Origin of the sequence: Agrobacterium sp. S7/73 (assembly GCF_019355535.1) — a bacterium.
Classification (GTDB): Bacteria; Pseudomonadota; Alphaproteobacteria; order Rhizobiales; family Rhizobiaceae; genus Agrobacterium; species Agrobacterium tumefaciens.
Window position 1 is genome coordinate 859976 of record NZ_CP072137.1, and the last position, 114698, is coordinate 974673.

A 114698-nucleotide genomic window follows, 5' to 3' on the forward strand; every position below is an offset into this window, starting at 1 on the left:
TTGATGTCGCATTGAACGGCATTGCCAGGGCATGGCAGGGCATGAAGGAATTCGGCTCCGGATTTGCACCGTGGCTTGAGCCGATCGGCAAGGCGGCAGGCGGCGCGGTCAGATCGATCGGCGGCATCGCGACCGGCTTCATCCGGCTCGGAGCTGCTATCCGCGAACTTGTCGGGCTGGGCGAAGGCGGCAAAATGTCCGGCATGTTTACCGGCGTCATGAAATTCCTAGGAGACCTCGGCGGCCAGACGGTTCTAGCGGCATTCAAAATCCTTGAAGACGTAGCGGGGGCGATCGAGTGGGTGGTGAAAGGACTTGCGTCCCTGGTCGAAGCCGTCAACCGCGGGATCAATTGGAGCGCACTCATGCCGGACGGCATCGCCGAGGCGTGGAACAGTGTTGCCACGGCACTGGAGCGCGTGAAGGCCGCCCTCAGCATCGAAAGTGTTTCGAACGCACTAGGCGTTTCCGGCAAGCGCAATTTAACGGAGTTCGGTCCTGGCAGTCGCCAGCCCGCTAACCAGAACGGCGTCCTGCCGGCACAGGCATCGCCGACCGCGCCCGCCGCGCCGCAGCAGCTCAACGTCAAAACCGAGGCGAAGGTTGTTGTCGAAGGCCCCGGCAAGGTTGTCGGCCAAACTACCACGGTCACGTCGCCGTCGCCGAACGTCAATACCGGCCGCGCCGTCGGGAGGGACTGATGCTGCTCGACAGTCTCGATTCTGCTGAAGGGCTGCTGCCGGGTGTCTATCGCGGCATCCCGATTTCCATCGTCGATGTGTCGAGCGACCATGGACGGCGGGTTCTCGAATATCTGTTCCCCGGCGTCGATCCCGCCGCCTATGACGATTTCGGCGTGGGGCCCTCCGGCATCAGTATCGAAGCGCTTTATGTCGGAGACGATTATCGCGCACGGGCAAAGCTGCTCTCCAAGGCCTTTGAGACACCAGGGCCGGCGCTTCTCATTCATCCATGGCTTGGCCCGATGCAGGTCATCATGGAAGAGCCGGCGCAAATCCGCTTTTCCGAAAGGGAACTCCGGGTCTTCCGGATTTCAGCGCGGTTCAAGCGCGCGCCGGCGTCATCGGTGTCAGGTTTCTCTGGCGGACTTTTGCCCTCGGCCCTGTCCAACTTCACCAGCGCAGTAACCTCGCTTGCCACCTCGATCGCGCTGACCGTCATTTCCAGCGCCCGCACCGCTGCGACCATTCGCAGCCGGCGCATCACGTCTTCCGTGACCAATTCCATCGTGGCGCGTCCGGATGCCCGTTCGGCCGTCAGTGAGATACGTTCCGCGCTGGCCGCCGCTTCTCCTGTCTCGCCCTCCGCTTTCGACGCCTGGGCCAGCTCGGCCGCCTCGGTCATCGCGCAGACGATCGACGTTCCGGCCGTCGCCCCTGCGACGACGATCGCGACCACGACGCCCAGCGCCCAGGCACTGATGAGCGCTGGCCTTTCCATCGCAACAGGATTACTGGCGGAAGCGGGTAAGGCACCGTCTGCGATCGACGCACTTTTGCTGGTCGGCGCTGCCGGCCAATTCGTAGCCGCGTCGGCCGAGCAGTCTTCTTATGCGGATTTTGTATCTCGGCAGGAGGCCCTTCGGTATCGCGCCGCCATGACCTCGGCTCTCGGCTCGTTCATTGACCAGGTCGAACAACAAGCACCGGCCACCATGCAGGCCGCCAGTTCAGCCGCCTCATCATCCGCACGATCGTTGATTGCTGCCATCGTCTCCGATCTCAATGAGGTCATCGGCCGCCTGCCATCCGTGCGCCGCCTCTCCGTCAGCCGCGATACCGACGCCTGGCTAATCGCGCAGCACCTGTCGGGCGACACGCCAGCGCAGCTGGAAGCGGTCTATGCCGACCTCGTCGCTCGCAATGATCCGTCACACCCTGCGCAACTGCCTGCCGGCGATGTCGAGTTTCTGGAGCGCAGCTAATGGCCAAAAGCATCAAGCTCTTCCTCGACGGCGTGGCCTATGACCAATGGACATCAGGCGAAGTCACCCGCGACCTGAAGGATTTTTCCGGTGCCTTCAGCTTTACCTTTCGCGATGGCGAGGCTTCAAAACAGACTTTCGTCTTCGCTTCTATGCCGATCCTACCGCGCCTGCGCTCCCAGATGCAGGCTAAAATCATGATCGGTAAACGCACAGTCCTTTTGGGGCATGTCGAAGATGTGGCCTATGATGTTAGCGACGGTAATGCATCGGTGACGATCTCCGGCCGCGACAAGACCGGCGATCTGATCGACTGCTCGGCACTGGCGGAAGGTCCGGCCGAGCTGAAGGGCGTCAAGCTGGAAGACGCCGCCGCCAAGATCGCCGAACCGTTTGGCCTGAAGGTCCGCACGGAAGTGGACACCGGCGAGACCTTCGATCGCTATTCGATCGACCTTGGCGAGACCGCCTTTTCCGCCATCGAGAAAGGATCGCGGCAACGCAGTGTCCTCATTCTTTCCGATGGCGTCGGCAACATCGTCATCACCCGAACGGGCAAGACACGCGCACCCGATGGGATTAGCCTGCCAGGTAACGTCATGGCCGTCAGCGCATCCTTCAGTACCGCAAACCGCTTCAGCAAGACTGTAGTGCGGGGTCAATCGGAACGGTCTGGCAAAGCCCGCAGCGCTGCCGCGCTCGATGCTACAGCCGAGCCGATCGGCGCGGACGGTCGCAATGACGGTGACGGCTCGGCCCGTGAGCGAGAGCGCAAGGGAACCGTCGCGACTGGCCGGGCCGAAGATGATGAAATCAAGCGATATCGCCCGAAAGTCCATCTTGCCCGAAGCAAGGCTGGTGCAGACAGCGCCCAGGACGAAGCCGACTGGCGCAATCGAACGTCTCGTGCTGAAGGCGACGAACAGACCTACACCGTCAAGGGCCACGAGGCGAATGGTGCGCTTTGGACAGTCAACCAGGTCGTACCCGTATCGGATGCCTTCCTTGGCATTGAGCGCGATCTGCTAATCTCGGCTGTCCGTTATGCCGAGGCCGACCAGATCACCACGGATATCTCCGTTTGCTCGGCCGAGGCTTTCGATAAGGAGCCGGTCGGCAAGCGACGAACAAACAAATCCGGAAAGGGCAAGGCCAACAAAAGCACCGGGCCGCTCGATGGGAAGGCCGAGGCGTTATGAGCGAGATCGTCAACAAGCTGCGCGGTCTTGTCCGTCGCGTCACCGTCAAAGACATCAAGGATGACGGCCAGATGCAAACCGCCTCGGCGGAGGTGGCCGAGGGTGTCTGGCGTGACGATCTCGAAATCATGCAGCCCTATGGGTTCCACTCGGTTCCTGATGATGACGGCGCTGTCGGCGTGGCGCTGGCGATCGGCGGCGACGAAGGCGACATGGTGATCCTGCCGCTCGCCAATCCCTCCCAGCGCATGGGCGGCTTGAGCAAGGGCGACGTCGGTCTTTCTAATAAGTTCGGCGATCGCATTATCATCCGGGCAGGCGGCGGCATCGAGGTTCAGGCGGCCGCGTCCATCACGCAGAAGGTGGGCGGCGTGACCATGACACAAAGCGCAGATGGCGTTGCCATAGTTGGTGGCAGGCTGACGCACAACGGCATCAACATCGGCAGTGACCATGGGCGCGTTACTGCTCCGCCCGGTCCTCCTGGTCCGCCAGTTAGCGACTAACCGCCCGCCACGGCGGGCCTGATCAGCCTTGCGCGCGCGCGATAGTTTCGCGCCATGACCGGATTTTTCGACCTTGCCCTGACCTATGACGCCACGCGGCGCTGCTGCGATCTGGTGCTCGATGACGATTTCAACCTGGTCGTGGACGAAACCCCTATCACCCCGATCCTGCTTTCTCTTGGCATCGATCGCCGCGCCTCTCCGGATGATGAGCTGCCGGAAGGCCGATCGCAGTTTCTTGCGCCTGTTTCCTTTTCCGAGCGTCGTGGCGCGCTGCTTGATGGCCTGAATGCTGCCGGTGACATGTCCGGCTGCAAGCTCTGGCTTCTAGAGCGCGCGAAGGAAACCGAGATTACGCGCCAGCTCGCCGAGTATTATATTGCCGAGGGCCTTGCCTGGGCGGAAAGCGAAACAGGCACGCCAGCCGAAATCGAAGTCTGGTGGCTGCGCGACGGCGTGCTGGCCTATCGTGTCCTGGTCGAGGATGCCACCCTCGAATTGACGCGAAAGGTGGCGTGATGGTCTGGCCCGTTCCTGCCGCTAAAACGATCTTCTCACGCCTCGCAGCCGCCTCCGAAGTGCTGCTGCTGAGCATCTATCCGCAGGCGGATGTGAAAAAGATTTCCCGCGCCGTGCGCTCGGCAAACGGAATGTTCGCGGTGATCTGGAGTGCCGTCGCTCCTGAGGTCCGCGAAACCCACGACCATGTTGCATGGTGGGCGCGGCAATGGATGCCGGACAGTGCCGATGACGAAGCGATGATCATGCGGCACGCTTCCATCTGGGGCATCGATCCTCGTGATGCCAAAAAAGCCATCGGTTCGGTCACGATCGAGGGAGCGGCCGGAACGGTTCTTGCTTCGGGCATCGCGATGGCATCTACGGCTTCCACCACGTATGTCACGACAGCAGGCGGGACAATCGCGGCAGGCGGCACCGTCACCGTCACCGCCCAAGCCGTCGCGCCCGGAAGCTCTGGCAACCTCGAAAGCGGCGTGCAGCTCTCGACCGTTGTTGCCTTTCCTCAGATATCGAAAATCACGGTTGCCACCCCATTTGCCGGCGGCACCGATGATGAGGAACCGGAGAGCATTCAGGAGCGATACCTTCAGCGCATCCGTGAGCCGCCGATGGGCGGTTCTGCCTCGGATTACCGTGCTTGGGTTAGCAATGTCGCCAGCGTGTACGCCGTGAAGGTCGTGGAAGACTGGATTGGTCGCGGCTCCGTGGGTCTCGTCATCGCCCTGAAAAACGATGACGGCACGCCGCGCATCCCGACCGCGCTGGAGCTGACGGCGATCGGCAACTATCTCGGTGCACAGGGCAGTCAAACTGGCGCTCGTCCCGTCACTGCAAGGGTCATCCCGCTGGCGGCCGAGCTGGTCAGTATTCCCGTCAGCGTGCGCCTTCGCCCTGATGGCGCGTTGACGAGGGCGGCGGTTCAGGCGGCATTCAATCGCTTCATCGCCACCATCGGTGACGAGGACGATCCGCAGAACGAAAGCCCGATTGGCGCGACCATTGAGCCGTCGCGGATATCAGAAGCCATTTCCGCCGCAGATGGAGAATATTCCCATGACCTGACCATCCCGGCCGCAAGATACACGCTCGGCGTCAAAGCCTGTCCCGTCGCCACCGCCATCACCTGGCTGAATTAAGGAGGTCTTGAGACATGTCCAGGACCTCTTCAACCATCCTTCAAAGCCTCTTTTCGAAACTGCCGATCGGATGGGCGCTGCGTTATCGCGGTGGCGTCATGCGCGTGATCCTCGGCGCGGTCGCCGAGACCATCGCAGACGCCGAGGCGGCCGCCGAAGCGATGATGAATGAAACGGACCCGCGCCTGGCGGATAAGCTGCTTGCCGATTTTGAGCGATGCCTAGGCCCTGATCCATGCGGCCGCGACCAAGACGGTCTGTCCGTCCAGCAGCGCCGACAACTCGCTTTCCAGCGCTGGACTGCCCGAGGCGGACAATCGATCCCCTACTTTATCTCGGTCGCTGCCGCGCTTGGCGTCACCATTACGATAGAGGAATTCTGGCCCTCCCGCGCGGGCGTGCTTCGCGCTGGTCAGCGGCTGCGCCCCGAAGGGTCTCAATTCGTCTGGCGTGTCAATATTCCCGGCCTCGTCACACTCACTGACTTTCGGGCAGGTGCCAGCCGTGCCGGTCACAGGCTTGGATCATTCCAGGTCTCGGCCATCGAGTGCGTTCTGCGCCGCTACAAGCCCGCCCATACAACAATTGTTTTCAAGTACGGAGAAGCCTGATGGATCGCATCAATGGCGCTGACACTATCGATATCGGCGGCGGCCGTCGTGGCTTTCGCGACGAAAACCTTGCAGCTGGCGCGGCCGGCACAGAAGTCACCGCCCTTCACCTCAACAGTGTGCAGGAAGAAATCCTGAAGGTGATAACTTCAGCGGGCCTTGTTCCCAGCGATGCGGACTGGTCGCAGTTGTGGCAGGCGCTCAACGCTTTGGGCCTTTCCCCTCAGAATCAAAGCCGCCAGTGGCTGGCGGTTATCTCGATCACCTTATCCAGTCCGCCTGGCAGCCCAGGCATCGGGGACACCTATTATATTCCAGCTAATGCTTCCGGTCTTTGGGCAGGAAAATTTGGGCAGATCGCACAATGGACCGGTTCGTCTTGGCGGTATTTCGTCAATAACAATGGCCAAGGCCTCGGTCTGCCAGATGGTAGAGTGTTCATCAATTGCTTCGGCCTCGGCCTGATTGAGAAACCGGCGCTCGATGTGCAGTCAGGCAAATGGAGTTTTGCCGTTGCAGGTGGAACGGAGAACGCGCTGACAACGTCGCTGACGCCCGCTCCCGATGCCTATCGTGAGGGAACAGCCATTCGCCTTAAGGTCGCGGCGATTAACACCGGACCCGCTACTTTGAACGTCAACGGGCTCGGCGCAAAAGCTATCCGTCGCGCAGATCAAACGCCTCTTATTGCGGGTGACCTTGTGACAGGTCAGATCGTCGAGTTGATTTATGACGCAACCGGCTGGCAGATTTCAGGTCTTCTGACCTCACTGGCTCGTGGTGTTGGCGTACAATCTTATACCACGGCCGGCACCTTCACCTGGACTGCGCCGGCCGGTGTTACCCGCGTCGAGGTAGAGCTTTGGGCTGGTGGCGGCGGCGCTGCATCAGCGCCAAACGTCAACGGTCAATACGGCGGTGCGGCTGGTGCGGGCGGCTATTCCCTTGGCGTTTACGATGTCACGCCGGGGGCGAAATACACCGTTGTAGTGGGTGCAGGTGGGTCCGGAGCCTTGACTGCAAATAGTAACGCTCCGGGCGCTCCGGGTGGGCTTTCGTCGTTTTCGCCTGAAGGCGGCTCTGCACTGATTTACGCGACGGGCGGGCAGCGTGGTGAACCTCGCAGTGTGGGCGGGTCTGGTCCCGGACAAGGCATGTTAGGCACCATTCTCAATCTCAGAAGTATGGGCGGGTCCGGCTCTGGTGCGGGCGTCAACGATCCGCCTGTTGGTGGATCGGCGGCTCGCGGTGGTGCTGGCGGACTGACGGGTTCGCCGGGAACACAGCCCGGCGGTGGCGCTGGTGGAGCATATTTTAACGGAGTTCCTGCGGCGGGCGCTGCCGGTCTCGTCCTGCTACGTTGGTAAGGGAAACAGGCATGAAGTACGTTTTGGTTCAGGACAGCAAGGTTCTCCAGATTTTCGATGTCGACCCGAAACTTCCGACACGGGAGGGTGCCACGGGAGAGCACGATCCGGCTGTCTTGGAGGCTCCTGATGCGGTCGATCACGATTGGGTTCTGAAAGGGAATGAGCTGCTAGCGCCCGCGCCCGTGGACGGTTCGCTCGATGCGGTGAAGGCCGCTCGCGTTGAAGTTCTCAGGGCAGCATGTGAGGCAACGATCATAGGCGGCTTCGCGTCCAGCGCGCTTGGCAACCCCCACACCTATCCGAGCGACATCAAGGCGCAAATCAATCTCATGGGGTCTGTCACCGACAGCCTTATGCCAGACCTGCCAGCCGATTGGGCGACACCGTTCTGGGTCTGCGATGCAGTCGGAGCGTGGGCTTGGAAGATGCACAATGCGGCTCAAATTCAGCAGGCCGGCCGCAATGGCAAAGCGCATGTCGTCAAGTGCCAGACGCTGCTCGGTGAACTGACCATGCACGTTCTCGCAGCAACGACGGCCGAGGCCGTCGCGTCCATTGTCTGGCCTGAAGGAGGCAACGCATGATCAAGCTCACCACCATTGCCGAAACTCTCGAAGGCGCACCCTGGACACCAGCAGATGAGATTTACCTCCAGATCGCCGCCACCACCGACCAAGCGACCGTGGACGTACAAGCGCGCGTTTCCGTCGATGCAGATTGGGTGACCGTCGCCACACTTAACCGCACGTCCACGCCTATCGTGCGGATCGCCAAGCTTCCGAGCTTGCGCCTGGTCGCACGCAATAATCCGGCCAGCAAGACGCTGACCGTTTGGGACAACTCCTGATGCGGTTTGCGAACCTGCCTCTTATCCTGCCGCAGAATGGTCCACTGGCGCTGTCAGCGAATGAGGCAGACGTTTTCTCCGTCAACCAGGTAAGCTCTGCCTTCGGCCCGCTGAAGACCAAGCTGGCAGCGGGCAACAACGCCAACATTTTCGCAAACACCGACAGTACCGGCTATTCCGAATACGGGCCGTACTACAAATTCGCCGTGGCTCTAGGCGACCTCTACAACGCCACCGTTATCATGCACCGGTGGGCCGAATGGGGTGGTTCATCTGCCAATGGTCCGAAGGACTATGCCGCGCCGGTTGTCATCCGCAATGGAACGTCTCAGACGATTGACTTCTGGCTGGCTGCTCTTCCTGGCCAAGTCGCCGGCTGCATGTTTGAGGCATCGCGCAAGCCGACCGCAATCGACGCGATCCCGCGACCCGATGTTGCTATCACCCATCACGGCCACAACATGTCCTCATTCGAGACGCCGGGAAATGATTTGGCGATCGGGCGCGGGCTGTTCTGGTCGATCATCGGCTTGATCAGTTGGCAATGGAAGGACGTGCCGCAGGTCATCACCACCCAAAACCCGTGGCGCGACAACGCGGGATACGACAAGGTTTATAACGCCATCCTCGGCGTGGCATCGGTTTTCCCGAGCCTTACCATCGTCGATACCCACAAGCTTTATATCGACGCGGGCAAGGCACCGATCCTTTACCGGACGAACGATGTTTCGCCCGTGTACCATCCGTCCGATACCCAGGGTAACGATGAGGGTGCGCGGCTAGCGGCCGGTGCGCTTATGGCGTCCTTTAGGAAAGCAAAGAAGGCGGCGTTTTCAACCGTCAGCTGGATGGAATTGCCGATCGGCACAAACCTGTTCATCAACGGCGATCTTTCAAACTGGTCTGGTGCGCTTCCGGTTAACTTTTCTGCCGTGTCGGCCGGTTCGGCAACCAAAGATACCGACCCGGCAAATATCCACCCTGGCGCAGGTGCGGCATACTCGGCCAAGGTCAAGCCGGCAGACGCTAACGGGCATTTCTCGTCCATATCGAATTCGTTCGATGCGACGGAGCGGGCCTCGATGTCCGGGAAAACGGTCACAGCCATTATGCTCGCCAAGGCCAATCCCTTGCAGCGTGTACCGTTTACCAGCTTCGTCACACGGGCGAACAACGGTTTACGCACGTATTCCGGCGGTGCCTTGATGTGGGGTGCAGCGTCAGGTGCTGGCGGCTGGATGCCTATCACCTATGGCGGCATACCCTGCGATGCGGGCAATACCGATGCCAATTCAAGCTACAAGTTTGTGCCGGCATTCGGCGCTTCGGCACCGCCCACCGCTGATGTCGCATGGCTTCAACGATGCGTGATCATTGAAGGACTTGTGCCACGCCTCGGTCTGGTGCGGCCAGGTGCCTAAGTGCCACGCTCACGGCGTGACGTAGCCGCCCTCTGTACGGGTCATTTTGAAGTCGTTACAACCAAGTCACTAACGTTGGCTGGGGATACAGAATGACGCTCTTTCTCATCTTTATATGGATACTGGTCTGCGGGTTTGTTCTGTGGTCAGTCGTCTCGATGGTCTGGCGGAAAGACCACCGCAAGTTACTGAAGCGCCGAGCCATAGCCGGTTTCGTGGTAGGCGTTGGGGTTTTGGCTGGTATCGGTTTCTCTTTTGATCGCGACGCTAAAATGGCAGGCTTTGCGAGCATGGAAGATCAGTCTCGCGCAAACAAAGCTGGCATCGCCGATGCTGCAATTTGGGCTGATATAAAGAAGGCAGACGAAATAGTGCGGGTGCAGCGAGCCGCTGACGAGGCTGAGAAAACCCGTTTAGTGGAAGCAGAGCGGCAAGCGAAAGCCGACGAAGACGCAAAGACCGCAGCACTCGCAGCGGAAGCCCAAAGGCGGAAGGACGAGGAAGAGAGCAAGGCGAAGGACGTCGCGTGCCGCGCCGACATCCAGTGCTGGGGGGAAGAAGGTTGGGCGGCGGCTACAGCGCGTTGCCCGAATGAAATCGAAAAGCTCGCAAAATGGGATTTCGAATGGACCGACAGTTGGTCTGAAACGAAACTCTCGCACTATCGCTGGAAGAGCCAAAAAGACGGCATCGTCACCTACATTGGTGACAAGTTAAAAATGCAGAATGGCTTCGGCGCATGGAAGCATGTGAGGTACACTTGCGACTTCGATCCCGTCACGAAAACCGTGCTCGACGTATCTGCGCTGTGACGTGAACCGCCCGCGTTATTGAATGGGTTTTAAATGACCCTCAAGAACCACTTAAGGCAGGTTTGACACCGTTATTGGAATTCTAGAAATTCCGATTTCTGGTGTCAAAATTCCGATTTCGCGCTACAGGGTACAGACACTTAGGGCCACGTTGGAGCTAGTCTGACAGACTATTGCAAACGTTCGTTTTTGCAATTCCTCGTGTCAAATTTGCAAAAAACCGCTACAGGGTACAGCGAGGAATGCCGCAAATTCTCAACGTACGTCCAGAAGACGACGCAAACTTTGCTTTTCTCATTGAAGATGAATGGTAGCGGGAGAGGGACTTGAACCCCCGACACGCGGATTATGATTCCGCTGCTCTAACCACCTGAGCTACCCCGCCACAGGGAAAACGTGACAGCCATGTGACCGTCCGCTCCATCAGGATGAGCGGCTTATAAGGTGCCGCTCCCCAAAGTGTCAAGCGCATGACGCGCAAAAAATTCGCTTTCCACACGGCGGTGAAAACCGAATTGTTTCAGGCAGCAACCGGCTTTTCCAAAAGCGCCTTCAGCGAAGCCTCGGCGTCCACCGAGCGTTCCGAACGTTCGATGAAACCACCACCGTAAACGCGGGCATCAGCGCCCGGTGCAGAATAGAGCACGCAGGCCTGACCGGGAGCGACACCCGCCTCGCCGGTCATCAAATCCACGTAGATGCCGTTTTCATCGGCATGCAACATCGCTTCGGTTGGCGGGCGGGTAGAGCGCACCTTGGCGAAGCATGCAAAGCCCTGCCCGGCCTCGTCCGCAAGCGCGCCATCGCCAAGCCAGTTCATGTCTCGCAGATAGACACGGCGGGTCTCCAGCGCCTCCCGCGGACCGACGATAACCCTGCGGCCACGCGCATCGAGATGCACGACGTACAGCGGCTCTCCAGTCGCGACACCAATACCCCGGCGCTGACCGATGGTATAATGCACGATACCGTCATGGCGGCCGAGTACACGCCCGTCCAGATGGACGATATCGCCCGCCAACGCCGCATTTGGCTTCAGCTTGTTGATGATATCGGTATATTTGCCCTGCGGCACGAAACAGATGTCCTGACTGTCGGCCTTCTTGGCGACGACGAGACCCATGTCTTCCGCCAGCGCGCGTGTTTCGGCCTTTGAGAGGCCGCCGAGCGGAAACCGCAGATAGTCGATCTGCTCCTGCGTCGTTGCAAACAGGAACCAGCTCTGGTCACGATCACTGTCGATCGGGCGATAGAGCGCGCGGCGTCCCGGTTGGCCGGCAACGGGATTAGGACGCGAGCGGATGTAGTGGCCGGTCGCCAGCGCATCTGCGCCGAGTTCCTGAGCAGTGGCGAGCAGATCGGCGAATTTTACCGTCTGGTTGCAGGCAACGCAGGGGATCGGTGTTTCACCCATCGCATAGGCTTCGGCAAAGGGATTGATGACGGTTTCGCGGAACCGCGCTTCATAATCCAGCACATAATGGGGAATGCCGAGCGTTTCGCAGACCCTGCGCGCATCGTCAATATCCTGTCCCGCACAGCAGGAGCCGGCGCGGTGCACAGCCGCACCGTGGTCGTAAAGCTGGAGAGTTATGCCGAGGACGTCATAGCCCTCGCGCTTGAGGATACCGGCCACAACCGAAGAATCGACGCCACCGGACATGGCGACAACGATCCGGGTGTCTTCCGGCCTCTTGTCAAAATCGAGCGTATTCACGTTTTTTCCCATCGTCAGTCATAACGGGGGTAAAGGCCCCGCCGCCTGTCGGTCATCCGCTGCGGGAAGCCTCAGTCGAAAAAGACTGTCCGGCCTCGCCACCATGCGGATTTAAGGGCTGCATATAGAAAGGAATGGCCGCGCACGCAAGTACGGGGCGGAAAACCGCCCCGTAAAGCAATCAGAGTGAAGTGGTGACCGGTTGTTAAGCGCCCGCCGTCTTCTGGCCGCTGCTGCCAATCCACTTGTCGCGCTCCCTCCACAGGGCCGGCAAAGCCAGCAAGCCTATTGCGGTAAGGGCGATCAGCGTCTTGCTGACCTGCGAAAGTTCGGCCGTACGGCCATCCAGATAATAGACGCCATAGACGATAGCCACGTGCCAGACATAGACCTGAAGCGAATGGCGGCCGAGCAGCTGCAGGAATTTCAGCGAGAGCACCCAGATCACGCCCTGCGCAATCGAGCGGACGATCGGGCGGTGATGCTTCGGACCGGCGATCACCAGCCAAGTGAGACCCACACCAACAGCAAGGAAATTGATGAGGTAGACCGGGCCGAAATCGGCACGGATCTCCATCGTGGAGAACTTGCCCATCACGAATTCCGGCATCAGGCCCCAGGCGGTTGCAATACGAAGCGGCATGAAAAACAGGCAGATGAGAAGTGCCGCCTTCGGAAGCCATGTCTGTTGCGGTGAGAAGATCGCCTTCCACGGAATGCGGTTCTGCGCCGTCATCGCGCCCAGCACCAGCGCCGAGTAGAATACAAGCTGCCAACCGAGAAGGTTGAAGCTGACACGGATACCCTGCTCGTCGGCACCCTTGACGAGTTCATTGAGAGGCGTCGTCACGATCTGCTGAAGACCGAGCTGGCCGGCCATCCAGACCAGCAGCGAGCCTGCCATGACATAAGCCCATTTGCCGTCGAGGCAGAGTTTAACGAGGACGGGTGCGAACAGCATGTAAACAATGTACTGCGGCAGAATATCCATGAATGTCGGCTGGAAGAGGAATGTGGCGATCGCCGCCAGACGCAGCGGATCGTCGAACGAAGTCATGCCCAGCCAGTTGTACCAGATGTACGGCGCATGCGGGATGACCATGCGGAAGAACAGCACGGCGATGACGAGACCCATCGCATAGCGATAGAGCTCCATCGCCCGGTTCCAGATCATCTGTTTTCCGGCGTCATAGCCATATTTCATCATCTTGCGGGCATAGACCATGCCGATCAGCAGACCAGACAGAAAGACGAAACCCTGCGCGTCTTCCACGAAGGCAAACTGGCGGTGATTGATTTCCACCAGCCAGAAACCGCCTGCAAACACCAGATGGTTGATCAGCATGAAGACGAGGAAGTAACCACGCATCCCGTCGATCAGGTCAAAGCGTTTCATCTCGATAGCTCTCCGTTCTCGCGGGCCGTGCATTGCCCGGCCACCCAGCCCGGCTTGCGGGAGGCGGGCCGGGAATTGGATTGTCAACGCTGTTTTGCGCCTGTGGTTCCCTTCCCAAAGCGGTTTAGAACCGGCGCGAAAAGTAACATTGACGTGTACGCATGCTGGTTAGGATGCGCGGACTGAACACCGGATGAATGAAAAACGGCAATTCCGTGGAGCAAAAGAGCTATGCGTCAGCGCCAAACCTCGACGAAGAGGGCGCAAACCCCTGCATGGCAGGGAAAACGCGGACAGCCACTCGCGGGACGATACAGATATCACCCGTTAGATTTATCAGTCATTTTTTTGGAGAGTTGTGATCTGCCACCGCGATCACTGAATTATCGACGAAAGACAATGTCGCGGCATCACGCATCGCGGCACGCAGAAGCCCGGAGGTTGGTAAAACCTCCGGGCTGTTTCATTCAGACAAGACTACGCGTCGTCTCAGGCAGCGGCCTGAATGGCGGCGACCTGCCAGTTGTCGTTACCGCCACGGCGCACGAAGGTCCACATTTCCACCGCTTCGGACGGATGCTGCTCGTCCCCTTCGATCACCTTGCCGGAGGTGCGGTCGCGCATAATGTCGATGGCGGAGTAGCGCATGGCTACCGTTGCATAGTCCTGGCCCTCTTCGTGCCAGGCTTCGGCAACATCGCCCTGCAGCAGCGTTACGTCGCGCACGTCGTTTTTCACGCCGCTCGTCGCGTTGTCGCTCAGTTCCTCAGCAAGATAGGACATGGCTTCCGGCGTCGTCAGCTTGCGCAACGTGCCGTAATCTTCAGCCCCATAGGCAGCCTGAACATCCTGCAGCATTTTCTGGAAGACTTCGAGATCGCTCTGGGTAATGCCAATTTCGTCACCTTCGGACATAGCATTGGCATGTGCCACCGGCTTTGCGGTTGCGGCAGTGGCCGCGGCTGCGCCGCCCGCAGCACCGGCAAGCGCGCCGATCTTCGGAATCTTGAACGAGGATGCGGAAGGACCTGCCTGCGGGCCGCCATTAAAGGAGGAGCCGGAATGATCCGTGCGCTGCGATCCGCCTGCGCCACCGAAAGCCGGCTGGCCCTGACGGCGCGATGCGAAGAAACGCATGGCGAACATGACCAGAAGGCCAATCAGCGCCACCTGCAGCAACATACCGAAGAAACCGGCCATACCGCCGAAACCGCCACCCATGAGCATGCCGAACAGGCCACCCATCAGCAGTCCGCCCATCAAGCCACCCATCATGCCGCCAAACAGGCCACGGCTCTGCTGCGGTGCCTGCGCACCGGGACGCGCCGGCTGTGCAGCACCGGGCGTCGCCTGGTTTTGCTGGGTGTTAGGAGTCATGCTGCGGTTGATCGGCGCGGTCTGGCCGGGGGCGGTGCTGGTCGACGGCGGCGCGGAAAACGTCCTTGTGCCGCGGCTACCGAAACCGCCGCTCGCACGGCGTGCTTCCGCCATATCGACGGCTACGAAAGATACCGCGATACCAAGCGCGGCGACTGCGAACAAACCTTTGAAGCGCCGAAAGGCAGCAAACATCACTATCTCCTGTTGGCCACCCTCCCATGAGCGGCATATCAGCACGCGATATAGCAACTCATGATCATCATTTTTAGTATGCCCGCCTTAAATTTTTCGTGATATGCAACCAGAGAGAGAAACACGCACACATTTCGGTGAAACCGGCGGTTCAGAAACAAAAAAACCGGCACAGGGTTTCCCCTGCACCGGCCCTTATTGTCCCCTTGGGAGGAACGATAGGTATCAGTCGATGTTGAATGTCAGCGGCCTGACCTGGCGGATTGCCGGGTTGGCGCGCAGCTTGTCCAGCACGTCTTCGGAAACCGGACCATCGACATAAAGAAGCGCGATGGCGTCGCCGCCTTCCTTTTCACGACCGAGCTGGAAGTTGGCAATGTTGACGCCAGCCTCACCAAGCGTGGTGCCCATGAAGCCGATCATGCCGGGAACGTCGGTGTTGGTGATGTAGATCATGTGCGATCCAACATCCGCATCCATGTTGATGTTCTTGATCTGGATGAAGCGCGGCTTGCCATCCGAGAACACCGTACCAGCAACCGAGCGAACCTGGTTTTCAGTCTTGACCGTCAACTTGATGTAACCGTCGTAAACGCCGGTCTTGTCACGCTTGACCTCGGACAGGATAACACCCTTTTCCTTGATCATAACAGGCGCGGAAACCATGTTCACATCCGCAACCTGGCTGCGGATAAGGCCCGCCAGCAACGCGCTGGTCAGCGCCTTGGTGTTCATGTTGGCGGTTGCGCCATCATAAAGGATTTCGATTTCCTTGGTGGCGCTTTCCTGCACCTGACCGACGAAGGAGCCGAGAACATCCGCCAGACGGATGAAAGGCTTCAGGCGCGGTGCTTCTTCCGCCGTGATCGATGGCATGTTGATGGCGTTGGAGACGGCACCCTTGACCAGATAATCCGACATCTGCTCGGCAACCTGAAGTGCAACGTTTTCCTGTGCTTCCGTGGTCGAAGCACCGAGATGCGGCGTGCAGACGACATTGGGAAGACCAAAAAGCGGGCTCTCGGTGGCGGGCTCGACTTCGAAAACGTCAAAGCCTGCACCGGCGACATGGCCGGACTTGATGGCGTCGGCAAGAGCCGCCTCATCCACCAGACCGCCACGGGCGCAATTGACGATGCGTACGCCCTTCTTGGTCTTGGCAAGGTTTTCGGCATTGAGGATGCCGCGTGTCTTGTCGGTCATCGGCACATGCAGGGTGATGAAATCGGCCTGCGCCAACAGCTCATCCAGCTCAACCTTCGTCACGCCCATTTCCTGCGCGCGCTCCGGCGACAGGAAGGGATCGTAGGCCAGAACGTGCATCTTCAGGCCAAGTGCGCGCGAGCAGACGATGGAGCCGATGTTGCCGGCACCGATGACACCGAGCGTCTTGCCGGTGATTTCGACACCCATGAATTTCGACTTTTCCCACTTACCCGCCTGCGTGGAGCTATCGGCAGCCGGAAGCTGACGCGCGACGGCGAACATCAGCGCAATCGCATGTTCGGCAGTGGTGATAGAGTTGCCGAACGGCGTGTTCATGACGATGATACCGCGGCGCGAAGCGGCCGGGATATCGACGTTATCGACGCCGATGCCGGCGCGGCCGATGACCTTGAGATTGGTCGCCGCTTCGATCAGCTTTTCGGTCGCCTTCGTGGCGGAACGAATGGCAAGACCATCGTAATTGCCGATGATTTCAGCCAGCTTGTCCTTGTCCTTGCCGAGTTTCGGCTGGAAATCGACTTCGACGCCACGATCACGGAAAATCTGGACGGCGGTTTCCGACAGTTCGTCGGATACGAGTACGCGAGGTGCCATGGTTCAGGGGCTCCTTGAAAAACGGTGCAGTTTTAAAAGCGGGAAATCGGCGGCCCTGCATCAACGCAGGGCCGGTATCAAAATCAGGCGGCAGCCTTGGAAAGTGTTGCCTTCTGCGTCTGGTAGGCCCAGGCGAGCCAGGGCATGACGGCTTCCATATCGGCCGTCTCGATGGTTGCGCCGGCCCAGATGCGCAGACCGGACGGTGCGTCACGGTAAGCGCCGATATCGAGGGCGACATTTTCCTTTTCAAGCAGGGCAACGATGCCCTTGGCGAAATCCGCCTGCGCAGCAGCATCCAGCGCCTGTACGTCGGGATCGACGATCTTCAGGCAGACGGAGGTGTTGGAGCGGGTTTCCGGCTTGACGGCCAGGTTGGCGATCCAGTCGTTCTTCTCGATAAAGTCGTAGATGACCTTGGCATTGGCATCAGCACGGCCAATCAGCGCCTTCAGGCCACCAAGGTTCTTCGCCCACAGCAGCGCGTCGATATAATCCTCAACGCAGAGCATGGACGGGGTGTTGATGGTTTCGCCAGTGAAGATGCCTTCGATGAGCTTGCCGCCGGAGACCATGCGGAAGATTTTCGGCAGCGGCCATGCCGGCGCGTAGCTCAGCAGACGCTCGACAGCGCGCGGCGAAAGGATGATGACGCCGTGGCCACCCTCGCCGCCCAGAACCTTCTGCCAGGAGAAGGTTACGACGTCGAGCTTTGCAAAGTCCATATCCTGCGCGAAGGCCGCCGAGGTGGCATCGCAGATCGTCAGACCCTTGCGGTCAGCAGGAATGAAATCGGCATTGGGAACGCGGACACCGGAGGTGGTGCCGTTCCAGGTGAAAACCACATCGCGGTCGAAATCGACTTCCGCCAGGTTCGGCAGCAGGCCGTAATCGGCCTCCAACTTGCGTACGTCCTTCAGCTTCAGCTGCTTGACGACATCGGTAACCCAGCCGGCACCGAAGCTTTCCCAGGCAAGCATATCGACGCCGCGTTCACCAAGCAGCGACCAAAGGGCCATTTCAACGGCGCCGGTGTCAGACGCGGGAACGATACCGATGCGATAATCGGCGGGAACATTGAGAATTTCACGGGTGAGATCGATGGCCTGCTTCAGCTTGGCTTTGCCAACCTTGGCGCGATGCGAGCGACCGAGCGGTGCATCGGAGAGAGCATCTAGCGACCAACCGGGACGCTTCGAGCAGGGACCAGAAGAAAAATGCGTATTGCCCGGACGGAGGTCCGGCTTCACTATATCTGTCATTTGACTACCCTTTCAGATAGGCGCCTCTCGTTAGGGAGAGGTGTCCTGACGCCGTTGCTATTCCTCTCACCGGCCTCCGTCAAGCGGAATATGTCGCTACGCATGAGAATTTTAGTCCATATGCGTCATGCGACGAACTGGATACCGCTGAAAACAAAAACCGCCCGCACCGGAGGAGGATGCGAACGGCTGAAGCTAACAGTCGGGCGTGACGTTTATTTATAAACGGCAGGCTGCAGCGGAATATCGGCAGGCGGCATGTATTGCGCGGTATCGCAGCCGTTAAAGACATAACGGCCACCGACGCGAACCTCATGCGAATACAGACCCTTGTCGCGGCCAGGACCGCCACCATTCGCAAAATCGAACATGTCGCCCTTGTTGATCTGGCGGAAGCGGTAACCGACATCTGCCTTCAGATTACAGGTAACATCGATCGACGCACCGGCCATCAGGGCATAGGCGAAGCGCCACTTGCCTCTGCCGCCGTGTTCGGTGGTCGGGTCGCAGCCAAGGCCATTGGTGCTGCACGAAGTATTGCGCAGCTTATCCCATTTGACGTAGGAGCCGCCGATACCGCCGCCAACATAAGGCGTGATGCGGCCATAGGTACCAAGGTCGACATAGGCGTTTGCCATCAGCGTGTATGCTCTAAGCGAGCTGAGATCCGCTGAAACGCAGGGACCGGGCACGGAACCACAGCCGCCGATGGTAGACCCGCGGAAATCCGATTTACCCATGTAATCGAAGGTTACGTCACTGCGGAAATAGTTGTTGAACTGATAACCGACACCTGCGCCGACGATGTAGCTATCCTTGACATTAGCCGTATCGAAATCGGCGAGATAACCACCCGGTCCACCCTGATAATAGTTGGCGCCGCGAAGCTTGTTGAAGGAATAACCGACGTCGCCGCGCAGATACCAACCACTTGCCTGCGTGATCTGCACTTCGGGTGCCTCTACATAGGCAGGTGCAGGTTCAGCTTGATAAAGATCGGCAGCGAAGGCGCTCGTGCCGGTCATCAGAACGGCCAGAATGCCGGCCAAAGCGTTTTTCATGACTTCCACTCCAGAAGAGGCACCTGCCGTTGCGGCAGCAAATGCCAGTGAACTGTTCAGTCACGGAGATTGGCGTAAAATGGTTAAGTCCCGATTAACCACGATCATTCACTATATTTATTAGGCAATACTCAAAGAAAAAGCCGACTCGAAAGCCGGCTTTTTCTTTTCACATTTGGTGGCGCAATTTATGCAGCCGAGCGGGCATTGGTGATGACCCCGACGAGATCGTTGACGATCTGCTCCACCTTCGCACTATCGTCGCCCTCCGCCATGACGCGGATCAAAGGCTCCGTACCGGAAGGGCGGATGACGAGGCGGCCATTATTGGCCAATGCGCTTTCCGCATCCGCGATCGCCTGCTGCACGATCGGATTCTCCAGTGGCTTGCCGCCGGAAATACGGACGTTCTTCAAAAGCTGCGGCACCGGCTCGAACTTGCGGCAAACCTCGCTGACGGTGAGGCCCGAACGTTTGACCTTGGCGAGAACCTGCAAAGCTGCCACCAGCCCATCGCCAGTCGTGCCGTAATCCGACAAGACGATGTGGCCGGACTGCTCACCGCCGACGTTGAAATTGTGGTTGCGCATATGTTCGACAACATAACGGTCGCCCACCTTGGTGCGGGCAAGGGTGAGACCCTTGTCGCCAAGGAAACGCTCAAGACCGAGATTGGACATCACGGTTGCGACGATGCCGCCACCACGCAGGGTATTGTCGGAAGCCCAGCTGTCGGCAATCACCGCCATGAGCTGGTCGCCATCGACGATCTCGCCGCGTTCGTCGACGATGATGACACGGTCCGCATCGCCATCGAGCGCGATGCCGATATCGGCCCGCACCTCATGCACCTTTTTCTGCAGGGCTTCCGGGTGGGTGGAGCCGCATTCGAGATTGATATTGATGCCGTTCGGCTCGTTGCCGATGGTAACGACTTCGGCGCCCAGTTCCCAGAGCGCTGCGGGAGCCACCTTGTAGGCAGCGCCATTGGCACAGTCGATGGCAATCCTGAGCCCGCTCAGCGTCACATCACGCGGCAGGGTACGTTTGACGAATTCGATATAGCGGTAGATATCGCCATCCACGCGCTTGGCGCGTCCGATCTCGCTCGGCTTGGCGAGCTGGGCATAGAGATCCTTGTCGAGAAGATCTTCGATTTCCAGCTCAAGCTCGTCGGAAAGCTTGTATCCGTCGGGTCCGAAAAGCTTGATTCCATTATCGGAAAATGGGTTGTGCGACGCCGAGATCATTACGCCGATATCGGCCCGCAGCGAGCGGGTCAGCATGGCAACAGCGGGGGTTGGAATGGGCCCGAGCAGGAAGACATCAAGGCCGGCCGCGGTGAAACCTGCGACCAGCGCGTTTTCCAGCATGTAGCCCGAAAGCCGGGTATCCTTGCCGATCACGACACGATGGCGATGATGGCCCCGGCGGAAGATCGTTCCGACCGCAATGCCCACACGCATCGCCAGATCCGGCGTCATGGGGAAGACGTTCGATTGTCCGCGGATACCATCGGTTCCGAAATAACGGCGTGCCATTTGAACTCCAAATCTTTCGGGCATTCCGGCATAGCATAAAACTACCGGAAGCGTTTTTGGCTAAATGCCACAAACCACGATAAACAGCACGTAAATTACCGCAAAAATGGCTTATATCTTGTTACCAAACTGAAAAGGCCACCCGGAAAACCGGATGACCTTTTTCAATAGTCGTCTTGGCCAGGCAATCAGTGCGGCTGTGGCTCCATGCCGCCTTCAGCCTCGCCGTCGCCCTTGGCTTCGCCGTCACCCTTGACTTCGCTTGGGCCGTCCTTCTTGGTGCCTGCTTTCGGAACAGCCGAGCCACGGCTGCCAGGAGAATCGTCACCCAGATCGCGTGCCGGCTTCTCGCCCCTCAGCAAAGCCTTGATCTCGTCGCCCGTGAGGGTTTCGTATTCCAGAAGACCCTCGGCAATAGCAACGAACCCGTCGTGATTGTCCGTCAGGATACGACGTGCCTCTGTATAGGCCTCGTCGATCAGACGGCGGACTTCGGTGTCGATCGTCTGAGCCGTTGCCTCGGAGACATTCTTGGACTGCGAGACGGAATGGCCAAGGAAGACCTCCTGCTGGTTTTCACCATAGGCGACCTGGCCGAGAGCGTCGGAGAAGCCCCATTGCGTTACCATGGCGCGGGCAAGCTTGGTGGCCTGCTCGATATCCGAAGATGCGCCGGAGGTGATGTTTTCCTTGCCGAAGGTCAACTCCTCGGCAACGCGGCCACCCATCATGATCACCAGACGCGACACCATCCATTTGTAACTCATGGAGTAGCGGTCACCTTCAGGCAACTGCATGACCATGCCGAGTGCACGGCCACGCGGAATAATTGTCGCCTTGTGCAGCGGATCAGCCAAAGCAACCTTCAGCGCGGTAATCGCATGCCCCGCCTCGTGGTAAGCGGTCAGTTTCTTTTCCGCTTCGGTCATGGCGGAGGAGCGGCGTTCCGCACCCATCATGATCTTGTCCTTGGCGTCCTCGAACTCCTGCATGGTAACCACGCGCTTGTTACGGCGAGCAGCCATCAGGGCGGCTTCGTTGACGAGGTTCATCAAGTCAGCGCCCGAGAAACCGGGGGTGCCACGGGCCAGAACCTTGAGATCGACATTCGGAGCCAGCGGCACGTTGCGAACGTGAACCTTGAGAATGCGCTCACGGCCGACGATATCCGGGTTCGGCACGACGACCTGACGGTCGAAGCGGCCGGGACGCAGAAGTGCGGGATCGAGAACGTCCGGACGGTTGGTGGCGGCGATGAGGATGATACCTTCATTCGCCTCGAAGCCGTCCATCTCGACCAGCAGCTGGTTGAGCGTCTGTTCGCGTTCGTCATTGCCACCGCCGAGACCGGCGCCGCGATGTCGACCGACAGCGTCGATTTCGTCGATGAAGATGATGCACGGCGCATTCTTCTTGGCCTGCTCGAACATGTCACGCACACGGCTTGCGCCGACGCCGACGAACATTTCCACGAAGTCAGAACCGGAAATGGTGAAGAACGGCACATTAGCTTCACCCGCGACGGAGCGCGCCAGTAGCGTCTTACCAGTACCTGGAGGGCCGACCAGCAGCACGCCGCGCGGGATCTTGCCGCCGAGTCGCTGGAACTTCTGCGGATCGCGCAGGAATTCCACGATTTCCTCAAGGTCTTGCTTGGCTTCGTCCACACCTGCGACGTCGTCAAACGTCACGCGGCCGTGCGCTTCCGTCAAAAGCTTGGCCTTTGACTTGCCAAAGCCCATCGCGCCGCGCGAACCGCCCTGCATCTGCCGCATGAAGAACAGCCAGACGCCGAGGATGAGGAACATCGGCAAAAGCGTGCCGAGATAGCTCAAAAAACCGGAAGAACCGTCGCTCTCGGGACGCGCGACGATGGTGACGTTCTTGCTCTGCAAGCGCTCCATCAAGCTGTCGTCGATTACTGGGGAATAGGTCTGAAAGGCCGTGCCGTTCTCGGTATAGGTTCCGAGAACCCGGTTACCGGTGACGGTCACGTCGCGAACTCGCCCGGAATCCACATCGCGGAGAAACTGGGAATACGGAATTTCCCGCGAACCCGTTTGCGTCGGCGAAGTCTGGAACATGCTGAACAAAGCGATCAGCAAGAGGGCAATCACGGCCCACAAGGCGAAATTTCTGAAATTTGGGTTCATCGAACTCCCCGAACTCACACGGACATGTTTGCTGCCCGCTATTACTCGACCCTAACATAAGGACGACATCTGCCGTTGCCAAGGCAAAGGGCGTTATCTGATGCGTTTTGGTGTAAAAACTATTCCAAGGCAATTCACGAAAAAGAGGCCGGATTTAAACCGGCGGCTGTGGATAGGCCGCACGGCCGAATGAAACCGCGATGGCATTCGCCAACTCAAGGTCGAAGCGCGGCAGAAAAAGATCGAAGGGGGCAAGCCTCGGCACGATACTGATGGCACCTTCCGGAGAGGCTCGACCGGGAACCAACGCGGCAATTTGCGGCAGGATCGCCATCGCCTGTTTTGCAATCCCTGGCGGCACCGCTGGAAAAAGCGCTGCCGCATCCGCAATGCCACCCGTCCTGCCCGCCGCAATATTGACCGGAAAAGCCGATGTGTTTTTCACAAAGAAACGATCGTCCCAGAGGCCCTGCCCGCCAGCCTCGACTTGCAGTTCCGGCATATTCCGATGCTCGCGGAAAAGATAAAGCCCGTCCTTTCGGCGATCGAAAAGAACGCGGCCAACCGTTATCCGTCCGTTCTCGCTGGTTTTGAGAAACTGCAACACCCGATCCATGCTGCTGGCCGCCGGGAAATAGGCCCTTCCACCGAGATTAGCGATGAGCACCGCTAGCCCGTGCCGAAATTCGGGAAGATCGGGCATCAGGCCTTCAATCGACAATCTGGCGAGCGTGGCGTGAAAGACTTCTACGTTTTGTTGGAGAAAAAAGGCGGTTTTCTCGGAATATGCCTGTCGTTTGACGGCGGCCTGCGCATCAAGCGGCGGCGGAGAGTCGGAAAGCGACTGCCGCACACGAACCCGCTCGTAGCGCGCGTTGTCATTACTAGGGTCGTCAGACCAGCCACGCGAGCGAGATAATACGAAATCGCGGATCTCCTGTCTTTCACAGGTCAGAAACGGCCGCATGATCCAGTGGCGTCCACCGTATAATACAGCATCCGCCATGCCGGCGAGGCCGAGATTTTCGCTGCTGCCGCTTCTGGCGGCACGCATCGCCACGGTTTCCCGCTGGTCGCCAAGAGTATGCCCTGTCACGATGAGATCGGCGCCAATGTCGCTCGCAACGTCGGCGATCAGACTATATCGGGCAAGACGAGAGGCTTCGGAAATGCCGGAAGCGGGTTTGGGATCATCCCATCGGCGCACGGTATGCGGGATACCGAGTTCCGCGCAGAGCAGGGAGACCTTGTGAGCCTCATCAGCGGATTCCGCCCTTAGGGCATGGTCAACCGTGACGGCGGAAAGCCGCACCCGGTCGGGGTCTGCCTCCGCCCTCGCCTCATGCATTGCCAGCAACAGACCGGTGGAATCGCTACCGCCGGAGATTGCGATGAGAATATGGACGGGTTTGCGAAGATTTTCGACGAAGGACCTAGCCGCAGCGAGCGGCGCAACCGTCTTTTCGTTCAAAATGCGGACATCAACCGGCATGGAAAGACCGCCGCCATGGCAGGAGCAAGATCAGCAGCTCAGCCGCTTCTGTTCGCTGGCAACCTTGTTCAGCACAGTCTTTGAAGCACTGGGATAACGCTTCGGCACTTCGCGCAGCGTGGCGCAGGCGGTCTCGGTGTTGTCCAGAGCTGCAAGCGACATGCCGAGCTTCATCAGCATTTCCGGTGCTTTCGGAGACTTGCCATAGGTCTGATGGCCGTTCAGGAAAGTTTTTGCGGCCTCGTTGAACTTGCCCTGCGAATATTGTGCCTCGCCCAGCCAGAAGCTGGCATCGGCGGCCTTGGTGCCTTTCGGGTAACCCTGGAGATATTGCTGGAACCCCTGCTCCGCAAGCTTGTAATCGCCGGAAAGAACATGACCGTAAGCAGCCTGATAGATATCGCCCTCGCTGGTGAGTGCTGCGGTGTTGACCGGATCGGTCTTGCGCGAACCGTTGCCGGTGGTAACGCCCGGAAGACTACCGGAAGAATTGTTGGCACCCTGGTTCAATGAGCCACCGATCGGCATGCCCTTGGAATCAAGCTCGATGGAGCCAAGCGTCGTCTCTCCCGGTGCACTCGTCGGCGCGTTCGCGGAAGAGGACGGCGAAACGGAAGCGCCACCCTGAGGTGGCGTTTCGATGATCGTTGCAACGTCGTCGCTCGGCGGAGCGGCCGGAGTGGCCTCCGCCTTCTTTTTCGGCGCGGTGGTACTCGCGCCTTTGCCGCCTTCCAGTTCCTGGAAGCGGAATTCATTGTCTTCCTGCGCCTTGCGGATCGTTTCCTGCATCTGCAAAAGCTGGAAGCTCATTTCTTCGATACGGCCGTTGAGCTGCCGGATCTGTTCTTCAAGCTGCTGAACCTTATAGGCTTCATTGGCCTGAACCCGCACAATTGGGACCTGCTGAGAGTTGATCGTGCCGAAGCTACCCCCCGCACCGAACAGCGGACCCGAAACGGCTGTGCCGCTCAAGCCGGTGCAGGCTGCAAGCCCCAGCATTCCCGCCACGACAAGTTTCTTCATCTCATTTGCCCTGCCTTAACTGATTTGCACCGGAATGGCGCAAGCCGGATTTTTTCCATATCAACCGAAAAAGCAACTTAACTTCGGCCAAACTATGAAAAAAACGAAAGGCGGCCCATAGACCGCCTTCCATTCGAGATCACAAAAGCGTCAGGCGATTACATGCCTGCGCCACCGAGAACCGTCACAGCGCGGCGGTTCTGCGACCAGCAGGAAATGTCATCGCAGACGGCGACCGGCTTTTCCTTGCCGTAGGAGATCGTCTTCATGCGGCTTGCCGGAACGCCCTGGGACGCCAGGAAGTCACGGGTTGCAGCGGCACGACGGGCGCCGAGCGCCAGGTTGTATTCACGCGTACCGCGCTCGTCGGCATGGCCTTCGACGGTGATGGCGTATTTCGGGTAACGGGCAAGCCACTGTGCCTGGCGCTGCAGCGTCTGCTGCGCGTCTGCACGGATGGACGTCGAGTCCGTATCAAAGAAGATGCGGTCGCCAACATTAACCGTGAAGTCCTGCTGGGAGCCGGGCGTCGCAGAACCCGCACCGCCGAGACCGAGCTCACCGGCGCTGTTCGGCATGTTCTTCTTGTTCGCGCAGCCTGCGAGAGCAAGAGCGAGCGTCATGGCGATAACAGCCGGATTACGGGCCAGTTTCTGCATCGGGCTGAGTGCCGAAGTGTGTGTACGGCTCATCGCCGGTCTCTCCTTGGGATTGCAATAACGTTGCCAGACACTAACGGATCGAGGTTAATAGCCGACAAACGCTTATGGTTAACAGAAAGGAAACGTCCCACTTTTTTGCTCCCTCACAACACTTTGCGGCAAGAAAGAGGCAGTTTCCCGTACGGCATATGTAAAAACATGACGGCGCCGGTTGGGCCGGCGCCGTCATGGCAGTCAATATCAGTCCAGAAGCGGCGACCAGGCCGGGTCTGAAGCGAAGGTGGGAGTCTTGATCAGCTGTTCGTTGTAGCCGGTCAAGTCGATCGAATAGAGCTGCGGACCGCCAGCACCAGCGTTCTGGCGGAAGAACATCAGCACACGGCCGTTCGGCGCCCATGTTGGGCCTTCATTATGAAAGCCGCTGGTCAGAATGCGCTCACCCGAACCGTCGGTTTTCATCACGCCAATCGAGAACTTGCCGCCCGATTGTTTGGTGAAGGCGATCAGATCGCCGCGTGGCGACCAGACCGGCGTGGAATACGACCCGTCGCCGAACGAAATACGCTGCTGTCCTGAACCATCGGCATTCATTACGTAAATTTGCTGACGGCCGCCACGGTCGCTTTCAAAGGCAACACGTTGCCCATCCGGGGAGAATGACGGTGCAGTATCGATCGCGGACGTGTTCGTCAGGCGCGTCGTGGTTCGTGAGCGCAGGTCCATGGTGTAGATATTGGCGTTACCATCCTGCTGAAGGCTCATAATGACCTTCTGGCCATCCGGCGAGAAGCGCGGCGAGAATGTCATGCCGGGGAAATTACCGACCACTTCGCGCTGTCCGGTTTCCAGCTGCAGCAGGTAAACGCGCGGCTGCTGGCCTTCAAACGACATGTAGGTGACTTCCTGACGGTTCGGCGAAAAACGCGGCGTCAGAACGATGTCGTTCGAATTGGTGAGGTTACGGACGTTGAAGCCGTCCTGGTCCATGATCGACAGCTGACGCTTGCGGGCTGTCTTCGGGCCGCTTTCGGAGACGAAAACGACGCGGGTATCGAAGTAGCCCTTTTCACCGGTGACGCGCTCATAAATGGCGTCCGCGATGATGTGGGCGACACGGCGCCAGTTTTCCGGCTGCGTGAAAAACTGCTGCCCGGTCATCTGCTGGCCTGCGAAAGTATCCCAAAGGCGGAACTCGGCACGCAGACGGCCGTCGCTTTCACGCGTCACGCGGCCCGTTACGAGTGCCTGCGCGTTGATAACCTTCCAGTCCTCAAAACGCGGCTGCTGATCCGGGTTGGCGATTTTTTCGATGAAGGCACTCTTGTTGACTGGCGCAAACAGGCCGGAACGCTGCAGATCGGCAGCAATTACGGCCGATACCTGCGCGCCGATGCCGTCACCCGAGATGAAGTCGGTGATGGCGATGGGCAAGGGTTCGACGTTACCCTTGTTGATGTTGATTTCCACCCGCGCAAAAGCCGGTGCGGAGAAAACCGACATAAGGGCCGCGACAGCGAGCACCAGCCGGATCGGCGAAAATATCTTCATGTTGCCAGGCCTTTCAGCATTCATAGCAATTCACTGGGATCGAAATTCACTACGACTTCGTTCCATGCATCATATTTGTCGGCAGGAAGGTTCGTGAACGGAGCAGAACGCATGATGGCACGATAGGCACCACCGGAAAGGGCGCGACGCGTTCCCTCGGAACCACCCGTTGCTTCGATCTCGGGTCGGCCGATGATGGATCCATCACGGTCAAGCTTCATGGTGACCCGAACGCGAACGTCCGAGGCATCCGCCATGCCGGGAATGATCTGCCAGTTTTTCTGGATTGCGCCACGCAGCGCATCCATTTCCGTCTGGCTGAGCGTCGAACCGCCCGTGGTCTTTTTGCCGCCAAGCGATGCCTGCTGGGTGGAGCGCTTTGCACCACCGCCGGAGGGCGCCTGCTTGTTCAAAAGCGCGGCAACATCGTCAGCGTTAAAATCGCTTTCCTTCGACGAAGCGGATTTCGCCGTTTCCTGCTTTTTCTCACCCGGCTTCTTGTCGGAAGGCTTGTCCGTGGACTTTGCCTGATCGGGCTTGGTCTCTGCAGGCTTCTCAGCGGGCTTCTGCTCGGCAGGTTTGGTCTCAGCCTGTTTCGGCACTTCCGGCTTCGGCGGCTCCGGGCGGGAATTCGGGCGCGGCACATTCGGCGGCACGGGAATTTCGGCCGGTTCCTGTTGCACCGGGGGTGGCTCTTCCGCTTTCGTTTCCTGCGGCGGCGGCTCCGTCTTCGGTTGCGGCGCGATCTCGGGCTTGGTCTGCGGCAAGGCGGCCATTTCCTGCGGCTTCGGAGCCGAGGTCTCTTCCTTGACGATTTCCTTCACCTCATTCGCCTTGGTGTCGACAACCGGCTGCGGCTTTTCCTGCTTTGGCGGAGCGGCCGCACTGATATTGTCGTTCGGCTTTGTAGTAGGCGTCGGCGGCGCTTCTATATCGGCCACGTTGTTGCCGACATTCTGAGCGTTCGGAACGATATCCGGACGTGTAGTCGGAACCGGGGCCGACTTTTCCGCCTTCGGCGCGTTCTTGTCGCCTTGCTGGATCTGGCTCAATTCCTCGATTGGCACCAGCTCCACAGGCAGTGCCTCAGCCTGCGACACGTCAAGAGGCTCCGGCGAGCCCAGGGAAACGAGGGCGAAAGCCAGAAGCGATGCGTGCACGATCGCGGATGTGGTAAGGCTGCCCTTCATCGCTGACGTCAATTATCCTGTTTCTGCTGGGTCACAAGGCCGATATTCTTGAAGCCCGCTGCCTGGATACGCGCCATCACGTCGGCGACGACGCCGTAGGCGGCAACGGAATCCGCGCGCACGAAGATGCGTTCGTTATAACCTGTCGTGGCGATTGCCTGCAGCTTGTCGGCCACCTCGGCCGCCTGGATTTCCGTTTCCTGCAAATGGATCTGGCCATTGGCATTGACGGAAATCGTGATCGGCTGCGTATCCGAATTCAGCGCGTTGGCAGATGTCTGCGGCAGGTCGATCGGAACGCCGACCGTCATCATCGGTGCGGCCACCATGAAAATGATGAGAAGCACAAGCATGACGTCAACCAGTGGCGTCACGTTGATTTCGCTGATCGCGCCGCCCCTGCGACGTCCGCCGCGCCCACGGCGTCCACCGGAACCGCCGCTGCTGCCACCTGCTGACATACCCATAACATCTACTCCATTTTGCCTTGCGGCAAATTACTGCGCGGCGCGCTTATTGGGCTGCCTGCCGCGTCTGAAGTTTTTCATCGATCTGGCGCGACAAGATCGCGGAGAACTCGTCGGCGAAACCTTCCATACGAGCGGAAAGCTTGTGCGCGTCAGCCGTGAACTTGTTGTAGGCGATAACCGCCGGAATAGCCGCGACAAGACCGATGGCCGTTGCCAGAAGCGCTTCGGCGATACCCGGCGCCACGACCGCAAGGTTGGTGGACTTCGAACCGGCAATCGCCTGGAACGAGGTCATGATACCAACGACCGTACCGAAGAGGCCGATGAACGGACCGGCAGAACCGATCGTCGCCAACGAACCGAGGCGGGCCTCGTATTGTTCGCCTTCACGAGCAATCGTCACGTCCATTGCCCGGTCGATACGCATTTGCAGACCGATGGGTGAACGGGCGCCGCGTTCAAATGATTTCTTCCACTCCCGCATGGCGGAAACGAAAATTGCCGCGAGACCAACATTCTGGCGTTCTGCCAGAGTGCGGTAAAGCTCTTCGAGCGACTGGCCAGACCAGAAGACCTGTTCGAACTGGTCGAACTGGCGCTTTGCCTTGCCGAAGCTTACGTATTTGTCGAAGACGATCGCCCACGTCCAGACCGAGGCGGCGATAAGTCCAATCATCACGAACTTCACGATGAGGCCCGCCTGCATAAACAGCGCCCAGAGACTTACATCGTGCGTCGCCGCTGCCAAACCTGCCTGTTCCATAAATATCCAATCCCCGAATCCAAACGCCCGGTACGGGACCGGGCGATTCAAACGCGTGTTAACGCTCGAAGCTATGCAGCAACAGCCGCAAACCCCTTTGCCATACCCCGATACTTGCCAGTAAGCCTTACTTGCCAATAAATTTGGTGAAAGGAAGGCGTGCGCCGCACAAATGCCAGTTGCTAAAGTAAGACACCATTATGGTTAAAGGAGTGTTACAACCGCGCCACGTCTGATGGATTTACTGGACCAGCCCCGAACTTACTTCAGGAATTTTTCGGCCACCGTCTCCGGAAGGCGCCTTGGCCGGCCATTGGCATTGATGACGGCGATGATGACCTTGGCGGCAACAAGGAGCGTTTCGCCGCGCCGGATTTCCTGATTGAGCACCATTTTTGCGCCCCCGGCCTTTTCGGTAAGGGTGGTGATCGTCAACACATCATCCATCCGGGCCGGGCTCTTGAAATCGATCTCCATACGATGGACGACGAAAACGAGACCCTCCTCGTCGGCGGTCAGGAGTGCGCTTTGCTCGCAGCCGAGGCAACGCAGGTAGTCGGTTCGACCGCGCTCGAGAAAATGCAGATAGCGCGCGTGATAAACGAGGCCGGAAAAATCCGTGTCCTCGTAATAGACCCGCTGGGTCAGGCGGTGCCCATGTTCGATGAGTTCGCCGGAAAGCGAAACCACAAGCTCGCTCATGATATCTCCTTGGAAAGTTCGGCCGCACCTGAACGACCTTCGCGGACGATAAGATGCTCGTGGCGCTGAGGCAGCATCGCGATGCGCTCAGCAATGAAACGGGGTCTGAGATCGTGTTCCAGCAGCGCGGAAGGCTGCGCGGGCAGCCAGCAGAACTCCACCTCGACGCCATCCAGCACGCGATGCACTATATCGCTTTCATGGAACGGCAAAGGCTGGCGCAGCGAAACCAGATAATAAAATGCCAATTCATGCGCGACATAATCATCATAGGCGAAAAAATTCTCCGCCGACCAGAGAAGACGCTCGACGGCGCAATCCCGGTCAAGCTCCTCGCCGATCTCGCGGATGATGGTCTGCTCTGAGCTTTCACCGATTTCCGCCCGCCCGCCCGGCAGGGCCCAATAGCTATCCTTGGCGCCACGCTGGACGAGAAGATAGTTGTCGTGGAAAATCAACGCCGCCACACGCATGCTGAACAGCTGCGGCTTGCGGTCCAGCCGGATCATATGGCGCTCAGGGGCAGAAGTCATTTGGCGTCCAGGTCGCCGTCATACCAGACAAGGTGTCTTGTGGTCTCAGGCAGGTGTTCTATTTCATCCGCGATGAAATAGGGCGGAATATCGAGTTCGGTCAATGCATCACGGGTCGCAGCGACCCAGCGAAACTCAAGCTCGTTATCGCCATCCTGAACGCGGTGAATGATATCCGTCGGGTGAAAGGCAAGGGTCTCCGGCAAATCCATCAGGTAATAGAAACCGAGTTCGTGCCACTCCTTACCCTCATAATGGAAAAAATTCTCGACCGCCCATAGAAGCCGCCCGACCTTCGCTTCGACACCAAGTTCCTCGACCATTTCGCGCGCCAGCGTTTCTTCGGAACGCTCGCCCATTTCGGCGCGACCACCTGGAAAGGTCCAGAATTTCTCATGGGACGCGCGGTGCACCAACACGTGGCCATCCCGAAACGCCAGCCCCGCAACGCGCATCTGGAAAATGCGTTTCGGCTTGAATTTCATGCGGATACGGGTGTCCTGCACCGTGGTGTCTTGTATCATTAACTGAACCTGCTGGCTGGAAACATCAAATCGGTTTCCGTCCACCCTAACGCATCCATCTCGGCTTTTCTCGCCTTTGCGTCGTCTCCCACAATGAATTCATCCAGTTGTGGCGGCTTGATCATGGTGCCGGACAACATGGCATGCACCTGCCCGCGATGATGCGTCTGGTGCTGGAAGAGATGGGACAACACATCGTCGCAGCGATCCTGCTGGATGCGTGTTCCACGATGGATATTGACGATGGCAGCGAGGCCGTCTTCATCCAGCATGTCGACAAAATCGATCAGTTCTTCGTCCAGTTTCGCTTGGGCAGCATGCAGCTCCGCCATGGTGGCGAAAGGCTCTTCCTCTTCAAAAGCGGCAAGGCCGAGCGTCCCGCCTTTAATCGCGTCGATATAAAACAGGTCAACGGTGTAGATGTGGTTCAGGGTGGCCCGAAGGGTTGGAAAGAAGCTGACGCGAGCGGCCACGAATTCCTCCTGCAACAGCTGACGACAAGCCTGATGCAGCCTTAAATTAGCCAGCCGGTTGTTGCGCGCGAGTTTGCGGAAAACCCGCATCGGATCGTAGGCCATCGACGTCCCTTCTCATGGAGCCTGATAACGCCGCTTTTCAATCGACGTGTTCAAGCTCGGACTTGCTCTTCAGAACCTTCGCCCCATCTTCCTGCTCGATGAGATAAGCGGGTTCGTCCTTGCTAGCCTTGCGCTTTATCGTGGAACCGGAAATCGTTTTTTCGACATCATCAGTAAACGTCTCGACGATTTTTCCTTCGCCGGTTCCGTTGCCCCATTTCCAGCGAACCTTCGTACCCTTGCGATATCCAGACATCATCATTTCCTGACCAAAGAAAATCAAATGCGAAAGCGCCGGGCTTGTTCCCTCAATCCTCTTCCAGCGTCAGCCGGAATTGCGCCGCCTCGAGATCTTTAGGCGGCTGCATGCCCAGATGTTTCCAGGCAGTGCCGGTCAGAACGCGGCCGCGCGGCGTGCGCTGGATGAAACCCTGCTGGATCATGTAGGGTTCTATGATGTCTTCGATCGCATCACGCGGCTCCGACAAGCCAGCGGCGATGGTCTCGATACCAACAGGGCCGCCGCCGAAATTGACCGCGATCATGGTCAGATAGCGCATGTCCAGCTGATCGAGACCCATTTTGTCGACAAGCAACCGCGTCAGCGCTTCGTCGGCAATCTCACGGGTGACGGCTTCCGCCCGTGCCACCTCAGCGAAATCGCGAACCCGGCGCAAGAGCCGTCCGGCGATGCGCGGCGTGCCGCGTGCACGCCTTGCTATCTCGCGTGCGCCATCGTCGGTCATGTTCAGACCCATCAGCCGCGCGCCGCGCCGAACGATCAGCTCCAGCTCATCGACAGTGTAGAAGGCCAGACGGACAGGAATGCCGAAGCGGTCGCGCAGCGGCGTTGTCAACAAACCAAGACGCGTGGTCGCGGCAACGAGGGTGAACTTGGAAAGATCGATCTTCACCGAGCGGGCCGCAGGCCCCTCACCGATGATGAGGTCGAGCTGGAAATCCTCCATTGCCGGATAGAGAATTTCCTCGACTGCCGGGTTGAGACGATGGATTTCATCGATGAAGAGCACATCGCGCTCCTCGAGATTGGTCAAAAGTGCGGCAAGGTCGCCAGCCTTGGCGATCACTGGTCCGGAGGTGGACTTGAAGTTGACGCCAAGCTCCTTTGCCATGATCTGCGCCAGCGTGGTTTTGCCGAGACCGGGAGGCCCGACGAACAACACATGGTCCAGCGCCTCGCCACGGTTCTTTGCCGCCTCGATAAACACCTTGAGATTGGCGCGAGCCTCGGCCTGGCCGGTAAAATCGTCCAGCGACTGCGGGCGCATTGTGGTGTCGATATCTTCACCGCGCTTGTCCGCCGAAATCAGTCTGTCCGCATCGCTCATAGAGGGCATTCCATTGTTCTAAACCAATTCAAGAGATGGTCTTCGCCGCTATATCACGACTGTCGCACGAAGGCGCTTCACGAAATTCAGCATCGCACCCGGCTTCGTTCGCTTGCTGCGCGCAGCTTAGCGTGAAAGTTCGCGCAGGCCGAGCCGGATGAGTTTGGCACTGTCGCCGCCCTCCCCGCCGTTCTTCAGCGCGGCCGCAACGGCATTTGCGGCCTGATCGCGTGAATAGCCGAGATTGGTGAGCGCCGACACGGCATCCGCCACCGGCGCGGAGGCCACACCCTCGCCAAGTTCCTGCTTGAGTCCGATGGAAGCCGAAGCTTCTCCTGCAAAGGCAGGCGCCTTGTTGCGAAGCTCGGTAACGAGGCGCACCGCCACCTTCGGCCCTACGCCCGGCGCACGTGAAATCATCACCTTGTCCTGCAGCGCTATCGCATTGGCGAGTTCAGAAGGCGACAGGGTAGACAAGACGGCCAGCGCCACTTTCGAACCGACCCCCTGCACGCTCTGCAGCAGATTGAACCATTCCCGCTCAAGTGCCGACAAAAAGCCGAACAGCCTCAACTGGTCTTCGCGCACATAGGTTTCGATGAAGAGGACGACCGCTTCACCAGCGGAACCTATTTTTGAGAGTGTGCGCGCCGAGCAATAGGCGACGTAACAAACGCCGTGCACATCCACCAGCACGTAGTCCGTGCCGATTTCCTCGATGGTGCCTTTAAGTTTTCCGATCATGATGCCGCCCGCTGCAATGAGACTTCAATATTCAACCGGCTGCCAATAGCCGCGCCATCCTGTCGCCGCCGCGATTATGGGCGTGGCAGATTGCGATCGCCAAGGCGTCCGCCGCATCGTTACCCTTGAATTCTGCTTTCGGCATCAGGATTTTCAGCATCATGTGGATTTGCTGCTTTTCGCCGTGCCCAACACCTATGACGGCTTTTTTGACCGCGTTCGGCGCATACTCGAAAACAGGCAACCCTGCCCGCGCCGGAACCAGCATGGCAATGCCGCGCGCCTGACCGAGCTTCAGCGTGGCGACAGCATCCTTGTTTACGAACGTCTGCTCCACCGCCGCCTCATCGGGTTGATAGCTGTGAACAGTATCCGCCAGCCCATCATGCAGCTGGCACAGGCGGGAGGCGAGATCCATATCACCATCCGATGTCACCGTGCCGGAAGCGACAAACCGAAGGCTGTTGCCGAAGGTTTCGATGACACCCCATCCGGTGCGCCGCAACCCGGGGTCGATACCGATGATTCGAATCGTCTTTTGCATAAGCCACCCTATCTTTTCGGCTGCGACCCTGCCAGCGATAAGTGAACAAAACGACAACATTGATCAAATTTGCAGTGCAGCATTTACCTCTGCTTAAACCGCGTACCGCATTGTTCCCGCACAAAATCAAAAAAGGGGAGCTGCGGACATGATGATCCGCAGCGCAATATTTTCGCCATATCAGCCATCCGGTGGCGCCATCAATGCATGGTGCGGGAAGTGATACGGCATTAAGGGCTGCATCGGCCATGCTGAACCGTTTTCATTCCATATCCACCAAAGTGCTCGTGATTTTCCTTGCGCTGATGACGATCTCGACCGGGGCTCTCACGCTTCTCGGCTATCAAAGCAGCAGCGGCGTTCTCGAGGAACAGGCGTCGAAATCCATGGAGAGCATTCTCGTCTTCAGGGGCGATATGCTGCAGGAACGCCTTGAGCAGCTTGAAACGCAGGCGGATTCCATCGCCAAGATCGAATCCCTGCAAATGGCGGTAGTTTCCATGCGCAGCGGCTGGGGCACCGTGCAGAAGAGTTCCGGCGACGCAAAGGCGGAACTGCAACGCGTCTTCGTCAAGGAGAACCCCTACGGAGAGAAAGAAAAGCTCATCAAGCCCGAAAATCCGAGCGGCTTTTATTATTCCACCCATGAAAAAACCCAGACGGATATCGGCGGCTACCTCAAGGGAACCCCATTCAGCGATGTTCTATTCATCGATCCGGCCGGCACGGTTTATTACTCCTATCTGAAAGGACCGGCTTTCGGGGAAACCGTCACGGGTGGCGCCTGGGCGGATAGCGGCCTTGGGGCTGCTTTTGCGCGCGGAGCCACCAACGCAGGAAAAGCCGTGAACGACGTGGCGCAGACGAGTTTCTCCGGTCTGCGCATCGACGCCGCGACTAAAGAGGCCGGCATCTATTTCGGTATTCCGGTAGTCAAATTCGGTGCGTTCAAGGGCATCGTTCTCTTCCGCGTCAAACAAGAGGTCTTCAGCCAGATCCTCGCGAAAGGCATCTCCGCCGGCAGCTCCGAACAATCCGCGATCGTTTCCGCCGATGGCAAGGTTCTGGGCGTGGATGGCAACGGTCTCGTCAGCCTTAATCCGGCAATCTATGCCTTCCATGCACAAGCACTTAATACGTCCGGCATGACGATTGCCAAGATCAACCGTCCGGACGGCGAAGCCAATGCCTATGCCCGCGCCTTCTCGTTTGCCGGTGAAAAATACCTCGCGGTGGAAAGCATGTTGCGCAGCGAGTTGAACGCCGGTTCCATTTCGATTGCCGGCACGTTAGCCGTCATCGGCCTTTGCGTTCTGGCAGCCATGTGCGCGGCAACCGCCTTTTTTGCACGGCGCCTGTTCGCACCGCTGGAGAAGCTGGCCGGGCTGACTGGCGAAGTGGCGGCAGGCCGTCTCGATGCCGAGATCGGCAATCAGGACCGCAAGGACGAGATCGGCCGCATGGCGCGCGCGCTTGGCAGTTTCCGTGAAAAACTCATTTTGCAGCGGGAAATGGAAGCGACCACGTCCCGCACGCGCGAGGAAGCCGAAACGGCACGCCGCGCACATCTTGCGGAACGAGAGGCCGAGGCCGGCACGCTGCAAATGGTCGTGCGTTCTCTTGACGAAGGGCTGGATCGACTGGCAAGCGGCAATCTCGCCTATCGCATTGAGACTGTCTTCCCAGACGATCTTGAAAGTCTGCGCCACAACTTCAATACGGCGCTTGCAAGGCTCAGCGAGACCATGCAGGCCATCGGCGGCAATTCCGCCGCCGTTCGCGGCGGCTCGGAGGAAATGCGGGTAGGTGCAGACCAGCTCGCTGAGCGCACTGAACGGCAGGCCGCCTCCATTACCGAGACGGCAAGCGCCATCAAGGCAATCACCGAAGCCGTCCGCGACCAGATCGAACGTGCCGAACAGGCAACACGGATCGCCCGCGACGCCAGTACGCAGGCCACTGCGTCCAGCCACGTCATGGAGCAGACCATCGCCGCCATGGAAGCGATCCAGACCTCGTCGCGCCAGATCAACCAGATCATCGGCGTTATCGATGAAATCGCCTTCCAGACCAACCTTCTCGCCCTGAACGCAGGTGTGGAAGCCGCGCGTGCGGGCGAGGCCGGCAAGGGTTTTGCCGTTGTGGCGCAGGAGGTGCGCGAGCTGGCACAACGCTCGGCCGCCGCCGCAAAAGAAATCACCAGCCTGCTGAAGCGCTCCACCGACGAGGTTTCCACCGGCGTGGCACTGGTCGAAAAGGCGGGGGCCTCGCTAACCGGCATCGGCAAGCACGTGCAGACCATCAGTTCCCGCATCGAAGAGATCATGGAATCCACCCGCGAGGAGGCGCATACGCTTGCTGAAATCAACAGCACCGTCACCAGTCTCGACACCATGACCCAGCAAAACGCCGCCATGGTGGAGGAGACGACGGCGGCCATTCACAATCTCGCTTCCGAGGCGGGAGAGATGGACGGCAGGCTCGGACAATTCGTGCTCGCTTCCGACCGGCAACCTCCAGACCATCGCGAAACCCGGCAATTCCGTCGAGCGGGCTAAAAAAATGAAAAGGGGCCTCTTTCGAGGCCCCAATTTTTTTGAACCATCCTTCAATTCTGCGCGACTTCTATGGTAAATCGGGACACGCGCCTTACATCCGCATCAAAGACAGAATTTGTGTAGGAGCGTTGGATGATCCCCTTTTCCATTCTCGACCTTTCGCCAATCGGCGAAGGCGAGAGCGTCAGCCAGGCGCTTGAAAATTCTCGCCGCATGGCGATCAAGGCTGAAGACCACGGTTACAACCGCATCTGGCTTGCGGAGCACCATGGCATGCCTGGTATTGCGAGCGCAGCCACATCGCTCGTGATCGCCCATGTTGGTGCCGCCACGAAACATATTCGCGTCGGTTCAGGCGGCATCATGCTGCCTAACCACTCCCCGCTCGTCATTGCCGAACAATTCGGCACGCTGGCGGCACTGTTGCCTGGCCGGGTCGATCTCGGACTTGGCCGCGCGCCGGGAACCGATATGCGGACGGCAAGGGCGCTGCGCCGCAATCTTGATGCCGGTGCGGAGAACTTCCCGCACGACATCATCGAGCTCCAGCAGTACCTTGGCCAGCCCCAGCAGGATCAGGCGATCCTTGCCGTGCCCGGCATGAATTCGCACGTGCCGCTCTGGTTGCTTGGCTCAAGCACCTATAGCGCGCATCTGGCAGCGGCACTCGGCCTGCCCTATTCCTTTGCGTCGCATTTTGCGCCTGACATGCTGATGGAGGCGATCCATATCTATCGCGAGCGCTTCCAGCCCTCTGCGACGCTGGACAAGCCCTATGTGATGGTTGGAGTGATGGGAGTCGGCGCCGATACCGACGAGGAAGCGCAATATCTCTTCACCTCGTCACAGCAGCAATTCGTCAACCTGCGCCGCAATGTACGCGTCCCGTTCCCCAAGCCGGTTCACAGCATGGACGACCACTGGAACGAGATGGAGCGTTTTTCGGTGGAACATACCTTGCGTTTCGCCGCCGTCGGCTCGCCTGAAACAATCGGACGCCACCTCGACGGCTTCCTCGCCGAAACGCAGGCCGACGAACTGATCGTCTCGATGCCGATCCACAATATCGAAAAACGGCTGCGATCCGTGGAGATCTTCGCCGATGTGCGGACCTCCATCAGGAAGGCCGCCTAAACAAAAAGCCCCGGAGCGATGACGCTGCCGGGGCTTTTTTTAGTCTGAACCGTCAGGCGGAAAGCTTGGCGAGAATTTCTTCCGAAACTTCGAAGTTGGAATAGACGCTCTGCACGTCGTCATCGTCTTCGAGATTGTCGATGAGCTTCATCAGCGACTGCGCCTTTTCCTCATCCACCGGCACCGTGTTCTGCGGCTTCCAGATGGCCTTGACGCTTTCAGCTTCGCCGAGCACGCCTTCCAGCGCCTTGGAAACCTCGTTCATCGCCTCGAAACCGCAGATGATGGTGTGACCGTCCTCAGAAGATTCGACATCGTCGGCACCAGCTTCGATAGCCGCTTCCATGACCTTGTCGGCATCGCCGACTTCGGCCTTGTAAGTGATCTCACCGACGCGGTCGAAGGAGAAGGAAACCGATCCGGTTTCGCCGAGTGCGCCACCAGCCTTGGTGAAGATGGAGCGGACGTTGGAGGCGGTGCGGTTGCGGTTGTCGGTCAAGGCCTCGACGACGACCGCGACGCCACCCGGGCCGTAACCCTCGTAACGGACCTCATCGTAGTTTTCGCTGTCTGCACCGGAAGCTTTCTTGATCGCGCGCTCGATATTGTCCTTCGGCATGGACTGGGCCTTGGCGTTCTGAATTGCCAGGCGCAGGCGCGCGTTCATGTTCGGGTCGGGCATGCCCGCCTTTGCCGCAACGGTGATTTCACGCGCAAGCTTGGAAAACATTTTGGACCGAACGGAGTCCTGCTTGCCCTTGCGGTGCATGATGTTCTTGAACTGTGAATGACCAGCCATGGAAAACCTGATTGTCTTAATTTGGAGATTGCGGGCCTTATAAGTGCGATATGCCCGCCGTTCAAGCCCGCAAGCGCTTTCTCTTGGCCGCAAGAATATAAGGAACTGATTTATCCGCTTTTCGTTTTGACAATGAAAGCGGAAGAGCGGGACATTTTTCACCCTCCCGGTCGCCGCAGCAAACCCAACGGAGGAAACACATGGTCAGCCTGACTGAAGCAAGAGAAAACCCTGCCCGCCAGCTCTGGGATGAGGTCAATTCGGTCCATGCCGGCATGCTTGGCCTCGAGGGCCTGCACAATCATATGCAGCCGATGGCACCGCACGCCGACCCCAAGACCAACACGATCTGGTTTTTCTCCAAGAAAGACACCGATCTCGTCAAAACGCTGAAGCCGGGTTCGCGGGCGCATTTTTGTGTCGTCGGCAAGGACCATGATTATCACGCCTGCCTCTCGGGTGTGCTCGAGGCGCGCGACGACAGGACAAAGATCGAAGAATACTGGAACTCCGTAACCGCAGCCTGGTACGAGCACGGTAAGAGCGATCCGCAACTGACGATGCTGGCGCTGCATGTTGACGACGCGGAAATCTGGGCCTCGACTGACAGCACGCTAAAATTCGGCTGGGAAATCGCCAAGGCCAATATGTCCGACGATAAAATGCCTGATGTCGGCGTTCGCCAGCACCTCGCCTTCGCCTGAGATACGACTCCCCCGACTTTCCTCGCCGGTCGCTTTACTACATGCCTTTTGGCACCAGTATCTGCGGCTGGCGGGGAAGGTTCCTCATTGAGACCCGGATGATCGCATCTTTTGCGTAGGCGATCTGGAAGCTTTCCCCAAACATCGTCAGAAACTGCTCCAACGGCGGCCCGGTGCGGTGCATGGGCAAGATCAGTGCGGAGCGCAGGCGCTTGACCACGCGGCTCATGCTGTCGGCCCCCATCGTCAAACCACCATCCACTGGAACCATCAGCACATCCAGACGACCGATTTCGGCATAATGCTTGTCCGTCAGTTCGTGATGCAGATGGCCGAGATGGCCGATACACAGCCCCGCAACCTCGAAGATGAAAATGGAATTGCCGTTTTCCTGAAAGGATTCGTAATCGCCCCAGCGGTTGCGAATGTCAGTCGCGACGTTGCGGATATAGACATCACCGACCAGAAGCTTGTGCTCGGCCTTTTCTCCGGGCGTATCGCTCCAACCGTGCAGCACATGCTGAATGGCCGGATCCGGACTAAGAGTGAAATGCGTCATATGCGCCCGGTTCATCGTCACCACTGTCGGCGTGACCGGTGGGCGATAGACGCCATTATAATCTGTGGCGATCGTCACGCCGCCAGGACTTTCGATGAGATAGGTGGAATGGCCGATGAAGCTGATCTTCACCTCTTCCTTAGCCGTGGCCTGCGCCAGCTGGGCACCTGCCGGTTTGAAGCTGGCGAACATGACGCCGGGAATGTTGCGGGCGATTGCCTGGCACTGGCTGACGGGAGGGCGGCTTCCAGCCTGGGAAAAGGCCGCTCCCGCGCACGCAACCAGTCCGGCCATTGCAAGCATTAGCACGCGCAGCATCATGCCACTCCCTCGAACTTGCGAAGAAAGGAAGATGAGGCAGGTTTTGCAGGGCGTCCAGCGCCAACAGCGGCGGAACGCTCACGATCTCGTCATTGTGAACGGATGATGAGCGCTAGAAGCCGAAAGCTCACGCCCAGAAGGACGGGAGGGTTTCGGAGAGCCTCGGGCCAATTCGCAGCGGTGCGATCTTTTCCGCAAGGCCGGTCCGGTCGGAAATCTCGACGCCGACGCCGCAGATCGTCGCAGGTCCACTGGCGGCTTCGAAACGGCCCTTCGGCATTTTGGAAATGAAGCGGTTGATCGGCTCTTCCTTTTCCATGCCAAGCGAGCTGTCGTAGTCACCGCACATGCCGGCGTCCGACATATAGGCCGTGCCACCGTTCAAGATCTGGGCGTCAGCAGTCGGAACATGGGTGTGGGTGCCGACGACGAAGCTTGCACGTCCATCAACGAAATGACCGAAACACTGTTTTTCGCTCGTCGCTTCCGCGTGGAAATCGAAGATGATGGCGTCGGCCTGCTCCTTCAGCGGGCAGGCAGCGAGAATGTTCTCCGCCGATTTGAAGGGATCGTCCAGTTCCGGATGCATGAAGACCCGGCCCATGATGTTGGCGACAAGCACACGCGCACCGTTGCGGGCGTAAAAGATGCCCGAGCCCTTGCCCGGCGTACCATCGGGATAATTGGCTGGCCGCAGGAACTGGTCATGGCGCTCGCAGAAGGAAACGGCCTCCTTCTGGTCCCAGACATGGTTGCCGGTCGTCACCACATCCGCACCGGCATTGATGGTTTCGAGATAGATATCCTCGGTGATGCCGAAACCACCGGCGGCGTTTTCGCCATTAACGATGACGAAATCGAGCTTCAGATCGGAAATAAGCCCGGGCAACCTGTCCCAGACAGCCGTGCGTCCGGTCTTGCCAACCATATCTCCGAGAAAAAGAAGCCTCATTCACCCGCCCCGATCTTGCGCATGTTCCTAAATTCCGTCCCCTCTAACGGGTAATCCATCTTTTAAAAAGTGCTAAAGCGCCTTTTTCCGACCGGTCATCAACGGCTACGCCGAAAACCAGCGCAAGCCACTCTCCGTCAGAACCGCCTGAAGCGGCACGTCATGTGGCTCCGCCGGCACGGATGGCACTTCCTGACAATCAAATGCGACGCCGATGAGAACGGGGGCTCGGCCTTTGCTGTGCAATCTCGCAATAGCGCGATCATAATGACCCGCGCCATAACCGATACGCTGACCCTGCCCGTCAAAGACGGAGAGCGGGACGAGCAGAATATCCGGATCGAGAACTTCTGCGTCCTCCGCCGGACCGGTCGTGCCGAAGCCCGTCTTCACCAGCGGTGCATCCGCATCAAAGGCGCGGAAAACGATGGTCTCCCGGTTCAGCACAACGGGAAGGGCGAGGCGCCCGCCTCTTGTCCGCAGTGCCTCCATCAGCGGCCGAATATCGGCCTCTGAACGGATGGGCATGAAACCGGAAATAACGGCACCTGGCGAGAACGGAATGGCAGATGCACCATATGCCGTCATCGCCTCGCTTTTTTGCTGACGCTCGGCTTGTGGCAACGCATCACGCGCGGCAAGCCTTTCGCCGCGCAGCCTTGCTTTTTCGGCGATGTCGCCAGACATCAGGCAGCCCGGCTCACGAGCACCTTGTCGATACGGTGTCCATCAAGGTCTATGACCTCAAAACGCCAGCCGTTGCGGGTGATGTGTTCGCCCAGTTCCGGCAGGCGACGGAACTCGTCAAGCACCAGACCGGCAACGGTCTCGAACTCGGCGTCTTCGTCGATCTGGAAGCCCATGCGGTAAGCGAACTCATCGGCGGGCATCCAGCCGGCAACGAGGAACGAACCGTCCTCGCGCTCGACGATCGCCGGCTCCTCGTCATTGTCTTCCTGGAAGGCACCTGTGATTGCTTCCAGGACGTCGCCAGAGCTGACGATACCTTCGAAATGGCCGTATTCGTCATAGACCAGCACCATATGCACGGTGGAACGGCGCAATGACTGGATGACATCGACAGCGCTCGTCAGATCCGAGACGACGGGAACTTCGCGCAGAAGCTCGCGCACATTCAGCTCCTTGCCGGATGCCAGCGCATCGAAAGCGTCCTTGGCGAAAAGCACGCCGAGAATTTCATCGGAAGCGCCGTTGCGCACGGGCAGGCGGGAACGCTGCGTTTCCCGAAGCTGAACACGGATTTCTTCCGCACTGTCTTCAATATCGACGACTTCCACGTCGCGGCGCGGCGTCATCAGGCCACGGGCATTACGGTCGGCAAGGCGCATGACGCTGGTGATCATCGCCGATTCCTCGGTTTCGATGACGCCGGCGCTATGAGCTTCCGCCAGAACCGTGCGGATTTCGTCATCCGTGACCGATGCATTGGACGTGCCGCTATGGCCGAGAAGCGCAAGGATGGCCTTGCCGGATTTGTCGAGAAACCAGACCAGCGGCGCGCCGACCTTAGAGAGCATCACCATGGTGGGTGCAACACGGGCAGCGATCTTTTCCGGATCGCGCAGCGCAATCTGCTTCGGCACCAGTTCGCCGACGATCAGCGACAAATACGTGATGGCGACGACCACGGAGCCCACGCCCAACGCATCGGCAACCCGATCAGGGACGCCCTGCACCGACAGCCATGCCGTGAACCGGGCGCCGAGGGTGGCGCCGGAAAACGCACCGGAGAGAACGCCGACCAGCGTGATGCCGATCTGCACCGTGGAAAGAAAGCGTCCGGGATTTTCGGAAAGACCGAGCGCCATCGTGGCGCCCTTGCTGCCGTGCGCGGCAAGCACCTTGAGCCTCGCCGGTCTGGAGGAGACAACGGCAAGCTCGGACATGGCAAGCACACCGTTCAATACGGTGAGCAGGACCACGATCATAATTTCAGTAAACAAGTTTAGCTCTTTGGGCTGTTGAACGGCACGTCGCGGTTTTGGCCGCAGCGCCCTCTTTCAAAAAAAAGGGCATGACAGACATACCAATTGAGATAATAGGGAATTGTTCCGCCATTGCAATGACAGCAGCATAAAAAAGCCGTCTCCGGCAGCAATGAAAAATAACTGTCGACACTATATGAGTCAGAAGAAGAATCGGGGAGTGACCCGAAACTTCAAGTGCGATCCACGGCGACCGATGGAGATTTACGATCCTGGGTGCCTACAAATGTAGGTGGGCGCCATGTGTCCAGCCCCACGGGACTGGCCAGGGACAGCTCCCTTTGGATCGAGTATGGCCCCAGGGATTGTGGTTCCTGTCGGGAAGCGCAGAACGCCTCTTAGATATAGGACGTATCCAACCAAACCACCAGAGGGCCACGAACGAATTTTGTTGCTGGAAAGCTTTGCCGGCGATCAATGCGCCGCAGGCTTTGGCCGCGCCAGGAGTTTTTCGGTAATACCGTTCAGACGGTCGGCCAGATCGCTGATGGCAACGGCAACCATCTCGTCCGATCTTGCCTTGTGTTCGGCCATACCGTCGCGGTTGCGAGAAAGGGACGCTATTTCCCCCTCCAGCTTTTCGATCTTGCGGTTGAGCTCGGAAAGTTCGTCCATCACCATGATGCCCGACATGACGGTCAATCGCAGATCACCGATTTCGCCGAACTGGCTCTTTAGATGCCCCACATAACGGTCAAAACGGGTAGCGAGATCGGTCAGGTGCTCTTCCTGCCCTGCCTCGCAAGCCATGCGGTAGGCCTTGCCGTCGATCATAACAGTAACTTGCGCCATGAAACCGCTCCCTATCGATCCAGCACCGCGCGAATCGTCTCCATCGCCGTCACCAGACGGCGGGAAACCTCGCGGTTGACTTCTTCGAGACGATTGGCGCGAAACTCGGCCTGGTCCAGCTCGTGCGCGAGCCTTGCGCGATCGACATGGACCCGCTTGACCTCGTTATCGATTTCGCCCGTCTCCCTTTGCCGTTCGATACGCATATCGATGGCATTTTCGAGATTTGTGATGGCAGCGCTCAGCTCCGTCACCGCAGATTGTACGGTCTTCTCAGCCGACATCGTTTTTTCCAACTCGCAAGTAACCGGCCGAATCGTCCGGTTTCAGGCCTTTTCAACATCCAAGAGGTTATTACCCGATTTATCATCACGTCAATCAAACCAGTGCATTGAGGCGTTTTGCTCTGTGGATGAACGAGGAAACGGCGACACATATCGCACGATTTTTCTCGAGACACCCGTTTTGCTAAACGATTTTTATCCTTGAGAGAACCGCAATTGCCCGTGGATTTATTGACTTGCCTGCCTCACCTGCTATGGATCAACCCGCTTTTTGGATAGTTGCGTAAAACTATCTCCCTTCACCCGGAAACAGACGGAAAAGCCATGATTTCTCGCGACAAACACGACCGGATGGCCAATGCAATCCGCTTTCTTGCCATGGATGCAGTAGAGAAGGCCAACTCCGGCCATCCCGGCCTGCCGATGGGCGCAGCTGATGTCGCCACTGTTCTTTTCACCCGCTTTTTGAAGTTCGATCCCAAGAGCTCGTTGTGGCCGGATCGTGACCGCTTCGTGCTGTCTGCGGGCCATGGTTCGATGTTGCTTTACTCGCTGCTCTATTTGACGGGCTACGAGGACATGACTATCGACGAGATCAAGCGTTTCCGTCAGTTCGGCTCCAAGACCGCCGGCCATCCCGAATATGGCCACGCGACCGGCATCGAAACGACGACCGGCCCGCTCGGCCAGGGCATCGCCAACGCCGTTGGCATGGCAATCGCCGAACGCAAGCTGGAAGAAGAATTCGGCTCCGATCTGCAGAACCACTTCACATATGTGCTGTGTGGTGACGGCTGCCTCATGGAAGGCATCAGCCATGAAGCCATCGCGCTTGCCGGCCACCTGAAGCTCAACAAGCTCGTTCTGTTCTGGGATGACAACAACATCACCATCGACGGTGAAGTTGGCCTTTCCGACAGCACCGACCAGATCGCCCGCTTCCAGGCTGTTCACTGGAACACCATACGCGTCGACGGCCATGATCCGGATGCGATTGCCGCCGCGATCGAAGCTGCACATAAATCCGACCGCCCGACCTTCATCGCCTGCAAGACCGTGATCGGTTTCGGCGCACCCAACAAGCAGGGTACCCACAAGGTTCACGGCAACCCGCTGGGCGCCGAAGAAATCGCCGCCGCCCGCAAGAGCCTCAACTGGGAAGCCGAAGCTTTCGTCATTCCGGAAGACGTGCTGGATGCATGGCGTCTCGCCGGCCTGCGCTCGACCAAGACCCGTCAGGACTGGGAAGCCCGTCTCGAAGCCACTGAAGCCGGCAAGAAGGCCGAATTCAAGCGCCGCTTCGCCGGCGATCTGCCCGGCAACTTCCACAGCGCGATCGATGCCTTCAAGAAGAAGATCATCGAGAACAACCCGACCGTTGCGACCCGCAAGGCCTCGGAAGACTCGCTTGAAGTCATCAACGGCATCCTGCCGGAAATGATCGGCGGCTCGGCCGACCTGACGCCGTCCAACAACACCAAGACCAGCCAGATGAAGTCCATCACGCCGACGGACTTCTCCGGCCGGTACCTGCATTACGGCATCCGCGAACACGGCATGGCAGCAGCGATGAACGGTATCGCACTGCATGGCGGTCTCATTCCCTATGCCGGCGGCTTCCTGATCTTCTCGGACTATTGCCGTCCGTCGATCCGTCTGGCTGCCCTGATGGGCATCCGCGTCGTCCACGTTCTGACGCATGATTCCATCGGCGTCGGCGAAGACGGCCCGACCCACCAGCCGGTGGAGCAGATCGCCGCGCTGCGCGCCATCCCGAACCTGCTCGTCTTCCGCCCGGCGGATGAAACCGAGACGGCGGAATGCTGGCAGCTGGCGCTTGAGCAGAAGCATCGTCCTTCGGCACTGGCGCTCACCCGCCAGAACCTTGCGCCTTCGCGCAAGGAATACGAAGAAAAGAACCTTTCCGCTTACGGCGCCTACGAACTCGTATCCGCAAGCGATGCCAAGGTTTCGATCTTTGCATCCGGCTCGGAAGTGGAAGTAGCGCTCAAGGCTGCAGCGACGCTGAAGGACAAGGGCGTTTCCGCCCGCGTCGTTTCCGTTCCCTGCTTCGAGCTCTTCAAGGAACAGCCGGAAACCTACCGCAACGCCATCATCGGCAAGGCTCCGGTCAAAATTGCGGTGGAAGCCGCCATCCGCCAGGGCTGGGATTACTTCATCGGCTCCGACGGCGCTTTCGTCGGCATGCATTCCTTTGGTGCGTCCGCGCCGGCGAAGGATCTCTTCAAGCACTTCGGCATCACGGCGGAAGCTGTCGTCGCCGCAGTCGAGGCAAAACTTGCATGAGGGCTTCCCAAGCCCTCACATTCCGCAAAGACCAAGCACATATCTTGTTCGGGAGACTATAAATGACTGTAAAAGTTGCCATTAACGGCTTTGGCCGCATCGGCCGCAATGTTCTGCGTGCCATCGTCGAATCCGGCCGCACCGATATCGAAGTCGTTGCCATCAACGACCTCGGCCCGGTTGAAACCAACGCCCACCTGCTGCGCTACGATTCGATCCACGGCAAGTTCCCGGCAGATGTGAAGGTCGAAGGCGACACGATCATCGTTGGCGGCGGCAAGCCGATCAAGGTTACGGCCGTTCGCGATCCGGCAACGCTGCCGCACAAGGAACTGGGTGTCGACATCGCGCTCGAGTGCACCGGCATCTTCACCGCCCGCGACAAGGCCGCTGCCCACCTGACGGCAGGCGCCAAGCGCGTCATCGTTTCCGCTCCTGCTGACGGCGCTGACCTCACGGTTGTCTTCGGCGTCAACGACGATCAGCTGACGAAAGACCATCTGGTCATTTCCAACGCGTCCTGCACCACCAACTGCCTCGTGCCAGTTGTGAAGGTTCTCGATGACGTCGTTGGCATCGATCACGGCTTCATGACAACGATCCACTCCTACACGGGCGACCAGCCGACGCTGGACACCATGCACAAGGATCTGTACCGCGCCCGCGCCGCAGCCCTTTCCATGATCCCGACCTCGACGGGTGCAGCCAAGGCCGTTGGCCTCGTTCTGCCGCACCTCAAGGGCAAGCTGGACGGTACGTCGATCCGCGTTCCGACCCCGAACGTTTCGGTCGTCGATTTCAAGTTCATCGCCAAGCGCGACACGACGGTTGAGGAAGTCAACGAAGCAATCAAGTCCGCTTCCAACGGCAAGCTGAAGGGCATTCTCGGCTACACCGAAGAGCCTTTGGTCTCCCGCGACTTCAACCACGACAGCCACTCCTCGATCTTCGCGATCGATCAGACCAAGGTCATGGAAGGCAAGTTCGTGCGCGTTCTTTCCTGGTACGACAACGAGTGGGGCTTCTCCAACCGCATGTCGGATACGGCCGTCGCATTTGCGAAGACCATCTGAACAAGCACCACGGTTCGCGAATTACGAAAAACCGGCAGGCGCAATCCTGCCGGTTTTTCTTTGCCAAAAAATTGCCGGCGGGACGAGGGACCCGCCGGTATCGCTCCTGAAGCAAGGCGGGGCGTTTCGGATCGAAAACCATCGCCCGGCAAGAGGCGCATGAGACCAAACCGACCAAGTCTGATGAACTGCACAACCCGTTATTTCTTGTTGTTGATGATAATCTGATCCGAACTGCTACCGCTCCAGATCGTATCGAAAGTCTGTTGCCTCAAATCGCTTTGCTGCATGGAAAGCTTCATCATGCAGTCAGCGAAATCACGCGAACCTTCAGGGTAACCAAACACCCGGCAACGCTCGCGTTGGGCGGCCATGTTTTCAGCCGTCTGTTCCGTGCTAGAACAGCCCGAAACAATTGGGCCGACCGCCAGCAAGGCAATAAATATAGTAATGGATTTCCGTTTCATCCGATCGCTCCGGTCATGGTGAAAGCAACTCGGACGCGACAACTAACGTAGCTGCATTGTCTCTATGTTACGTCGAAACGCCGGCATGCGAATTGTTTGCGCGAAACATCCACAGCGCTACACGCCATGAACGTTTCGTCCGGGCGCCGAAAAAAATCCCATTTCCTGCCTTCGTCTGGTCCACTTTGAAACGGACAAGAAGAACAGGGACAACGGTCGTGCGCAATGCACTTCGGCCCTGCCGTATCATTCGATACACCCCGCCTTGCGTCGCCTTTCATCGCCACCCACAACAGCGCTGACAGACCGCAACCCGTGGCGCATTGACTGCAAACGTGCAGGGCATTGATTGCGACGGCCAGCGCGGTTTGAAAGAGGCGGTGGACGTGGAATCATTTTATCTTCTGTTGCTGGTGGCAACTGTTCTGGTTCTCGTCGCAGCGTTCTCAAGCCTCATCGCCTTCCGGTTCGGCGCACCGCTCCTGCTGCTCTTCCTGATGATTGGCCTTGCGGCAGGCGTGGATGGCCTCGGTATCCAGTTCACCAACAATCCGCTCGCCTATATGCTCGGCTCGCTCGTTCTCGCCGTCATCCTTTTCGATTCCGGTTTCGGTACGTCGATACAATCCTTCCGGCTTTCGGCAGCGCCCGCCGTCGCCCTCGCCACCGTCGGCGTCATCCTCACATCCGTGTTTTTCGCAGGCGCTGCCGCCCTGCTGCTCGGACTGTCGTGGCTGGAAGGCCTGCTGCTCGGCGCCATCGTCGCTTCTACGGATGCGGCAGCCGTATTCTTTCTCTTGCGCATCGGCGGCATTCATATCCGCGATCAGGTCCGCTCAACGCTTGAGGTCGAATCCGGCACCAATGATCCCATGGCGATTTTCCTCACCGTCGCGCTGGTCGAGATCATCGCCAAGGGACAGGGACTGGCCGGCATCGACACCGGCTTCCTGCTGCTGTTCGTCGAGGAAATGGGTCTCGGTGTTATTTTCGGCCTGCTCGGCGGCGTCATGATCGCAACAGTCGTCAACCGTTTCGCTGCCGACCGCGGGCTGGCGCCGATCTTCGTGCTGGCTCTTGCCCTGCTGGTCTTCTCCTTCACCGGCGCTATTGGCGGCAGTGGATTTCTTGCGGTCTATGTGGCGGGCATCGTTGCCGGCAACCGCCGGATTTTTGCGAAGGAGACCATCCGCCGTTTCCATGAAGGGCTGACCTGGCTTGCCCAGATCATCATGTTCCTGATGCTCGGCCTTCTGGCAACGCCATCGCAATTTCCAGCGATTGCCATTCCGGCCGTGCTGCTTGCGCTTTTCCTGATCTTTGTCGCCCGCCCGCTTGCGGTGTGGCTCAGCCTCATGCCCTTCAACTATACCCAGCAGGAAACCTCCTTCGTGGCATGGGTGGGCCTTCGTGGAGCGGTTTCCATCCTGCTTGCCATCATGCCCATTCTTGGCGGGCTGGACGATGCGCAAATCTATTTCAATGCCGCCTTCATCATCGTGCTCGTGTCGCTTCTGCTGCAAGGCTGGACCATCAAGCCGGTGGCAACACGGCTCGGGCTGATCGTGCCGCCGCGCATGGGTGATGTCGACAAACTGGAAGTGGACCTTCCCGGCACTGCCAATCACGAACTGATTTCCTACCGCGTGGCCAAAGGCAGCGCCATCATGCAGGGCGAGCGAATTCCCCGCTGGGCGATGCCTTCGCTCGTCGTGCGTGATGGCAAATCCATTCGCTACCAATATGCCGGGCGCCTGCGCGAGAATGATCTCGTCTATCTTTTTATCGCGCCCGGTTATACGCGGCTGATCGACCGGCTGTTTGCAAGCGCCCTGCCGGTTGCGGATGACGACGCCGATTTCTTCGGAATCTTTGCAATCTCTCCCGCGCGTCCGGCCACGGAGCTTGACGCCGCCTACGGCCCCGGCCTTATTTCGGCCAACGAGCATGCCATGAGCATCGCGGAACTGATCGAGGCGCGCCTTTCTGGCAAGGCAGATTATGCCGACCGGGTGCGCCTTGGTTCTATTGTTCTCATCGTTCGGGCGCTGGACGAACATGAGGCGATTACCGGGATCGGAATTTCGCTTGAGCCGGTCGAACCGGCTATCGGCCTACCGATCTTTATCAGCTTTTCGGAAATTCTCCGCCGCGTGCGCGCTTATCTGGCGCAGCGACGCCAGTCGGGCTCCACCGCTGCCGGCAAGGGCATTTCCGCGCCTTCAGACGAGGCAAGAGAAAATGAGGCCTGACCGGCTTGCGTCGGCAATCAGGCATAGTATGGTCCGTCCCGAACTCGCAACGAAATCAGGATCGACCTATGCCCGCCTTCAAGACCATCGATGACCTTAACGATATTGCCGGAAAGCGCGTCCTTGTCCGTGTTGATCTCAACGTGCCGGTTGCGGATGGCAAAGTGACGGACAGCACCCGTATCGAGCGGGTTGCACCGACCATTCTGGAGCTTTCCGAAAAAGGCGCAAAAGTCATTCTGCTCGCCCATTTCGGTCGCCCCAAGGGTGAACCTGTCGCCGACATGTCGCTCTCCCAGATCGTGCCTGCGGTCGAGGAAGTGCTGGATCACGCCGTTTTCTTCGCATCCGATTGCATCGGTGCGCCGGCAGCCGACGCAGTCGCGAAAATGAATGATGGCGATATCCTGCTTCTGGAAAACACCCGCTTTCACAAAGGCGAAGAGAAGAATGACACCGCCTTCGTCGAGGCTCTGGCAGCCAATGGCGATATCTATGTGAACGACGCCTTCTCTGCCGCGCACCGTGCGCACGCCTCCACCGAGGGCTTGGCGCGTCATCTGCCCGCCTATGCCGGTCGCACCATGCAGGCCGAGCTTGAGGCGCTGGAAAAAGGCCTTGGCCAGCCTGTTCGCCCGGTCGTCGCCATTGTCGGCGGCGCCAAGGTTTCCAGCAAGATCGATCTCCTGATGAACCTCGTCAAGAAGGTCGATGCCCTCGTCATCGGCGGCGGCATGGCCAATACCTTCCTTGCCGCGCGTGGCGCACAAGTCGGTAAGTCCCTCTGCGAGCACGACCTTGCCGAAACCGCAAAACAGATCATGATCGAGGCGGCGACATCCGGCTGTGCGATCGTACTGCCGGAAGACGGCGTGGTTGCCCGCGAATTCAAGGCCGGTGCGGCAAATGAAATCGTCGATATCAACGCCATTCCCGCTGACGCCATGGTTCTCGATGTCGGCCCAAAATCGGTCGAAAGCATCAAAGCCTGGATTTCGCGCGCGGAAACGCTGGTCTGGAACGGCCCGCTTGGCGCCTTCGAAATCGAGCCCTTCGATGCGGCAACCGTTGCTGCCGCAAAACATGCCGCCGAATGCACGAAGGCCGGCAAGCTCGTCTCCGTCGCCGGTGGCGGCGATACGGTCGCGGCACTCAACCATGCCGGAGTCTCGGACGATTTCACCTATATCTCGACGGCAGGCGGCGCCTTCCTAGAATGGATGGAAGGCAAGGAATTGCCGGGCGTTGCCATCCTGACCGCCGCCAAGTAGACTTCCCACACTTGCCTGACACGAGGCCGGACAAGCGATGCTTGGCCGGCCTTGTTTTTTGGTAAGTGCGCATGGGAGGAAAGTTTCAAACGATTGAAATGATTTCAATCGTTTCAATGAGTTAGCATGCCATTTCCCTGCCCTGGAACTTCTGTTATCGGGAATTTATTGTGCCTTGGGAGAATAGCAAATGACCGAACGTCTCGAAGACATCGCAATCAAAATGGTTGCAGACGGCAAGGGCCTGCTCGCCGCCGACGAATCCACAGGAACGATCAAGAAGCGTTTCGACAGCATCAACCTGGAATCAACCGAGACCGCCCGCCGCGATTATCGCGAAATGCTGTTCCGCTCCGACGACGCCATGAAGAAGTGCATCTCCGGCGTCATCCTTTACGAAGAAACCTTGTTCCAGAAGGCCGCCGACGGTACGCCATTCGTGGACATCATCAAGGCCGCCGGCAGCCTGCCGGGCATCAAGGTGGATATCGGCGCCAAGCCGATGGCTTTCCACCCGGGTGAATTCATAACCGAAGGCCTTGACGGCCTGTATGAGCGCCTGCGCAAGTACCATGAAGCCGGCGCGCGTTTCGCCAAGTGGCGCGGCGTCATCACCATCGGTGATCAGCGTCCGAGCTGGGGTTCGATCAAGGCAAACTCCCAGTCGCTCGCTCGTTACGCTGCCCTCTGCCAGCAGGCAGACATCGTGCCGATCGTGGAACCGGAAGTGCTGATGGACGGCGAACCCGGTACGCACGATATCGATCGCTGTGCGGAAGTCACGCAATGGGTTCTCCAGACCGTGTTCGCGGATTTGTTCGACGCCCGCGTCAACCTTGAAGGCATGATCCTCAAGCCGAACATGATCATCGACGGCAAGAATGCCCGCAAGGCTTCCGTTGATGAAGTGGCGGAAAAGACCGTGAAGGTTCTGAAGGCGACCGTGCCTTCTGCCGTTCCCGGCATCGCTTTCCTTTCCGGCGGCCAGTCCTCCGAAGAGGCGACGGCACATCTCTCCGCCATGAATGCCGGTTACGACCTGCCCTGGTCGCTGACCTATTCGTACGGCCGCGCCCTTCAGGACACCGCACTCAAGGCGTGGGGCGGTAAGCAGGAAAATGTCGCGGCCGGCCAGCGTGCTTTCACACACCGCGCGATGATGAACACCCTGGCTGCCAAGGGCAACTGGAAGCAGGAACTCGAAAAGGCTGCCTGAGGCATAGCCCCAGGCATTTATAAAAAATTGAAGCCGCCCCTTGGGCGGCTTTTTCTTTATGGGCGCAAAAGCAGCGTCGCCGACCAGATGACGAAGGCGGCAACCGCTATCTTCCAGCAATCGCCTCTTTTCTTGAGGCCGGGCAGGCCCAAGGGGCGGATGATCTGCACAATCATCGCCAGCAGTAAAAAAAGGCCGATCGCCTTTGTCATTTATTGAGCCTTTTCTTTATTTCTGCATCGTCACAGGCTGGACATTTTTACCGTTCACCAGAAGAGTGCAACTCATTCGGGTAACCCCCGTCTTATGGCCTGCCGACCATACGTTCGAACGCATGAGAGTGTCTTCATGAGCAGAAATCTTCTACCCGTATTCGCTCTTTTATCCAGCACTCTGTTTCTTTTTCTCGGTAACGGCCTTCAGGGTCTCGTGCTACCCATGCGCGGTTCGGCGGAAGGCTATTCCAATGAAATTCTGGGCTTTCTCGGCACCTCCTGGGCGGCAGGCTTCGTCATTGGGTGTTTTGTGGCGCCCGCCATCGTGCGACGTGCGGGGCATGTGCGGGCATTTGCCTCCTTCGTGGCGCTTGTCTGCCTGACCGTGCTGATGACCGGCCTCGTTATCGATGATGTCTGGTGGATTACGCTCCGCGCGCTTACAGGGTTCTGCACCGCCGGCACTTCCATGATCATCGAGAGCTGGCTGAACGAGCGCGCGACCAATGAGAGCCGCGGCATGATCTTTTCGCTCTATATCGCCATAACGCTGCTTGGCGTCGTGGCTGGGCAGATGATCGTGCCGATGGGCGATATCAGCAATAGCTCGCTGTTCATGATCTGCGGCATCATCTATTGCATCGCCATTCTGCCGGCCACGCTTTCTAAGGCTGCCAGTCCCCAGCCCTTGCAAAAGGTGAAGCTGGACTTACCCGCCCTCTATCGGAATTCGCCGGTCTCCTTCGTCGGTATCCTGATGATCGGCATCGCCAATGGTGCTTACGGTACGCTTGGCGCCGTTTTCGGCGCGCGGGCGGGCCTTGATCCGACCATGATCGCCATCATGGTTTCAGTCACGATTTTCGTCGGCGCGCTCGCCCAGTTTCCAGCAGGCCGCCTTTCGGACCGGATTGACCGCCGTTATGTGCTTGCCGGACTGGCGGGGCTTGGCGCGGTTGCGGGCTTGGCCGTGGCGGCCGTGCAGCCGCATGATGTCTATGTCCTCATTCCGATGATCGCCATTTACGGCGCCGCCGCCAACGCGCTTTATCCCATCGCCGTGGCGCATGCCAACGACTTTGCGGCATCGGAAGACTTCGTCAAGGTTTCCGGTGGACTGCTACTGCTTTATGGCATCGGCACCATCATCGGCCCGACGCTCGGCGGCGCGGTCATGACCTATTCCGGCCCCTATGCGCTGTTCCTGGTGACAGCCGTCGCCCATGTGCTGATCACGGCCTATGCCATCATCAGAAGCCGTCAGCGCGCCACGCTTTCGAACGCCGAAAAGGACAATTTCTCGACGATGATGCCGACAACGCCCTCACCGCTCGTGACACCGGAAAGCATTGCGCTTGACCCGCGCGCGCCGCAATATCCCGAGGACGATGGCGACCATGTTGAAAAAGGAGCAGGCATATGAGCCTCTTGGACGATGACCGTCCGCAAAAACCGGTAGCGCATGAGATCGGCAGCGATCTCAGCCTTCTTTCGGTGGACGAGCTGAGCAACCGCATCGACATTCTTCAAACCGAAATCACCCGACTTGAAGAGGAGAGGAAAAGGAAGTCTGCCGGCCGGCTTGCGGCGGAGAACCTCTTCCGGTCCTGACAGGCGGCCTTCAGCAAAACCTCCGGCCAAGTCTTAACTCGATAAGCTGCTGCCGGAAAGGCATACGAGATTAACGATTCTGATGCAGTCTTTCGTTTACCATTAACCAAAAATTAAGCTTTCTGAGAGATTACTATACATGTCCAGTTCTTCTGGGCCTCAGGCATCTTCTCCATACGGCGAATTGGTCTGATTTTTCTCCCTGTTTTACCTTGAGAGCCGCTTTCGCGGCTCTTTTTTTACCGATCACCGGATTTCGTAAAACTGTGGGTATTAACCCTTCTTTAATAATTGCCTTGCGCATTTCAGGTAAAGATACCATCCTGAAAACACTAAAGGCCGGAACAAAATATTACCGGTCGTCGTTGCCTGACAGTGTGGTGCGTGAGCAGGGATTCAAAGAAAATGTCGGAACAGGTTTTAAATACCATTAGCTTTGCGGGTCGCGCGGCTGCTTCCAACCAGTTCAAGACCCTCTATACCGAAGGCATGACCTTGGTTGAGGAAACGGCGAGCTATCTTGATGGAGCCGGTCGTACCGCTTCAAAGGTTCTGCCGCGCATGGCGTCTGTCCTTTACGCGGCAGAATCGATGCGCCTCACCACCCGCCTGATGCAGATGGCGTCCTGGCTGCTTCTGCAGCGCGCCGTCAACAATGGCGAGATGACACGCGATCAGGTTCTCAGCGAAAAAAGCAAGGTGCGGCTCGACAGCTTCAACGTCGATCGCAACGCTCCGGGCTGGAACGACCTGCCTGAGTCCTTCCGTGACCTCATCGAGCGGTCGCTCCGCCTCCAGAACCGCGTTGCCCTTCTCGACCGTGAAATTTACCGCCCGTCCGAAGCCACCAAGGTACCTGACAACGAAAACAGCGTGCAGGCGCAGCTTAACCTTCTGCGCACGGCTTTCTCGATCAACTGAGAAAAGACGACCTTATCCGGACAATTTGAAAAGCAGGCTCATGGGCCTGCTTTTTTGTTTTGGCCTACAATGGGCTCGTTTCACCGGATCGACAGACAACAAAAAAGCCCGGTAAAACCGGGCTTTTTTAAATGATCCGTCCACAAGTGGATTAGAGGCCGAGGCCGCCGAAACGCTTGTTGAACTTGGAAACGCGACCGCCGCGGTCCATAAGCTGCTGGTTGCCGCCCGTCCATGCCGGATGGGACTTGGGGTCGATTTCAAGGTTCATGACTGCGCCTTCCGAACCCCAGGTCGAGCGGGTTTCGTATTCGGTGCCATCGGTCATGACGACCTTGATCGTGTGATAAGCGGGATGGATATCAGCCTTCATGACAATCTTCCTGGTTAAGTGACGTGCGGTCCATTTGCCGCAATTGCGTCAACTGAGCCATTTCAATAAATGAAGCCATAGTCCTGATGGGCTATGGCTTCCCAATTCGATGCGGAGCCTATACATGAAGGTCGCCCAGATAACAAGAGCCTGCTATCCCCTTGTGAAAGGAGATGGCCGCAGGGACTAGAATTTTACCGCGCGCCGGAAATTCACCCGCAAAAGGCCGAAAAACGGCACGGAACGAGGAGTGTAGCGGACGTGGCAGACATTGAAGAGCAGAAAGCGGCTAAACAGAGAAACCTGAAGCCGCTGCTTGGCCTGTTTCCCTATCTCAGGCGGTATCGCGGCCTGATGGCGGCGGCCCTGTTTGCGCTTGTGCTTTCTTCCGCCACGACGCTTGCCTTGCCGCTTGCCGTTCGCCGCATCATCGATCACGGTTTCCAGACGCCGGACGGTGGCATGATCAACAGCTACTTCGCTGTGCTTCTGGCCATTGCCGTCCTTCTCGCTCTCGCCAGCGCCATGCGCTATTATTATGTCATGACCATCGGCGAAAGGGTCGTTGCCGATCTGCGCCGGGATGTCTTTGCTCATCTCACCACGCTGTCGCAGCAGTTTTTCGATGCCAACCGCTCGGGAGAGCTGACCTCGCGGTTGACCGCGGATACCGTACAGATTCGCTCGGCGTTCGGTTCCTCAGCTTCCGTTGCGCTGCGTAACATCATCATGTGTTGCGGCGCGGTGGCGATGATGATCTATACCAGCCCCGGCCTTTCCGGCCTCGCGCTCCTGGCCATCCCGTTCATCGTTTTTCCTTTGATTGCTTTTGGGCGCTCGGTTCGTGCCCGCTCCCGCAATACGCAGGACACATTGGCCAATTCCGCCGCCTATGCCTCGGAAACGATCGGGGCGAGCCGCACCGTGCAGTCCTTTAACGCCGAGGCGCTTGCAAATGCCCGCTACGGCGCCTCCGTAGAAGCGGCCTATCAGGGTGCGCGGGCGGCGATAGGCGCCCGCTCCATCCTCACCGCCGTCGCCATCGCGCTCGTTTTCGGCAGCGTCGTCGGCATTCTCTGGTATGGCGCGCAAAGCGTTTTGTCCGGCGGCATGACAGCGGGTACGCTTGGCCAGTTCGTGCTTTATTCGGTCATCGCGGCAAGCGGCCTGGGCCAGCTCTCCGAAGTCTGGGGTGAACTGGCGCAGGCGGGCGGCGCGGCTGAACGGCTTTCCGAACTGCTGAACGAGCGCTCGCCCGTTGCCGAGCCGTCAGCACCCGTTTCGATGGTTCAGCCGCCGCGCGGCGAAGCGACATTCGAGAATGTCGGTTTCATTTATCCACTCGCAACCGGTGGCCCGATCATCTCCGGCCTCTCCTTCAAGGTCAATGCCGGCGAAACCGTCGCCATCGTCGGCCCTTCCGGGGCGGGAAAAAGCACGGTCTTTTCGCTGCTGATGCGATTCTACGATCCGCAGGAGGGCCGCATCACCATCGATGGCGTCGATATCCGCGATGTTAGCCTTGCCGATCTGCGCGCGCGACTGTCCATTGTTCCACAGGATGTGGCGATCTTTGCCTCCTCCATCCACGATAACATCGCATTCGGTCGTCCGGCTGCGACACGCGAAGAAGTGCGCACGGCCGCTATCGCCGCTCAGGCAGACAGCTTCATCGCCCGGCTGAACGATGGTTATGACACGCAGGTGGGCGAGCGCGGCGTAACGCTTTCCGGCGGTCAACGCCAGCGCATCGCCATTGCCCGCGCCATCCTGCGTAACGCCCCTATCCTGCTTCTTGACGAAGCGACCTCCGCACTGGATGCCGAAAGCGAAACGCTGGTGCAAAAGGCGCTCGATGAGCTGATGAACACCCGCACCACCATCGTCATTGCCCATCGCCTCGCCACTGTGCTGAAGGCTGACCGCATTCTGGTGATGGATGAGGGCCGTATCATCGAGGAAGGCACGCACCAGAGCCTTATCCGCCAGAACGGCCTTTATGCGAGACTTGCCCGGCTGCAATTCCAGACAGGGCCGGACGAACTGCGCGCTCAAGCGTGAGCCGTGTGGGCTTAAGCCATCACGCTACCCCCCGCGACACGGCCCGAAAACAGGCAACCGCCGAGGAATGTGCCCTCCAGCGCATTATATCCGTGCATGCCGCCTCCGCCGAAGCCTGCCACCTCTCCGGCAGCATAAAGGCCCGGAACAGGGTTGCCGGCCGCGTCCAGCACCCTCGCCTCTAGGTCCGTATGCAAACCGCCAAGCGTCTTGCGAGTCAACACATGCAGGCGCACCGCAATCAGCGGCCCTTTTGTCGGGTCTAGCAACCGATGTGGTTTTGCAGTGCGCATCAACCGATCACCAAGATAACGCCGCGCTCCGTGGATCGCCGTAACCTGCGCATCCTTGCTGAAACCGTTTTCGATCTCCCGGTCTCGTGCCTCTATTTGATAGCGGATGTGGTCAATATTCAGCCGATTGTCCCCGTTTATGGTATTCATCGCCGCCACGAGTTCTTCCAGCGTATCACGGACGGCGAAATCCTCGCCGCGTTCCATGAAAGCCTGCACCGGCCCCGGCGGCTCCTTGCCCAACCGTTTAAGCAGTAGCCGCACATCCTTGCCCGTCAGATCCGGATTTTGCTCCGAACCAGAAAGCGCAAATTCCTTCTTGATGATTGCCTTGGTCAGAATGAACCAGCTGTGACCGCTGCCGCGTTCGCCCAGCATCTTAAGCGTGCCGAGTGTATCGAAGCCCGGCATCGCGGGTGCTCCGAGCCGGTTTCCATCCGCATCGCACCAGAAAGACGAGGGGCCGGGCAAAATACGAATGCCATGGTCCGGCCAGATCGGATCGTGATTTTTCACGCCCTCGGTATAATGCCACATACGGTCGCGATTGATGACCGTTCCGCCCGCTGCTTCCGTAATAGCGATCATACGGCCATCCACATGCGCAGGCACGCCACAGACCATGGTCGCGGGGGGCTTGCCCAGCCGCTCCAACGGCCAGTTGCGCCGCACCAGTTCCTGATTGCCGCCGATGCCACCGGAACTGACGATGACCGCCGAGGCCGAAAGGACAAAATCACCCTGCTCTTCCCGGCTGCTTGGTTGCCCGCGCAACACCGGATCCCTGGCAAGAACAACACCGGAAATGCCCGTCACCCTGCCGTCGGTGATATCCAGATGATCGACGCGGTGGCGGAACCGAAAGGTGAGCCGACCGCTTGCCGTCATGATCTTTGCCTTTTCAACGAAAGGCGCCAGCACACCGGGGCCAGTGCCCCAGGTGACATGGAAACGCGGAACGGAATTGCCGTGGCCATGAGCAAGGGCACCGCCACGCTCGGCCCAGCCGACCACGGGAAACCAGCGCATGCCCAGCCGATGCAGCCATTCACGTTTCTCGCCTGCGGCGAAATTGAGATAAGCCTCCGCCCAGCGGCGCGGCCAATGATCTTCCAAGCGATCAAAACCGGCGGAGCCGAACCAGTCCTGCCTTGCAAGATCGAGATTGTCGCGCACCCGCATTCGGCGCTGTTCGGGACTATCAACAAAAAAAAGACCACCCAGCGACCAGAAGGCCTGCCCGCCAAGGTTCTGCTCCCCCTCCTGATCCACAAGGCAAACACTGAAACCGCGCTCAACAGCCTCTGTCGCTGCGACCAGACCGGCAAGCCCCGCGCCGACAACGATCACATCATATCGCTCCATCAGCTCCTCCCAGATGCGACAGAATTACGTTTACGCGAACGTAAATTCACTTGCAGCTCAAGGCAACCGCTATGATACGGCTTAAGGTGTCAGCGCTCGGTGAGCTTCAGTTCGATACGGCGGTTCTGCTGGCGTGCTTCCGGCGTGTCGCCTTCGGCAATCGGCTGATATTCACCGAAACCGGCAGCGACCAGCCGGTTGGCCGAAACACCCTTGGAGATCAGGAACTTCACCACGGAGGTTGCGCGTGCCGAGGAAAGTTCCCAATTGTCACGGAAGCGGCCGGACCCGGAAAGCTGGACATTGTCCGTGTGGCCATCCACGCGCAGAACCCAGTTGATCTCGGTGGGGATTTCCTTGGCAAGATCGATCAGCGCGGCCGCCAGCTTCTCCATCTCCGCCTGCCCTTGCGGATTGAGGTCGTTGCCACCGGATGGAAAGAGCACTTCGGACTGGAAGACAAAGCGGTCGCCGACGATGCGAATGTTTTCGCGATCCGAGAGGATTTCACGCAGACGCCCAAAAAAATCAGAACGATAGCGGTTGAGTTCTTGAACCCGCTGCGCCAGCGCAACATTGAGACGGCGGCCGAGATCGGCGATCTTGACTTGTGATGAGGTATCCTTGGCTTCCGACGCCTGCAGGGCGGCTTCCACCGATGCGATCTGCGCCCTGAGCGCCGCAATCTGCTGGTTGAGCAATTCGATCTGTGCGGAGGCGCGGGAATTGGCCTGTCTTTGGTCATCCAGCTCGCCGGTCAGGCTGCCAATCCGGGCATTGGCGCTTGCATTGTTGCCCGATCCCGCATCGAGAAGCGACTGCAGGCGTGAGCGCTCGCTTTCAGATGCGGCAAGGGTTGATTGCAGGCTCGCCAGCGCGTCCTCGATATCCTGCTTGCTGCCCTTTTCCATGGCCAGAAGTTCGGTCAATTCGGCAATCTGGCTGTTGAGGCGGGTCAACACCTCGTCCTTGCCACTAATTTCCCGCGACAGAACAAATTGCGCCAGCACGAAGACCGTCAGCAGGAACATGATGGCCATGAGCAGCGTCGACAGCGCATCGACGAAACCCGGCCAATAATCCACACCCCTGTCGCGGCGGCGGTTGCGCGCAAGCGCCATGGCTACTCGCTCCCGTTATCGTGCCGGGTGCGTCCGGAGGATTTTGTCTCGCCGTCGATACGTGTCGACAACCGGTCGAGCGTGCGGCGAAGCGATTTCGATTCCTCCTGCTGCGCCTCGATCCAGTCACGCAACATCTGCTGCTCGCTGCGCATGTTCTTGACCAGACCTTGAATGCCTTCAGCAAGACTCGTCATGGCGGCGAGCGAGCGCTCAGTGCTGACCATTGCGCCGGGTTCAGCGTTGAATTCCTTTGGCCCATCCGCCGACGTATCCGTCACCGACGACAGCCAGTTTTCGAGCTGGGTGTAAAAACGGTTCTGGGCACGGCCGGCCTGAAGATCGAGGAAACCGAGGATCAGCGAGCCTGAAAGGCCGAGGAGCGACGAGGAAAACGCCGTTCCCATGCCGGAAAGCGGCGCGGTGAGACCGGACTTGAGCGAGCTTAGAATATCGTTGCTGGTGCCGGCGCTGGGATCGAGCGACTGAATGACATTGCTGATGGCGCCGATGGTGCCGATCAGACCCCAGAAGGTGCCGAGCAGGCCGAGAAACACCAGAAGGCCGACAAGATAACGTGAAGTATCGCGCGATTCATCAAGGCGTGTCGCGATGGAATCGAGAATTGTCCGCTGCGTAACTGCAGAAAGCCGGACTTCGCCACGCTTGCCGATCAACGTGCTCATGGGGGCCAGCAGTTTTGGAGCGCGGCCGACTTTCTCGGCGCTGCCGGCGGCCCGGAATGCGTTAAACCAGCGGACTTCCGAACGCAGGCTCATGGTCTGGGTGAATACCAGAATGATGCCGATGACGAGAACGCCGAGAATGAAGCCGTTCAAGCCCGGATTCGTCATGAAGGCCGTGTGCGCCTGCCGGTAAAGAATGGCCGCCAGAAAGCCGACGAGGATCAGAAACAGAACCATCGTCCACAGAAACGGTGTGGGGCTGGACAGCTTGTGGCTGTATTGCCGTGTGGTCACCGGCTTCTCCACGCCGAGATCGAGCAACTCCGAATCCGCCATAACGTTCGCATTCCCTTCGGTCACGTATCAACCGGACGCTATTTGAAAATTGCGACGATTTGAAGCGAAAAGCCTGTCTTTCGTCACAGGCATTTCACGAAAGCCGGCTTGACCGAAGACCGAAAAAACAAAAACGCCCGGCGATAGTTCGCCGGGCGCCTAAAACCTGGATTAAACGGCAGGTTTTCTGCCGAAATCGATCAACGACCCGGAATCGGACGGTTGGCAACTTCCACAAGTGCCTTGTGGATATATTCGTTTCCGGCAGCAACACTGCCGCTGCCGAAGATATCCGCGCCGCCCTTGGCGTCGGAGGTGAACCCGCCAGCTTCGCGAATCAGCACCAGACCGGCCGCCATATCCCACGGCGAAAGCTCTGCTTCCCAGAAACCGTCGAGGCGACCTGCTGCAACATAGGCAAGGTCGAGTGCTGCAGCACCCATGCGGCGGATGCCGGCTGCTTCACCCATGACATGGCGAAGTTCGACAAGGAATTTGCCGTGATTGCCGCGACCGAGATGCGGCACACCGCAGCCGATGACGCAATCCGTCAAGGCCTTCCGCGCGGCAACGCGGATACGACGATCGTTAAGGAACGCGCCGCCGCCACGCTCGGCGGTGTAGAGTTCGTCGGTCGCGGGATTGAAAATCACGCCGGCTACGACTTCTCCGTTACGCTCGAGCGCGATGGAAACGGCGAAATGCGGAATGCCGTGCAGGAAGTTGGTCGTGCCATCCAGCGGGTCGACGATCCAGCGATGCGCACCATCACTGCCCTTTTCCTCGCCGCCTTCCTCACCCAGAAAATCGTAGGTGGGGCGGGCTTTCATCAGCTCGTCGCGCACGATCTTTTCAGCCTTGAGGTCCGCCTGCGATACGAAATCGCTCGGTCCCTTGACCGAAACCTGAAGGTTCTGCACTTCACCGAAGTCACGCGACAAAGACTTACCCGCCTTGAGGGCGGCCTGAACCATCACATTGAGAAGGGCTGAACGTGCCATCGAATTTGTTTCCTGGAAAGCTTGCGAACCACCCGCAAGCTAGCCGGGCAGGAACGTCATTATTTTCTTGAATTGAAAGTTTGCGGTTCAAGACCACAAAACGCGCGGAAATTCAAGGCAAAAAGCCTGCACATGCACGCTGGCGCCGAACAACCGGCCTTGCATCACATCGGACGGAAACGATTTGCCGCCTCGATAGCCTTTTTCTGCTGCTCGTCGGTGATCCCGAGATAAAAATCCTCGAGAGACGGATCCTTCAGCCCGGCGCGGCGGGAAAGCACGTACCATTTGGCCGCCTCCACCGGATCGGGCCGTGTGCCGAGCGCCTGAATGTAAAGATGCGCCACCTTGTTCTGCGCCACGACATTGCCGCGCTGCGCAGCACCGTAAAGCCAGCGGAAGCCTTCATCCAGATTTCGCTCGCCGCCAAAACCGTTGACCAGCCAGATGCCGAGATCGACCTGCGCGGTATCGTAGCCTGCCTTTGCGGCCCGCGTCAGCCAATCGCGCGCCTTGGCCTTCTTTTCGGCCGGCACATCCTTGACCGAGTGGTAGATCTGCGACACCGCATATTGCGCGTCGGCAATGCCCTGCTCGGCGGACTTTTCATAATACGGCATGGCCATCAGCAATCCCTTTACGCCGGGATTTTCCGAAACCAGTATCTGCCCCCAGTTGAACTGAGCCGAAGCATTGCCGGCTTCCGCCGCACGGTGCATGTAATCGTCGGCCTTCGCCTTGTCGCGGGTAACGAACTTGCCCTCCATCAAAATGAGGGCGAATTTGAACATCGCGACGGGATCGCCACCCTGTGCCGCCTGCTGGTACCAGAAGGCCGCGGTCTTTTCGTCGCGGGCGATGCCGAGACCACGCGACATCATTTCCGCCACCAGCGTCTGGGCGGCCGCATCGCCGTTCTGCGCACGGTTGAGCGCCTTGTCGAGCGCCTGGACATATTCGCCGCGCTGGAAATGCCCATAGGCCTCATCCACCCGGCCCTTGAACTCCTTTTCAGGCGGCAAGGCCGGCAGGTCCGCGCCCATGCGCTGATAGACGTTGACGCCCTGCGACGGTTGCAAGTCCTTCTGCTCTTCGGACTGCACCCTGCCCTGACGGGAAGGCTGCGCCTCATCCTCCAACTGGCGGGAAAGCGCGTTGCTTTCGCTTTGCGGTCCGGATTGGGCAAAAGCAACGCCCGCCGGCGCGCCTAAAGACAGCGCCAGCAGCGAAATAGAAAGGCAGACGTGAACCGAGCGCATCAACATCGCCTGTATCAACCGTCAAACCGTGGCGCTTTTTCGTCAAGCAACGCGTTGATTTCAGAAACGGCCTGGGCAGCACCCGAGGCATTGTCAAAAACGCCGCTGCGCATCGCCACGAATTCCACGCCGGCTTCGGCCACGGCAACCACCGACGAGATATCGGTGCCGCCCATGACGATGGATGGAATCTCGATCATCGATGCCCACCATTCGCCGAGTGCCAGATTTTTGGGATGCGCTTCCGGCTTGATGTCGCCTTCGAGCTTTCCAAAAAACACGTAGTCCGGATTGGACTCACCCATCTCCAGAGCCTTATGCCGATCATCGGCATTGCCACCGCCAACGATCAGCTTCGGCGCGAAATTTTCCACGGCCTCCGCAAGCGCCTCGGCATTGCCCGCCACATGCAGGCCATCCGCCTTCACCCGGCTCGCAACGCGGCTGTCGCCCGCGATAAGGGCAGCGGCACCAGCCTCCTGCACCATCGGCACGATCAATTCGGCGCGTTTCTGGAAAGTGGCGTCATCCAGATCATATTGCGGAATGATGACCGAAGCCACATCGCCGCCTCGCAGTGCTTCTTGCAATTCTGTCGCCTGCTTTTGCGCGTCGTCCAATTGCGGGACGATCAGAACAAGGCGGCAACGGTTATCAACTTTGGTCATCGGTTCGTCCATTTCAGGCAGAAGACACTTTCGGCGTTATCTGCACTCGTTTTGATATGATAAATCCGATAGACCGGACCGGCGAAAGGATCAACCTTCATCCATGCTGACCGATTTTCATTTTTTCCTCGTCGCCATCCCCGCAGTCGTGCTTGTCGGCCTTTCCAAGGGCGGGTTGGGCGGTGCGCTGGCACTGATGGGCGTGCCGCTGATGGCGCTTGCCATCCCGCCCGTGCAGGCGGCGGCAATCTTCTTGCCGATCCTGATCGTGATGGATCTTGTGGCGCTATGGGCCTGGCGGCACCACAACCACCGGCAAACGCTCCTCATCATGCTTCCGGGCGCGATTGCCGGCATTACTCTCGGCTGGGCGACCTCAAGCCTCATCTCGGCAGACGCCATGCGCCTCGTCGTCGCCTCGGTGACGATCCTGTTCGTACTGCGTTATTTCCAGGAGAGCTTCAAAAGCCGCAAAGGGCAGGAGATTCCGGCCAGACCGCAGCGTCCGGTGGCTGCAACACTCTGGTCCAGCCTGTCCGGTTATGCGAGTTTCGTGGCCCATGCGGGTGGCCCACCCTTCCAGATCTATGTTCTGCCGCTGAAGCTCGATCCCAAGACCTATACCGGCATGAGCGTGCGTTTCTTCGCGATCATGAATGCAATCAAGCTCATTCCCTATTTCGCGCTCGGCGCGCTTGATGCCACCAACCTCAAGACATCGGCCAGCCTGTTGCCGGTGGCAATGCTGGCGACGCTTGCCGGCGCAAGGGTGGTGAAATATCTGAAACCATCAGTGTTCTACCCGCTGATGTATACCATGGCGCTGATCGCGGCGCTGAAACTGCTGTGGGACGGGCTGCCTTTCTAGACCCAAGGCGGCCACTAAAAAGCCCTGGCAGCACGCACGTACCGCCAGGGCCGAAAAAGAATCCGTCAGTCCTTCATCGAAGGCTGGGGAATGGCATCAATCAATGCCTTGTGGAGGCGCGAAGCCTCTGTAGTTCATCCTTCAGGCGCAGTTTACGGCGTTTGAGATCGGCGATCTCTCTATCGTCAGAGGACGGGGAAGCAAGAATACTTTCGAGCTCCTCCTCCAGAGCACCGTGTTTCTTTTCGAGCGATGCAATATGAGCCTGAATGGTCATGCGGCACGTCCTTCCATTTTTAAGCCTACCTCCAGCTCTCCATCGCTGGAGTTTCAGGTTTGCGACGACAATGTGACATGGATCGTTGGTCTTGTCGAAGGCGAAATGAAGGCAATAAGTGGGCAATTTGGTCGCAAGGGATAACTTCCCGTTACCGCGATTTGATGATAGAGGCTCGAGAACCGATGACATACGCGCCGGAGGCTCTCCGGCTGGCATAAAATGGGGATGACAAGATGCCCGATCAGGACCAGGCGGACATCAGGCTTACGCTGGCGCGGCTGCGCCAGGAGCATGAGGATTATGACGCTGCGATCAACGCGATGATCCAGACCAACTGCGATGCGCTGAGAATACAACGCATGAAAAAGAAAAAGCTGGCCGTCAAGGACAAGATGACCCAGATCGAAGATCAGGTCATTCCCGATATCATTGCCTAGAGTGGCTTCCGTGCTTCCTGCCGGATGCACGAGAGACGCTCTAATCTATTGAATTTACGCATCGTGCCTTGCAGAAATCAAAATCGATTTTTGCGCCTATGCTGTAAGCCGGAGAAGCGAAGTGACAGCAGAGACACCCCCCGTCGCCATCATCATGGGCAGCCAGTCCGACTGGGAGACCATGAAGAATGCCGCCGATACGCTGGATGCGCTGGACGTGGAATACGAAGCCCGCATCATTTCCGCCCACCGCACGCCTGATCGCCTTTATGATTTTGCCAATGGCGCGAAAGACGAAGGCTTCAAGGTCATCATCGCGGGTGCCGGCGGCGCCGCCCATCTGCCGGGCATGACCGCCGCCATGACCCCGCTGCCGGTTTTCGGCGTCCCGGTACAATCCAAGACGATGTCCGGGCAGGACAGCCTCTATTCCATCGTCCAGATGCCCGCTGGCATTCCCGTCGGAACGCTTGCCATCGGCAAGGCCGGCGCTATCAATGCCGCACTTCTGGCAGCTGCGGTTCTGGCGCTGGGCGACGAGGACCTGGCAGACCGGCTCGATGCATGGCGCGCGCGCCAGTCAGCGGCCGTTGCCGAATATCCCATGGACAGCGCCCAGTGACAGCCTCTAACATGACGATGAATACGAACAATCTCACCATCGGCATCATCGGCGGCGGGCAGCTTGGCCGCATGCTGGCAATGGCCGCCGCACGCCTCAACCACCGCACCATCGTTCTCGAACCGCAAGCCGATTGTCCGGCGGCGCAGGTCTGCAACAGCCAGATCGTCGCGGAATACGGTGACGAGACGGCGCTTGCGGAACTCGCTCGCCTTTGCGATGTCGTGACCTACGAATTCGAGAACGTACCCGTCACCGCAGCCGAGACGCTGAGCGCTTCTGTTCCCGTTTATCCCCCGCCGCAGGCTCTCAGCGCCTCGCAGGATAGGCTGACGGAGAAACGCTTCCTCAACGGTTGCGGCATTCCGACCGCCGATTTCCGCGCCGTGGATAATCAGGAAGAACTGGAGGCGGCATTGGCCGCTTTTGGTGGCAAGGGTGTGCTGAAAACCCGCCGCATGGGCTATGACGGCAAGGGCCAGAGGCTTTTCAAGGGTGGTGAGGACATCGCAGGCGCCTTCGCAACACTCGGTGGCGTGCCGCTCATCCTCGAAAGCTTCGTCGCTTTCGAGCGGGAAATCTCGATCATTGCCGCCCGTTTCAGGGATGGCACCGTTACCTGCTACGATCCGGCCGAAAACATTCATCTGAACGGCATTCTGCATACATCCACGGTGCCGGCAGCACTCTCCGATGCGGCGAAGGCGGTTGCCGTGCAATCGGCGGAAAAGCTTCTGGCTGCGCTCGACTATGTCGGCGTGATCGGCATCGAGTTTTTCGTCCTGACCGATGGTTCGCTCGTTGCCAATGAAATGGCGCCGCGCGTGCACAATACCGGCCACTGGACGGAAGCGGCCTGCGTGGTCTCGCAATTCGAACAGCATATACGAGCCGTCTCCGGTCTTGTCCCCGGCAGCACGGCCCGCCATTCGGATTGCGTCATGACGAACCTCATCGGCGATGACATCAACGATGTGCCAGCATGGCTTTCGAAAAAAGACTGTCTCGTGCATCTTTACGGCAAGACACAAGCACGGCCTGGCCGCAAGATGGGCCATGTGACCGAGCTTTTGCACACAGGAAAAGCCTCAGTCTTTTAAGGCAAAGACGTCTGGAAGTGTTGACAGGCAGGGGTCAAACGGGTATTTGCCTGCCAACCGAAAAGAGCGCGCCCCGTTGCGCGCTTTTGATTGTTTGAATAAGCACGGTAAAAGCCGTGCAAAACTGCGGACCAGTAAAATGAAAATCAAGAATTCGCTTAAAGCGCTTAAGGCCCGTCATCGCGATAACCGCCTGGTTCGCCGCAAGGGCCGCGTCTACATCATCAACAAGCAGAACCCGCGCTTCAAGGCTCGTCAGGGCTGATTGAGTGCCACTGCGGTTCGCGATCACATCGCGGATCACTTTGTTGACAGTGCAGAACTTTGCATTTGATATTGGGCGCAGTCGGGTTAAGCTTTAACCCATGCGCCCAAATCGTTTTTGCACGGCTATCATCGTCGCTCAGGGTTTCCTGCTTTCGGGCCTCCTGCTTTCAGGAATGGCGTCCCTTGGTCATGCGGCAGATGGTCAGCCTCCCGCAGCCCTGGAGGCTGCGCCTTCACCTGCAAAGACAGTTGACAGTCTTTTCGCATCGCTGAAAAAAGAGCGGAATGCGGTCAAGGCGCGCAGCATTGCCAACCAGATCGCTTCCGAATGGAACGATTCCGGCAGCGCGACAATCAATCTCCTGATGCAATGGGCAGGCGAAGCCGCAGACGAGAAGCGCAACGCCGCCGCTTACGATTTTCTCGACCAGGCTATTTTACTCGATCCGGACTACGTGCAGGCGCCCTATCGCCGCGCCATGGTGCATTTTGCGGATGGCGACACCCGAAAGGCGATGGCGGATATCAATCTGACGCTGGAGAAGGAGCCGCGCTATTTTCCGGCATTGGCGAGCCTTGCAAACATCCTCGAAGCCTCAGGCCGTGACGATCTGGCGCTGAAAGCCTGGGAACGCTATCTCGCGCTCTATCCCGCGGACAAGGACGCCCGCAAAGAGGCCGCTGACCTTTCTGAAAAGCTGGCTGGCACTCGCAGCTGAATATCGCAGACGATCCAAACAAAAATCGCCGCAAAAGCGGCGATTTTTCATTGTGGGACCGTCAACCGATCATTCCATGCCAAGCGCAGCCATATAGGTCTGAAGAATGGTTTCTTCCTCGATACGCTCGTTGGCGTCCTTCTTGCGCAGGCGGATGATGGTGCGGATCGCCTTGGTATCGTAGCCACGACCCTTCGCCTCACCCATGACATCCTTGATGTCTCCCTGAATGGCGGCCTTTTCCTCTTCGAGACGCTCGACGCGCTCGATGAATTGACGCAGTTCGGCGGCGGCGACGGTTTCGGTGGTGCTCGTTTCGTCCATCATATCATCCTTCATTGGTAGCAGCTCGGGTGAGCCTTGTTCATTAAATCCAGGCGAAGCCTTCGCCGGTCGCCGCCAGCCGGGCAGCAAAAATTCCGGCCTGTGACCTGCCCACTGACGGGCCTCACGTCAAGTCGTTTCCGTCGATCGGGGGTTATTCCGTTGGCTTGTTCTGCTCAAAGGCAGCTTTCTGGGCGTCGCTCGCCTCCGCCTGATATTTTTCCTTCCACTCCTCATAGGGCATTCCGTAGACGATTTCCCGGGATTGCTCCTTGGTGAGTGCAACGCCGGCCTTGTTAGCGGCATCCCCATACCAGTTGGAAAGGCAATTGCGGCAAAAGCCCGCGAGATTCATCAGGTCGATGTTCTGCACATCGTGACGCTCGCGAAGATGCTCGACGAGACGGCGAAATGCGGCGGCCTCGAATTCAATCTGCTGTTTGTCATTCGGTGTCGTCATGGGGCAGCTCCAGGCTCAGTAGGGGCCGGTGCGAGAGGTGAACAGCTCATATTCATGCAAAATGGGATCGTCGTTCATTGCGGCGAAAATGGGAGCGAGCCGGTCCGACCATTCGGCAATCCCTTCCTCATCCGCGATCAAATCCTGCCGAACTTCAAGAAGCGCATGCGGTATGCCCTTCATCATGCAATGGCGATACATGGTATCGCCCTTCAGCGCCCCGTCATAGGGTTCGTTGTCACCAACGAGAATGTCGCCGGTCGCGCGCAGATGCGCCAGAAGCGGATCGACCGCACGATTATCCGTGTCCCACAGAACCGCCGCATGCCAGGGACGCGGTGTTTCTTTCCAGAACGGCGTGTACGAATGCAGCGACAGAACAAGCGGCGCTTCCCCCGACGACTGCGCTACACCGGTGAGCACGCGATCGACGGCATTGTGATAGGGACGATGAAAAAACTCGATCCGTCTTTGCCATTCATCATCCGAAATCGGGTGGTTGCCGGGGATGATCGCCCCGTCCGAAATCTTCATGATAAGGGTCGGATCGTCCTCGCCGCGATTGGGGTCGATCAGGAGGCGCGAAAATCGTCCAAGCACGGCCGGCACGCCGAGGCGGGCCGCAAGAGAGCGCGTCAGCCCTTCAATGCCAATATCAAATGCGATGTGACGATGAAAAGCGGTTTGCGGAAGGCCAAGTTTGCCGTAGTGTGCCGGCAGGAGGTTCATGGCATGGTCCGCCAGAAGAACCATGCCTTTGTCATAATCGCCTTCTATGATTTCATAGGGTATGAAGTCGTTCATCGATAATTTTCTGGGGCAGGATTGAGGAGAAAAGCTTGATGGCATGGCTTGAGGCCGGGCGCAAGTTTCGGCGACAGAACAGCCATCTACCTTATCGCACTCACGATCCCACGAACAATATAATCGATTAAACTCGCGTTGACTTTCTTTGGCGGCCACGCCAAGAAGTGTGTTCATTATAACCATGGAATCCGGATGGAAGCCGTGACTCAGTCATCTCTCGCTCTTCCTCGCCACTTTCGGCATCTTGCCCGTCTTTTCTCCGCAGCGGCATTGTTTCTGACCCCGTTTGTCTTCGTGGAGGCCGCGCATGCGGATTTCCGCGTCTGCAACAGCACGCAAAACCTCGTGGGGGTCGCAATCGGCTACCGGGCGCAGGACGGCTGGGTCAGTGAAGGTTGGTGGCAGGTCCCCTCCTCTACCTGCGCAACGCTGATAGAGGGTGAGTTGCAGTCGCGTTATTATTATCTTTATGCCGAGGACGCCGCTCACGGCGGCCGCTGGACCGGTGACGTCAACATGTGCGTGGCGGAAAACGAGTTCAAAATCGCCGGCGTAGACGATTGTTATGCCCGCAGCTTCCAGAGAATGGGTTTCAAGGAATATGACACGGGCAGACAGGGCAGCTGGATGGTCCAGCTTTCCGATACGCCAGGCACACAGGGAAATCAAAACTGATGAAGCGTAACCGCAAAGTCAAAATTCTTGCAACTCTCGGCCCCGCCTCTTCCGACGAGGCAATGATCGAAAAGCTGCATCTGGCCGGCGCCGATCTCTTCCGCATCAACATGAGCCATGCGAGCCACGACGTGATGCGGACGCTGATTGAGCGTATTCGCTCCGTCGAAAGCCGTAACGGCCGTCCCATCGGCATTCTGGCCGACTTGCAGGGTCCCAAGCTGCGCGTCGGTAAATTTGCCGAGACCAAGGTTGATCTCGTTCCCGGCCAGACGTTTACGCTGGACAATAACGATACGCCCGGCGACAACACCCGCGTTTTCCTGCCGCATCCTGAAATTCTCGAAGCGGTCAAGCCTGGCCACCGCCTGCTGATCGATGACGGCAAGCTGCATCTGCGCGCTGAGAAGAGCGACGGCAAGAGCATCGTCACCACTGTTGTTTCGGGCACCCGGATTTCCGACCGCAAGGGCATTAGCCTGCCCGACACCCTGCTCGGCGTCGGCGTTCTGACCGACAAGGACCGCGTCGACCTCGACGCCGTTCTTGCAACCAACGAAGTGGACTGGGTTGCCCTTTCCTTCGTTCAGCGCCCGGAAGACCTGGCCGAAGTGCGCAAGATTTCGCGCGGTCGCGTTGGCCTGATGTCCAAGATCGAGAAGCCGCAGGCTATTGAGCGCATCGAAGAAATCATCGAGCTTTCCGACGCATTGATGGTCGCACGCGGCGATCTCGGCGTGGAAATGCCGCTGGAAGCAGTTCCGGGCATCCAGAAACAGCTGACCCGCGCCTGCCGTCGTGCCGGCAAGCCGGTTGTCGTTGCCACACAGATGCTGGAATCGATGATCACAGCTCCGGTTCCGACCCGTGCGGAAGTTTCGGACGTTGCGACTGCCGTATTCGAAGGCGCCGACGCCATCATGCTCTCGGCCGAGTCCGCTTCCGGCGATTATCCGATCGAAGCCGTATCGACCATGGCATCCATCGCCAGCACGGTGGAACAGGACCCCTATTATTCCAACATCATCTACGCGCAGCGCCCACAGCCGGAAGCGACGGGTGCAGACGCCATTTCGCTTGCTGCCCGCCAGATTGCCGAAACGTTGAAGCTCGCCGCGATCGTCACCTACACCTCGTCCGGCACAACGGGTCTGCGCGCCGCGCGCGAGCGGCCACAGGTTCCGATCATTGCGCTTTCGCCGATCATCCAGACCGCACGCCGCCTGTCGGTCGTCTGGGGCCTGCATTGCGTGGTTACCGGTGACGCCAGCGATCTGGACGATATGGTGAACCGCGCTTGTCGCATCGTCGTGTCCGAAGGTTTCGGCAAGCCGGGCGACCGCATCATCATCTCCGCCGGCGTGCCGCTCGGCACCCCGGGCGCGACCAACATGGTGCGCATCGCCTATATCGGTTCGGACGGCCAGAGCGGCGTCTGATATCGCGATATCAAGCATAATAAAAAACCCGCCGTCACCGGCGGGTTTTTTGTTGGCCTTTCGGCCGCATTGCAGAAAGCGGGGCTCAGTGCATCTTCACCGGCGTGCTGAAACGGCTGGACTCGATCGCCGCTGCACCGGGCTTGAAGCTAGCCGATGTGGCGGAAGCCGACATGTCGTGGCTGAGCATACGGTTGGCGACGACGCGCGGCGCCTTCACCGAACGGCCGGTCGAGCCCTTGTTCTGGTTGAGCGCCCAGTCAGAGATCAGATCCTGCGTCAGACGACCACCGCCGACCATGGCCTGATGGGAAACGGCGGCATCCTGCCTGCTCGGGCGTGAGCCCTTGGTCGGTAAGCCGGCCGTCAGCCCACCATTGATGGAAGGTTTCAGATCAAAGGCGTCACCGAAACCTGCCTCTGGCTCAGCCTTAGCCGTTTCGGCGGGCGCGACTGTAACCTTGTGGTTGACGGCAGCCGGGAACGGCGCGGCTGTCGGCACGGTAGCGGAATTGATCTGCGAACGGGCGGCCTGACCGCTCTGTTCCAGAGCAGCAACCACAGTCGGCGAAAGCGTATCTTTCCGCTCTTCGGCGAGATCTTCGTCGCCTTCCGGATCAGCATTGGCCTGTGCCAGCAGGGCTTCCGCCACAGCCGGACGATTGGCCGGCACCGGAATAGACGCAAGTTCGCCCGTCGCTGCGGGTGTCGCACCATCTGCGGATGCGGTCAGGATCGATCCTTCAGCGTCGCCACGCATGCCACGCGGCCCAAGAAGCGTCGGCACAGGCACGGATACCTCAGCCAGATCGGCAAACTGCTGACGCTCGGCCGGAGCAGAGGTTGGCGTCGGTGTTGTCGCAGCCTGGAGTGCATCCTGCGCCGCATTACGGGCTGGAGAATAAAGCGCGGTGGCAAGGCCCGTATTGGCCGGAGGCTGGTTGCCGAAAGCTGGACGTGCAATGGGCAGCGGCGCAGTGCTCACACCGGGAAGCGGTTGGGCGGAAGCAACGGCGATCGTCGGTTCTGGCTCAGGTGCAGCAGGCGGTGGCGTTGCAGGGCGAGCGACAGCCGGACGTTCTGCGGGCTGCGGCGTAGCGATGCTATCGGGATCTTCATCCTCGTCGCCTCCGCCAAAGAGCGCCTGCAACAGTGTCTTGCGCTTGCCGCCACCACCGGAGGACGCAGGGCCGGCACCGGCGCTGGAAGCAACCTGAATGGAAGAGGAATTGACGCGCTTCTTGTAGTCAGCCAAGGCCTGTTCATAACCGGGAAGCGGATTGCCATCGGAAGGAACGTGCAGCGTATTGCCCTTGGGGAAGATACGCACGAGTTCCTGACGGCTCATGCGCGGCCAGGCACGAACGCCGCCGACATCCATGTGCACGAAGGGAGAACCCGAGGTCGGGTAGAAACCTACGCCGCCAATCTGCATCTGCATGCCGATTTCGCGCAGTGTGGAAAGCTTCACGCCCGGAATGTAGAAATCCATTGCCTTGCCGAGCATATGCTGGCTTTTTTCCGCCACGCCCTTGGTGCGCGTGCGCAGGAGGCCGTTAGTCTCAGGCGAACGGAAGGCCGACACAACGTTGATGTAATCGGTCGCGCCACTGCGGCGGTAGACTTCCCAGACAAGATCGAAAAGACGCGGATCCATCCGCGTCGGCTGGTTACGACGCCAGTCACGCAAAAAGCGGTTCAGCTCCTGCAGACCCTTCTGGTCGTATTTTCCGTTGCGCTTGAAGGTTATGACCGCCTTCTCGCGTGTATGGATATAATACAGTTTGAGACTGCGCGTTTCGGCGAAAGCTTCCGTCGCCGAGACACCTGCGAATGGCATTGCGGCGAGCATCAAGCAGGCAAAAGTGACAGCGCGTGCCGACAGCTTCGTGCATATATCCTTGATCAAGCCGCGCGCGATCTTGGTCGACAGCGCGATATTTCGATGCAGATATGGCAATTCGATCCCCGCCTGGAAGACAATTTCTGTCACATTGCCTCAAATGAACGTCAAATACGGTGACACGATGGCAAAATTGCCACACAGATGCAACCTTCCTCTATATAGTGAATCAGCCACTAACAAGAGGTTTATAGACGGTAAGCGGATATCCTTGCTCAGAAGTTAACGAATCTTGCTATCTGCCGTCGAACAGGCGGTTTGTGCAATCAGGCCGCATCCCGCAACGGATCGTCCGGATCAATGCCATAGTCCTTCAGCTTGCGATAAAGCGTCGAGCGGCCGATACCAAGTTTCCTTGCGACCTGACTCATCTGCCCGCGATAAAAACGAAGGGCAAAACGGATAAGCTCCTCTTCGATCTCGGCCAGCTTCCTGATATTGCCTGAGTCGTCCATGCTGGAGATCAGGTTTCCTCCCCGGTATATCGTGGTGGAAATATCTGACGCCTCATCCAGAATGGCGTGACTTTCGGCGACCGGCGGCGGCGGAGAATATGCGGCGAGTTTCAGCGACGATCCAGACGGCGACCGGATCGACTCACCCGCATCGTCCCCACCTGCGAATTCTGGCAATTGCAGCGCGATTTGCGGAAAATCGGAATCAGCCAGTTCCTCGCCCTGCGACAGCACGACGGCGCGGAAGACCGCATTTTCAAGCTGGCGGATATTGCCCGGCCAGTCATAGGCCGTTAGCAGTGCCAGCGCGCTAGCATCGAGGCCGACGGGATTTGGCAATTTCTGTTCCACCGAAAAACGCTCCGCGAACACCCGTGCCAGATGGGGAATATCCTCCTTGCGCCGGCGCAACGCCGGAATGGTGATAGGAAAGACGTTGAGGCGATAATACAGGTCCTCGCGGAAGCGGCCTTCCTTCACCTCTTCGATGAGATTCTTGTTGGTGGCGGAAATCAGGCGGACATTCACCTTCTGCACACGCGCGGAACCGACAGTTTCGATTTCGCCCTGCTGAACCGCCCGCAGTAGCTTTACCTGCACGTCGAGCGGCAGATCACCGATTTCATCGAGGAACAGCGTTCCGCCATCGGCTTCCATGAACTTGCCAACGTGTTTTTCCGTGGCTCCGGTAAAAGCGCCCTTCTCGTGACCGAAAAGAATACTCTCCACCAGATTGTGCGGGATAGCGCCGCAATTGACGGTGATGAATGGTTTGTTCGCCCTGTCGCCAGCCGACTGGATTGCACGGGCGACCATTTCCTTGCCGACGCCGGATTCGCCTTCCAGTACCACGGGAATGCTGGACTGGGCGGCGCGCTGCGCCAGTTCTATCACCCTCAGCATGGCCGGGCTTGCGGAAACGATATCAGTAAAATTCACGGCATTGCTCCGTCCGCGCCTGCCCGTGCGGGCCTTTGCCTCTCTCCTGTCGAGCTTGAGGGCATTGGAGATGGCGGCGCCGATCCGTTCCGGCGAGACCGGCTTGACGACGAAATCGAAGGCGCCGGCGCGCATGGCCTGCACGACGGTATCGATGCCGCCCTGCCCCGTCTGGACGATGACCGGGACGTCGGTGCCGAGTTCGCCAACGGCTTTCAGGAAGGCGAGGCCATCCATTTCCGGCATCATCAGGTCGAGGACGACAACATTGATCTCGCCGCTATATTGCTTGAGCAGCTCCAGCCCCGCCCTGCCGTTTTCTGCAAGCAAGGCCAGATGCCCATAACGTTCCACCGCATTTTTGAGCAGGCGGCGCTGGACGGGATCATCGTCTATCACGAGAACATGCGCGGTCATTTTTGGCTCCGGTTTCCGGTTTATGGACCTGCGTCATGCGGTCCCTTGTGGCGCACTCTGGCACGGGAGATTTGAACATCCAGTTTTGAGATTTGCTTGCATTTTATCCATTGCTGCGGGAAACAAAGGCCCCATATGCTGCGCAGGCATAACGACAAGGACGCGTTCGATGACCCTCAATCGCCCAACACCGCACCCCGTATTTTCGCTTGCCGAAACCTCCGGCCCTGCCCTTGGCGACCTGCCCGGCTGGAAACTCTCGGATCTCTATCCCTCGGGCGATTCGCCGGAATACAAGGGCGACATTGAGAAGGCGGCGGCGCTGGCGGCGGCTTTCGAGGATAAATGGAAGGGCAAGCTTGAAGACGCTGCAAAGGCGACGGGCGCCAACGGCATCGGCGCTGCTCTCAAGGAATATGAAGCGTTGGACGATCTTATCGGCCGCATCGGTTCCTTTGCGGGGCTGACGTATTTTTCAGATACCTCCAACCCGGCAAACGGCAAGCTTTACGGCGACGCCCAGGCGAAACTGACGGATATTTCCGCCCATCTGCTGTTCTTTACGCTTGAACTGAACCGCATCGACGACGCCGTAATGGATGCCTGCATGGCAAACGATGCCTTAGCTGGGCACTACAGGCCGTGGCTGGTGGATTTGCGTAAGGACAAGCCGCACCAGCTCGATGACCAGCTCGAACAGCTATTCCTCGAAAAATCGATGACGAGTGCCAGCGCGTTCAACCGCCTGTTCGATGAGACGATGGCCGACCTGCGCTTCGACATAGACGGCGCAAGCCTTTCGCTGGAAGTAACGCTCAATATGCTTCAGGAGCCGGAGCCGGAAACTCGCAAGAAGGCAGCGCAGGCGCTCAGCACCACCTTCACCAATAATCTGCGGGTCTTCACCCTCATCACCAACACACTGGCCAAGGACAAGGATATTTCCGACCGCTGGCGCAAGTTCGAAGACATCGCCGACAGCCGCCATCTGGCAAACCGTGTGGAGCGCGAGGTCGTAGACGCTCTGGCTGCCGCCGTGAAAAACGCCTATCCGCGCCTTTCGCATCGTTATTACGCCATGAAGGCGAAATGGCTCGGCATGGAACAGATGAACTACTGGGACCGCAACGCGCCGCTTCCCGATACATCGAATACGATAATTCCCTGGGATGAGGCGAAGGACACCGTGCTGTCCGCCTATGGTGATTTTGCGCCGGAGATGGCCGATATTGCCCGCCGGTTCTTCGATGAGCAATGGATCGACGCCCCCGCCCGGCCCGGCAAGGCGCCGGGCGCCTTCGCGCATCCGACCGTGCCTTCGGCCCATCCTTATGTCCTCGTCAACTATCTCGGCAAACCGCGCGACGTGATGACGCTTGCCCATGAGCTTGGCCACGGCGTGCACCAGGTGCTGGCCGGCGACCAAGGCGCGCTGATGTGCGCGACGCCGCTGACGCTTGCCGAAACTGCCTCCGTTTTCGGAGAAATGCTGACCTTCCGCAAATTGCTTGACGACACGAAGGACGTCAGGGAACGCAAGGCCATGCTCGCCCGCAAGGTCGAGGACATGATCAACACGGTCGTGCGACAGATCGCGTTTTATGAATTCGAACGCAAGCTGCACACCGCCCGCAAGCAGGGTGAGTTGACCTCCGAACAGATCGGTGAATTGTGGCTTTCCATTCAGGCCGAGAGCCTCGGCCCGGCGATCAAGATTTCCGAAGGGTATGAGACCTGGTGGACCTACATCCCCCATTTCATCCACTCTCCCTTCTATGTTTATGCCTATGCCTTCGGTGATTGCCTGGTGAACTCGCTGTATGCCGTTTACCAGAAGGCCGAGACCGGCTTTCAGGAGAAATATTTCGAGCTTTTGAAAGCAGGCGGCACCAAGCACCATTCGGAACTTCTGAAACCATTCGGCCTCGATGCGACAGACCCTTCCTTCTGGGACAAGGGTCTTGCCATGATCGAAGGGCTGATCGACGAACTGGAAGCGCTTGACAGCAAACAGGCCTGATTGCCTCCGAAAAATACCGATGACAGGCGACGAGCAAAGGCAATGAAACGCAAACCCGCCGATCTGACCTTGAGAGAAACGCTGCGCTGGGAGCCGCAATCGGGTTTTCAGCGCATTGACCAGCATATGCGCCGGTTATTGCGCTCAGCCGATGCGCTCGGTTTCCGAGCACCGGTCAACGCGGTTCAGGTACTGGAGAAGAAGGTGGGCGGCGAAAGTCCGCTCTGCGTGAAGCTGGTCATGAACTACAAGGGTGAGCTCGATATCGAAACGGCCGAGTTTCGGCCGTTGCAGGAGGGAACCGTCTGGCGGATCCGCATCGCGACGCAAACCAGGCTTGATTCCACCGACACCTTCTATCGCCACAAATCATCGCGCCGGGAACCCTATGATGCCGCCCGCGCCGAATTTTCAGCCGGGGATGCAGACGAGGTTCTGCTGCTCAACGAGCGCGGCGAGTTGTGCGAGGGATCATCGACCAGCATCTTCGTCGAAATGCCGGACGGGCAATTGCTGACGCCGCCGCTCGACAGCGGTATTCTGCCGGGCGTTCTGCGTGCCGATCTCATCCGCCAGCGCAAGGCACGCGGGCAGGCATTGAAGCCGGAGGATATTGCCGGTCGACGGCTGTTCGTGGGAAATTCGCTGCATGGGCTGATTGCGGCGGAGCTGGTCTAAACCGTCACCGCCAAAAGCCGGTCGCGGCCCTTTTCCTTGGCAGCGTAAAGCGCCTGATCGGCGCGCATGAAAACATCGTCGGCACTTTCTGCCATCCGATAGGTCGTCATTCCAGCGGAACAGCTATAGGAAAAATCCGGAAACTCGGCCAGAGGTCTGGAAAGACGCACCTTTTGCAGTAGCCGCTCGACGATCTCCCGGCTCTCAACAACCGAACTGCGCGGCAGGATGAGCATGAATTCCTCACCGCCGATCCTGCCAAAACAATCCACCCGCCGGACGACGGAATGGGCGATCCCGACAAAATCGCGCAGCACCGCATCGCCGCATTTGTGGCCGAAACGATCATTGATGTGCTTGAAAAAGTCGATGTCGAGCGTGCAAAGGCAAAAGGGTGCTTCAAGCCCCTTGCCGACCCGCTCCACCTGTAGCGCGAGTTTGGCGAAAACAAAACGCCGGTTCGCCGTTCCCGTCAATTCGTCGGTCTGCGAGGCGCGCACCGCCAGATCCCGGTCCTGCCGCAGGGTTCTGTAGCCCTGGCGCAATTCGGTGACATCGCTTGCGACACACAGCATCCAGCCATCCTGCTGCACCGTCTCCGTCATCCAGAACCAGCGGCCGTCATACATGTCCATCTCGAAGGCACGATACGGCAGCTTGCCGCGCCGGGACTGCGCCGACAAAAGCCAGCCCTCGAAATCGCTGTTTCTGACGACCACGCCGGTTCGCAGACGGTGGTTCAAGCGCATGATTTCCGCCCAGGTCGAAAAATCATCGTCGGCAAGCTGAAAGCTCTGCCGAAACGACGGGTTGGCATGCCGCAACCGGTCTTCGGAATCGTAAAGTGCAATAAGAACGGGGGTGGCGCTCTGAAGCGCTGCGACACGCTCGATAAGACTATTCAACAGGCAACACTCCTGTGATGACGAAAAGCCCCCTTTTCGTCATCTTGCAAAAGCCCCCAAGCCCTAGGGCATATACACGAAAAGAAGAACTTGATTATAAACGTAGTCTCTAAAATGCGAAGGGGAAGAATGCGGTCGGAAGGTCTCGACTTCAATCTCGCCGGATCGCAACCGCGCAGAACGGGATCACCACACACCAACCCGTCACAACTTTCGCATCCCGGGCTTGCGCCACCGTCATATGTCCGTCATGCACCTGCCCTTTATTGTGGCACTCTTTTATGATCTAGCTTACTTATTGGCTTAAAAAGGAAAAATGACGAATGACGGACGCAAACCATCCGATTTACGGCGATATTGACGGCCCCATCATCATGATCGGCTTCGGCTCCATCGGGCGCGGCACTCTTCCGTTGATCGAACGTCATTTCAACTTCGACAAGACCAGGCTCGTCGTCATCGACCCGCGCGAGGATATCGCAGCGTATCTGGCCGAGAGAAACATTCGCCATATCCGTACGCATCTGACCAAAGAAAACTACAAGGAGGTGCTCAAGCCACTCCTTAAAGGGGTTCAGGGTCAGGGCTTCTGCGTCAATCTTTCGGTCGATGCCGCATCCGTCGATCTGATGAGGCTCTGCCGCAAACATGGCATGCTCTACATCGACACCGTAGTGGAGCCGTGGCCCGGCTTTTACTTCGATGCAGACGCCGACAATGCCTCCCGTACCAATTATTCGCTGCGCGAGACCATGCTGAAAGAAAAGGCTCGGAAACCGGGCGGCACAACGGCCGTTTCCACCTGCGGCGCAAATCCCGGCATGGTGTCCTGGTTCGTAAAACAGGCGCTGGTCAATCTCGCCAAGGATAGCGGTCTCGACATCGAAGAGCCGCGACCGCATGACCAGCAGGCATGGGCAAAGCTCATGCAGCAGCTCGGCGTCAAGGGCGTGCATGTGGCAGAGCGCGATACGCAGCGGGCAAAAAATCCCAAGCCATTCGGCGCATTCTGGAACACCTGGTCCGTCGAGGGTTTTATCGCCGAAGGTTTTCAGCCCGCCGAACTCGGCTGGGGAACGCATGAAAACTGGATGCCAAAAAACGCGAAAAAACAAAAAAAGGGCAGCAAGGCAGCGATCTATCTCGATCAGCCCGGCGCCAATACGCGGGTACGGACATGGTGTCCCGGACAAGGGCCGCAATATGGATTTCTGGTCACCCACAACGAGGCGATCTCGATTTCCGACTATTTCACCGTCCGCAATGACGATGGCGATCTGATCTACCGGCCCACCTGTCACTATGCCTACCACCCCTGCAACGACGCCGTCCTTTCCCTGCACGAACTTTTCGGTAATGGCGGCACGCCGCAGCCGATCCAGCATGTGCTTGGCGAAGACGAGCTTGTCGATGGTGCCGACGAGCTGGGTGTTCTTCTCTACGGCCATGACAAAAATGCCTATTGGTATGGCTCGCGGCTAACCTTGCAGGAGGCACGGGCGCTCGCCCCCAGCCAGAACGCGACCGGATTGCAGGTCAGCTCCGCGGTACTGGCCGGAATGGTCTGGGCGCTGGAAAATCCGCAAGCCGGCATCGTCGAGGCGGATGAAATGGATTATCGCCGTTGCCTTGAGGTGCAGCGTCCCTATCTTGGACCGGTCGAAGGACATTACACGGACTGGACGCCGCTCGACGGTCGCCCGGGACTGTTTCCAGACAATATCGACACCTCGGATCCCTGGCAGTTCCGCAACATCCTCGTGCGCTGAGGGCATGGCGTCTCATATTTGTCACGCAGGTGTTTTCATGACGGATGTCAGGAACCCGGGAGAGCAAACAACGTTGCCTTGAAATAAATAACGCTTCACGGCATGGTCGAAACATCAGGGTTTCATCGAATCGCAGGAGAACAGGCTCATGAACTTCAAGACAAGCGCTGCTTTGCTTTGTGCCGCAATCGCGGTGTCTTCATGCGTTGCGCCGGGTCCCTCCCAGCAGACGTCGATGGCACCCTCGCTTGCCCGCGGCCCGGCCGTGGATGGCCGCTGGATCGACCGCAACGGCATCGTATCGACATTCCAGAACGGTGCTTTCTCCACCCGTTCGACCGATACCAACACGCTTCTCGCATCCGGCACCTATGTTACGATTTCGCCGACGCTCTATGAGATCAACATGACGTCATTGGTGCGCAACACGCAATCGCGCGTCAACTGCGCGCTCGTCTCCCCGTCGCAACTGAATTGCACGACAGACAGCAACAGCCAGTTCTCGCTAACGCGTCAGGGCTGATAACACAGACTTTTCAATGGCATGAGCTTTTAAAACGCACGCCTCAAGCGTGCGTTTTGCTTTATTGCGCCACTGTCACAATTTCCGCTTGCGGCAGCTGCCGCTAAATGGAAACATCGCGCTTTGAAAGACTGACATACTTTCAGACTAGAGAATGAGCACGGCCTGATGATGATCGACCGGCCAAGGCTTCCGCTTTGAACAGGAGAGAGGGACCATGAAGAAAATTTTGAGACTGAGTATGCTGAGCGTTTCCGCGATAACGCTTTCAGCCGGAGCGGCTCTGGCCGACTACGAACTCAACATTCTTCACATTAACGATTTTCACTCCCGTATCGAATCGATCAATAAATTCGACTCGACCTGCTCAGCGGAAGAGGAAGGCAAAAACGAATGCTTTGGCGGCGCCGCGCGCCTCTTGACCGCAATCAACCAGACAAGGGACGCGCTCAAGGCTCAAGGCAAGAACGTTCTCCTGCTCAATGCCGGCGACAATTTTCAAGGCTCGCTGTTCTACACCACCTACAAGGGTACCGTTGAAGCCGAAGTGCTGAACGCCATGAAGTTCGACGCCATGACCGTCGGCAACCATGAATTCGACGATAGCGAAGACGGGCTTGCGGGCTTCCTCGACAAGGTTCAGTTTCCGGTCGTGACCGCCAATGTGGTTGCCAGCGCCGCCTCGAAAATCGGCGATCGCGTCAAGCCGTCCATCGTCCTTGAAGTCGGCGGCCAGAAAATCGGTATTGTCGGCGCTGTCGCCAACGACACGGCGGAACTTGCGACCCCCGGCCCCAACATCACCATTGCGGAAGATGTCGCGAAAATCAGCGAACAGGTGCAGAAGCTGAAAGGCGAGGGTGTCAACAAGATCATTGCCCTGACCCATGTCGGATATCCGCGCGACCTCGAATTCATCGCGAAAATCCCGGATGTGGACGTCGTTGTCGGCGGCCACTCGCATACGTTGCTCTCCAACACCGATCAGAAGGCCGAAGGGCCTTATCCGACACTCGTCGACAATCCCGGCGGCTACAAGGTTCCGGTCGTTCAGGCAGGGCAATACAGCAAATACCTGGGTGACCTGCGCGTCGTCTTCGATGACAGCGGCGTGGTCAAGGAAAGCAAGGGCGATCCGATCCTGATCGATTCATCCTTCAAACCCGACGAAGCAACGCTCAAGCGTATCGATGAACTGAAAGCACCAATCGAGGCGTTGAAATCGAAGGTCGTCGGCACTTCGGAAGGCCCGATCGAAGGTGACCGCAAGGTTTGCCGCGTCAAAGAATGCTCTATGGGTAATCTGGTAGCGGATGCGACCCTGGCCCGCGTCAAGGATCAGGGCGTCACCATCGCTTTCGCAAATAGCGGTGGCCTGCGCTCCTCCATCGATAGCGGCGATGTCTCGATGGGCGAAGTCCTGACGGTTCTGCCGTTCCAGAACACGGTCGCGACTTTCCAGCTGAAGGGCGAGGATATTCGCGCTGCCCTCGAAAACGGCGTCAGCCAGATCGACGATGGCGCAGGTCGTTTCATGCAGGTTTCAGGCATGAAATATTCCTTCGACCGCTCCAAGCCGGCCGGCAGCCGTGTTACTGCGGTCGAGGTCAAGGAGGGCGACGCTTTCGTGCCTCTCGACCCGGCAAAGACCTACACTGTTGCGGCGAATAATTACGTTCGCACCGGCGGCGATGGCTTCAAGGTATTCGCGACCAAGGCGATCAACGCCTATGACTTCGGCCCCAACCTCGAAGAGGCTGTAGCTGCATATATTACGGCCAACAGCCCCTATAAGCCCTTCACGGACGGCCGCATCACTGAAGTGACGCCTGCCGGTTATGTAGCTCCGGCAAAGCCCGCTGCACCAGCGCCTGCCGCAACAGCACCGGCGGCAACTGCAACCGCTCCGGCCGCCACACCGGCCCCGGCTCCCACAGCACCTGCCGCGACCGCACCTGCCACCACCACGCCGGCAGCGGCCGCGGCTGCCGCCAGCAAATATGTTGTCGCAAAGGGCGATTCGCTCTGGAAGATCGCGGCGGAGAAGTATGGCGACGGTGCCCTTTGGACCAGGATTGCCAAGGCAAACACGCTGAAGCATCCGAACCATATCGAGATCGGCGAGGAACTGGAGGTTCCGGCTCAATAAGCCGCGAACACATACAGACAGGGCAATTTGCCGCAGATGGGAAGCCGGCCTCGCACCATGAGGCCGGCTTCTTATTTTCCCTTTAAAAACAGATCATTACAGGCTGCGTTTTATCAAAAGACAATGCGTCCGTTACCGCACCTCGGAAATCACCTCCGCAGGTGGTTCAATCCTTACAAATTTCGTCTAGAACACGTGAACAAATTGACGGCACGAGCATATAGCTTGAGCATTTCCGGCAAAACCGCGTCACGGTTTGCGTCCGGCCATGTATAAAAACAAAAAATGGAGCGTTTCCGCCCTTTATCCCAAACGGAAACGTTCTCACGCAACCAGTACGAGTTCAGGGTGTCATTCATGACGACAGAATTATCCGCACTTCCCGTAGACCATCCCCGCGTAAGATTTGGCAAGGTTGGCGTTCTGCTTGTCAATCTTGGCACGCCGGATGGTACGGACTATTGGCCGATGCGCCGTTATCTGGCGGAATTTCTGAGCGACAAACGCGTGATCGAATGGTCGCGCCTCTACTGGTATCCGATCCTGTACGGCATCGTCCTCAACAAGCGCCCGCAGAAGGTCGGCAAGGCCTATGAGGCAATTTGGAACCGCGATCGCAACGAAAGCTATCTGCGCACCTATACCCGAAGCCAAGGCGAACTGATGGCACAGGCGCTGAAGGATTTGCCGAATGTCGTCGTTGACTGGGCCATGCGCTACGGCCAGCCTTCCATCGCCTCGAAAATCGACGCGCTGAAGGAGCAGGGATGCGAGAAAATCCTGCTATTCCCGCTCTATCCGCAATATGCCGCATCGACCACGGCGACGGTGAACGACAAGGCTTTCGAACATCTGATGAAGCTGCGCTGGCAGCCCGCCATCCGGACCGTTCCGCCCTATCATGACGATCCTGCCTATATCGAGGGGCTTGCCGCCTCCGTCAAAAACCATCTGGCAACGCTGGACTGGGAACCGGAGATGCTGATCACCTCCTTCCACGGCATTCCGCAATCCTACTTCAGGAAGGGCGATCCCTATTATTGCCACTGCCAGAAGACCGCCCGTCTGCTGAAGGAAGCGCTGGGACGGACCGAGAAGAACTTCATGATCACCTTCCAGTCGCGTTTTGGGCCAGAAGAATGGCTGCAGCCCTATACCGACAAGACCATGGAAAAGCTGGCATCCGAGGGCATCAAACGCATCGCCGTCATGAACCCCGGTTTCGTATCGGATTGTCTTGAAACGCTGGAGGAAATTGCCGGTGAGGCCGGAGAAATCTTCCTGCACAATGGCGGCGAGAAATTCACCCACATCCCGTGTCTCAACGACAGCGTAGAGGGTATGACAGTTCTCGAAAAGGTTGTACGACAAGAGTTGCAAGGTTGGGTGTAATCTTGCCATAACGATGCGGGTGTAAGATCCCAAAAGGTTGTGGTGCTGGAGGAAGAAGTGATGATTGCATTGGGCGGTTTCGATATCGTCGTCATAGCGGCGGTTGTTTTGGTCATTCTGGTGCTCTTTGCCGGCATCAAGACCGTACCGCAGGGACATCGCTACACGGTTGAACGGTTCGGGCGCTACACCCGCACACTCGAGCCGGGCCTCAACCTCATCGTGCCGTTCTTCGAAAGCATCGGTTCGAAGATGAATGTGATGGAGCAGGTTCTGCATATACCGACACAGGAAGTTATCACCCGCGATAATGCCAGTGTCTCGGCTGATGCCGTCACTTTCTATCAGGTCCTGAATGCCGCACAGGCCGCTTACCAGATTACCAATCTGGAAATGGCGATTGAAAACCTCACCATGACCAACATCCGCTCGGTAATGGGCTCGATGGATCTCGATGAGTTATTGTCGAACCGTGATGCCATCAACGATCGCCTGCTGCGCGTGGTGGACGAGGCGGTGGGACCATGGGGTATCAAGGTCACGCGCATCGAGATAAAAGATATCGCGCCGCCGAAAGATCTCGTCGATTCCATGGCTAGGCAGATGAAGGCGGAGCGTGAAAAACGCGCGCAGGTGCTGGAGGCCGAGGGCGCCCGCAATGCTCAGATTCTGCGCGCAGAGGGCGCAAAACAATCTGCCATTCTCGAGGCGGAAGGCCAGCGCGAAGCGGCGTTCCGCGATGCCGAGGCCCGCGAGCGTCTGGCCGAGGCCGAAGCCAACGCCACCCGCATGGTGTCGGAAGCCATCGCTGCCGGCAATGTCCACGCGATCAATTACTTCGTTGCCCAGAAATATACCGAAGCGCTCTCCAGTATCGGTACCGCCAAAAACTCGAAAATCGTGTTGATGCCGATGGAGGCGTCTGCGTTGATCGGCTCGCTCGGCGGCATAGGGGCAATCGCCCGTGACGTTTTCGGCGACAAGGGCGATGCACCAACGGCGCCTGCCGTCCCCGCATCTTCCCGCTCGGTGCCGCCGTCGCGGCCTTCGGCCCAGGCCATCAACGTGACAATTCCCGGTAATCCCTTCGGCTCTTCATCGGAGAAGTGACGATGCTGCAACGGCTTGCCACGGAACTGGGACCATGGAGCTGGTGGATTGCCGGCTTCATTCTGCTGGCTGCCGAGCTGGTCGCTCCGGGCGTTTTTCTGATCTGGATTGGCATTGCCGCGCTGGTGATCGGCGCGCTCTCCCTGCTGTTCTGGGATGCCGCATTCTGGGCGTGGCAATTGCAACTGGTGCTGTTTGCCGCCCTCTCCATCGCCTTCGCCCTGCTTGGCAGGAAATATTTCGGCAAAAACCGTGAGGCAAGCGACGAACCCTTCCTCAATCAGCGGGAAGCCAGCCTTGTTGGCCGCACAGCGACCCTGCAGGAGCCGGTTGTCGAAGGGCGCGGCCGCATAAGGCTGGACGATACCTGGTGGTCCGTTAACGGTGAGGACATGCCAGCAGGAACACGTGTCAGGATCGCAGCTGCGCGTGGCCGCACCCTGACAATAGAGCCGCTCGACCGCTCATAGCGATCAGGCCACACCGATTCTCAACAGATCGTGGAAATGCACCAGCCCTATCGGCCGGTTATCGTCATCAACGACGATCAGCGCACCGATGTGGAATTTTTCCAGCGTCGCGAGAGCGCTGGTCGCCAGCACCGATTTTTTGACCGTTTTCGGAGTACGGGTCATGATGTCGTCCACCGTCAATTCAGCGAGGTTGCGCGACAGGTTGCGCGCCATATCGCCCTCGGTGACGATGCCACACAGACGGCCATCCTCGTCCAGAATACCGACGCAGCCGAAATGCTTGCGGGAAAGAACACTGACTGCTTCCGGCATGGAAGTTCCCTTGCCGACTAGCGGCACCCGGTCGCCGGTATGCATGATATCGCTGACCAGCGTAAGGCCCGCGCCCAGTTTGCCGCCGGGGTGAAACACCTTGAAATCACCGGCAGTGAAATTGCGTGCTTCCAGAAGCGCAACGGCAAGGGCATCGCCAAGTGCCAGCTGCATCAATGTGGAGGTGGTAGGCGCAAGACCGAGCGGGCAGGCTTCCTGTTCATTGGGAACCAGAAGCACGATATCGGCTGCCTTCGCCAGCGATGCACTCTCCGAACAGGTAAGTGCAATCAGCGGGATGGAGAAACGGCGCGAATAGTTGATGATGCTACGCAGCTCTGAACTTTCACCGCCTTTGGAGATCGCCAGCACCACATCATCGCCGCCGATCATGCCCAGATCGCCATGGTTGGCCTCTGCCGCATGCACGAAAAATGCAGGCGTTCCGGTGGAGGCGAAGGTGGCCGCGAGCTTGGCGCCTATGTGGCCGCTTTTACCAACACCGGTGATGATGAGGCGGCCATTAGACTGGCCGATCGTCTCGATCGCCTTGCAGAAAGGTTCGGAAAGCCCGTTTTTGAGGGCCTCTTCAAGAGCGGCAAGGCCAGCCCTCTCCATCGAAATCGTCCGCACGGCGGATTCAATCGCATTGTCTTCAACCAGTTTCACGGCTCTCGTAATCATGGCCGACTGTTACTATTTCAACTGGAATAAGTCCACTCTACAGCCGAAAATTGCCGCTCTTTAGTGACGCAGGTTCGGCGGAGAAATCTCCTCCATCGTTCCCATCCGCTTGAAAGGGATGTTCTCTTCATCGACCAAATATCGCCCGACTGTCCTAATCCACGAGATAGAGCCGTCATCACGGCGCACAGCATATTCCTGATGGTAAAAGCTGGCGGCCTTGAGCGTCGTGAGCGCAGTTTCGATCACATGATTGCGATGGCCGATATCCACTTTTTCGAGCATCTGGAAAATGCTGATGCCCTGCATCGCCTGCCGCAAAGGAATGCCCAAGAGTTCAGCGCAGACTTCGTCTAGATAGAATCGGTCATTGGTAATATCCCAGCAATAAAAACCGACCTGCTTGACGTTCAAAACGGGATTCATGAAACGACGCTGTGACACAAAATAAAAATCAATTGGATTGCTAAAATAAAACGGATGAGTTCCACCCAATCATAGGGCGATTCCGTATCAAAATGAAACGTTTAAATCTGATCATATTCGAAATATTGGGCATCTCGGCAAATTTTCTTCAGTCGCGGTGCCGAAGCGGCCAGATCGAACTAGGAAGCCCCCCAGCTTTGCCGCAGCCACAGATGTGGTGAAATCCGGGAGGTCTTTATCAACTGTTAACCATAAAAATCCTATTGTTAAAGCGATATTAAAACTTGCGTCGCGTGTCTGGTCTCTGGGTCGTCCACTTCATCCGTCTGCCGCTCATTCGGCTTCAGGAAATGCTGAGACGAACTTTCGATCCGACATCGGCCAAATGCGCCGGGTGAAGAGGAATGATTGTGAAGGGCACCGCCACACGTCTGCCGACGTCGCGGAAAGCAGCAACCCTGCTGCTGCTTGCCTGTACGCTTCTCTACACCCCGGGAACTGTTTTCGCGCAAACAGCGGCCACGCGGCTGCCGGTCGCAGTTCCATCCGGCGATGCAACGCCGACAGAGAACCCCACAACGACAACTGAAAACGAGGCAAGCATGGTGCGAGCAGCACCGCAACAGCAACTATGGCGCCCCTCGAATAATCCGGGCGACCCGATTTCCGAACAGCGGGAAGAAGCGGGCCAGCCTTATGCCGACGCGGAAAACCCATATGAGCCAACGGTAGACGGCGGTGAAAACCCGCAAAGAGCCACCGAACCCGGACAAACCCCCGGTATCCGGCTCGGTACATTCCTGCTGCGGCCTTCGATCAGCCAGACGATCAATACGGAAAAGCAGACGAACACCGGCGGCCCTTCCAGACGTAACTACCTAACGACAGGTATTCGCGGCACACTAACCAGCGACTGGTCCCGCCATGCGCTGACTGTAACAGGCGATGGAGCCTGGGAGAAAAATTTCGGCAGCAAGAATGGTGAAGAGCCGAGGGCGCGGATAGAAGCCGATCTGCGCCTCGATCTCGGCGAAGAAACGACGGCTAATCTCAAGGCGGGTTACGAATTCAGTCGTGAAGGCACTACGGACCCCAACGCTTTGACTGGCGCTGCCGTGCAGGGCGGAGAACACCGTTTCACGACCGGCGCATCGATCCAACGGGATTTCGGCAAGCTGCGCGGGCTAGCGGCGCTCGATCTGTCGCGTACGGTCTACACGGATGCAAAGGGCATAAACGGCCAGCCGATCAGTCTTAGCGATCGCGACCAGAACGGCGCGAACCTGCGCGGCCGTATCGGCTACGAATTGTCACCGGCCCTGATCCCGTTCCTCGAATTGAACGCGGGAACGACCAAATATGACAGGCGCCTGGACAATACCGGTTACGCACGGTCCTCGAATTCCTACGGCGCCAAAATTGGAGCCGAGGTCGATCTTGGCGAGAAGACCCGCGGCGAGGCCGCCATCGGCTATCTACGTAAACAATATGACGACGACCGCATCGCTTCCATCGGCGCGCTGACACTGGACGGCGAACTGAACTGGTCGCCGCAGCGCGGCACCAACGTCAATCTTGGCCTGCGCACGACGATAGAGGATTTCGCCGGCGGACCACAGGGCGGCTGGATTTCCTATCGGCTGGATGCCGGGCTGACCCATGAATTGCGCAGCAATCTGGTCGCGCGGCTGACCGGGCAGATCGTGCACCGGACATTTCCCTCCTCCGATATCGAGGATGCCGTGGAATACACCGCAGGCGCTGGCTTGACCTGGGGGCTGAACCGCTATCTCGATCTGACGGCGGACGTTAGTTATCAGTGGACGCCAATTTATGACAGCAACGAACTGCGCGTCGGCGCGGGGCTTGTCCTGAAACGATAACGTTGCCCCAAACAGAAATCCCGGCGCGAAGGCCGGGATCCCGTTGTCCAGTTGGTAAATTACTTCAGTCCGTCGATAAGAGCCTTGATCGGCTCCTCGATTGCGGGGCGGATGTCAGCGCGTTCGAGCGCGAAAGCAACGTTGGCAAGAATGAAACCGTCCTTGGCGCCGCAATCGAACGTCTGCCCGCGGAAATGATAGCCAGCGAATTCCTGGGACTTGGCAAGCGTCAACATGCCGTCCGTCAGCTGGATTTCGTTGCCGGCGCCCCGTTCCTGATTTTCCAGAATGTCGAAAATCTCAGGCTGAAGGATGTAGCGACCGTTGATGTAGAAATTCGAAGGTGCCGTACCCTTGGCAGGCTTCTCGACCATTTCAGTGATCTTGAAACCCTCGCCCACGGCGTTACCCACGCCGACGATGCCGTATTTATGCGTCTGATCGGGAGCGCATTCCTGCACCGCGATGACGTTGCCGGCGGTCTGGTCATAAAGTTCGACCATGCCCTTGAGGCAGCTTTTCTGTGAATGCATGATCATATCAGGCAGCAGCACGGCGAAAGGTTCGTCGCCGACGATATCACGCGCACACCAGACCGCATGGCCAAGACCAAGCGGCACCTGCTGACGCGTGAAGCTTGCCGTGCCCGCCTTGGGCAGAAGGCCGGCCAGCAATGTAAGCTCGGCATTCTTGTTGCGCTCGCGCAGCATTTGTTCGAGTTCAAATTGAATATCAAAATAATCTTCAATCACCGCCTTGCCGCGGCCGGTGACAAATACAAAATGCTCGATGCCCGCTTCCGCCGCCTCGTCGACGACGTATTGAATGACCGGCTTGTCAACGACAGTGAGCATTTCTTTCGGAACCGCCTTGGTTGCGGGCAGGAAACGCGTACCCAGACCTGCGACCGGAAATACGGCCTTCCGAATTTTCTTATGTTCTACCACATATCCCTCCTGAGAGATAAAACTTGATCACAATCCCCGCACAGTGTTGTTATTTCAAAAATAACAACGTTTTGTAAAGGGTGACGCTACCATCTATTAATGGTAAAGAATTTGTTGACATTCTTTTGTTATGCATGACGACGCCCGATGCGTTTTCGCAATCGAAATGATATTCGAGAGAACGAAAGACTGACGATGACAAAGATGATCCTTTCAAATGTCCGCAAATTCGGCTGCATGATGGTTGCAGGTCTGGCGATCTCGCTGGCCCCCGTCTCGGCCCGGGCCGATGCTGGGTTCAAGCAGTGGATCAACCAGTTCTACGCAACAGCCGCGAAAGAAGGCATTAGCAAGGCGACCTACCAGAAAGCCTTTGCTGGTGTCAGCGAGCCGGATCCGGATGCGCTGCGCAAGGCGACCTTCCAGCCGGAATTCACCACCCAGATCTGGGATTATCTCGATTCCCGCGTCAACCCCTATACGGTGCGCATCGGCCGCGAGATGAAGATGAAGCACGCGACGACGCTCAACTGGATCGAGCGCAACTTCAATGTCGACAAACATATCATTCTCGCCATCTGGTCGATGGAATCGAATTACGGCGCGGTTCTCGAAAAGCCGGAGCGCCTGCACAATATTCCGCAGGCACTGGCCACGCTCGCCTATTCCGACCCCAAACGCGCCAAGTTCGCGCGCACGCAATTGATCGCCGCACTCAAAATCCTGCAGGCAGGCGATGTCACGCCCAAGCAGCTGACGGGTTCCTGGGCGGGGGCAATGGGCCATACCCAGTTCATTCCGACCAGCTACCTGCTCTATGCTGTCGATGCGGACGGCAACGGTAAGCGCGACATCTGGCACTCGGTTCCGGACGCGCTGGCGACGGCCGCCAATCTACTCGCCAAGAATGGCTGGGAACCCGGCCGGACCTGGGGTTACGAAACAGCCGTGCCGCGTGGCGGCGCCCGTTATGAGGGGCAGACGAAGTCCATTGCGGAATGGACCAAGCTTGGCTTTGCCCGCCCGAACGGCAAGAATTTCACCCGCGGCTCCGATCGCGCCATGCTGAAACTGCAGGGTGGGGCAAATGGTCCAGGTTTCCTGATGATGAAAAACTTCTTCACCATCAAGAAATACAACGCATCCGACAGCTATGCGCTGGCCGTTGGCCTGCTTGCTGACGAGATCGCCGGTTATGGCGGCATGCAGCAGAAATGGCCGCGTCCGGACGGCACGCTGGATATTCGTGAAAAATTCGAACTCCAGACCCGCATGAAGGAACTTGGCTATTACGATGGCGAAGTCGATGGCAATTTCGGCTCCGGCTCGAAGGCGGCGATCAGCGCCATCCAGTCGCGCATGGGCCTCGAAACCGACGGTCAGCCGTCGCAGCGATTGCTGAGAGCACTGCGGAATTGATAATATGCCGGTGAATTCGGCGGCGGTCTTCAACGCCGCCGAAGCATCCGGAAGGATCGATGTCATGAGTAGGAAACCTGCGGCGAAAAGCACAAGTACGGGCTGGCGCATCTGCGCCATCATTCTTTGTGCTGTCTTGTGCACGCCGCTTGTCCCTTCGCAAACCTTCGCCCAGGAACAGCGACGCACCCTTTTCGAAATGCTGTTTGGCCGGCCCGTGGGCCGGGAGGACACGCCCGGCCGCGAATACCAGCCCCGCAGTCGCCGGGATTTCCCGGCTGCCCCGCGTGAAAAATCAGTCACCCGTCCGCAACCCGCAAGAAAAGCGCCTTCGGTGGTTCAAATGCGAACCATAAAACCGGAGCCGACCGCCAAGCTTGAAAATGCCAGGCGTGTTCTGGTCGTCGGTGATTTTCTGGCCGGTGGCATGGGGGAAGAATTGGTCAATGCCTTCGCCAGCTCTCCGGGAATTTCGGTCGATGTGCGCGCGAATGGTTCTTCGGGCCTCGTACGCACGGATTATTACGACTGGTTCGCCAATCTGCCGCAGTTCATAACCGAAACAAATCCCGCCACCATCGTCATCATGATGGGATCGAACGATCGCCAGCAGATGCAGATCGGCGATACCAGGGAAAAATTTGGCACCGATGTCTGGTTCAAGGAATATGAGCGGCGGATCGATGAACTTCTGACCCTTGCCGGCCGCCCGAAGGTGCCGCTGCTGTGGGTTGGCCTGCCGGCCTTCCAGTCAACCTCACTCTCGGCCGATCTCGTCGGCTTCAACCGGCTTTATCGCAGCCATATCGAAAAATACGGCGGCGAATTCGTCGATGTCTGGGACGGCTTTGTCGACGAGGCCGGTAAATTTGTCATCACCGGCTACGACATGAACGGGCAGCAGGCCCGTCTGCGTGAGGCAGATGGCGTCGGCATGACGCAGGCCGGCAAACGCAAGCTTGCTTTTTACGTCGAGAAATTCGTGCGCAGGCACCTCGACAGCGCCGGACCGGACCTCGTGAAACTGGACGGCAGCAATTTGCCTGCACTCACCTCCCTGCCCGCGCTTGGCATCGACGCGGGACAGGTGCGCACCCAGCCGATCAGCCTGACCGATCCGAACCTCGATGGCGGTGACAAGCTGCTTGGCGATGTCCCTTCGACGGCCGTATCGGCACGTGTCTCGGTGGTGGAATCGCCACGCGAACGGCTGACCAAGCGGGGCGAGATGGCCGATGCACCGGCGGGTCGTATCGATGACTACCGGATTGTCCCGGATACTGCTCAGGCCAGACAGTAGCCACTTCTCCGCCGTCGCTACGGCTCGAACCGGCGTAATGTTGAGGCAACCCGGCAATGGCAGGATAAATTCAGCTTTGCAGCAAATGCGGGGTCGGCCAATTGCCCTCCCCTGCCCGCGTCTTACTGCACGGTGATATTTATCCGATGCCCCCGCGCCCCTTCCTCTCCGGGAAGGCGTACGCCAGACACTGCCGAGAACAATTCATGCGCCTGCTGCTTGTTGAAGACGAACGCGAAATGGCAGCAGCCCTTTCCGCCGCCCTGCACCGGTTCGATATCATCGTGGACAATGTCGGCACGCTCGATCTTGCCCGGCATGCGATCATGGACGGTGTTCACGATCTTGTCGTACTCGACCGGCAATTGCCCGATGGCGATGGCATCCAGCTTATAGAAGATCTGCGTCTGCTTCCCGTCACACCGCCCGTCATCGTGCTGACAGCGCAAGGCACGCTTGCGGATCGGGTGAACGGCCTGAACCTTGGTGCGGACGATTATCTGGCCAAGCCCTTCGCTGTCGAGGAACTCCTTGCTCGCATCCGCGCCCTGATGCGCCGGCCAGCCGGCAGCGTGACGATGACGGCGAAACTGGGCAAGCTGGAATTTTGCTTCGAAACCCGCGAAGTCCGCATCAAGGGAGAGTTTATTCCCCTGACCAGACGCGAATTGCTGATCCTTGAAGCCCTGTTGCGTCGGCAGGGCAGAACGGTGCTGCGATCGGTACTGGAAGAGGCGGTTTATAATTTCGACGATGAAATCCAGTCGAATGCGCTTGATTCCCATATCTCCCGTCTGCGCCGCAAATTGCAGGCAGCGGATGCGGGTCTGGAGGTTCACGGTATTCGCGGCGTCGGTTATCTGCTGAGGGCGGCCTCATGAAATCGGCCGGAAGGAAATCGCTCAAGCGACGCCTGACCATTCAATTGCTGCTTTTCCAGATCGGCAGCCTTTTCATCGTCACTGCCGCCTTCGTCGCTTACCTGTCCAGCGGCGCTTCGGGCAGCGCCCTTCTCAGCCCGGCAGCGGCCCAGATTACAGCCAATGCCATCATGCGTGACAAGGATGGCCGGCTGATGCTTGACGAAACAAATGAATTTGTCGAGCTGCGCGACAGCATGCCCGGTTTCTGGTTCGTTGCAGTCAGCGAGAAAGGTGAGATCGTGCAGGGTGGGCCGGTGCCTGAGGCCTTTAGCAACATGGATCAACAGCTTAGCGACGTCAAAGTGTCGGACGTACGCGATGCGGCATTGTCCTACTCCTATCTTGCTGTCTTGCGAATCGCCGTCGTGCGTCGTGCATCGGGACCGGCGGGCGAATTCGTTATGGTCGGCAAGGGCGGAGCCTTCAGTATGGCATTCCCGGTCCTGCTGTTCTCCAACATACTGATCATGCCGATCCTCCTTATCATGTCCATTGTGACAATCGTGACCATTCCATGGATCATCCGTCGGGAATTTTTCGCACTTTCCGCAATTGCGCGAACGGCGGAAAGCATCGACATCGACAAGCGCGGATATCGATTGCCGGATGGCGATATTCCATGGGAGGTGCAGCCGCTCGTGCATGCCGTCAACGGCGCGCTGAAACGGCTGGACGATGGTTACGAGCGGCACAAGCGCTTCATTCTCGACGCCGCCCATGAATTGCGGACCCCTGTCGCCATTCTCCAGACCCGTGTCGAAACGTTGCTGGACGGACCGGACCGGAGCCGGATATTAGCCGATGCCAGCCGTCTCGCCGTGCTTGCCGAACAGTTGCTCGATCTGCAACGACTTGGCGGGCAAAAGGCGCCGCTTATTCCACTAGATCTTGTTGGCCTCTGCCGGTCTGTCGTCGCTGATATGGCGCCGCTTGCAATCTCTCAAGGCTACGAACTTTCGTTCGAGCCGGACGAAGAGCCGATCCTCGCCCTTGCCGATGACGCCTCGCTGCAACGCGCCCTGATGAACGTCGTGCAAAACGCCATCGAACATGGCGGCAATCGCGGAACGATCACCATAAAAGTGGGGGCCAACCGCGTGATCGACATATCCGACCAAGGCAACGGAATTCCCGAAGAGGACCGGGAAGCCGTGTTTGACGCATTTCACCGGTTGATACCGAAGGATCGCGGTACCGGGCTCGGTCTCAATCTCGTGCAGGAAATCGTCCGCTACCATGGAGGGGAGATCACCATCAGTGATTCCCCATCCGGCGGCGCCTCCTTCCGTATCAGCCTTCCCTATTGCTGACACGAACCCCGTCTTCGGAAGCACGTAGTGTCATCGCAATTCTCAGGCGCGATATGTTGCCGTCCCCCTGCATGCGACACCTCCATCGCGTTTCGGTTCTCCAGTCAACCGAAAGGCCTGTTGTGAAACACAACAGGCCTTTTTGTTTTCGTTACGACGGCTTGCGCCGCGTCAACTCGCTCAGCGCGGAAGGACGGTTGCGCCCATCAGCTCTTCGTCGATCGCACGTGCGGCCTGACGGCCTTCGCGGATTGCCCAGACCACCAGCGACTGGCCACGGCGAACGTCGCCCGCCGCCCACAGCTTGTCGACCGAGGTCTTGTAGTCCGTTTCGTTGGCGATCACGTTGGTGGAGCCGCGACGATCGGTGTTGAGCGACAGCTTGCCATCCATTTCCTTCAGCACGCTATCGGTGAAAGGACCGGAAAAACCGATGGCGATGAAGGCGAGATCAGCCTTGATGATAAATTCCGTACCGGCAATGGGCTTGCGCCGGTCGTCCACCTGACAGCACTTCACACCCGTCAAAACGCCGTCTTCACCGACGAATTCAAGCGTGGCAACCTGGAACTCGCGAACGGCACCTTCTGCCTGCGAAGAAGAGGTGCGCATTTTCGTTGCCCAGAAGGGCCATACGGCAAGCTTGTCTTCCTTTTCCGGCGGCATCGGGCGGATATCGAGCTGGGTGACTTTAACCGCACCCTGACGGAAGGCCGTGCCGACGCAGTCAGACGCCGTATCGCCACCGCCGACGACGACGACATGCTTGCCGCCGGCGAGGATCGGATCGGCCGGCCAGCCGATGCTGTCGATGTTTTCGCGGCCAACGCGGCGGTTCTGCTGCACGAGATAGGGCATGGCGTCGTAAACGCCATTGAAATCGGCGCCACCGATGCCAGCCGGGCGCGGAGTTTCCGAACCGCCGCAATAAAGAACCGCATCGTGATCAGCCAGAAGCGCTTCGACCGTTACATCCACGCCGACGTTGACGCCGCAATGGAAGGTAACACCTTCACCCTTGATCTGCTCGACACGGCGGTCGATGAAGTTCTTCTCCATCTTGAAATCCGGAATACCGTAACGCAGCAAACCGCCGGGCTTTGATTCACGCTCGTAAACGTGGACCTCATGACCGGCGCGGCCAAGCTGCTGCGCTGCCGCCATGCCGGAAGGACCGGAACCGATGATGGCGACCTTCTTGCCGGTGTGGATCGTCGCCGGCTTCGGCACGATAAAGCCCAGCTCGTAGGCCTTGTCGGCAATCGCCTGCTCCACGGTCTTGATGGCGACCGGTGCATCCTCGAGGTTCAGCGTGCAGGCTTCCTCGCAGGGTGCCGGACAGACGCGGCCGGTGAATTCCGGGAAGTTGTTGGTGGAATGGAGGTTGCGGATCGCCTCTTCCCAATTGTTGTTATAAACCAGATCGTTCCAGTCGGGGATCTGGTTGTGCACGGGACAGCCCGTCGGGCCGTGACAGTAGGGAATGCCGCAATCCATGCAGCGCGCCGCCTGCTTCTGCACCTCGGCATCCGACATCGGAATGGTGAATTCGCGGAAATGGCGGATACGGTCCGATGCGGGCTGATACTTGCCCACCTGCCGGTCGATCTCAAGAAAACCTGTAACCTTGCCCACGTTTATGTCCTCACATCAAAGCGGAGCGCCTGTTAGGCCCCAGTACCAGTAAGCGAAACCGAAAGCCGCCCCCAATACGATGAATTCAAATCCGGTCTCGCCGCTTGTCCAATAGATCACCATGGGAACGGCGACCGCGATCATCAGCGAGACCAGTTGGTGTAGTATCCCCACGCGGCGGATTATTCCGCCGCGACGCCCATACGCATGCGCTCCATTTCCTCAAGCGCACGACGGTATTCGACCGGCATGACCTTGCGGAATTTCGGACGGAACTCGCTCCAGCGGTCGAGTATATCCTTGGCGCGTGCAGAGTTGGTGTAGTGGAAGTGATTGGAAATCAGCTGGTAGAGCCGCTCCTCGTCGTGACGCGTCATGTCCTCGGATACGTCAACGCGTCCCTTGTGCATGAGGTCGCCACCGTGATGGTGCAGCTTCTCGAGCATGTCGTCCTCTTCCGGAACCGGCTCCAGCTCGACCATGGCCATGTTGCAGCGGGTGGCGAAATCGCCCTTCTCGTCGAGAACGTAAGCCACGCCACCGGACATGCCGGCCGCGAAGTTGCGGCCCGTCTCGCCGAGCACCACGACAATACCGCCCGTCATATATTCGCAACCGTGGTCGCCGACACCTTCGACAACCGCGACCGCGCCGGAGTTGCGCACTGCAAAGCGCTCACCCGCAACACCACGGAAATAGCACTCGCCGGTGATGGCGCCGTAAAGAACGGTGTTGCCGACAATGATCGAGTTTTCAGCGACGATACGGGTGTTTTCCGGCGGGCGCACGATGATGCGGCCACCCGAAAGACCCTTGCCGACATAGTCGTTGCCGTCACCCACCAGATCGAAGGTGATGCCGCGAGCGAGAAACGCGCCGAAGGACTGACCAGCCGTGCCGCGCAGCGTCACGTGGATCGTATCGTCCTTCAGACCCTTATGGCCCCAGCGCTTGGCAAGCGCGCCTGACAGCATGGCACCGGCGGAACGGTCGACGTTCTTGATCGGCACTTCGAAAACGACAGGCTCGCGGTTTTCCAGCGACGGTAGCGACTTCTCGATCAGCTTGCGATCGAGAATATCGTCGATCGGGTGCTTCTGACGCTCGGTCCATAAAGTTGCCTCCTTGGGAGCCTCTACCTTGTGGAAGATGCGGCTGAAATCCAGACCCTTGGCCTTCCAGTGCGCCAGCATCTCATCCTTTTCGAGAAGTTCGGAAGCGCCGATGATCTCGTCCAGCTTGGTAACGCCAAGCGAGGCGAGTATTTCGCGCACTTCTTCAGCCACGAAGAAGAAGTAGTTGATGACGTGTTCCGGCGTGCCCTTGAAGCGCTTGCGCAGAACCGGGTCCTGCGTTGCGACGCCGACGGGGCAGGTGTTCAGATGGCACTTGCGCATCATGATGCAGCCCGCAGCAATCAGCGGCGCGGTGGCAAAGCCGAATTCATCCGCACCAAGCAGCGCGCCGATGATGACGTCGCGGCCGGTCTTCAGACCACCATCCACCTGCAGCGCGATGCGCGAACGAAGGCCGTTCAGCACCAGCGTCTGCTGGGTTTCGGCAAGGCCGATTTCCCAAGGCGAACCGGCATGCTTCAGCGACGTCAGCGGCGAAGCACCGGTGCCGCCATCGAAACCGGCGATGGTGATATGGTCGGCGCGCGCCTTGGCGACACCCGCCGCAACCGTGCCAACGCCCACTTCCGACACGAGCTTCACAGAAACATCTGCTTCCGGGTTGACGTTCTTCAGGTCGTAGATCAGCTGCGCCAGATCTTCGATGGAGTAGATATCGTGGTGTGGCGGCGGCGAAATGAGGCCGACGCCCGGCGTGGAGTGACGGGTTTTTGCAACCGTGGCATCCACCTTGTGGCCGGGCAGCTGGCCGCCTTCGCCGGGCTTGGCACCCTGCGCGACCTTGATCTGCAACATGTCGGCATTGACGAGATATTCCGTCGTAACACCAAAGCGGCCGGATGCGATCTGCTTGATGGCGGAACGCTCGGGGTTCGGCTTGCCGTTCAGAAGCGGCATGTAACGGTCGGATTCTTCGCCGCCTTCGCCGGTGTTGGACTTGCCGCCGATGCGGTTCATCGCAATCGCAAGCGTGGTATGCGCCTCGCGGCTGATCGAGCCGAAGGACATGGCGCCAGTCGAGAAGCGCTTGACGATATCGACCGCCGGTTCGACGTCGTCGATGGAAACCGGCTTGCGGCCGAGCGCTTCCGCCGATTTGACCTTGAACAGGCCGCGAATGGTGTTCATGCGCAGCGCCGTCTCATTCACCATGTCGGCAAATTCACGGTAGCGCTCCTGGCTGTTGCCGCGCACGGCGTGTTGCAGCGAGGCGACGGCATCCGGCGTCCAGGCGTGGCTTTCGCCGCGCATGCGATAGGCATATTCGCCGCCGATATCGAGCGTGTTGGCAAGGATCGGATCCTTGCCGAAAGCCGCTGTGTGGCGCGTTACGGTTTCTTCGGCGATCTCGGTCAGACCCACGCCCTCGATGGAGGTGGCGGTGCCGAAGAAATACTTCTCGACGAATTCCGACGACAGGCCGATGGCGTCGAAAATCTGCGCGCCGCAATAGGACTGGTAGGTGGAAATGCCCATCTTGGACATGACCTTGAGGATGCCCTTACCCACCGCCTTGATGTAGCGATAGACGACTTCGTCGTCCGACACTTCCTTCGGGAAGGCGCCGTGCTTGTGCATGTCGAGCAGCGTGTCGAAGGCGAGGTAGGGGTTGATCGCCTCCGCGCCATAGCCAGCGAGCAGACAGAAATGATGGATTTCGCGCGGTTCGCCGGTTTCAACGACGAGGCCGACCGAGGTGCGCAGACCCTTGCGGATCAGGTGGTGATGCACAGCAGCCGTCGCCAGCAGCGCGGGGATCGCAATCCGGTCCGGGCCGAGCTGGCGGTCGGACAGAACGATGATGTTGTAACCACCGCGAACAGCGGATTCAGCCCGCTCGCACAGGCGGTCGAGCATGTCAGGCATGCCTTCGGCGCCGCGCTCCACATCATAGGTGAAGTCGAGCGTCTTGGTATCGAAACGGTCTTCGGTGTGGCCGATGGAGCGGATCTTTTCCAGATCGCCATTGGTGAGGATCGGCTGGCGCACTTCCAGACGCTTGGCACGGGCCGCACCCTCGTGATCGAGAAGGTTCGGGCGTGGGCCAATGAACGAAACGAGGCTCATCACCAGTTCTTCGCGGATCGGATCGATCGGCGGGTTGGTCACCTGCGCGAAGTTCTGCTTGAAATAGGTGTAAAGCAGCTTGGACTTGTCCGACATGGCCGAAATCGGCGTATCGGTACCCATCGAGCCGATGGCTTCCTGGCCCGTTGTTGCCATCGGCGACATCAGGAGCTTGGTATCTTCGCTGGTGTAACCGAAGGCCTGCTGGCGATCGAGCAACGACACGTCACGCCGCAGCGCCCGTGGCTCCACCGGCTTCAGATCCTCAAGAATGAGCTGGGTGCGGTCTAGCCAGGTGCGATAGGGGTGCTTGGCAGCAAGCTCGTGCTTCACGTCCTCGTCGGAAATGATCGAGCCCTTTTCCATGTCGATCAGCAGCATCTTGCCGGGCTGCAAACGCCACTTCTTGATGATGCGTTCTTCCGGAACCGGCAGCGTGCCGGCTTCCGACGCCATGATGACGCGGTCGTCGTCGGTGACGAGATAGCGCGCCGGGCGCAAACCGTTACGGTCGAGGGTTGCGCCGATCTGCTTGCCATCGGTGAAGGCAACGGCGGCCGGGCCGTCCCACGGCTCCATAAGCGCGGCATGATATTCGTAGAAAGCCTTGCGTTCAGCCGACATGGACAAGTTGCCCGACCAGGCTTCCGGGATCAGCATCATCACGGCATGGGCCATGGAGTAACCGCCGCGCACGAGGAATTCGAGCGCGTTGTCGAAGCAGGCGGTGTCCGACTGGCCTTCATAGGAAATCGGCCAGAGCTTGGAGATATCGTCACCGAACAGCGCCGACGAAACAGACGCCTGACGCGCCGCCATCCAGTTCACGTTGCCGCGCAGCGTGTTGATCTCGCCGTTATGGGCGACCATGCGATAGGGATGCGCGAGCTTCCAGGACGGGAAGGTGTTGGTGGAGAAACGCTGGTGCACCAGCGCAACCGCGGATTCGAAACGCGGGTCCGCCAGATCCTTGTAATAGGCCCCAACCTGATAGGCGAGGAACATGCCCTTGTAGACGATGGTGGAGGAGGACAGCGAGACGGGATAGAAATCCTGCGTTTCCTTGCCGCCGCCCTCGTCGTAGATGCGGTTGGAGAGAACCTTGCGGATCAGGAACAGCTTGCGCTCGAAGTCATGATTGGTCGCCGCATCGCGGCCGGCGCCGATGAAAACCTGAACATGGTGCGGTTCGGTGCCAGCGATATCGGGTGCCTTGGAAAGGGAAGAATTGTCGACTGGCACGTCGCGGAAGCCGAGGAACTGCTGTCCCTCCTCGCCGATCACGTCGACAATGACCTTCTTGTAGTGATCGATACGGGACGGATCGCGCGGCATGAAGATGTGGCCAACGGCATATTCGCCAGCTTTCGGCAGCGTCACACCCTGGCTCGCCATTTCCTCGCGGAAAAAGCGGTCGGGGATCTGCACGAGAATGCCCGCACCATCGCCCATCAGCGGATCAGCGCCGACAGCACCGCGATGCGTCAGGTTTTCAAGAATGAACAGGCCGTCCTTGACGATCTGGTGCGACTTCTGACCCTTCATATGGGCAACAAAGCCGACGCCGCAGGCATCGTGCTCATTGCGCGGATCGTAAAGACCCTGCTTTTCCGGCAGGCCGCCCGCGAAACGCCCCTTCGCAGAAACGGGTGCGGCCGCAGCCGCGGTGGGACAGTCTGTGGTCAGGGTTGCGGCGACGTTGTCTGCCTGCAGCTTGTTTGTCATTTTCGTCCCTCCTGCAAAATTACTTGCATGGTTTCATGCGAAGATCCGGCTCGACACGAATTTCGCTTTCCGAAAAATCCGCATTCAATCCGGCTCGACCAAATTTAGGACAGCAAAGCTGTCTCAATTCGAGAGAATTTTGGCAGAAACCCGCGGGTTTAGCAAGGGTGCGAATCCAATTAGTCGCAGTGCCGATTTGCAGCGAAGTTTCGATACTGACCCATTGCGCGAAACTTTCTTGTCACAAAACGCTTCGGGCCGTTGCTTTCATTGCCGGATTTGCCAACCGCGAGGTTAGGTCCTAGAACTTTGCGGATCATCGTCAACGCATTCCCAACACCAGCACAACAGCCATCGGAAAGCTTTCAGAGATGTTTTTTGCCTCAGACAACTGGGCCGGCGCCCACCCTGCCATCAACGAGCGCCTTTCGCGGGAATCCACCCGATTTGCGGCTGCCTATGGCACCAGCGCCCTCGACCTTTCCATAGAAAAGCGCTTCAATGAAATATTCGAACGCGAAGTGGCGGTGTTTTTCGTCGCCACAGGTACGGCGGCCAATTCTCTTTCGCTGGCAAGCATTGCCCGCCCCGGCGGCCTGACCTTCTGTCATTCCGAAGCCCATGTGATCGAGGATGAATGTGGAGCGCCGGATTTCTTCTCCGGCATGCGCATGGTTGCCGTCGAGGGACCGAACGGCAAAATGCTGCCGGAAAATCTGATCGAGCGCATTTCGCGCTATCCGCAGGACGCCGTTCATCACGGACGCGCCGCAGCGGTTACGATGACACAGGCAACCGAGGCCGGTACTGTCTATACGCTCGATGAAATCGACGCGATTGCCAAAATCGCCAAGGAGAACGGCCTGCCGCTGCATATGGACGGCGCGCGCTTTGCCAATGCGCTTGCCGCACTCGGCACCACGCCCGCCGAAATGACCTGGAAACGCGGCGTTGATGTGCTCTCTTTCGGTGGCACGAAAAACGGCTGCTGGTGCGCGGAAGCGATCGTGTTTTTCGACCCCGCGCTCGCCAAAGACTTCGCCTTCCTGCGCAAGCGCACCGCCCAGCTTTTTTCGAAGTCGCGCTTCATCGCCGCACAATTCGAAGCCTATCTGCAGGACGATCTCTGGTTGGGTCTCGCAAGCCACGCCAATGCCATGGCCAATCGGCTGCGGGCCGGCTTCGCCTCGCTTAACAGTGCCCGTCTGGCATGGCCAACCACTGCAAACGAGGTTTTCGCCATTCTGCCGAAAGCCGCCGCTGAAGCGGCAACGGAGAAAGGCGCGAAGTTCTACGACTGGCTGGTGCCCCGCGATATGCCGGAAAAGGTCGGAAAGGACGAGGTGCTGATCCGCATGGTCACCAGCTTCGCAACGACCGAGGCTGATGTCGACGAATTCCTGTCGATCTGCGCCGCCGTCTGACAAAACATTCGGGGGCGCCGTTTCTTAACGGCGCCCTCAAACCTCCTGCAGCCGGTAGCCGACACCAGTTTCCGTAAGGATATAGCGCGGCTGATCCGGAATTTTTTCGATCTTCTGGCGAAGCTGGCGTACGTAAACGCGCAAATATTGCACGTCGGTCAACTCGTCCCACACATGCTCCAGCAGGAAACGGTGCGTCAGCACCTTGCCCGCATGCTGGACCAGGACCCGCAGAATATCATATTCCTTGGGCGAGAGTTTCACCTCCCGGTCCTCCACCTTGACGATGCGTCTGACGAGATCGACCGAAAGATCGCCGGTATGAAACACCGGTCTCTCACCCTGGCTCTGAAGGCGATGGCGCAGGGCGACACGAATGCGGGCAACAAGCTCGTTCATGCCGAAAGGCTTGGTGATGTAATCGTCGGCACCCAGCTCCAGTGCCTTGACGATACCCGCCTCGTCAGTGCGGCTGGAAAGAATGATGACGGGTAGGGAAAGTCCCTCGCCCCGCCATTTCTCCAGAAGCTCGTGTCCCGACATATCCGGAAGACCGAGATCAAGGACCACGAGATCGGGCTTGTCCTCGTTCATCAACTCCATCGCGACGCGGGCATTCATCGCCTCGCTGACCGCATAGTCCTGCGTCGAGAGACCGACCCGCAAAAGTTTGCGGATCGGCGGTTCATCGTCGACGATCAGAATGCGAACGGCGCAATTGGTCATTGCCGATCTCCTTCAGCCCTAGTCATGATTCAGCACCGGCACTTCGGCGGGAACGGGCAGGCTTATGGTAAATTGCGCGCCCGTGCGACCTGATCTGTTTTCAGCGCGGATAGATCCACCCATGGCCTCGATAAACCCCTTGCAGATGGAGAGCCCGAGGCCGGTCCCGGCCTGCACATGGTCCGCCTTGCGCACACGGTAGAAACTGTCGAACACCCGCTCGGTATCATCAGGGGGAATACCCGGCCCCTCGTCGGCAACGGACAGGAAGACATGTCTGCCCTGCCGCCACCCGCGAATCTGGATTAGGGTTTGTTCGGGCGCGTATTTGGCGGCATTGTCGATCAGATTGAACAGAACCTGCTCAAAAAGCACCGGATCGACCTTCAGCATCGGCAGATCGGAGGGAATGTCCAGAACGATCTCGTGCCTGACAATTATTTTCGCCGCGCGTGAAAGCGCTGTTCCGACCATATCGCCAACAAAGTGCAAGCCGTAATTCGGCTCCATCGCGCCCGAACCGATCCTCGTCATATCGAGCAGGTTGGAAATGAAGCGGTTCAGCCGTTCGGATTCCTCGACGATGGTTAGAAGCAGTTCGGTGCGCGCCTCGAGCGGAATGTCGTCGGCGAAATCCTTCAGCGTTCCGGCGGAACCCAGAATGGCGGCGAGTGGCGTTTTCAGGTCGTGGGAGATGGAGGTCAAAAGCGCGGTGCGCAGCCGGTCGGTTTCCGCCGCAAGCCTTGCCCGATCGACATCCGAAACCAGCTGGATGCGCTCGATGGCAAGTGCCGCCTGATCCGCCAGCGCATCGAAAAGCCGCTGCTGCTCAGGTGTGAAAAGCGGGCCAAGCCGGTCGTCGTCCAGCCCCACCACCCCGACGGCGCCGCTGCCGGTGCGCAGCGGCAGATAAAGGCGTTTGGCACCCGGGAGCGTATCGGCGCCCCGGCCTGCAGCCTTGTTATGTTCCCAGGCCCAGTGAGCGGCCGCAATGTCCGCATCCACGAGCGTGTCATCGGGCGGATAGCCCGCCTTGACGGTGATCGAATTGTTTTCGGGCAGAAGCAGGACGACCCTGACTTTCAGCATCGACGCCATCTGGAACGCGGTTGCCCACAATACGTCATCCAGCGTGCCGGTAACCGCGAGTTTTTTGGAAAAAAGGTACAAATCTTCCGTGGTTCGCGCACGCATCCGTGCAGCTGCGGCCTGCCGCTGCACCGCCGCAGTCAGATTTGAGGCGACAAGCGCCACACCGAGATAGAACAGCAGCGCCACAACGCTTTCGGGATCGCGGACAGTCAGGGTATAACGCGGTTCAAGAAAGAAAAAATTGAACGCAAAGGCACCAAGCAGGGAAGCATAAAGGCCAGGCCCCAGCCCTCCGCGCACGGCCGCCGCAAAAACCGCCATCAGGAACACCAGCGCCAGATTTTGAACATCAAGGGCTTGGTCAAGTACGATGCCGGCTACGATTGCCAGTCCGACAAACAGGGTGCTGTTGAGATAGGGCAGTATCGAAAACCGCGATTGAGCCGTTGCCGGCTTCACGGTCTGGACCGGCTTCTCCGCGTTTTTGTCGCCGGAAATGACATGCACGCTGATATCGCCGGCATGGTCTATCAAATCATGCGTCAGCGAACGCTGCAGAATTCTCTGCCACCACGACCTTCTGGGACGGCCGATGATGATGTGGGTGAAGTTATTGGCGTTGGCATAGGATATGATTTCGTGCGTCAGGTCGAGCGCCGGCAGTGTTACTGTCTCGCCGCCCAACTGCTGCGCGAGCCGCATGGTGCCGGCCAGCCGATCCTTCTCCGCCTCCGACAATTGCTGAGAGCGAGGCGTGTCCAGATGCAGTGCCGTCCACGGCGCGCGCAGGCGATCGGCCTGCCTACGGGCATAACGCACCAGACCGGGGCCGTTGCCGCCGTGGTCCAGACAGACCAGAACACGGTCTCCCGCAGCCCACGGCCCGGAGATGGCGTGCGACTGCATGTGGTTGAGCAATTGCTCGTCCACCCGTTGCGCTGTGCGCCGTAGCGCAAGCTCGCGCAGGGCCGTCAGATTGCCGCGCGAAAAATAGTTCTCGATGGCGCGCCGCGCGGTGCGGGGCATATAGACCTTGCCGTCCTGCAGGCGCTTGATCAGATCGTCGGGGGTGATATCGATGATCTCAACATCGTCAGCCCGGTCAATGATGCTGTCCGGCACCGTTTCGCGCACGCGGATACGGGTGATCTGCGCCACCACATCGTTCAGGCTTTCCACATGCTGAATGTTCAATGTCGTATAGACATCGATGCCCTGCGCGAGAATTTCCTGAACATCCATATAGCGCTTGGGATGCCGGCTGCCGGCCGCATTGGTGTGGGCCAGCTCATCGACCAGAACCAGCGCCGGTCGACGGGCGAGAATGGCGTCGAGATCCATCTCGTTCAGCGACTGGCCGCGATAATCAATGTTCCGGCGCGCAATGATCTCGAAACCCTGCACAAGTGTTTCGGTTTCCTTGCGGCCATGCGTTTCCACGACACCGATAATGGTATCGACACCATCTGCGAGTTTTGCCCGGCCAGACATCAGCATTTCATAGGTCTTGCCGACACCGGGAGCTGCGCCCAGAAAAATCTTCAGCCGCCCTCGCGCCTCGCGCCGGGCGTTTTCAAGCAGCGCATCCGGCGATGGTCTGCTCGGCATATCACGATTATCGTCAGGCATTTAACTCACCAGTGGACAAGCTATGGCTTCCAAAGAAGCCATAGCCATTTCAGTTCATGAGCCGGCTGCGTCAAGAGCCATGTTGAGAGCCAGCACATTTACAACGGGCTCGCCCATGAAGCCCAATTCAGGCGCCTCCACATGGGCGTCGACGACGGCGCGCAGTGACGCTTCGTTCATGCCCCTTGCCTTGGCGACACGCGAGACCTGAAAATAGGCGGCCTCAGGCGACACATGCGGGTCAAGACCGCTGCCCGATGCCGTCACCAGATCAATGGGAACCTCGGCTGCCGAATTTTCGGCTTTAGCAGCCTCGTAGTCCTGCTTCACCCGGTCGATAAGCTTTGCGCTCGTCGGTCCCAGGTTGGAGCCGGAAGACGACGCGGCATTGTAGCCGTCGCCGGCAGCTGACGGCCTGCCGTGGAAATATTTCTCGCCGGTGAAGGCCTGCCCTATCAATTGCGACCCGACAACAGTCCCATTCTTCTCGATCAGACTGCCATTTGCCTGGAAGGGAAAGATAGCCTGTGCAAGGCCCGTCATTCCAAGAGGATAGGCAAGGCCGGTGATTGCGGTGGTGGCAAGGATCAGCACCAGTGCGGGACGTAGCTGTTTCAACATTTCCATACTCCTCAGGCGAGACCAAGCGCCGTAATGGCGAGGTCAATGGCCTTGATGCCGATGAAGGGCACGATAATGCCGCCCAGACCATAGATGACCAGATTGCGCGACAGCAGCGCCCCGGCCCCGATCGGGCGGTATTTGACGCCCTTCAGCGAGAGCGGGATGAGCGCGATGATGATGAGCGCGTTGAAGATGATGGCAGACAGGATCGCACTTTGCGGTGTCGAAAGACCCATGACATTCAGCACGCCAAGCTGCGGATAGAAGGCCAGGAACATTGCCGGGATGATGGCGAAATATTTGGCGATGTCGTTGGCGATGGAGAATGTGGTTAGCGCGCCGCGCGTCATCAGCAATTGCTTGCCGATTTCGACGATTTCGATGAGCTTGGTCGGATCGCTGTCGAGATCGACCATGTTGCCAGCCTCGCGCGCTGCGACCGTGCCGGTGTTCATGGCGACACCCACATCGGCCTGCGCCAGTGCGGGCGCATCGTTCGTGCCGTCACCGCACATGGCGACGAGCTTGCCCTTGGCCTGTTCCTCGCGGATAAGCTCCAGCTTGTTTTCCGGGGTCGCCTGGGCGAGGAAATCGTCCACCCCTGCTTCCGCCGCGATGGCAGCGGCCGTCATGGGATTGTCGCCGGTGATCATCACCGTGCGGATGCCCATGCGGCGAAGTTCGGCGAAGCGCTCGCGAATGCCGCCCTTGACGATATCCTTCAGCTGCACGACGCCGAGCAGCTTTCCGTCGCGCACGACGGCAAGCGGTGTGCCGCCTGTCTTGGCTATCTCTTCCGCGATCGTGCGGATGTCGCGCGTTACATCCGTTTCGGTTTTAACGGCAAGCGCCGTATTGCCTTGCTGCGTAACACCGCCATCGACATAGGAAAGAACGGCATCGACAGCCCCCTTGCGAATGGAAGAGCCTTCGAAATCCACACCGCTCATGCGGGTCTGGGCGGTGAAGGGCACGAAAGTGGCGTGCAGTTTCTGCATGTCGCGGGCACGGATGCCGTATTTTTCCTTGGCGAGAACGACGATGGAACGGCCTTCCGGCGTTTCGTCGGCAAGCGATGCAAGCTGCGCCGCATCGGCCAGTTCCTGTTCGGAAACACCGGTGACGGGGCGGAATTCGGTTGCCTGGCGGTTGCCGAGCGTTATCGTGCCGGTCTTGTCGAGCAGCAGCGTGTCGACGTCGCCGGCGGCTTCCACCGCGCGGCCGGACATGGCAAGCACGTTGAAACGCACCAGCCTGTCCATGCCGGCAATGCCGATCGCCGACAAGAGAGCGCCGATGGTCGTCGGGATGAGCGTCACAAACAGCGCCACCAGCACGATGATCGGGATGGAGCCACCGGCATAGGCCGCAAAGCTCGGAATGGTCGCGGTGGCCAGAACGAAGATGAGCGTCATGCCCGCAAGCAGAATGTTGAGCGCGATTTCGTTCGGCGTCTTCTGGCGCTCGGCGCCTTCAACGAGCGAAATCATCCGGTCGAGGAAGGTGGAGCCGGCAGCAGCGGTGATGCGAACCCTTATCCAGTCCGACAGCACCTGCGTACCACCGGTGACAGCCGAGCGATCGCCGCCGGATTCGCGGATAACAGGGGCGGATTCGCCCGTTATTGCCGCTTCATTGACTGAGGCAACACCTTCGATGACTTCACCGTCGGACGGAATGATGTCGCCAGCCTCGACGAGAACGACATCGTTCACCTTGAGGCCAGCGCCGGCTACCATCGTATATTGGCTACGATCATCACCGGTCAGAAGTTTCGCCTGGGTTTCCGTGCGGGTTTTCCGCAGCGAATCCGCCTGCGCCTTGCCGCGCCCTTCGGCTACGGCCTCGGCGAAATTGGCGAAGAGAACGGTGAACCAAAGCCATAGATTGATCTGGAAGGAAAAGCCGAGATTTGCATTGCCGATGATGAGATCGCGAACGAACAGCACGGTAGTCAGCACCGATACCGTTGCCACGACAAACATGACCGGATTGCGCGCAAGCGTGCGCGGATTGAGCTTTTTGAATGCGTCGGCAATTGCCGGAACGAGAATGCGAGAATCAAGGATGCTCGCTTGTTTGGACTGGCTCATGAAGAGACTCCAGCGTTTGAAACAGGGCGACCGATGAGGGTCGATCAGCCCGTGAGAACTTCGAGAGCGCAGACGGCGGCGAACAGAGCCGCCATCATTGCAAGAATGAGATTGGATGCGCACCAGCCGCCCGGGCCGGCGCTCCCGTGAACAGGAGCGCCAGTGCGGACAGGAAGGGTGCGGTTACGTCGGGGAGTATCCTTCGTCATGGCACCACCTCAAAATACCTGGCCGGTGGCCATGACCAGATGTTCCACGACCGGACCAAGCGCCAGGGCCGGCAGGAAGGTGAGGCCACCGACGACCACGATCGTGCCGACGAGCAGACCGACGAAGAGCGGGCCGTCCGTGGGGAAGGTGCCGGCTGATGCCGGAACGGTCTTTTTGGTAACCAGCGAGCCGGCAATCGCCAACGCCGGGATGATCACCAGAAAACGTCCCATCAACATGCCAAAACCAAGCGTGATGTTGTACCAGGTCGTGTTGCCCGTGAGGCCGCCGAAGGCAGAGCCGTTATTGGCAGCAGCCGAGGTATAGGCATAAAGAATCTCGGAGAACCCGTGCGGTCCGGCTGTGCCGACCGACGCGACCGCCGAGGGCAGGATGGTGGCGGTGGCTGTGAAAACCAGCATGGCGAGCGGCAGGCAGAGAATGGCCAGAACCGCCATCTTCATCTCCTTGGCCTCTATCTTCTTGCCGAGATACTCCGGCGTGCGCCCGACCATCAGCCCCGCCACGAAAATGGCGATGATGATGAAGAGAAGAATGCCATAGAAACCCGCGCCAACGCCGCCGACGATTACCTCACCCAGTTGCATGTTGATGAGCGGAATGAGACCACCGAGCGCCGTGAAGCTGCCATGCATGGCGTTGACCGCACCGCAGGAGGCAGCGGTGGTGATGACCGCAAAGAGCGACGAGAGTGCCACGCCGAAGCGAGCTTCCTTGCCTTCCATGTTGCTTCCGGCAAGGCCGAAGCTGTGCATAAGCGGATTTCCGGCCGCTTCCGCCCAATAGGTCACTGCAACACCGGCGATGAACAGAACACCCATGGCAGCAAGGATTGCCCAGCCCTGACGGGTGTTGCCGACCATACGGCCGAAGACGTTGGTGAAGGCAGCACCGATCGCGAAGATCGACACCATCTGGATCATGTTGGAGATGGCATCAGGGTTTTCGAACGGATGCGCGGAATTGGCATTGAAGAAACCGCCGCCATTGGTGCCGAGCATCTTGATCGCCAGCTGCGACGCTACCGGGCCGACTGCGATCGTCTGCCGCGCGCCTTCAAGCGTCTGGGCACCGACATAAGCGCCAAGCGTCTGCGGCACGCCGAGCCATACGTAAACCAGGGTAAGCACGATACAGGCAGGCAGCAGGATGTAGAGCGTCGAGCGCACCATATCCACCCAGAAATTGCCGATGGCCTTGCCGGAAGCGCGCGCGAAGGCGCGGATTAGCCCGATTGCAATCGCCATGCCCGTCGCGGCAGAAACAAAGTTCTGCACGGTGAAACCAGCCATCTGGGTCAGATAGGACATGGTGCTTTCGCCACCATAATTCTGCCAGTTGGTATTGGTGACGAAGCTGACTGCCGTGTTGAAAGACAGTTCCGGCCCGACTGCTGCCATTCCTTCCGGATTATATGGCAACATACCCTGAAAGCGCATCAGGGCGTAGAGCAGGGCAAAACCGAAGAGGTTGAAGAGGAGCATGGAAAACGCATAGGTCGTCCAGTGCTGTTCTTCGCGCTCGCTTGTCCCGGCAAGGGCATAAAGGCCGCGCTCGACGGGTGCGAGAACCGGCGAAAGCAGGGTGCGTTCGCCATTGAAGACTCGCGCCATATAGAAGCCGAGAGGCTTCACCAGCGCGACAACGATCCCGCAGAAAAGCAGGATCTGAAACCATCCATTGAGGGTCATGGTATTGAACTTTCAATAGCCGCCGCTTCCCGATCAGAAGCGTTCGGGGCGAATGAGAGCATAGGTGAGGTAGGCGGCGATAAAGACGGTGACGGCACCGCTCAAAACATAATCGAATAACATCTCGACCTCCGCCTAAAGCCGGTCGCAGGCGCGCGTATAGGCAAAGCAAAGCGCGAAAAACACCGTGGCTGCACCGATCAGAATAACGTCCATCATCGATGGGACTCCTTTTTTAACCGAGGAGCCGGACAGGAAGAAAAGCGCCGTCATGTGGGACGTCGCTTTTCATTCTTTCTGGCTGGGAAGAAACACCATCCCTTCCCGCACAGAAGAATGCACCCGAACCGCATAAAGGTTCGAGACGGCGGCAGATGGAATAAAATAGGAATCTCATAGGAATTTCGATGCCCGCCAATGCGGGCATTGCAGCCGATGCTTAAGAGAGCGAGCCGTCTTTGAACGCGGAAACGATCTTTTCCGCCGGGCTGTTGGCGGCAATCAGCGCCGCAAGCAGTATACGCGCCTGTCCGGGGCGCAGCGTTGACGAATGGATGGCACCGGCCGCGACCAGATCGTGACCACCGCCGCCACCGCCGTAACTCGCCACCAGCAGTCCTTCCGGGACCCTGCTGGAGACGACGACGGGAACGCCTCGCTCGGCACAGCGCTTCACCGCCACAGCGATGCCCGGATTGGCGTTGCCGGAGCCAAGTGCGGCAAGCACGATCCCATCCGCACCGGCCTGCAGGCTTGCCTCGATATGGGCGGCATCACAACCGGGATAAATGGCAACGATATCAACCCGCAGATCGGCGAGGGGCGCAGCAAGCTCCAGCGCTGCGGCATGGGCCGCCGGCCGCGCAGAGCGGAACGCATCCGCCGCATCCGCGCTCAGCTTGTACAGCCCCCATGCCGGCAGACATCTGCCGCCGAAGGATAAAAGCACGCCGCGTTCGGCATTCGTCTGATCAAGCGCCGTTTCTATGGCCGCGGCCAGATTGGACGGCCCGTCCGCATTCGGATGGTCGGCCGTAAACTGTGCGCCGGTGAAGACAACCGGCTTGGTGG

The 114698-nt window shown here is 58.7% G+C and carries 107 protein-coding genes, 1 tRNA gene and 1 other RNA gene (2 of these 109 running past the window's edge); 46 read left to right on the forward strand and 63 right to left on the reverse strand.

Translation table 11 applies throughout. From position 1 onward, the window contains the following. The 12 genes from J5276_RS18950 to J5276_RS19005 form a co-directional block, all read left to right on the forward strand. On the forward strand, nucleotides 1–701 hold the final stretch of the coding sequence (locus tag J5276_RS18950; protein WP_219256679.1) for a phage tail tape measure protein. Its footprint begins 1726 nt before the window's first position; 701 of the gene's 2427 nt are visible here — the last part of the coding sequence; the start codon falls outside the window, past its left edge; the stop codon is at nucleotides 699–701. Beyond that, nucleotides 701–1945 (forward strand): DNA circularization N-terminal domain-containing protein, encoded by a 1245-nt coding sequence (locus tag J5276_RS18955; RefSeq protein WP_219256681.1) that lies wholly within the window; start codon nucleotides 701–703, stop codon nucleotides 1943–1945. The genes J5276_RS18950 and J5276_RS18955 overlap by 1 nt, the downstream gene beginning before the upstream one ends. Further along, nucleotides 1945–3144: a phage baseplate assembly protein gene (locus J5276_RS18960; protein WP_219256683.1), complete on the forward strand. Its 1200-nt coding sequence runs from the start codon at nucleotides 1945–1947 to the stop codon at nucleotides 3142–3144. Before J5276_RS18955 ends, J5276_RS18960 begins: the two co-directional genes overlap by 1 nt. Beyond that, nucleotides 3141–3650, forward strand: coding sequence for a phage baseplate assembly protein (locus J5276_RS18965; protein ID WP_219256685.1), 510 nt, complete (start codon nucleotides 3141–3143; stop codon nucleotides 3648–3650). Before J5276_RS18960 ends, J5276_RS18965 begins: the two co-directional genes overlap by 4 nt. Nucleotides 3651–3704: 54 nt before the next feature. After that, on the forward strand, nucleotides 3705–4169 hold the full coding sequence (locus J5276_RS18970) for a phage GP46 family protein (protein WP_219256687.1): 465 nt from the start codon (nucleotides 3705–3707) through the stop codon (nucleotides 4167–4169). Continuing rightward, nucleotides 4169–5308 carry a baseplate J/gp47 family protein gene (locus tag J5276_RS18975; protein WP_219256688.1) on the forward strand — a complete coding sequence of 380 codons (1140 nt, stop codon included), beginning with the start codon at nucleotides 4169–4171 and terminating at the stop codon, nucleotides 5306–5308. Before J5276_RS18970 ends, J5276_RS18975 begins: the two co-directional genes overlap by 1 nt. 14 nt (nucleotides 5309–5322) lie before the next feature. Continuing rightward, nucleotides 5323–5919, forward strand: a complete 597-nt coding sequence (locus J5276_RS18980) for a YmfQ family protein (protein WP_219256689.1) — start codon at nucleotides 5323–5325, stop codon at nucleotides 5917–5919. Beyond that, the gene (locus tag J5276_RS18985) at nucleotides 5919–7286 is read left to right on the forward strand and encodes a DUF2793 domain-containing protein (RefSeq protein ID WP_219256690.1); all 1368 of its coding nucleotides are present in this window, start codon (nucleotides 5919–5921) and stop codon (nucleotides 7284–7286) included. Before J5276_RS18980 ends, J5276_RS18985 begins: the two co-directional genes overlap by 1 nt. Before the next feature lie 11 nt (nucleotides 7287–7297). Next, nucleotides 7298–7873: a hypothetical protein gene (locus J5276_RS18990; RefSeq protein ID WP_219256691.1), complete on the forward strand. Its 576-nt coding sequence runs from the start codon at nucleotides 7298–7300 to the stop codon at nucleotides 7871–7873. After that, nucleotides 7870–8136 carry a hypothetical protein gene (locus tag J5276_RS18995; protein WP_219256692.1) on the forward strand — a complete coding sequence of 89 codons (267 nt, stop codon included), beginning with the start codon at nucleotides 7870–7872 and terminating at the stop codon, nucleotides 8134–8136. The genes J5276_RS18990 and J5276_RS18995 overlap by 4 nt, the downstream gene beginning before the upstream one ends. Beyond that, on the forward strand, nucleotides 8136–9557 hold the full coding sequence (locus J5276_RS19000) for an SGNH/GDSL hydrolase family protein (RefSeq protein ID WP_219256693.1): 1422 nt from the start codon (nucleotides 8136–8138) through the stop codon (nucleotides 9555–9557). The genes J5276_RS18995 and J5276_RS19000 overlap by 1 nt, the downstream gene beginning before the upstream one ends. A 92-nt stretch (nucleotides 9558–9649) precedes the next feature. Continuing rightward, complete coding sequence (locus J5276_RS19005; RefSeq protein ID WP_219256694.1) at nucleotides 9650–10369, forward strand: hypothetical protein; 720 nt, start codon at nucleotides 9650–9652, stop codon at nucleotides 10367–10369. A 308-nt stretch (nucleotides 10370–10677) separates the two neighbouring features. Here the strand turns inward: J5276_RS19005 and J5276_RS19010 are convergent. From J5276_RS19010 to ruvC, 24 genes are all read right to left on the reverse strand, one after another. Further along, nucleotides 10678–10754: transfer RNA gene (locus J5276_RS19010), tRNA-Met, on the reverse strand. Between the two features lie 135 nt (nucleotides 10755–10889). After that, nucleotides 10890–12086, reverse strand: coding sequence for a tRNA 2-thiouridine(34) synthase MnmA (gene mnmA, locus J5276_RS19015; protein ID WP_035199644.1), 1197 nt, complete (start codon nucleotides 12084–12086; stop codon nucleotides 10890–10892). A 205-nt stretch (nucleotides 12087–12291) separates the two neighbouring features. Beyond that, nucleotides 12292–13482 (reverse strand): OpgC family protein, encoded by a 1191-nt coding sequence (locus J5276_RS19020; RefSeq protein ID WP_035199646.1) that lies wholly within the window; start codon nucleotides 13480–13482, stop codon nucleotides 12292–12294. 489 nt (nucleotides 13483–13971) lie between these two features. Next, nucleotides 13972–15054 carry a Tim44 domain-containing protein gene (locus J5276_RS19025; RefSeq protein WP_003511377.1) on the reverse strand — a complete coding sequence of 361 codons (1083 nt, stop codon included), beginning with the start codon at nucleotides 15052–15054 and terminating at the stop codon, nucleotides 13972–13974. 225 nt (nucleotides 15055–15279) lie between these two features. Then, nucleotides 15280–16875 (reverse strand): phosphoglycerate dehydrogenase, encoded by a 1596-nt coding sequence (serA, locus tag J5276_RS19030; protein WP_003511378.1) that lies wholly within the window; start codon nucleotides 16873–16875, stop codon nucleotides 15280–15282. Between the two features lie 83 nt (nucleotides 16876–16958). Then, a complete protein-coding gene (locus J5276_RS19035) occupies nucleotides 16959–18137 on the reverse strand; it encodes a phosphoserine transaminase (protein WP_003511379.1) in 1179 nt (392 codons plus the stop codon). A 215-nt stretch (nucleotides 18138–18352) separates the two neighbouring features. Next, nucleotides 18353–19198: an outer membrane protein gene (locus J5276_RS19040; RefSeq protein WP_003511380.1), complete on the reverse strand. Its 846-nt coding sequence runs from the start codon at nucleotides 19196–19198 to the stop codon at nucleotides 18353–18355. Between the two features lie 188 nt (nucleotides 19199–19386). After that, entirely contained in the window at nucleotides 19387–20739 is a 1353-nt protein-coding gene (glmM, locus tag J5276_RS19045; RefSeq protein WP_003511381.1) for a phosphoglucosamine mutase, read from the reverse strand. Nucleotides 20740–20927: 188 nt separating this feature from the next. Next, entirely contained in the window at nucleotides 20928–22892 is a 1965-nt protein-coding gene (gene ftsH, locus J5276_RS19050) for an ATP-dependent zinc metalloprotease FtsH (protein ID WP_013761814.1), read from the reverse strand. A 154-nt stretch (nucleotides 22893–23046) separates the two neighbouring features. Further along, the gene (tilS, locus tag J5276_RS19055) at nucleotides 23047–24384 is read right to left on the reverse strand and encodes a tRNA lysidine(34) synthetase TilS (RefSeq protein ID WP_174012115.1); all 1338 of its coding nucleotides are present in this window, start codon (nucleotides 24382–24384) and stop codon (nucleotides 23047–23049) included. A gap of 30 nt (nucleotides 24385–24414) precedes the next feature. Next, the gene (gene ybgF / locus J5276_RS19060) at nucleotides 24415–25407 is read right to left on the reverse strand and encodes a tol-pal system protein YbgF (RefSeq protein ID WP_003511385.1); all 993 of its coding nucleotides are present in this window, start codon (nucleotides 25405–25407) and stop codon (nucleotides 24415–24417) included. Between the two features lie 158 nt (nucleotides 25408–25565). Continuing rightward, a complete protein-coding gene (gene pal / locus J5276_RS19065; RefSeq protein ID WP_003511386.1) occupies nucleotides 25566–26099 on the reverse strand; it encodes a peptidoglycan-associated lipoprotein Pal in 534 nt (177 codons plus the stop codon). 210 nt (nucleotides 26100–26309) lie between these two features. Then, entirely contained in the window at nucleotides 26310–27617 is a 1308-nt protein-coding gene (gene tolB, locus J5276_RS19070) for a Tol-Pal system beta propeller repeat protein TolB (protein ID WP_003511387.1), read from the reverse strand. 20 nt (nucleotides 27618–27637) lie between these two features. After that, on the reverse strand, nucleotides 27638–28807 hold the full coding sequence (locus tag J5276_RS19075; protein WP_013761817.1) for a hypothetical protein: 1170 nt from the start codon (nucleotides 28805–28807) through the stop codon (nucleotides 27638–27640). An 8-nt stretch (nucleotides 28808–28815) separates the two neighbouring features. After that, nucleotides 28816–29274 carry a protein TolR gene (tolR, locus tag J5276_RS19080; protein ID WP_003511389.1) on the reverse strand — a complete coding sequence of 153 codons (459 nt, stop codon included), beginning with the start codon at nucleotides 29272–29274 and terminating at the stop codon, nucleotides 28816–28818. Nucleotides 29275–29320: 46 nt separating this feature from the next. Beyond that, nucleotides 29321–30040, reverse strand: coding sequence for a protein TolQ (tolQ, locus tag J5276_RS19085; RefSeq protein ID WP_003511390.1), 720 nt, complete (start codon nucleotides 30038–30040; stop codon nucleotides 29321–29323). A gap of 261 nt (nucleotides 30041–30301) precedes the next feature. Further along, the gene (ybgC, locus tag J5276_RS19090; RefSeq protein ID WP_003511391.1) at nucleotides 30302–30742 is read right to left on the reverse strand and encodes a tol-pal system-associated acyl-CoA thioesterase; all 441 of its coding nucleotides are present in this window, start codon (nucleotides 30740–30742) and stop codon (nucleotides 30302–30304) included. After that, nucleotides 30739–31275, reverse strand: a complete 537-nt coding sequence (locus tag J5276_RS19095; RefSeq protein WP_035199649.1) for an NUDIX hydrolase — start codon at nucleotides 31273–31275, stop codon at nucleotides 30739–30741. The genes ybgC and J5276_RS19095 overlap by 4 nt, the downstream gene beginning before the upstream one ends. Next, nucleotides 31272–31799 carry an NUDIX hydrolase gene (locus tag J5276_RS19100; protein WP_013761819.1) on the reverse strand — a complete coding sequence of 176 codons (528 nt, stop codon included), beginning with the start codon at nucleotides 31797–31799 and terminating at the stop codon, nucleotides 31272–31274. Before J5276_RS19100 ends, J5276_RS19095 begins: the two co-directional genes overlap by 4 nt. Further along, entirely contained in the window at nucleotides 31799–32377 is a 579-nt protein-coding gene (locus tag J5276_RS19105) for a DinB family protein (RefSeq protein WP_035199650.1), read from the reverse strand. The genes J5276_RS19100 and J5276_RS19105 overlap by 1 nt, the downstream gene beginning before the upstream one ends. 37 nt (nucleotides 32378–32414) lie before the next feature. Then, nucleotides 32415–32633 (reverse strand): DUF2945 domain-containing protein, encoded by a 219-nt coding sequence (locus tag J5276_RS19110; protein WP_075807662.1) that lies wholly within the window; start codon nucleotides 32631–32633, stop codon nucleotides 32415–32417. 52 nt (nucleotides 32634–32685) lie between these two features. Beyond that, nucleotides 32686–33726: a Holliday junction branch migration DNA helicase RuvB gene (gene ruvB / locus J5276_RS19115; protein WP_003511396.1), complete on the reverse strand. Its 1041-nt coding sequence runs from the start codon at nucleotides 33724–33726 to the stop codon at nucleotides 32686–32688. Nucleotides 33727–33852: 126 nt separating this feature from the next. Beyond that, a complete protein-coding gene (gene ruvA, locus J5276_RS19120) occupies nucleotides 33853–34470 on the reverse strand; it encodes a Holliday junction branch migration protein RuvA (RefSeq protein WP_003511397.1) in 618 nt (205 codons plus the stop codon). A 31-nt stretch (nucleotides 34471–34501) separates the two neighbouring features. Beyond that, nucleotides 34502–35014, reverse strand: a complete 513-nt coding sequence (gene ruvC, locus J5276_RS19125; RefSeq protein ID WP_003511398.1) for a crossover junction endodeoxyribonuclease RuvC — start codon at nucleotides 35012–35014, stop codon at nucleotides 34502–34504. Between the two features lie 248 nt (nucleotides 35015–35262). Between ruvC and J5276_RS19130 the strand changes: the two genes are divergently transcribed. Both J5276_RS19130 and J5276_RS19135 read left to right on the forward strand, forming a co-directional pair. After that, a complete protein-coding gene (locus J5276_RS19130; protein WP_019564903.1) occupies nucleotides 35263–37572 on the forward strand; it encodes a methyl-accepting chemotaxis protein in 2310 nt (769 codons plus the stop codon). A 132-nt stretch (nucleotides 37573–37704) separates the two neighbouring features. Beyond that, nucleotides 37705–38706 carry an LLM class flavin-dependent oxidoreductase gene (locus J5276_RS19135; RefSeq protein ID WP_019564904.1) on the forward strand — a complete coding sequence of 334 codons (1002 nt, stop codon included), beginning with the start codon at nucleotides 37705–37707 and terminating at the stop codon, nucleotides 38704–38706. Nucleotides 38707–38758: 52 nt separating this feature from the next. On the opposite strand, the gene J5276_RS19140 is transcribed toward J5276_RS19135, so the two are convergent. After that, entirely contained in the window at nucleotides 38759–39505 is a 747-nt protein-coding gene (locus J5276_RS19140; protein WP_003497595.1) for a YebC/PmpR family DNA-binding transcriptional regulator, read from the reverse strand. 200 nt (nucleotides 39506–39705) lie between these two features. Here J5276_RS19140 and J5276_RS19145 point away from each other — a divergent pair, with 200 nt between their 5' ends. Further along, the gene (locus tag J5276_RS19145) at nucleotides 39706–40209 is read left to right on the forward strand and encodes a pyridoxamine 5'-phosphate oxidase family protein (RefSeq protein WP_003511401.1); all 504 of its coding nucleotides are present in this window, start codon (nucleotides 39706–39708) and stop codon (nucleotides 40207–40209) included. A gap of 37 nt (nucleotides 40210–40246) precedes the next feature. Here J5276_RS19145 and J5276_RS19150 read toward each other — a convergent pair whose 3' ends face one another. The 7 genes from J5276_RS19150 to J5276_RS19180 all read right to left on the reverse strand — a co-directional run bounded on the left by J5276_RS19150 (nucleotide 40247) and on the right by J5276_RS19180 (nucleotide 45123). Then, the gene (locus J5276_RS19150) at nucleotides 40247–41089 is read right to left on the reverse strand and encodes an MBL fold metallo-hydrolase (protein WP_013761825.1); all 843 of its coding nucleotides are present in this window, start codon (nucleotides 41087–41089) and stop codon (nucleotides 40247–40249) included. 127 nt (nucleotides 41090–41216) lie between these two features. Then, on the reverse strand, nucleotides 41217–42041 hold the full coding sequence (locus tag J5276_RS19155; RefSeq protein ID WP_003511403.1) for a TIGR00282 family metallophosphoesterase: 825 nt from the start codon (nucleotides 42039–42041) through the stop codon (nucleotides 41217–41219). A 105-nt stretch (nucleotides 42042–42146) separates the two neighbouring features. Further along, nucleotides 42147–42728, reverse strand: a complete 582-nt coding sequence (locus J5276_RS19160) for a 5-formyltetrahydrofolate cyclo-ligase (protein ID WP_035199653.1) — start codon at nucleotides 42726–42728, stop codon at nucleotides 42147–42149. Continuing rightward, nucleotides 42728–43990, reverse strand: a complete 1263-nt coding sequence (locus J5276_RS19165; RefSeq protein ID WP_003511405.1) for a hemolysin family protein — start codon at nucleotides 43988–43990, stop codon at nucleotides 42728–42730. The genes J5276_RS19160 and J5276_RS19165 overlap by 1 nt, the downstream gene beginning before the upstream one ends. Nucleotides 43991–44224: 234 nt before the next feature. Continuing rightward, nucleotides 44225–44383, reverse strand: a non-coding RNA gene (ssrS, locus tag J5276_RS19170) — 6S RNA. A gap of 78 nt (nucleotides 44384–44461) precedes the next feature. Continuing rightward, the gene (locus tag J5276_RS19175) at nucleotides 44462–44839 is read right to left on the reverse strand and encodes a cell division protein ZapA (protein WP_003511406.1); all 378 of its coding nucleotides are present in this window, start codon (nucleotides 44837–44839) and stop codon (nucleotides 44462–44464) included. An 11-nt stretch (nucleotides 44840–44850) separates the two neighbouring features. Then, nucleotides 44851–45123, reverse strand: a complete 273-nt coding sequence (locus tag J5276_RS19180; protein ID WP_003511407.1) for a DUF4164 domain-containing protein — start codon at nucleotides 45121–45123, stop codon at nucleotides 44851–44853. A gap of 324 nt (nucleotides 45124–45447) precedes the next feature. Here J5276_RS19180 and tkt point away from each other — a divergent pair, with 324 nt between their 5' ends. Next, on the forward strand, nucleotides 45448–47430 hold the full coding sequence (tkt, locus tag J5276_RS19185) for a transketolase (protein ID WP_065704432.1): 1983 nt from the start codon (nucleotides 45448–45450) through the stop codon (nucleotides 47428–47430). Nucleotides 47431–47492: 62 nt separating this feature from the next. Then, nucleotides 47493–48503: a type I glyceraldehyde-3-phosphate dehydrogenase gene (gap, locus tag J5276_RS19190; protein WP_003511409.1), complete on the forward strand. Its 1011-nt coding sequence runs from the start codon at nucleotides 47493–47495 to the stop codon at nucleotides 48501–48503. A gap of 200 nt (nucleotides 48504–48703) precedes the next feature. Here the strand turns inward: gap and J5276_RS19195 are convergent, their stop codons facing one another. Then, nucleotides 48704–48970 carry a hypothetical protein gene (locus J5276_RS19195; RefSeq protein WP_003511410.1) on the reverse strand — a complete coding sequence of 89 codons (267 nt, stop codon included), beginning with the start codon at nucleotides 48968–48970 and terminating at the stop codon, nucleotides 48704–48706. A gap of 386 nt (nucleotides 48971–49356) precedes the next feature. Here J5276_RS19195 and J5276_RS19200 point away from each other — a divergent pair, with 386 nt between their 5' ends. The 3 genes from J5276_RS19200 (at nucleotide 49357) to J5276_RS19210 (ending at nucleotide 53709) form a co-directional block, all read left to right on the forward strand. Continuing rightward, nucleotides 49357–51222 (forward strand): potassium/proton antiporter, encoded by a 1866-nt coding sequence (locus J5276_RS19200; RefSeq protein WP_026330715.1) that lies wholly within the window; start codon nucleotides 49357–49359, stop codon nucleotides 51220–51222. A 68-nt stretch (nucleotides 51223–51290) separates the two neighbouring features. Beyond that, nucleotides 51291–52493: a phosphoglycerate kinase gene (pgk, locus tag J5276_RS19205; protein WP_003511413.1), complete on the forward strand. Its 1203-nt coding sequence runs from the start codon at nucleotides 51291–51293 to the stop codon at nucleotides 52491–52493. 190 nt (nucleotides 52494–52683) lie between these two features. Further along, nucleotides 52684–53709 carry a class I fructose-bisphosphate aldolase gene (locus J5276_RS19210; RefSeq protein WP_003511414.1) on the forward strand — a complete coding sequence of 342 codons (1026 nt, stop codon included), beginning with the start codon at nucleotides 52684–52686 and terminating at the stop codon, nucleotides 53707–53709. Nucleotides 53710–53765: 56 nt separating this feature from the next. Here J5276_RS19210 and J5276_RS19215 read toward each other — a convergent pair whose 3' ends face one another. Beyond that, a complete protein-coding gene (locus tag J5276_RS19215) occupies nucleotides 53766–53921 on the reverse strand; it encodes a hypothetical protein (RefSeq protein ID WP_013761835.1) in 156 nt (51 codons plus the stop codon). 136 nt (nucleotides 53922–54057) lie between these two features. Here J5276_RS19215 and J5276_RS19220 point away from each other — a divergent pair, with 136 nt between their 5' ends. The 3 genes from J5276_RS19220 (at nucleotide 54058) to J5276_RS19230 (ending at nucleotide 56456) form a co-directional block, all read left to right on the forward strand. After that, nucleotides 54058–55347 carry an MFS transporter gene (locus J5276_RS19220; RefSeq protein ID WP_003511417.1) on the forward strand — a complete coding sequence of 430 codons (1290 nt, stop codon included), beginning with the start codon at nucleotides 54058–54060 and terminating at the stop codon, nucleotides 55345–55347. After that, nucleotides 55344–55535 (forward strand): DUF1192 domain-containing protein, encoded by a 192-nt coding sequence (locus tag J5276_RS19225; protein WP_003511418.1) that lies wholly within the window; start codon nucleotides 55344–55346, stop codon nucleotides 55533–55535. Before J5276_RS19220 ends, J5276_RS19225 begins: the two co-directional genes overlap by 4 nt. A 405-nt stretch (nucleotides 55536–55940) precedes the next feature. Continuing rightward, nucleotides 55941–56456 (forward strand): DUF1465 family protein, encoded by a 516-nt coding sequence (locus J5276_RS19230; RefSeq protein ID WP_003511419.1) that lies wholly within the window; start codon nucleotides 55941–55943, stop codon nucleotides 56454–56456. Nucleotides 56457–56607: 151 nt separating this feature from the next. Here the strand turns inward: J5276_RS19230 and rpmE are convergent, their stop codons facing one another. Beyond that, on the reverse strand, nucleotides 56608–56829 hold the full coding sequence (gene rpmE / locus J5276_RS19235; protein ID WP_003506183.1) for a 50S ribosomal protein L31: 222 nt from the start codon (nucleotides 56827–56829) through the stop codon (nucleotides 56608–56610). Nucleotides 56830–57090: 261 nt separating this feature from the next. On the opposite strand from rpmE, the gene J5276_RS19240 reads away from it, so the two are divergent. Then, nucleotides 57091–58890 (forward strand): ABC transporter transmembrane domain-containing protein, encoded by a 1800-nt coding sequence (locus J5276_RS19240; protein WP_065704434.1) that lies wholly within the window; start codon nucleotides 57091–57093, stop codon nucleotides 58888–58890. 11 nt (nucleotides 58891–58901) lie between these two features. Here the strand turns inward: J5276_RS19240 and J5276_RS19245 are convergent, their stop codons facing one another. The 6 genes from J5276_RS19245 to J5276_RS19270 all read right to left on the reverse strand — a co-directional run bounded on the left by J5276_RS19245 (nucleotide 58902) and on the right by J5276_RS19270 (nucleotide 65619). Further along, on the reverse strand, nucleotides 58902–60548 hold the full coding sequence (locus J5276_RS19245) for an FAD-binding dehydrogenase (protein WP_065704436.1): 1647 nt from the start codon (nucleotides 60546–60548) through the stop codon (nucleotides 58902–58904). An 89-nt stretch (nucleotides 60549–60637) separates the two neighbouring features. Next, nucleotides 60638–61669 carry a peptidoglycan -binding protein gene (locus tag J5276_RS19250; protein WP_035199659.1) on the reverse strand — a complete coding sequence of 344 codons (1032 nt, stop codon included), beginning with the start codon at nucleotides 61667–61669 and terminating at the stop codon, nucleotides 60638–60640. A gap of 2 nt (nucleotides 61670–61671) precedes the next feature. Next, nucleotides 61672–62691: a hypothetical protein gene (locus tag J5276_RS19255; RefSeq protein WP_035199661.1), complete on the reverse strand. Its 1020-nt coding sequence runs from the start codon at nucleotides 62689–62691 to the stop codon at nucleotides 61672–61674. A gap of 200 nt (nucleotides 62692–62891) precedes the next feature. Then, on the reverse strand, nucleotides 62892–63692 hold the full coding sequence (locus J5276_RS19260) for an inositol monophosphatase family protein (protein WP_003511424.1): 801 nt from the start codon (nucleotides 63690–63692) through the stop codon (nucleotides 62892–62894). A 164-nt stretch (nucleotides 63693–63856) separates the two neighbouring features. Further along, the gene (locus tag J5276_RS19265; RefSeq protein WP_019564913.1) at nucleotides 63857–64957 is read right to left on the reverse strand and encodes a tetratricopeptide repeat protein; all 1101 of its coding nucleotides are present in this window, start codon (nucleotides 64955–64957) and stop codon (nucleotides 63857–63859) included. 8 nt (nucleotides 64958–64965) lie between these two features. After that, nucleotides 64966–65619, reverse strand: a complete 654-nt coding sequence (locus tag J5276_RS19270; RefSeq protein ID WP_003511427.1) for a thiamine phosphate synthase — start codon at nucleotides 65617–65619, stop codon at nucleotides 64966–64968. A 103-nt stretch (nucleotides 65620–65722) separates the two neighbouring features. Here J5276_RS19270 and J5276_RS19275 point away from each other — a divergent pair, with 103 nt between their 5' ends. Next, complete coding sequence (locus tag J5276_RS19275; protein WP_003511429.1) at nucleotides 65723–66487, forward strand: sulfite exporter TauE/SafE family protein; 765 nt, start codon at nucleotides 65723–65725, stop codon at nucleotides 66485–66487. A gap of 100 nt (nucleotides 66488–66587) precedes the next feature. Here J5276_RS19275 and J5276_RS19280 read toward each other — a convergent pair whose 3' ends face one another. Further along, nucleotides 66588–66764 carry a YdcH family protein gene (locus tag J5276_RS19280; protein WP_003511430.1) on the reverse strand — a complete coding sequence of 59 codons (177 nt, stop codon included), beginning with the start codon at nucleotides 66762–66764 and terminating at the stop codon, nucleotides 66588–66590. Nucleotides 66765–67000: 236 nt separating this feature from the next. Between J5276_RS19280 and J5276_RS19285 the strand changes: the two genes are divergently transcribed. The 5 genes from J5276_RS19285 to J5276_RS19305 all read left to right on the forward strand — a co-directional run bounded on the left by J5276_RS19285 (nucleotide 67001) and on the right by J5276_RS19305 (nucleotide 69912). Further along, entirely contained in the window at nucleotides 67001–67204 is a 204-nt protein-coding gene (locus tag J5276_RS19285) for a YdcH family protein (RefSeq protein WP_003511431.1), read from the forward strand. A gap of 154 nt (nucleotides 67205–67358) precedes the next feature. Continuing rightward, on the forward strand, nucleotides 67359–67826 hold the full coding sequence (gene purE, locus J5276_RS19290; protein WP_034501985.1) for a 5-(carboxyamino)imidazole ribonucleotide mutase: 468 nt from the start codon (nucleotides 67359–67361) through the stop codon (nucleotides 67824–67826). Nucleotides 67827–67837: 11 nt separating this feature from the next. After that, nucleotides 67838–68926: a 5-(carboxyamino)imidazole ribonucleotide synthase gene (locus J5276_RS19295; RefSeq protein WP_035199671.1), complete on the forward strand. Its 1089-nt coding sequence runs from the start codon at nucleotides 67838–67840 to the stop codon at nucleotides 68924–68926. Between the two features lie 139 nt (nucleotides 68927–69065). Beyond that, a complete protein-coding gene (ykgO, locus tag J5276_RS19300) occupies nucleotides 69066–69191 on the forward strand; it encodes a type B 50S ribosomal protein L36 (protein ID WP_003497670.1) in 126 nt (41 codons plus the stop codon). 100 nt (nucleotides 69192–69291) lie between these two features. After that, nucleotides 69292–69912 carry a tetratricopeptide repeat protein gene (locus tag J5276_RS19305; RefSeq protein ID WP_003511434.1) on the forward strand — a complete coding sequence of 207 codons (621 nt, stop codon included), beginning with the start codon at nucleotides 69292–69294 and terminating at the stop codon, nucleotides 69910–69912. A 69-nt stretch (nucleotides 69913–69981) separates the two neighbouring features. Here J5276_RS19305 and J5276_RS19310 read toward each other — a convergent pair whose 3' ends face one another. The 3 genes from J5276_RS19310 to J5276_RS19320 form a co-directional block, all read right to left on the reverse strand. Beyond that, the gene (locus J5276_RS19310; protein ID WP_006314683.1) at nucleotides 69982–70239 is read right to left on the reverse strand and encodes a DUF2312 domain-containing protein; all 258 of its coding nucleotides are present in this window, start codon (nucleotides 70237–70239) and stop codon (nucleotides 69982–69984) included. Nucleotides 70240–70390: 151 nt separating this feature from the next. Continuing rightward, the gene (locus tag J5276_RS19315) at nucleotides 70391–70696 is read right to left on the reverse strand and encodes a DUF1244 domain-containing protein (protein WP_174012116.1); all 306 of its coding nucleotides are present in this window, start codon (nucleotides 70694–70696) and stop codon (nucleotides 70391–70393) included. Nucleotides 70697–70711: 15 nt separating this feature from the next. Further along, entirely contained in the window at nucleotides 70712–71500 is a 789-nt protein-coding gene (locus J5276_RS19320) for an N-formylglutamate amidohydrolase (RefSeq protein ID WP_035199675.1), read from the reverse strand. 273 nt (nucleotides 71501–71773) lie between these two features. Here J5276_RS19320 and J5276_RS19325 point away from each other — a divergent pair, with 273 nt between their 5' ends. Both J5276_RS19325 and pyk read left to right on the forward strand, forming a co-directional pair. After that, the gene (locus J5276_RS19325) at nucleotides 71774–72178 is read left to right on the forward strand and encodes a DUF1036 domain-containing protein (protein WP_370647635.1); all 405 of its coding nucleotides are present in this window, start codon (nucleotides 71774–71776) and stop codon (nucleotides 72176–72178) included. Then, the gene (gene pyk / locus J5276_RS19330) at nucleotides 72178–73617 is read left to right on the forward strand and encodes a pyruvate kinase (protein ID WP_003511440.1); all 1440 of its coding nucleotides are present in this window, start codon (nucleotides 72178–72180) and stop codon (nucleotides 73615–73617) included. Before J5276_RS19325 ends, pyk begins: the two co-directional genes overlap by 1 nt. Before the next feature lie 85 nt (nucleotides 73618–73702). On the opposite strand, the gene J5276_RS19335 is transcribed toward pyk, so the two are convergent. Continuing rightward, nucleotides 73703–75610 carry a DUF882 domain-containing protein gene (locus J5276_RS19335; RefSeq protein WP_003511441.1) on the reverse strand — a complete coding sequence of 636 codons (1908 nt, stop codon included), beginning with the start codon at nucleotides 75608–75610 and terminating at the stop codon, nucleotides 73703–73705. Between the two features lie 176 nt (nucleotides 75611–75786). Beyond that, nucleotides 75787–77331 (reverse strand): sigma-54 dependent transcriptional regulator, encoded by a 1545-nt coding sequence (locus tag J5276_RS19340; RefSeq protein WP_035199677.1) that lies wholly within the window; start codon nucleotides 77329–77331, stop codon nucleotides 75787–75789. Between the two features lie 169 nt (nucleotides 77332–77500). On the opposite strand from J5276_RS19340, the gene J5276_RS19345 reads away from it, so the two are divergent. Both J5276_RS19345 and J5276_RS19350 read left to right on the forward strand, forming a co-directional pair. Beyond that, a complete protein-coding gene (locus J5276_RS19345; protein WP_035199679.1) occupies nucleotides 77501–79351 on the forward strand; it encodes a M3 family oligoendopeptidase in 1851 nt (616 codons plus the stop codon). Nucleotides 79352–79393: 42 nt separating this feature from the next. After that, a complete protein-coding gene (locus J5276_RS19350) occupies nucleotides 79394–80029 on the forward strand; it encodes an aminotransferase class IV family protein (RefSeq protein ID WP_035199681.1) in 636 nt (211 codons plus the stop codon). Here the strand turns inward: J5276_RS19350 and J5276_RS19355 are convergent. Next, on the reverse strand, nucleotides 80026–80934 hold the full coding sequence (locus J5276_RS19355) for a GGDEF domain-containing protein (RefSeq protein ID WP_003511446.1): 909 nt from the start codon (nucleotides 80932–80934) through the stop codon (nucleotides 80026–80028). The genes J5276_RS19350 and J5276_RS19355 overlap by 4 nt on opposite strands. A 323-nt stretch (nucleotides 80935–81257) precedes the next feature. Here J5276_RS19355 and J5276_RS19360 point away from each other — a divergent pair, with 323 nt between their 5' ends. The 6 genes from J5276_RS19360 to J5276_RS19385 all read left to right on the forward strand — a co-directional run bounded on the left by J5276_RS19360 (nucleotide 81258) and on the right by J5276_RS19385 (nucleotide 88347). Next, nucleotides 81258–82703, forward strand: coding sequence for a homospermidine synthase (locus tag J5276_RS19360; protein WP_019564920.1), 1446 nt, complete (start codon nucleotides 81258–81260; stop codon nucleotides 82701–82703). Nucleotides 82704–82851: 148 nt separating this feature from the next. After that, nucleotides 82852–83226 carry an outer membrane lipoprotein Omp10 gene (omp10, locus tag J5276_RS19365; protein ID WP_003511448.1) on the forward strand — a complete coding sequence of 125 codons (375 nt, stop codon included), beginning with the start codon at nucleotides 82852–82854 and terminating at the stop codon, nucleotides 83224–83226. Between the two features lie 217 nt (nucleotides 83227–83443). Continuing rightward, a complete protein-coding gene (locus J5276_RS19370) occupies nucleotides 83444–85375 on the forward strand; it encodes a 5'-nucleotidase C-terminal domain-containing protein (RefSeq protein ID WP_035199683.1) in 1932 nt (643 codons plus the stop codon). Nucleotides 85376–85732: 357 nt separating this feature from the next. Beyond that, nucleotides 85733–86767, forward strand: a complete 1035-nt coding sequence (gene hemH, locus J5276_RS19375; protein WP_013761853.1) for a ferrochelatase — start codon at nucleotides 85733–85735, stop codon at nucleotides 86765–86767. A 60-nt stretch (nucleotides 86768–86827) separates the two neighbouring features. Then, nucleotides 86828–87877: an SPFH domain-containing protein gene (locus J5276_RS19380; RefSeq protein WP_013761854.1), complete on the forward strand. Its 1050-nt coding sequence runs from the start codon at nucleotides 86828–86830 to the stop codon at nucleotides 87875–87877. 2 nt (nucleotides 87878–87879) lie between these two features. Then, nucleotides 87880–88347, forward strand: a complete 468-nt coding sequence (locus J5276_RS19385; protein WP_035199685.1) for an NfeD family protein — start codon at nucleotides 87880–87882, stop codon at nucleotides 88345–88347. Between the two features lie 3 nt (nucleotides 88348–88350). Here J5276_RS19385 and J5276_RS19390 read toward each other — a convergent pair whose 3' ends face one another. Further along, a complete protein-coding gene (locus J5276_RS19390; protein ID WP_035199687.1) occupies nucleotides 88351–89346 on the reverse strand; it encodes an SIS domain-containing protein in 996 nt (331 codons plus the stop codon). A gap of 60 nt (nucleotides 89347–89406) precedes the next feature. Next, the gene (locus J5276_RS19395; RefSeq protein ID WP_013761857.1) at nucleotides 89407–89772 is read right to left on the reverse strand and encodes a PAS domain-containing protein; all 366 of its coding nucleotides are present in this window, start codon (nucleotides 89770–89772) and stop codon (nucleotides 89407–89409) included. Between the two features lie 404 nt (nucleotides 89773–90176). Between J5276_RS19395 and uppP the strand changes: the two genes are divergently transcribed. Then, nucleotides 90177–91655 carry a polysaccharide biosynthesis protein UppP gene (uppP, locus tag J5276_RS19400; RefSeq protein ID WP_111782979.1) on the forward strand — a complete coding sequence of 493 codons (1479 nt, stop codon included), beginning with the start codon at nucleotides 90177–90179 and terminating at the stop codon, nucleotides 91653–91655. 59 nt (nucleotides 91656–91714) lie between these two features. Here the strand turns inward: uppP and galU are convergent, their stop codons facing one another. Next, nucleotides 91715–92602: a UTP--glucose-1-phosphate uridylyltransferase GalU gene (gene galU / locus J5276_RS19405; protein WP_003511458.1), complete on the reverse strand. Its 888-nt coding sequence runs from the start codon at nucleotides 92600–92602 to the stop codon at nucleotides 91715–91717. 195 nt (nucleotides 92603–92797) lie between these two features. Here galU and J5276_RS19410 point away from each other — a divergent pair, with 195 nt between their 5' ends. The 4 genes from J5276_RS19410 to J5276_RS19425 all read left to right on the forward strand — a co-directional run bounded on the left by J5276_RS19410 (nucleotide 92798) and on the right by J5276_RS19425 (nucleotide 97554). Beyond that, entirely contained in the window at nucleotides 92798–94021 is a 1224-nt protein-coding gene (locus tag J5276_RS19410) for a lytic murein transglycosylase (protein WP_003511460.1), read from the forward strand. A gap of 64 nt (nucleotides 94022–94085) precedes the next feature. Beyond that, nucleotides 94086–95321, forward strand: coding sequence for an SGNH family hydrolase (locus J5276_RS19415; RefSeq protein WP_035200604.1), 1236 nt, complete (start codon nucleotides 94086–94088; stop codon nucleotides 95319–95321). Between the two features lie 206 nt (nucleotides 95322–95527). Continuing rightward, nucleotides 95528–96202, forward strand: a complete 675-nt coding sequence (locus tag J5276_RS19420; RefSeq protein ID WP_003511462.1) for a response regulator transcription factor — start codon at nucleotides 95528–95530, stop codon at nucleotides 96200–96202. Then, nucleotides 96199–97554: a cell wall metabolism sensor histidine kinase WalK gene (locus J5276_RS19425; protein WP_065704448.1), complete on the forward strand. Its 1356-nt coding sequence runs from the start codon at nucleotides 96199–96201 to the stop codon at nucleotides 97552–97554. Before J5276_RS19420 ends, J5276_RS19425 begins: the two co-directional genes overlap by 4 nt. A gap of 180 nt (nucleotides 97555–97734) precedes the next feature. Here the strand turns inward: J5276_RS19425 and J5276_RS19430 are convergent, their stop codons facing one another. From J5276_RS19430 to gltB, 3 genes are read right to left on the reverse strand one after another with little or no spacing between them, the layout of a single operon-like run. Beyond that, nucleotides 97735–99189, reverse strand: coding sequence for a glutamate synthase subunit beta (locus J5276_RS19430; RefSeq protein WP_003511464.1), 1455 nt, complete (start codon nucleotides 99187–99189; stop codon nucleotides 97735–97737). A gap of 15 nt (nucleotides 99190–99204) precedes the next feature. Continuing rightward, complete coding sequence (locus tag J5276_RS19435) at nucleotides 99205–99363, reverse strand: hypothetical protein (RefSeq protein ID WP_158006613.1); 159 nt, start codon at nucleotides 99361–99363, stop codon at nucleotides 99205–99207. A gap of 8 nt (nucleotides 99364–99371) precedes the next feature. Continuing rightward, entirely contained in the window at nucleotides 99372–104117 is a 4746-nt protein-coding gene (gltB, locus tag J5276_RS19440; protein WP_065704450.1) for a glutamate synthase large subunit, read from the reverse strand. 371 nt (nucleotides 104118–104488) lie between these two features. On the opposite strand from gltB, the gene J5276_RS19445 reads away from it, so the two are divergent. Further along, complete coding sequence (locus J5276_RS19445; protein WP_019564929.1) at nucleotides 104489–105541, forward strand: low specificity L-threonine aldolase; 1053 nt, start codon at nucleotides 104489–104491, stop codon at nucleotides 105539–105541. A 36-nt stretch (nucleotides 105542–105577) separates the two neighbouring features. Here the strand turns inward: J5276_RS19445 and J5276_RS19450 are convergent, their stop codons facing one another. The 9 genes from J5276_RS19450 to J5276_RS19490 all read right to left on the reverse strand — a co-directional run. After that, nucleotides 105578–106267 carry a response regulator transcription factor gene (locus tag J5276_RS19450; RefSeq protein WP_174012118.1) on the reverse strand — a complete coding sequence of 230 codons (690 nt, stop codon included), beginning with the start codon at nucleotides 106265–106267 and terminating at the stop codon, nucleotides 105578–105580. 18 nt (nucleotides 106268–106285) lie between these two features. After that, a complete protein-coding gene (locus J5276_RS19455; RefSeq protein ID WP_019564930.1) occupies nucleotides 106286–108988 on the reverse strand; it encodes a sensor histidine kinase KdpD in 2703 nt (900 codons plus the stop codon). Between the two features lie 54 nt (nucleotides 108989–109042). After that, complete coding sequence (kdpC, locus tag J5276_RS19460; protein WP_025595364.1) at nucleotides 109043–109609, reverse strand: potassium-transporting ATPase subunit KdpC; 567 nt, start codon at nucleotides 109607–109609, stop codon at nucleotides 109043–109045. A gap of 11 nt (nucleotides 109610–109620) precedes the next feature. Further along, entirely contained in the window at nucleotides 109621–111705 is a 2085-nt protein-coding gene (gene kdpB, locus J5276_RS19465) for a potassium-transporting ATPase subunit KdpB (protein WP_035199695.1), read from the reverse strand. A gap of 44 nt (nucleotides 111706–111749) precedes the next feature. Beyond that, the gene (locus J5276_RS19470; RefSeq protein ID WP_162995269.1) at nucleotides 111750–111914 is read right to left on the reverse strand and encodes a hypothetical protein; all 165 of its coding nucleotides are present in this window, start codon (nucleotides 111912–111914) and stop codon (nucleotides 111750–111752) included. A gap of 9 nt (nucleotides 111915–111923) precedes the next feature. Next, the gene (kdpA, locus tag J5276_RS19475) at nucleotides 111924–113627 is read right to left on the reverse strand and encodes a potassium-transporting ATPase subunit KdpA (RefSeq protein WP_035199696.1); all 1704 of its coding nucleotides are present in this window, start codon (nucleotides 113625–113627) and stop codon (nucleotides 111924–111926) included. A gap of 33 nt (nucleotides 113628–113660) precedes the next feature. Continuing rightward, nucleotides 113661–113750, reverse strand: coding sequence for a K(+)-transporting ATPase subunit F (gene kdpF, locus J5276_RS19480; protein WP_003511473.1), 90 nt, complete (start codon nucleotides 113748–113750; stop codon nucleotides 113661–113663). Between the two features lie 12 nt (nucleotides 113751–113762). Further along, nucleotides 113763–113900, reverse strand: a complete 138-nt coding sequence (locus tag J5276_RS19485) for a hypothetical protein (RefSeq protein WP_003497749.1) — start codon at nucleotides 113898–113900, stop codon at nucleotides 113763–113765. A gap of 166 nt (nucleotides 113901–114066) precedes the next feature. Then, nucleotides 114067–114698, reverse strand: partial view of an asparaginase gene (locus J5276_RS19490; RefSeq protein ID WP_065704452.1) — the 3' portion only. Its footprint extends 322 nt past the window's final position; only the last 632 of its 954 coding nucleotides appear in the window; its start codon lies beyond the right edge, outside the window; the stop codon is at nucleotides 114067–114069.

Bases quoted from the DNA above. Each gene is read 5' to 3' on its own strand.
- J5276_RS18955 (WP_219256681.1), top strand. From the start codon at position 701: ATGCTGCTCGACAGTCTCGATTCTGCTGAAGGGCTGCTGCCGGGTGTC.
- J5276_RS18960 (WP_219256683.1), top strand. From the start codon at position 1,945: ATGGCCAAAAGCATCAAGCTCTTCCTCGACGGCGTGGCCTATGACCAA.
- J5276_RS18965 (WP_219256685.1), top strand. From the start codon at position 3,141: ATGAGCGAGATCGTCAACAAGCTGCGCGGTCTTGTCCGTCGCGTCACC.
- J5276_RS18970 (WP_219256687.1), top strand. From the start codon at position 3,705: ATGACCGGATTTTTCGACCTTGCCCTGACCTATGACGCCACGCGGCGC.
- J5276_RS18975 (WP_219256688.1), top strand. From the start codon at position 4,169: ATGGTCTGGCCCGTTCCTGCCGCTAAAACGATCTTCTCACGCCTCGCA.
- J5276_RS18980 (WP_219256689.1), top strand. From the start codon at position 5,323: ATGTCCAGGACCTCTTCAACCATCCTTCAAAGCCTCTTTTCGAAACTG.
- J5276_RS18985 (WP_219256690.1), top strand. From the start codon at position 5,919: ATGGATCGCATCAATGGCGCTGACACTATCGATATCGGCGGCGGCCGT.
- J5276_RS18990 (WP_219256691.1), top strand. From the start codon at position 7,298: ATGAAGTACGTTTTGGTTCAGGACAGCAAGGTTCTCCAGATTTTCGAT.
- J5276_RS18995 (WP_219256692.1), top strand. From the start codon at position 7,870: ATGATCAAGCTCACCACCATTGCCGAAACTCTCGAAGGCGCACCCTGG.
- J5276_RS19000 (WP_219256693.1), top strand. From the start codon at position 8,136: ATGCGGTTTGCGAACCTGCCTCTTATCCTGCCGCAGAATGGTCCACTG.
- J5276_RS19005 (WP_219256694.1), top strand. From the start codon at position 9,650: ATGACGCTCTTTCTCATCTTTATATGGATACTGGTCTGCGGGTTTGTT.
- J5276_RS19020 (WP_035199646.1), bottom strand. From the start codon at position 13,482: ATGAAACGCTTTGACCTGATCGACGGGATGCGTGGTTACTTCCTCGTC.
- J5276_RS19025 (WP_003511377.1), bottom strand. From the start codon at position 15,054: ATGTTTGCTGCCTTTCGGCGCTTCAAAGGTTTGTTCGCAGTCGCCGCG.
- serA (WP_003511378.1), bottom strand. From the start codon at position 16,875: ATGGCACCTCGCGTACTCGTATCCGACGAACTGTCGGAAACCGCCGTC.
- J5276_RS19035 (WP_003511379.1), bottom strand. From the start codon at position 18,137: ATGACAGATATAGTGAAGCCGGACCTCCGTCCGGGCAATACGCATTTT.
- J5276_RS19040 (WP_003511380.1), bottom strand. From the start codon at position 19,198: ATGAAAAACGCTTTGGCCGGCATTCTGGCCGTTCTGATGACCGGCACG.
- glmM (WP_003511381.1), bottom strand. From the start codon at position 20,739: ATGGCACGCCGTTATTTCGGAACCGATGGTATCCGCGGACAATCGAAC.
- ftsH (WP_013761814.1), bottom strand. From the start codon at position 22,892: ATGAACCCAAATTTCAGAAATTTCGCCTTGTGGGCCGTGATTGCCCTC.
- tilS (WP_174012115.1), bottom strand. From the start codon at position 24,384: ATGCCGGTTGATGTCCGCATTTTGAACGAAAAGACGGTTGCGCCGCTC.
- ybgF (WP_003511385.1), bottom strand. From the start codon at position 25,407: ATGAAGAAACTTGTCGTGGCGGGAATGCTGGGGCTTGCAGCCTGCACC.
- pal (WP_003511386.1), bottom strand. From the start codon at position 26,099: ATGAGCCGTACACACACTTCGGCACTCAGCCCGATGCAGAAACTGGCC.
- tolB (WP_003511387.1), bottom strand. From the start codon at position 27,617: ATGAAGATATTTTCGCCGATCCGGCTGGTGCTCGCTGTCGCGGCCCTT.
- J5276_RS19075 (WP_013761817.1), bottom strand. From the start codon at position 28,807: ATGAAGGGCAGCCTTACCACATCCGCGATCGTGCACGCATCGCTTCTG.
- tolR (WP_003511389.1), bottom strand. From the start codon at position 29,274: ATGGGTATGTCAGCAGGTGGCAGCAGCGGCGGTTCCGGTGGACGCCGT.
- tolQ (WP_003511390.1), bottom strand. From the start codon at position 30,040: ATGGAACAGGCAGGTTTGGCAGCGGCGACGCACGATGTAAGTCTCTGG.
- ybgC (WP_003511391.1), bottom strand. From the start codon at position 30,742: ATGAGCGAGCTTGTGGTTTCGCTTTCCGGCGAACTCATCGAACATGGG.
- J5276_RS19095 (WP_035199649.1), bottom strand. From the start codon at position 31,275: ATGACTTCTGCCCCTGAGCGCCATATGATCCGGCTGGACCGCAAGCCG.
- J5276_RS19100 (WP_013761819.1), bottom strand. From the start codon at position 31,799: ATGATACAAGACACCACGGTGCAGGACACCCGTATCCGCATGAAATTC.
- J5276_RS19105 (WP_035199650.1), bottom strand. From the start codon at position 32,377: ATGGCCTACGATCCGATGCGGGTTTTCCGCAAACTCGCGCGCAACAAC.
- J5276_RS19110 (WP_075807662.1), bottom strand. From the start codon at position 32,633: ATGTCTGGATATCGCAAGGGTACGAAGGTTCGCTGGAAATGGGGCAAC.
- ruvB (WP_003511396.1), bottom strand. From the start codon at position 33,726: ATGAGCGATGCGGACAGACTGATTTCGGCGGACAAGCGCGGTGAAGAT.
- ruvA (WP_003511397.1), bottom strand. From the start codon at position 34,470: ATGATCGGAAAACTTAAAGGCACCATCGAGGAAATCGGCACGGACTAC.
- ruvC (WP_003511398.1), bottom strand. From the start codon at position 35,014: ATGCAAAAGACGATTCGAATCATCGGTATCGACCCCGGGTTGCGGCGC.
- J5276_RS19130 (WP_019564903.1), top strand. From the start codon at position 35,263: ATGCTGAACCGTTTTCATTCCATATCCACCAAAGTGCTCGTGATTTTC.
- J5276_RS19135 (WP_019564904.1), top strand. From the start codon at position 37,705: ATGATCCCCTTTTCCATTCTCGACCTTTCGCCAATCGGCGAAGGCGAG.
- J5276_RS19140 (WP_003497595.1), bottom strand. From the start codon at position 39,505: ATGGCTGGTCATTCACAGTTCAAGAACATCATGCACCGCAAGGGCAAG.
- J5276_RS19145 (WP_003511401.1), top strand. From the start codon at position 39,706: ATGGTCAGCCTGACTGAAGCAAGAGAAAACCCTGCCCGCCAGCTCTGG.
- J5276_RS19150 (WP_013761825.1), bottom strand. From the start codon at position 41,089: ATGATGCTGCGCGTGCTAATGCTTGCAATGGCCGGACTGGTTGCGTGC.
- J5276_RS19155 (WP_003511403.1), bottom strand. From the start codon at position 42,041: ATGAGGCTTCTTTTTCTCGGAGATATGGTTGGCAAGACCGGACGCACG.
- J5276_RS19160 (WP_035199653.1), bottom strand. From the start codon at position 42,728: ATGTCTGGCGACATCGCCGAAAAAGCAAGGCTGCGCGGCGAAAGGCTT.
- J5276_RS19165 (WP_003511405.1), bottom strand. From the start codon at position 43,990: ATGATCGTGGTCCTGCTCACCGTATTGAACGGTGTGCTTGCCATGTCC.
- J5276_RS19175 (WP_003511406.1), bottom strand. From the start codon at position 44,839: ATGGCGCAAGTTACTGTTATGATCGACGGCAAGGCCTACCGCATGGCT.
- J5276_RS19180 (WP_003511407.1), bottom strand. From the start codon at position 45,123: ATGTCGGCTGAGAAGACCGTACAATCTGCGGTGACGGAGCTGAGCGCT.
- tkt (WP_065704432.1), top strand. From the start codon at position 45,448: ATGATTTCTCGCGACAAACACGACCGGATGGCCAATGCAATCCGCTTT.
- gap (WP_003511409.1), top strand. From the start codon at position 47,493: ATGACTGTAAAAGTTGCCATTAACGGCTTTGGCCGCATCGGCCGCAAT.
- J5276_RS19195 (WP_003511410.1), bottom strand. From the start codon at position 48,970: ATGAAACGGAAATCCATTACTATATTTATTGCCTTGCTGGCGGTCGGC.
- pgk (WP_003511413.1), top strand. From the start codon at position 51,291: ATGCCCGCCTTCAAGACCATCGATGACCTTAACGATATTGCCGGAAAG.
- J5276_RS19210 (WP_003511414.1), top strand. From the start codon at position 52,684: ATGACCGAACGTCTCGAAGACATCGCAATCAAAATGGTTGCAGACGGC.
- J5276_RS19215 (WP_013761835.1), bottom strand. From the start codon at position 53,921: ATGACAAAGGCGATCGGCCTTTTTTTACTGCTGGCGATGATTGTGCAG.
- J5276_RS19220 (WP_003511417.1), top strand. From the start codon at position 54,058: ATGAGCAGAAATCTTCTACCCGTATTCGCTCTTTTATCCAGCACTCTG.
- J5276_RS19225 (WP_003511418.1), top strand. From the start codon at position 55,344: ATGAGCCTCTTGGACGATGACCGTCCGCAAAAACCGGTAGCGCATGAG.
- J5276_RS19230 (WP_003511419.1), top strand. From the start codon at position 55,941: ATGTCGGAACAGGTTTTAAATACCATTAGCTTTGCGGGTCGCGCGGCT.
- rpmE (WP_003506183.1), bottom strand. From the start codon at position 56,829: ATGAAGGCTGATATCCATCCCGCTTATCACACGATCAAGGTCGTCATG.
- J5276_RS19245 (WP_065704436.1), bottom strand. From the start codon at position 60,548: ATGGAGCGATATGATGTGATCGTTGTCGGCGCGGGGCTTGCCGGTCTG.
- J5276_RS19250 (WP_035199659.1), bottom strand. From the start codon at position 61,669: ATGGCGCTTGCGCGCAACCGCCGCCGCGACAGGGGTGTGGATTATTGG.
- J5276_RS19255 (WP_035199661.1), bottom strand. From the start codon at position 62,691: ATGGCGGATTCGGAGTTGCTCGATCTCGGCGTGGAGAAGCCGGTGACC.
- J5276_RS19260 (WP_003511424.1), bottom strand. From the start codon at position 63,692: ATGGCACGTTCAGCCCTTCTCAATGTGATGGTTCAGGCCGCCCTCAAG.
- J5276_RS19265 (WP_019564913.1), bottom strand. From the start codon at position 64,957: ATGTTGATGCGCTCGGTTCACGTCTGCCTTTCTATTTCGCTGCTGGCG.
- J5276_RS19270 (WP_003511427.1), bottom strand. From the start codon at position 65,619: ATGACCAAAGTTGATAACCGTTGCCGCCTTGTTCTGATCGTCCCGCAA.
- J5276_RS19275 (WP_003511429.1), top strand. From the start codon at position 65,723: ATGCTGACCGATTTTCATTTTTTCCTCGTCGCCATCCCCGCAGTCGTG.
- J5276_RS19280 (WP_003511430.1), bottom strand. From the start codon at position 66,764: ATGACCATTCAGGCTCATATTGCATCGCTCGAAAAGAAACACGGTGCT.
- J5276_RS19285 (WP_003511431.1), top strand. From the start codon at position 67,001: ATGCCCGATCAGGACCAGGCGGACATCAGGCTTACGCTGGCGCGGCTG.
- purE (WP_034501985.1), top strand. From the start codon at position 67,359: ATGGGCAGCCAGTCCGACTGGGAGACCATGAAGAATGCCGCCGATACG.
- J5276_RS19295 (WP_035199671.1), top strand. From the start codon at position 67,838: ATGACGATGAATACGAACAATCTCACCATCGGCATCATCGGCGGCGGG.
- ykgO (WP_003497670.1), top strand. From the start codon at position 69,066: ATGAAAATCAAGAATTCGCTTAAAGCGCTTAAGGCCCGTCATCGCGAT.
- J5276_RS19305 (WP_003511434.1), top strand. From the start codon at position 69,292: ATGCGCCCAAATCGTTTTTGCACGGCTATCATCGTCGCTCAGGGTTTC.
- J5276_RS19310 (WP_006314683.1), bottom strand. From the start codon at position 70,239: ATGATGGACGAAACGAGCACCACCGAAACCGTCGCCGCCGCCGAACTG.
- J5276_RS19315 (WP_174012116.1), bottom strand. From the start codon at position 70,696: ATGACGACACCGAATGACAAACAGCAGATTGAATTCGAGGCCGCCGCA.
- J5276_RS19320 (WP_035199675.1), bottom strand. From the start codon at position 71,500: ATGAACGACTTCATACCCTATGAAATCATAGAAGGCGATTATGACAAA.
- pyk (WP_003511440.1), top strand. From the start codon at position 72,178: ATGAAGCGTAACCGCAAAGTCAAAATTCTTGCAACTCTCGGCCCCGCC.
- J5276_RS19340 (WP_035199677.1), bottom strand. From the start codon at position 77,331: ATGACCGCGCATGTTCTCGTGATAGACGATGATCCCGTCCAGCGCCGC.
- J5276_RS19345 (WP_035199679.1), top strand. From the start codon at position 77,501: ATGACCCTCAATCGCCCAACACCGCACCCCGTATTTTCGCTTGCCGAA.
- J5276_RS19350 (WP_035199681.1), top strand. From the start codon at position 79,394: ATGAAACGCAAACCCGCCGATCTGACCTTGAGAGAAACGCTGCGCTGG.
- J5276_RS19360 (WP_019564920.1), top strand. From the start codon at position 81,258: ATGACGGACGCAAACCATCCGATTTACGGCGATATTGACGGCCCCATC.
- omp10 (WP_003511448.1), top strand. From the start codon at position 82,852: ATGAACTTCAAGACAAGCGCTGCTTTGCTTTGTGCCGCAATCGCGGTG.
- J5276_RS19370 (WP_035199683.1), top strand. From the start codon at position 83,444: ATGAAGAAAATTTTGAGACTGAGTATGCTGAGCGTTTCCGCGATAACG.
- hemH (WP_013761853.1), top strand. From the start codon at position 85,733: ATGACGACAGAATTATCCGCACTTCCCGTAGACCATCCCCGCGTAAGA.
- J5276_RS19380 (WP_013761854.1), top strand. From the start codon at position 86,828: ATGATTGCATTGGGCGGTTTCGATATCGTCGTCATAGCGGCGGTTGTT.
- J5276_RS19385 (WP_035199685.1), top strand. From the start codon at position 87,880: ATGCTGCAACGGCTTGCCACGGAACTGGGACCATGGAGCTGGTGGATT.
- J5276_RS19390 (WP_035199687.1), bottom strand. From the start codon at position 89,346: ATGATTACGAGAGCCGTGAAACTGGTTGAAGACAATGCGATTGAATCC.
- J5276_RS19395 (WP_013761857.1), bottom strand. From the start codon at position 89,772: ATGAATCCCGTTTTGAACGTCAAGCAGGTCGGTTTTTATTGCTGGGAT.
- uppP (WP_111782979.1), top strand. From the start codon at position 90,177: ATGATTGTGAAGGGCACCGCCACACGTCTGCCGACGTCGCGGAAAGCA.
- J5276_RS19410 (WP_003511460.1), top strand. From the start codon at position 92,798: ATGACAAAGATGATCCTTTCAAATGTCCGCAAATTCGGCTGCATGATG.
- J5276_RS19415 (WP_035200604.1), top strand. From the start codon at position 94,086: ATGAGTAGGAAACCTGCGGCGAAAAGCACAAGTACGGGCTGGCGCATC.
- J5276_RS19420 (WP_003511462.1), top strand. From the start codon at position 95,528: ATGCGCCTGCTGCTTGTTGAAGACGAACGCGAAATGGCAGCAGCCCTT.
- J5276_RS19425 (WP_065704448.1), top strand. From the start codon at position 96,199: ATGAAATCGGCCGGAAGGAAATCGCTCAAGCGACGCCTGACCATTCAA.
- gltB (WP_065704450.1), bottom strand. From the start codon at position 104,117: ATGACAAACAAGCTGCAGGCAGACAACGTCGCCGCAACCCTGACCACA.
- J5276_RS19445 (WP_019564929.1), top strand. From the start codon at position 104,489: ATGTTTTTTGCCTCAGACAACTGGGCCGGCGCCCACCCTGCCATCAAC.
- J5276_RS19450 (WP_174012118.1), bottom strand. From the start codon at position 106,267: ATGACCAATTGCGCCGTTCGCATTCTGATCGTCGACGATGAACCGCCG.
- J5276_RS19455 (WP_019564930.1), bottom strand. From the start codon at position 108,988: ATGCCTGACGATAATCGTGATATGCCGAGCAGACCATCGCCGGATGCG.
- kdpC (WP_025595364.1), bottom strand. From the start codon at position 109,609: ATGTTGAAACAGCTACGTCCCGCACTGGTGCTGATCCTTGCCACCACC.
- kdpB (WP_035199695.1), bottom strand. From the start codon at position 111,705: ATGAGCCAGTCCAAACAAGCGAGCATCCTTGATTCTCGCATTCTCGTT.
- J5276_RS19470 (WP_162995269.1), bottom strand. From the start codon at position 111,914: ATGACGAAGGATACTCCCCGACGTAACCGCACCCTTCCTGTCCGCACT.
- kdpA (WP_035199696.1), bottom strand. From the start codon at position 113,627: ATGACCCTCAATGGATGGTTTCAGATCCTGCTTTTCTGCGGGATCGTT.
- kdpF (WP_003511473.1), bottom strand. From the start codon at position 113,750: ATGTTATTCGATTATGTTTTGAGCGGTGCCGTCACCGTCTTTATCGCC.
- J5276_RS19485 (WP_003497749.1), bottom strand. From the start codon at position 113,900: ATGACGGCGCTTTTCTTCCTGTCCGGCTCCTCGGTTAAAAAAGGAGTC.